Annotated in this window: 92 protein-coding genes and 2 tRNA genes (1 of these 94 only partly in view); 41 read left to right on the top strand and 53 right to left on the bottom strand. The window is 72.3% G+C overall.

Going from position 1 to position 112,902, the window contains the following annotated elements; all coding sequences use genetic code 11:
* From metK to CR162_RS11745, 6 genes are all read right to left on the bottom strand, one after another.
* A protein-coding gene (gene metK, locus CR162_RS11770; RefSeq protein ID WP_099095752.1) for a methionine adenosyltransferase crosses the window boundary here: on the bottom strand, positions 1-420 show its start. Its footprint begins 768 nt before the window's first position; only the first 420 of its 1,188 coding nucleotides appear in the window; it begins with the start codon at positions 418-420; the stop codon falls past the left edge of the window.
* Between the two features lie 186 nt (positions 421-606).
* On the bottom strand, positions 607-1,347 hold the full coding sequence (gene dapB, locus CR162_RS11765; protein WP_099095751.1) for a 4-hydroxy-tetrahydrodipicolinate reductase: 741 nt from the start codon (positions 1,345-1,347) through the stop codon (positions 607-609).
* A gap of 106 nt (positions 1,348-1,453) precedes the next feature.
* Positions 1,454-2,617, bottom strand: a complete 1,164-nt coding sequence (gene dnaJ, locus CR162_RS11760) for a molecular chaperone DnaJ (RefSeq protein ID WP_099095750.1) — start codon at positions 2,615-2,617, stop codon at positions 1,454-1,456.
* Between the two features lie 92 nt (positions 2,618-2,709).
* Positions 2,710-4,635: a molecular chaperone DnaK gene (dnaK, locus tag CR162_RS11755; protein WP_099095749.1), complete on the bottom strand. Its 1,926-nt coding sequence runs from the start codon at positions 4,633-4,635 to the stop codon at positions 2,710-2,712.
* A gap of 78 nt (positions 4,636-4,713) precedes the next feature.
* The gene (locus CR162_RS11750) at positions 4,714-5,298 is read right to left on the bottom strand and encodes a GNAT family N-acetyltransferase (protein ID WP_099095748.1); all 585 of its coding nucleotides are present in this window, start codon (positions 5,296-5,298) and stop codon (positions 4,714-4,716) included.
* Between the two features lie 59 nt (positions 5,299-5,357).
* The gene (locus tag CR162_RS11745) at positions 5,358-5,957 is read right to left on the bottom strand and encodes a nucleotide exchange factor GrpE (RefSeq protein ID WP_099095747.1); all 600 of its coding nucleotides are present in this window, start codon (positions 5,955-5,957) and stop codon (positions 5,358-5,360) included.
* Positions 5,958-6,114: 157 nt separating this feature from the next.
* Here CR162_RS11745 and hemH point away from each other — a divergent pair, with 157 nt between their 5' ends.
* The 5 genes from hemH (at position 6,115) to CR162_RS11720 (ending at position 10,847) form a co-directional block, all read left to right on the top strand.
* Positions 6,115-7,188, top strand: coding sequence for a ferrochelatase (hemH, locus tag CR162_RS11740; protein WP_099095746.1), 1,074 nt, complete (start codon positions 6,115-6,117; stop codon positions 7,186-7,188).
* The gene (locus CR162_RS11735; protein ID WP_099095745.1) at positions 7,188-7,871 is read left to right on the top strand and encodes an HAD family hydrolase; all 684 of its coding nucleotides are present in this window, start codon (positions 7,188-7,190) and stop codon (positions 7,869-7,871) included. The genes hemH and CR162_RS11735 overlap by 1 nt, the downstream gene beginning before the upstream one ends.
* On the top strand, positions 7,871-8,323 hold the full coding sequence (hemJ, locus tag CR162_RS11730) for a protoporphyrinogen oxidase HemJ (protein ID WP_099095744.1): 453 nt from the start codon (positions 7,871-7,873) through the stop codon (positions 8,321-8,323). Before CR162_RS11735 ends, hemJ begins: the two co-directional genes overlap by 1 nt.
* 296 nt (positions 8,324-8,619) lie before the next feature.
* On the top strand, positions 8,620-9,894 hold the full coding sequence (gene rho / locus CR162_RS11725) for a transcription termination factor Rho (protein WP_099095743.1): 1,275 nt from the start codon (positions 8,620-8,622) through the stop codon (positions 9,892-9,894).
* Between the two features lie 182 nt (positions 9,895-10,076).
* The gene (locus tag CR162_RS11720) at positions 10,077-10,847 is read left to right on the top strand and encodes a GNAT family N-acetyltransferase (protein WP_099095742.1); all 771 of its coding nucleotides are present in this window, start codon (positions 10,077-10,079) and stop codon (positions 10,845-10,847) included.
* Positions 10,848-10,899: 52 nt separating this feature from the next.
* Here the strand turns inward: CR162_RS11720 and CR162_RS11715 are convergent, their stop codons facing one another.
* Positions 10,900-11,877 (bottom strand): quinone oxidoreductase family protein, encoded by a 978-nt coding sequence (locus CR162_RS11715; RefSeq protein WP_099095741.1) that lies wholly within the window; start codon positions 11,875-11,877, stop codon positions 10,900-10,902.
* Positions 11,874-12,344: a methylated-DNA--[protein]-cysteine S-methyltransferase gene (locus tag CR162_RS11710; RefSeq protein WP_099095740.1), complete on the bottom strand. Its 471-nt coding sequence runs from the start codon at positions 12,342-12,344 to the stop codon at positions 11,874-11,876. Before CR162_RS11710 ends, CR162_RS11715 begins: the two co-directional genes overlap by 4 nt.
* Before the next feature lie 147 nt (positions 12,345-12,491).
* Between CR162_RS11710 and CR162_RS11705 the strand changes: the two genes are divergently transcribed.
* The 6 genes from CR162_RS11705 to CR162_RS11680 all read left to right on the top strand — a co-directional run bounded on the left by CR162_RS11705 (position 12,492) and on the right by CR162_RS11680 (position 18,472).
* Entirely contained in the window at positions 12,492-12,845 is a 354-nt protein-coding gene (locus CR162_RS11705) for a (2Fe-2S) ferredoxin domain-containing protein (protein WP_099095739.1), read from the top strand.
* Between the two features lie 93 nt (positions 12,846-12,938).
* Positions 12,939-14,255 carry a tRNA uridine-5-carboxymethylaminomethyl(34) synthesis GTPase MnmE gene (gene mnmE / locus CR162_RS11700; protein WP_099095738.1) on the top strand — a complete coding sequence of 439 codons (1,317 nt, stop codon included), beginning with the start codon at positions 12,939-12,941 and terminating at the stop codon, positions 14,253-14,255.
* A 72-nt stretch (positions 14,256-14,327) separates the two neighbouring features.
* On the top strand, positions 14,328-16,199 hold the full coding sequence (gene mnmG / locus CR162_RS11695; protein WP_099095737.1) for a tRNA uridine-5-carboxymethylaminomethyl(34) synthesis enzyme MnmG: 1,872 nt from the start codon (positions 14,328-14,330) through the stop codon (positions 16,197-16,199).
* Positions 16,196-16,819 carry a 16S rRNA (guanine(527)-N(7))-methyltransferase RsmG gene (gene rsmG / locus CR162_RS11690; protein ID WP_099095736.1) on the top strand — a complete coding sequence of 208 codons (624 nt, stop codon included), beginning with the start codon at positions 16,196-16,198 and terminating at the stop codon, positions 16,817-16,819. Before mnmG ends, rsmG begins: the two co-directional genes overlap by 4 nt.
* Positions 16,794-17,612: a ParA family protein gene (locus CR162_RS11685; protein WP_456316210.1), complete on the top strand. Its 819-nt coding sequence runs from the start codon at positions 16,794-16,796 to the stop codon at positions 17,610-17,612. Before rsmG ends, CR162_RS11685 begins: the two co-directional genes overlap by 26 nt.
* Positions 17,609-18,472, top strand: coding sequence for a ParB/RepB/Spo0J family partition protein (locus tag CR162_RS11680; protein ID WP_099095734.1), 864 nt, complete (start codon positions 17,609-17,611; stop codon positions 18,470-18,472). Before CR162_RS11685 ends, CR162_RS11680 begins: the two co-directional genes overlap by 4 nt.
* 35 nt (positions 18,473-18,507) lie before the next feature.
* On the opposite strand, the gene holA is transcribed toward CR162_RS11680, so the two are convergent.
* The 6 genes from holA to CR162_RS11650 form a co-directional block, all read right to left on the bottom strand.
* Positions 18,508-19,545 (bottom strand): DNA polymerase III subunit delta, encoded by a 1,038-nt coding sequence (gene holA / locus CR162_RS11675; RefSeq protein ID WP_099095733.1) that lies wholly within the window; start codon positions 19,543-19,545, stop codon positions 18,508-18,510.
* Between the two features lie 96 nt (positions 19,546-19,641).
* The gene (lptE, locus tag CR162_RS11670; protein ID WP_176559826.1) at positions 19,642-20,214 is read right to left on the bottom strand and encodes an LPS assembly lipoprotein LptE; all 573 of its coding nucleotides are present in this window, start codon (positions 20,212-20,214) and stop codon (positions 19,642-19,644) included.
* Positions 20,180-22,759, bottom strand: a complete 2,580-nt coding sequence (leuS, locus tag CR162_RS11665; RefSeq protein ID WP_099095731.1) for a leucine--tRNA ligase — start codon at positions 22,757-22,759, stop codon at positions 20,180-20,182. The genes lptE and leuS overlap by 35 nt, the downstream gene beginning before the upstream one ends.
* Before the next feature lie 155 nt (positions 22,760-22,914).
* Positions 22,915-23,412 (bottom strand): DUF3576 domain-containing protein, encoded by a 498-nt coding sequence (locus tag CR162_RS11660; RefSeq protein ID WP_245870294.1) that lies wholly within the window; start codon positions 23,410-23,412, stop codon positions 22,915-22,917.
* 160 nt (positions 23,413-23,572) lie between these two features.
* The gene (locus CR162_RS11655; protein WP_099095729.1) at positions 23,573-24,859 is read right to left on the bottom strand and encodes a porin; all 1,287 of its coding nucleotides are present in this window, start codon (positions 24,857-24,859) and stop codon (positions 23,573-23,575) included.
* 116 nt (positions 24,860-24,975) lie between these two features.
* Entirely contained in the window at positions 24,976-25,689 is a 714-nt protein-coding gene (locus CR162_RS11650; protein ID WP_176559825.1) for a thiamine phosphate synthase, read from the bottom strand.
* A gap of 3 nt (positions 25,690-25,692) precedes the next feature.
* Between CR162_RS11650 and CR162_RS11645 the strand changes: the two genes are divergently transcribed.
* Both CR162_RS11645 and CR162_RS11640 read left to right on the top strand, forming a co-directional pair.
* A complete protein-coding gene (locus CR162_RS11645; RefSeq protein ID WP_099095727.1) occupies positions 25,693-26,364 on the top strand; it encodes a YggS family pyridoxal phosphate-dependent enzyme in 672 nt (223 codons plus the stop codon).
* A 245-nt stretch (positions 26,365-26,609) separates the two neighbouring features.
* Complete coding sequence (locus CR162_RS11640; protein ID WP_099095726.1) at positions 26,610-26,912, top strand: putative quinol monooxygenase; 303 nt, start codon at positions 26,610-26,612, stop codon at positions 26,910-26,912.
* 77 nt (positions 26,913-26,989) lie between these two features.
* Here the strand turns inward: CR162_RS11640 and CR162_RS11635 are convergent, their stop codons facing one another.
* Positions 26,990-27,814: a nitroreductase family protein gene (locus CR162_RS11635; protein ID WP_176559824.1), complete on the bottom strand. Its 825-nt coding sequence runs from the start codon at positions 27,812-27,814 to the stop codon at positions 26,990-26,992.
* 134 nt (positions 27,815-27,948) lie between these two features.
* On the opposite strand from CR162_RS11635, the gene CR162_RS11630 reads away from it, so the two are divergent.
* Complete coding sequence (locus CR162_RS11630; RefSeq protein WP_099095725.1) at positions 27,949-29,292, top strand: LLM class flavin-dependent oxidoreductase; 1,344 nt, start codon at positions 27,949-27,951, stop codon at positions 29,290-29,292.
* A gap of 59 nt (positions 29,293-29,351) precedes the next feature.
* Here CR162_RS11630 and CR162_RS11625 read toward each other — a convergent pair whose 3' ends face one another.
* The 4 genes from CR162_RS11625 to CR162_RS11610 form a co-directional block, all read right to left on the bottom strand.
* Positions 29,352-29,921, bottom strand: a complete 570-nt coding sequence (locus CR162_RS11625) for a helix-turn-helix domain-containing protein (protein ID WP_099095724.1) — start codon at positions 29,919-29,921, stop codon at positions 29,352-29,354.
* 83 nt (positions 29,922-30,004) lie between these two features.
* Positions 30,005-31,783, bottom strand: coding sequence for a hydantoinase B/oxoprolinase family protein (locus CR162_RS11620; RefSeq protein WP_099095723.1), 1,779 nt, complete (start codon positions 31,781-31,783; stop codon positions 30,005-30,007).
* A 17-nt stretch (positions 31,784-31,800) separates the two neighbouring features.
* Positions 31,801-33,861: a hydantoinase/oxoprolinase family protein gene (locus tag CR162_RS11615; RefSeq protein ID WP_099095722.1), complete on the bottom strand. Its 2,061-nt coding sequence runs from the start codon at positions 33,859-33,861 to the stop codon at positions 31,801-31,803.
* Between the two features lie 133 nt (positions 33,862-33,994).
* The gene (locus tag CR162_RS11610) at positions 33,995-34,717 is read right to left on the bottom strand and encodes a haloacid dehalogenase type II (RefSeq protein WP_099095721.1); all 723 of its coding nucleotides are present in this window, start codon (positions 34,715-34,717) and stop codon (positions 33,995-33,997) included.
* A gap of 181 nt (positions 34,718-34,898) precedes the next feature.
* On the opposite strand from CR162_RS11610, the gene pepN reads away from it, so the two are divergent.
* Positions 34,899-37,562: an aminopeptidase N gene (pepN, locus tag CR162_RS11605; protein WP_099095720.1), complete on the top strand. Its 2,664-nt coding sequence runs from the start codon at positions 34,899-34,901 to the stop codon at positions 37,560-37,562.
* Positions 37,563-37,585: 23 nt separating this feature from the next.
* On the opposite strand, the gene CR162_RS11600 is transcribed toward pepN, so the two are convergent.
* From CR162_RS11600 to CR162_RS11545, 12 genes are all read right to left on the bottom strand, one after another.
* The gene (locus CR162_RS11600; RefSeq protein ID WP_099095719.1) at positions 37,586-38,350 is read right to left on the bottom strand and encodes a meso-2,3-butanediol dehydrogenase; all 765 of its coding nucleotides are present in this window, start codon (positions 38,348-38,350) and stop codon (positions 37,586-37,588) included.
* Between the two features lie 141 nt (positions 38,351-38,491).
* Positions 38,492-39,622 carry a c-type cytochrome gene (locus CR162_RS11595; protein ID WP_099095718.1) on the bottom strand — a complete coding sequence of 377 codons (1,131 nt, stop codon included), beginning with the start codon at positions 39,620-39,622 and terminating at the stop codon, positions 38,492-38,494.
* Positions 39,619-40,266: a cytochrome c oxidase assembly protein gene (locus CR162_RS11590; RefSeq protein ID WP_099095717.1), complete on the bottom strand. Its 648-nt coding sequence runs from the start codon at positions 40,264-40,266 to the stop codon at positions 39,619-39,621. Before CR162_RS11590 ends, CR162_RS11595 begins: the two co-directional genes overlap by 4 nt.
* A gap of 1 nt (position 40,267) precedes the next feature.
* Complete coding sequence (locus CR162_RS11585) at positions 40,268-40,645, bottom strand: hypothetical protein (RefSeq protein WP_099095716.1); 378 nt, start codon at positions 40,643-40,645, stop codon at positions 40,268-40,270.
* 13 nt (positions 40,646-40,658) lie between these two features.
* Positions 40,659-43,199 carry a cytochrome c oxidase subunit I gene (ctaD, locus tag CR162_RS11580; protein ID WP_099095715.1) on the bottom strand — a complete coding sequence of 847 codons (2,541 nt, stop codon included), beginning with the start codon at positions 43,197-43,199 and terminating at the stop codon, positions 40,659-40,661.
* A complete protein-coding gene (gene coxB, locus CR162_RS11575) occupies positions 43,196-44,164 on the bottom strand; it encodes a cytochrome c oxidase subunit II (protein ID WP_245870292.1) in 969 nt (322 codons plus the stop codon). Before coxB ends, ctaD begins: the two co-directional genes overlap by 4 nt.
* Before the next feature lie 154 nt (positions 44,165-44,318).
* Positions 44,319-45,605 (bottom strand): capsule biosynthesis protein, encoded by a 1,287-nt coding sequence (locus CR162_RS11570; protein WP_099095713.1) that lies wholly within the window; start codon positions 45,603-45,605, stop codon positions 44,319-44,321.
* Between the two features lie 94 nt (positions 45,606-45,699).
* A complete protein-coding gene (locus CR162_RS11565; RefSeq protein ID WP_099095712.1) occupies positions 45,700-46,527 on the bottom strand; it encodes a formyltransferase family protein in 828 nt (275 codons plus the stop codon).
* A gap of 31 nt (positions 46,528-46,558) precedes the next feature.
* Positions 46,559-47,896 carry an aminotransferase class I/II-fold pyridoxal phosphate-dependent enzyme gene (locus tag CR162_RS11560; RefSeq protein WP_099095711.1) on the bottom strand — a complete coding sequence of 446 codons (1,338 nt, stop codon included), beginning with the start codon at positions 47,894-47,896 and terminating at the stop codon, positions 46,559-46,561.
* 154 nt (positions 47,897-48,050) lie between these two features.
* Positions 48,051-55,397, bottom strand: coding sequence for a type I polyketide synthase (locus CR162_RS11555; protein WP_176559823.1), 7,347 nt, complete (start codon positions 55,395-55,397; stop codon positions 48,051-48,053).
* Between the two features lie 118 nt (positions 55,398-55,515).
* Positions 55,516-56,862 (bottom strand): glycosyltransferase family 4 protein, encoded by a 1,347-nt coding sequence (locus CR162_RS11550; RefSeq protein ID WP_245870290.1) that lies wholly within the window; start codon positions 56,860-56,862, stop codon positions 55,516-55,518.
* A 248-nt stretch (positions 56,863-57,110) separates the two neighbouring features.
* Entirely contained in the window at positions 57,111-58,118 is a 1,008-nt protein-coding gene (locus CR162_RS11545; protein ID WP_099095709.1) for a C-terminal binding protein, read from the bottom strand.
* A 110-nt stretch (positions 58,119-58,228) separates the two neighbouring features.
* On the opposite strand from CR162_RS11545, the gene CR162_RS11540 reads away from it, so the two are divergent.
* Positions 58,229-58,981: an SDR family NAD(P)-dependent oxidoreductase gene (locus tag CR162_RS11540; RefSeq protein ID WP_099095708.1), complete on the top strand. Its 753-nt coding sequence runs from the start codon at positions 58,229-58,231 to the stop codon at positions 58,979-58,981.
* A 112-nt stretch (positions 58,982-59,093) separates the two neighbouring features.
* On the opposite strand, the gene CR162_RS11535 is transcribed toward CR162_RS11540, so the two are convergent.
* The 3 genes from CR162_RS11535 to CR162_RS11525 all read right to left on the bottom strand — a co-directional run bounded on the left by CR162_RS11535 (position 59,094) and on the right by CR162_RS11525 (position 60,584).
* Positions 59,094-60,074, bottom strand: a complete 981-nt coding sequence (locus CR162_RS11535; protein ID WP_099095707.1) for a Bug family tripartite tricarboxylate transporter substrate binding protein — start codon at positions 60,072-60,074, stop codon at positions 59,094-59,096.
* A gap of 210 nt (positions 60,075-60,284) precedes the next feature.
* A tRNA-Ala gene (locus tag CR162_RS11530) sits at positions 60,285-60,360 on the bottom strand.
* 148 nt (positions 60,361-60,508) lie between these two features.
* Positions 60,509-60,584, bottom strand: a tRNA-Ala gene (locus CR162_RS11525).
* Between the two features lie 174 nt (positions 60,585-60,758).
* On the opposite strand from CR162_RS11525, the gene CR162_RS11520 reads away from it, so the two are divergent.
* Both CR162_RS11520 and CR162_RS11515 read left to right on the top strand, forming a co-directional pair.
* A complete protein-coding gene (locus CR162_RS11520) occupies positions 60,759-61,520 on the top strand; it encodes a CoA transferase subunit A (protein ID WP_099095706.1) in 762 nt (253 codons plus the stop codon).
* Positions 61,521-61,534: 14 nt separating this feature from the next.
* Positions 61,535-62,182 carry a CoA transferase subunit B gene (locus tag CR162_RS11515; protein ID WP_099095705.1) on the top strand — a complete coding sequence of 216 codons (648 nt, stop codon included), beginning with the start codon at positions 61,535-61,537 and terminating at the stop codon, positions 62,180-62,182.
* A 49-nt stretch (positions 62,183-62,231) separates the two neighbouring features.
* Here CR162_RS11515 and CR162_RS11510 read toward each other — a convergent pair whose 3' ends face one another.
* From CR162_RS11510 to CR162_RS11465, 10 genes are all read right to left on the bottom strand, one after another.
* A complete protein-coding gene (locus CR162_RS11510) occupies positions 62,232-62,855 on the bottom strand; it encodes a hypothetical protein (protein WP_099095704.1) in 624 nt (207 codons plus the stop codon).
* Positions 62,856-62,924: 69 nt separating this feature from the next.
* Positions 62,925-63,731 carry an undecaprenyl-diphosphate phosphatase gene (locus CR162_RS11505; RefSeq protein WP_099095703.1) on the bottom strand — a complete coding sequence of 269 codons (807 nt, stop codon included), beginning with the start codon at positions 63,729-63,731 and terminating at the stop codon, positions 62,925-62,927.
* Positions 63,732-63,893: 162 nt separating this feature from the next.
* A complete protein-coding gene (locus CR162_RS11500; protein ID WP_099095702.1) occupies positions 63,894-64,997 on the bottom strand; it encodes a TRAP transporter substrate-binding protein in 1,104 nt (367 codons plus the stop codon).
* Between the two features lie 183 nt (positions 64,998-65,180).
* Positions 65,181-66,488, bottom strand: coding sequence for an adenosylhomocysteinase (ahcY, locus tag CR162_RS11495; RefSeq protein WP_099095701.1), 1,308 nt, complete (start codon positions 66,486-66,488; stop codon positions 65,181-65,183).
* 136 nt (positions 66,489-66,624) lie between these two features.
* Positions 66,625-67,284: a hypothetical protein gene (locus tag CR162_RS11490; RefSeq protein ID WP_099095700.1), complete on the bottom strand. Its 660-nt coding sequence runs from the start codon at positions 67,282-67,284 to the stop codon at positions 66,625-66,627.
* Positions 67,285-67,294: 10 nt separating this feature from the next.
* Complete coding sequence (gene ptsP, locus CR162_RS11485; protein ID WP_099095699.1) at positions 67,295-69,136, bottom strand: phosphoenolpyruvate--protein phosphotransferase; 1,842 nt, start codon at positions 69,134-69,136, stop codon at positions 67,295-67,297.
* Positions 69,126-69,443 carry an HPr family phosphocarrier protein gene (locus CR162_RS11480; RefSeq protein ID WP_099095698.1) on the bottom strand — a complete coding sequence of 106 codons (318 nt, stop codon included), beginning with the start codon at positions 69,441-69,443 and terminating at the stop codon, positions 69,126-69,128. The genes ptsP and CR162_RS11480 overlap by 11 nt, the downstream gene beginning before the upstream one ends.
* 136 nt (positions 69,444-69,579) lie before the next feature.
* Positions 69,580-70,023 (bottom strand): PTS sugar transporter subunit IIA, encoded by a 444-nt coding sequence (locus CR162_RS11475; RefSeq protein ID WP_099095697.1) that lies wholly within the window; start codon positions 70,021-70,023, stop codon positions 69,580-69,582.
* A gap of 13 nt (positions 70,024-70,036) precedes the next feature.
* Positions 70,037-71,029, bottom strand: coding sequence for an RNase adapter RapZ (rapZ, locus tag CR162_RS11470; RefSeq protein ID WP_176559822.1), 993 nt, complete (start codon positions 71,027-71,029; stop codon positions 70,037-70,039).
* A complete protein-coding gene (locus CR162_RS11465) occupies positions 71,026-71,472 on the bottom strand; it encodes an HPr kinase/phosphorylase (RefSeq protein WP_099095696.1) in 447 nt (148 codons plus the stop codon). Before CR162_RS11465 ends, rapZ begins: the two co-directional genes overlap by 4 nt.
* A 158-nt stretch (positions 71,473-71,630) precedes the next feature.
* Here CR162_RS11465 and CR162_RS11460 point away from each other — a divergent pair, with 158 nt between their 5' ends.
* On the top strand, positions 71,631-72,593 hold the full coding sequence (locus CR162_RS11460; protein ID WP_099095695.1) for a threonine/serine dehydratase: 963 nt from the start codon (positions 71,631-71,633) through the stop codon (positions 72,591-72,593).
* Positions 72,594-72,629: 36 nt separating this feature from the next.
* On the opposite strand, the gene CR162_RS11455 is transcribed toward CR162_RS11460, so the two are convergent.
* Together CR162_RS11455 and CR162_RS11450 are read right to left on the bottom strand one after the other, a co-directional pair.
* Positions 72,630-74,333 (bottom strand): stimulus-sensing domain-containing protein, encoded by a 1,704-nt coding sequence (locus CR162_RS11455; protein WP_099095694.1) that lies wholly within the window; start codon positions 74,331-74,333, stop codon positions 72,630-72,632.
* A gap of 4 nt (positions 74,334-74,337) precedes the next feature.
* A complete protein-coding gene (locus tag CR162_RS11450; protein ID WP_099095693.1) occupies positions 74,338-75,039 on the bottom strand; it encodes a response regulator transcription factor in 702 nt (233 codons plus the stop codon).
* Between the two features lie 116 nt (positions 75,040-75,155).
* Between CR162_RS11450 and CR162_RS11445 the strand changes: the two genes are divergently transcribed.
* The 5 genes from CR162_RS11445 (at position 75,156) to CR162_RS11425 (ending at position 82,567) form a co-directional block, all read left to right on the top strand.
* A complete protein-coding gene (locus tag CR162_RS11445; protein WP_099095692.1) occupies positions 75,156-75,905 on the top strand; it encodes a HugZ family pyridoxamine 5'-phosphate oxidase in 750 nt (249 codons plus the stop codon).
* 211 nt (positions 75,906-76,116) lie between these two features.
* Positions 76,117-77,727 carry a phosphoenolpyruvate carboxykinase gene (locus CR162_RS11440; RefSeq protein ID WP_099095691.1) on the top strand — a complete coding sequence of 537 codons (1,611 nt, stop codon included), beginning with the start codon at positions 76,117-76,119 and terminating at the stop codon, positions 77,725-77,727.
* A 552-nt stretch (positions 77,728-78,279) separates the two neighbouring features.
* Entirely contained in the window at positions 78,280-80,484 is a 2,205-nt protein-coding gene (gene pnp, locus CR162_RS11435; protein WP_099095690.1) for a polyribonucleotide nucleotidyltransferase, read from the top strand.
* 138 nt (positions 80,485-80,622) lie between these two features.
* The gene (locus CR162_RS11430; RefSeq protein WP_099095689.1) at positions 80,623-82,023 is read left to right on the top strand and encodes an NAD(P)H-dependent flavin oxidoreductase; all 1,401 of its coding nucleotides are present in this window, start codon (positions 80,623-80,625) and stop codon (positions 82,021-82,023) included.
* Positions 82,024-82,126: 103 nt separating this feature from the next.
* Positions 82,127-82,567, top strand: a complete 441-nt coding sequence (locus CR162_RS11425; RefSeq protein ID WP_099095688.1) for a DoxX family protein — start codon at positions 82,127-82,129, stop codon at positions 82,565-82,567.
* Positions 82,568-82,582: 15 nt separating this feature from the next.
* Here the strand turns inward: CR162_RS11425 and CR162_RS11420 are convergent, their stop codons facing one another.
* On the bottom strand, positions 82,583-83,821 hold the full coding sequence (locus CR162_RS11420; protein ID WP_099095687.1) for a DNA recombination protein RmuC: 1,239 nt from the start codon (positions 83,819-83,821) through the stop codon (positions 82,583-82,585).
* A 91-nt stretch (positions 83,822-83,912) separates the two neighbouring features.
* On the opposite strand from CR162_RS11420, the gene CR162_RS11415 reads away from it, so the two are divergent.
* The 5 genes from CR162_RS11415 (at position 83,913) to CR162_RS11395 (ending at position 88,981) form a co-directional block, all read left to right on the top strand.
* Positions 83,913-84,491 (top strand): helix-turn-helix domain-containing protein, encoded by a 579-nt coding sequence (locus tag CR162_RS11415; RefSeq protein WP_099095686.1) that lies wholly within the window; start codon positions 83,913-83,915, stop codon positions 84,489-84,491.
* An 11-nt stretch (positions 84,492-84,502) separates the two neighbouring features.
* Positions 84,503-85,012: a GNAT family N-acetyltransferase gene (locus CR162_RS11410; RefSeq protein ID WP_099095685.1), complete on the top strand. Its 510-nt coding sequence runs from the start codon at positions 84,503-84,505 to the stop codon at positions 85,010-85,012.
* Positions 85,013-85,175: 163 nt separating this feature from the next.
* Positions 85,176-86,813, top strand: coding sequence for a CHASE2 domain-containing protein (locus CR162_RS11405; RefSeq protein WP_176559821.1), 1,638 nt, complete (start codon positions 85,176-85,178; stop codon positions 86,811-86,813).
* A 48-nt stretch (positions 86,814-86,861) separates the two neighbouring features.
* Positions 86,862-87,278 (top strand): hypothetical protein, encoded by a 417-nt coding sequence (locus tag CR162_RS11400; RefSeq protein ID WP_099095683.1) that lies wholly within the window; start codon positions 86,862-86,864, stop codon positions 87,276-87,278.
* 251 nt (positions 87,279-87,529) lie between these two features.
* Positions 87,530-88,981, top strand: coding sequence for a M48 family metallopeptidase (locus tag CR162_RS11395; RefSeq protein ID WP_176559820.1), 1,452 nt, complete (start codon positions 87,530-87,532; stop codon positions 88,979-88,981).
* Positions 88,982-89,017: 36 nt separating this feature from the next.
* Here the strand turns inward: CR162_RS11395 and purH are convergent, their stop codons facing one another.
* The 3 genes from purH to CR162_RS11380 form a co-directional block, all read right to left on the bottom strand.
* The gene (purH, locus tag CR162_RS11390; RefSeq protein ID WP_099095681.1) at positions 89,018-90,595 is read right to left on the bottom strand and encodes a bifunctional phosphoribosylaminoimidazolecarboxamide formyltransferase/IMP cyclohydrolase; all 1,578 of its coding nucleotides are present in this window, start codon (positions 90,593-90,595) and stop codon (positions 89,018-89,020) included.
* Positions 90,596-90,748: 153 nt separating this feature from the next.
* Complete coding sequence (gene polA, locus CR162_RS11385; RefSeq protein ID WP_099095680.1) at positions 90,749-93,658, bottom strand: DNA polymerase I; 2,910 nt, start codon at positions 93,656-93,658, stop codon at positions 90,749-90,751.
* A complete protein-coding gene (locus CR162_RS11380; RefSeq protein WP_099095679.1) occupies positions 93,618-93,842 on the bottom strand; it encodes a zinc-finger domain-containing protein in 225 nt (74 codons plus the stop codon). The genes polA and CR162_RS11380 overlap by 41 nt, the downstream gene beginning before the upstream one ends.
* Before the next feature lie 245 nt (positions 93,843-94,087).
* Here CR162_RS11380 and CR162_RS11375 point away from each other — a divergent pair, with 245 nt between their 5' ends.
* Entirely contained in the window at positions 94,088-95,158 is a 1,071-nt protein-coding gene (locus tag CR162_RS11375) for an alpha/beta fold hydrolase (RefSeq protein ID WP_176559819.1), read from the top strand.
* A gap of 180 nt (positions 95,159-95,338) precedes the next feature.
* Entirely contained in the window at positions 95,339-96,772 is a 1,434-nt protein-coding gene (locus tag CR162_RS11370; RefSeq protein WP_099095677.1) for a chlorohydrolase family protein, read from the top strand.
* Positions 96,773-96,828: 56 nt separating this feature from the next.
* On the opposite strand, the gene CR162_RS11365 is transcribed toward CR162_RS11370, so the two are convergent.
* Positions 96,829-97,152: a hypothetical protein gene (locus CR162_RS11365; protein WP_141563138.1), complete on the bottom strand. Its 324-nt coding sequence runs from the start codon at positions 97,150-97,152 to the stop codon at positions 96,829-96,831.
* Between the two features lie 345 nt (positions 97,153-97,497).
* Between CR162_RS11365 and CR162_RS11360 the strand changes: the two genes are divergently transcribed.
* The gene (locus CR162_RS11360; RefSeq protein WP_099095675.1) at positions 97,498-99,093 is read left to right on the top strand and encodes a catalase; all 1,596 of its coding nucleotides are present in this window, start codon (positions 97,498-97,500) and stop codon (positions 99,091-99,093) included.
* Between the two features lie 84 nt (positions 99,094-99,177).
* Here CR162_RS11360 and CR162_RS11355 read toward each other — a convergent pair whose 3' ends face one another.
* Positions 99,178-99,984, bottom strand: a complete 807-nt coding sequence (locus CR162_RS11355) for a ferredoxin--NADP reductase (RefSeq protein ID WP_099095674.1) — start codon at positions 99,982-99,984, stop codon at positions 99,178-99,180.
* 122 nt (positions 99,985-100,106) lie between these two features.
* On the opposite strand from CR162_RS11355, the gene CR162_RS11350 reads away from it, so the two are divergent.
* The 6 genes from CR162_RS11350 (at position 100,107) to CR162_RS11325 (ending at position 106,815) form a co-directional block, all read left to right on the top strand.
* A complete protein-coding gene (locus tag CR162_RS11350) occupies positions 100,107-100,820 on the top strand; it encodes a GNAT family N-acetyltransferase (protein ID WP_099095673.1) in 714 nt (237 codons plus the stop codon).
* Between the two features lie 96 nt (positions 100,821-100,916).
* Positions 100,917-101,978, top strand: coding sequence for a YihY/virulence factor BrkB family protein (locus tag CR162_RS11345; protein ID WP_245870289.1), 1,062 nt, complete (start codon positions 100,917-100,919; stop codon positions 101,976-101,978).
* 162 nt (positions 101,979-102,140) lie between these two features.
* Complete coding sequence (locus tag CR162_RS11340; RefSeq protein WP_099095672.1) at positions 102,141-103,553, top strand: esterase-like activity of phytase family protein; 1,413 nt, start codon at positions 102,141-102,143, stop codon at positions 103,551-103,553.
* Between the two features lie 230 nt (positions 103,554-103,783).
* The gene (locus CR162_RS11335) at positions 103,784-104,302 is read left to right on the top strand and encodes a GNAT family N-acetyltransferase (protein WP_099095671.1); all 519 of its coding nucleotides are present in this window, start codon (positions 103,784-103,786) and stop codon (positions 104,300-104,302) included.
* 123 nt (positions 104,303-104,425) lie between these two features.
* Complete coding sequence (locus tag CR162_RS11330) at positions 104,426-105,607, top strand: mechanosensitive ion channel family protein (protein WP_176559818.1); 1,182 nt, start codon at positions 104,426-104,428, stop codon at positions 105,605-105,607.
* A 107-nt stretch (positions 105,608-105,714) separates the two neighbouring features.
* Positions 105,715-106,815, top strand: coding sequence for an SMP-30/gluconolactonase/LRE family protein (locus CR162_RS11325; protein ID WP_099095670.1), 1,101 nt, complete (start codon positions 105,715-105,717; stop codon positions 106,813-106,815).
* Positions 106,816-106,849: 34 nt separating this feature from the next.
* On the opposite strand, the gene CR162_RS11320 is transcribed toward CR162_RS11325, so the two are convergent.
* Positions 106,850-107,248, bottom strand: coding sequence for a hypothetical protein (locus tag CR162_RS11320; RefSeq protein ID WP_245870287.1), 399 nt, complete (start codon positions 107,246-107,248; stop codon positions 106,850-106,852).
* 29 nt (positions 107,249-107,277) lie between these two features.
* Here CR162_RS11320 and CR162_RS11315 point away from each other — a divergent pair, with 29 nt between their 5' ends.
* From CR162_RS11315 to CR162_RS11305, 3 genes are all read left to right on the top strand, one after another.
* A complete protein-coding gene (locus CR162_RS11315) occupies positions 107,278-108,231 on the top strand; it encodes an ArsR/SmtB family transcription factor (protein ID WP_099095668.1) in 954 nt (317 codons plus the stop codon).
* A gap of 16 nt (positions 108,232-108,247) precedes the next feature.
* Complete coding sequence (metH, locus tag CR162_RS11310) at positions 108,248-111,748, top strand: methionine synthase (RefSeq protein WP_099095667.1); 3,501 nt, start codon at positions 108,248-108,250, stop codon at positions 111,746-111,748.
* A 126-nt stretch (positions 111,749-111,874) separates the two neighbouring features.
* Positions 111,875-112,762: a cation diffusion facilitator family transporter gene (locus CR162_RS11305; RefSeq protein ID WP_099095666.1), complete on the top strand. Its 888-nt coding sequence runs from the start codon at positions 111,875-111,877 to the stop codon at positions 112,760-112,762.
* Positions 112,763-112,902 lie beyond the last annotated feature (140 nt).

The following is a 112,902-nucleotide window of genomic DNA, read 5'->3' as shown; positions in this document are numbered from 1 at the left end:
CGGCATCAGGTCCGGCGTCTCGGTGCAGGCATAGCCGAACATGATGCCCTGGTCGCCCGCGCCCTCGTCCTTCTCGCCGGCGGCGTCGACGCCCTGGGCGATGTGCGCGGACTGCGCGTGCAGGTGGCAGGCCACCTCGGCGTTCTTCCAGGAGAAGCCCTCCTGGTCGTAGCCGATGTCGTGCACGGCCATGCGCGCGAGGTGCATCAGCAGCTCGGGCGTCACGCTCGCCGGGCCGCGCGTCTCGCCGGCCAGGATGATGCGGTTGGTGGTGACCAGCGTCTCGCAGGCCACGCGGGCATACGGGTCGGCTTCCAGGAAGGCGTCCAGCACCGTGTCGCTGATGCGGTCGGCAACCTTGTCGGGGTGGCCTTCGGAGACGGACTCCGAGGTGAACAGATATTCGCCCTTGTCGCGCATGGCCTTATCGTCCTCTTGTCGCGATGGCGACCGGCTCGCCCCGGCCTGGCTATCCCCCGCGGAATCGCGGCCGGGCTGTTTCGCAAGCGCCGCACGGGGGGTCAAGGGAGGAAGGGGCAGGGCAGAGCCGCGTTTCACGGCCCCGCCACACAAGGGGGGAGGCGGCGCGGCCGCCCCGGGACGGGCTCAGCCCATCCCCAGCACATGCTTCATGTCGTAGAGCCCGGGCGGCTGCTTCGCCGCCCACAGCGCCGCCCGCACCGCCCCGGTGGCATAGACGCGCCGGTCGAAGGAGCGGTGGGTGAGGGCGATGTGCTCGCTGCCGGCGGCGAAGAGCAGGGTGTGCTCGCCCACCACCTGCCCGCCGCGCAGCGCCGCGAAGCCGATCGGGCCGGTGGCGCGGGGGCCGGTGTGGCCGTCCCGCCCGCTTTCCATGCCGACCTCCTCCAGCGTCCTGCCGCGCCCGCGCGCCACGGCGCGGCCAAGGCCGATGGCGGTGCCGGAGGGGGCGTCCACCTTCTGCCGGTGGTGCATCTCGACGATCTCGGCATCGTACTGCTCGGGCGGCAGGACGGCGGCCATGCGCTCGGCCATGGCGAAGAGCAGCGCGACGCCCGGCGAGAAGTTAGCGGCATAGACCACCGGCACGCTGCGCGCGGCCTCGGCCACCGCCGCCTCCTGCGTGGACGAAAGGCCGGAGGAGCCCAGGATGAGCGGCCTGCCGTGCCGCGCGGCCAGCGCCGCATGCGCTTCCGCCGTGGCGGCGTTGGTGAAGTCGATCACCGCGTCGCTGCCGGCGAAAAGCGCCTCGGCGTCGTCATTGCGGCCGGTGCCGCCCGCCAGTGTGGCGCCCGCCGCCGCCACTTCCTCGGAAAGGAGCCTGCCCATGCGGCCGGAGATGCCGGCGATGCCGATGCGGAGCGTCATGCTGTTTCCCGTGAAACAAGAGGCGGTGGCGGGCGCCACCCTGCCACCCCGGCGGTGGATGGGAAAGCAGGGGAGGCCGCGCCTCCCCCCGGCCGGTGGCGTGTTGCTAGCGGCCCAGCCCGTCCCAGAAATCCTTCACCTTGGCGAAGAAGCCCTCGCTCTCGGGCGACGAATTGCCGTTCTGCCCGACCTCGCCCTCGAACTGCTCCAGCAGCTCGCGCTGGCGGGCAGTGAGGTTCTGCGGGGTTTCCACGGCCACCTGTACATACATGTCGCCCCGCGCCGCCGAGCGCAGCACGGAGAAGCCCTTGCCGCGCAGGCGGAACTGGTCGCCCGTCTGGGTGCCGGCGGGGATGGTGACGCGCGAGCGCCCGCCATCGATGGTGGGCACCTCGACCGCCCCGCCCAGCGCGGCCTGCGTCATGCGCAGCGGCACGCGGACATAGATGTTGGCGCCGTCGCGCTGGAACAGCGCATGGGGCCGCACCGAGATGTCCACGTAGAGGTCGCCCGCCGGCGCGCCGCGCAGCCCGGCCTCGCCCTCGCCCGAGAGGCGGATGCGCGTGCCGTCCTCCACCCCGGCCGGGATGGTGACGTTGAGCGTGCGCTCGCGCTGCACGCGGCCCGCGCCCTGGCAGACCTTGCAGGGGTTCTTGATGACGCGGCCGGTGCCGCCGCAGGTGGGGCAGGTGCGCTCGATCAGGAAGAAGCCCTGCTGCGCCCGCACCTTGCCGGCGCCGGCGCAGGTCGTGCAGGTCTGCTGCGCGCTGCTGGCCTTGCCCTCGGCGCCGGTGCCGTCGCAGGCATCGCACTGCACGCTGGTGGGCACGCGGATGGTCTTGCGGCTGCCGGCGAAGGCCTCCTCCAGCGAGATCTCCACCGCGTGGCGCAGGTCCGCGCCCCGGCCGGTGGCCGCCCCGCCGCCGCGCCGCCCGGCGCCGCCGCCGAACTGGCCGAACATCTCGGCGAAGATGTCCTCGAAGCCGCCGCCGCCGAACGGATTGCCGCCGAAGCCGCCCGCGCCCGGCCCGCCGCCCCCGCCACCCTCGAAGGCGGCATGGCCGAAGCGGTCATAGGCGGCGCGCTTCTCGGCGTCCTTCAGCACGTCATAGGCCTCGTTCACCTCCTTGAAGGAGGTCTCGGCCGCCTTGTCGCCCGGGTTGCGGTCCGGGTGATACTTCATGGCGAGCTTGCGGTAAGCCTTCTTCAGCTCATCCTCGCTCGCCCCCCGGGCCACGCCCAGGGTCTCGTAATAGTCCTTCTTGGCCATGGTGCGGCCTGTCCCCCAAGCTCCGGAACGACGATGCGCCCGACCCCGTCGCCGGAGCCGGGCGCCCGATATTCAGTTCAGCGCGTGGCGCCTCAGCTGGGCTTCTTCTTGTTCGGGTCGACGTCCTCGAACTCGGCGTCCACCACCTTCTCGCCCGGCTTGGACTCGGCGCCCGCCTGCGCCCCGGCCTGGGCTTCCGCCGCGCCCTCGGCGGGGGCGGCCTTGTAGACGGCCTCGCCCACCTTCATCGCGGCGGCACCGAGGCGCTCGGTCGCCGCCTTGATGGCGTCGAGGTCGTCGCCCTCGCGCGCCGTGCGGGCGGCGGACAGCGCGGCCTCGGCCTCGCCCTTCTCGGCCTCCGGCACCTTCTCGGCGTTCTCCTTCAGCGACTTCTCGGTGCTGTGGATCAGCGCCTCGAGCTGGTTCTTGGCCTCGACCGCCTCGCGCCGCTTCTTGTCGGCCTCGGCATTCGCCTCGGCGTCCTTCACCATGCGCTCGATATCGGCGTCCGACAGGCCGGACTTGGCCTGGATCTTGATCTGCTGCTCCTTGCCCGTCGCCTTGTCCTTGGCGCTGACCGACACGATGCCGTTGGCGTCGATGTCGAAGGAGACCTCGATCTGCGGCACGCCGCGCGGGGCGGGGGTGATGCCCTGCAGGTCGAAGTTGCCGAGCAGCTTGTTGTCGGCCGCCATCTCGCGCTCACCCTGGAACACCTTGATGGTGACCGCGGTCTGGTTGTCGTCCGCCGTGGAGAAGGTCTGGCTCTTCTTCGTCGGGATCGTCGTGTTGCGGTCGATCAGCCGGGTGAACACGCCGCCCAGCGTCTCGATGCCGAGGCTCAGCGGCGTCACGTCGAGCAGCAGGACATCCTTCACCTCGCCCTTCAGCACGCCGCCCTGGATGGCGGCGCCGATGGCGACCACCTCGTCGGGGTTGACGTTGCGGGCCGGCTCCTTGCCGAAGAAGGTCTTCACCGCCTCGATGACCTTGGGCATGCGGGTCATGCCGCCGACCAGGATCACCTCGTCGATCTCGCCGGCGGACAGGCCGGCATCCTTCAGCGCCAGCTTGCAGGGCTCCAGCGTCCGCTGCACCAGGTCGTCCACCAGGCTCTCCAGCTTGGCGCGGGAAAGCTGCAGGACGAGGTGCTTCGGCCCGGTGGCGTCGGCGGTGATGAAGGGCAGGTTGATCTCGGTCTGCTTGGCCGAGGACAGCTCGATCTTGGCCTTCTCGGCGGCTTCCTTCAGGCGCTGCAGGGCGAGCTTGTCGCCGCGCAGGTCAATGCCGTTCTCCTTGCGGAACTCGTCGGCCAGGTAGTCGATCACCCGCTGGTCGAAGTCCTCGCCGCCCAGGAAGGTGTCGCCATTGGTGGACTTCACCTCGAACACGCCGTCGCCGATCTCCAGGATCGAGACGTCGAAGGTGCCGCCGCCGAGGTCATAGACCGCGATGGTGCCGGTGGCCTTCTTGTCCATGCCATAGGCCAGGGCGGCGGCCGTCGGCTCGTTGATGATGCGCAGCACCTCGAGGCCGGCGATGGCGCCCGCTTCCTTGGTGGCCTGGCGCTGGCTGTCGTTGAAGTAGGCGGGGACGGTGATGACGGCCTGCGTCACCTTCTCGCCGAGATAGGCCTCGGCCGTCTCCTTCATCTTGGTGAGCACGTTGGCGCTGATCTGCTGCGGCGCCATCTTCTGGCCGGCCGCCTCGACCCAGGCATCGCCATTGTCGGCGCGGATGATCTTGAAGGGGGCGAGGCCCGCTTCCTTCTGGACCATCTTGTCGTCGAAGCGGCGGCCGATCAGGCGCTTCACGGCGAACAGCGTGTCGGTCGGGTTGGTCACCGCCTGGCGCTTCGCGGCCTGGCCCACCAGGCGCTCGCCGTTCTTGGCGAAGGCGACCATGGAGGGGGTCGTGCGCGCGCCCTCGGAATTCTCCAGCACCTTCACGTCGCCGCCTTCCATGATGGCGACGCAGCTGTTCGTGGTGCCGAGGTCGATGCCGATGACTTTGCTCATCCGAGTTCTCCTTTGCGGCGGATGAGGGCGGCCCTGTCTCTGGCGCCGCGCCCATCCCCTGTTCTCATCAGGCGGGTGTTAGGGGTGACCGCCCGGCGGGGAAGAGAAGCCAGGCGGTTGTGACTGCGATGTATTGAGCCGCGCCGCCCCGGACAAGGGCGACTTGTCCTGGTTGCGCAAAAAACGTGCAGCGGAGCAGAGGAGATACTCCACCCGCTTGCCGTTGCGCGGGTCGGTGGCCTGGCCGGCGGGGCGGAAGCCCAGCCGGAGGTGGAAGGCCATGCTGGCCGGGTTGGGCGGATCGAGATTGACCTCGCAGCCCAGCGCCGCCACGCCCGGCGATGCCGCCAGCGCGGCATAGAGGCGGCGGCCGATGCCACGGCCCTGCGCCGCCGCCTCCACCACGATGCGGTCGATATAGGCGGCCTCGGGGTGGCGGAGGCGCATCCAGCGGTGGTTGGGGCCGTGCTCGGGCGTGGAGGGGCCGAAGGCCAGCAGGAAGCCGAGCGGGCGGCCCCCCTCCCAGGCGGCGAGCGCCAGCAGCGCACCGGCGCATCGCGCGGCGAAGTCCGCGGCATCGAGCGCGTTCACCGCCTCGGCGTGGCGGTTGTTCAGGGCCAGCAGGGCGGGGTGGTCGGCCGGCCCGACGGGCCGGAGCGCCATGCCGGCCGGGGCAGGGAGGGGAGGCGCCCCTTCCGGCTCCCTGTGCCCCGCCGCGCCGCTCATGCGGTCTCGGAAACGCCCTCGCCGGCCACCACCACCATGGCGGGCTTCAGCAGGCGGCCGTTCAGCGTCCAGGCCGGGGTCCAGGCCTGGATCACCGTGCCGGCGGCAACACCCTCGGGCGGCGGCTGCTGCGCCATCGCCTGGTGCAGCTCGGGGTCGAAGGGCTTGCCGGCGGCATCGTGCCGCGCCACGCCGTTCCGCTCCAGGATGGAAAGGAAGGCGCGCTCCACCCCCTCGAAGCCGCCGCGCAGCTTGGCCAGCAGCTCGGCCTCGCCCTCCTGCTGGGCAGGCAGGGCCTCGAGGCCGCGGCGCAGGTTGTCGGCCGCCTCCACCACGTCGCGGGCGAATTTCTGCACGGCATAGGCCCGCGCATCCTCCACCTCGCGCTTGGTGCGGGCGCGCAGGTTCTGCATCTCCGCCTCGGAGCGCAGCCAGCGGTCCTTCAGCTGGGCGATCTCCGCCTCCAGCTCGGCGATGCGCGCCATGGCGTCGGCGGGCTGGACGGGGGTCTGCTGCTGGTCGGCGGCGGTGGCGTCGGCCGGCGTTTCCGCGGGCGGGGTCTGGTCGTTCATCACGGGATCATTCTTTTCAGTCATGTCAGCGCCTGCAAGGCCATTTCAGGCCTCCACCTAGGGAAGCCGCGCGGCCGGAACAAGGAATGGTTGCGACATGGCTGGGCGGCGGGCGCGGATTCCGCCGCGCCGCCACCGGCTGCCTCTTGACCAAAGCCCCGTCCGTGGCATCTCCGGAACCATGTCCGCATCCCACCGCCTCCGCGTCGCCATCATCCTGTTCAACCTCGGCGGGCCCGACGCGCCGGAGGCGGTCCGGCCCTTCCTCGAGAACCTGTTCACCGACCCCGCCATCCTGCGGGTGCCGGGCTTCATCCGGCCCTGGCTGGGGAAGTTCATCGCCGCGCGCCGCACCAAGGCGGCCAGCGAGAACTACGCCATCCTCGGCGGCAAGTCCCCGCTGCTGGAGCTGACGCAGGAGCAGGGCAGGGCGCTGGCGGCGGCGCTGGCGCCCGAGATGGAGGCGCGCTGCTTCACCGCCATGCGCTACTGGCACCCCTTCGCGGAGGAGGCGGCGCGCGCGGTGAAGGCGTGGGGCGCGGACGAGGCGGTGCTGCTGCCGCTCTACCCGCAATTCTCCACCACCACCACCGGCTCCTCCATGGAGGACTGGAAGGCGGCCTGTGCGCGGGTGGGGCTGGAGCTGCCGACCAAGGCGCTGTGCTGCTTCCACTCGGACGAGGATTTCGCCCGCTCCACCGCCGCCATGGTGCGCGCCGCCCATGACGCCGCCCGCGCCGAGCTGCCGGCCGGCGTGGCGCTGCGCCTGCTGTTCTCGGCGCACGGCCTGCCGGAAAGCATCGTCAAGCGGGGCGATCCCTATCAGTGGCAGGTGGAGCGCACGGTGGAGGCGGTGGTGGACCGGCTCGGCATCGCCGGGCTGGACCATGGCATCTGCTACCAGTCCCGCGTGACGCCGCAGAAATGGATCGGACCCTCGCTGGAGGAGGCGCTGGAGCAGGCGGCGAAGGACAAGGTGGCGGTGCTGGTCAGCCCCATCGCCTTCGTGTCCGAGCATTCCGAGACGCTGGTGGAGCTGGACGTGGAATACAGGGAGCTGGCCCACAAGCTGCACCTGCCCGGCTATTTCCGCGTGCCGGCGCAGAACAGCGACGCCGGCTTCATCGGCGCGCTGGCCGGGCTGGTGCGCCGCGTGCGCGGCGGCAACCGCGCGCTCTGCTCCTTCGCCGGCGCCCGGCAATGCCCCAAGGCGCACCGCGACTGCCCGCATGCCCGCGCCCGCGAGGCGGCGTGATGCGCGCCTCCCTTTCCCCGGCCCGGCCCGCCGCCATCCTGTTCGACTGCGACGGCGTGCTGGCCGACAGCGAGGCGCTGGCCGCCCTGGTCGTCTCGGAGGAGCTGACGGAGCTCGGCTGGCCGGTGGCGCCCGAGGCATGCCAGCACATCTTCCTGGGCCGCGCCGTGCCGGACATGATGCCGCTCATCGAGCAGCGCGTCGGCCGGCTGCCGGATGACTGGCCGGCGCGGATGTCCCGCCGCCTGACCGAGCGCATGGCGCGCGACGTGGTGCCGGTGCCCGGCGCGCTGGCCACGGTGGCGGCGCTGGCGGAGGCGGGCGTGACGCTGGCCTGCGCCTCCAACTCCTCGCGCGCCGAGCTGGCGGCCAAGCTCGGGCGGCTGGGGCTGGACAGCGCCTTCGGGGGGCGGGTCTTCTCCTTCGAGGATGTGGACCGGCCGAAGCCCCATCCCGACATCTACCGCGCCGCCGCGCGGGCCTGCGGCGCCGCGCCGGAGGATTGCGTGGTGGTGGAGGACAGCCTGCCCGGCATCCGCGCCGGCCGCGCCGCGGGCTGCCGCGTGCTGGCGCTGGTGTGGGACATGCCGGAGGCCCTGCTGCGCGCCGAGGGCGCCGAGCCCTTCCGCGCCATGGCGGAGCTGCCCGGCCTCCTGGGGCTGGAGCCGCTGGAGGTGGCGTGATGGATCTGGGCTTCCTGGCCGGCTGGTATCCCTGGACCAAGTCGCTGCACCTGCTCTCGGTCTTCGCCTGGATGGCGGGGCTGTTCTACCTGCCGCGCCTCTATGTCTACCACACGCCGGCCGAGCCGGGCTCGGCGCAGAGCGAGCTGTTCAAGGTGATGGAGCGCCGCCTGCTGCGCGGCATCATGAACCCGGCGATGATCTCGGCCTGGATCTTCGGCACCACCCTGGTGCTGACGCCCGGCGTGGTGGACTGGTCGGCCGGCTGGTGGCACGGCAAGCTGGCCGGGCTGCTGGGGATGACCTGGTTCCACCACCACCTGAGCGCCGCCCGCAAGGAGTTCGCCGCCGATGGCAGGCGCCGCACAGAGCGCTACTGGCGGGCGGTGAACGAGGTGCCGACGGTGCTGCTGGTGCTGATCGTCGTCATGGTGATCGTGAAGCCATTCTGAACGGCATGTCACGACCGCCGGGGCCGTGTCGAAAAACGGCGGAAAAGCCTTGAAAAACGCCCCGGCCTGTCTACTTTTGCCGTTGACGGAACCGGGTGGGCGAACTTAGCCTCGCGGCGCTTCTCGTCGATGGCGCCAAGCGCAGGGTTCACGCCTGCTCTGGCGCCGAGACTCCCTCCTCCTTATCCGGGACATGGCCGGCCGCCTTCATGCGGTCACGGCTCGCAGGCAGGCCGCGTTGCCCGCCCCCCGCAGATGTCCCGACTGCTCCCGCCGGAACGGAATGCGTCCGACCCATGCATCTTTCTGAACTCAAGGCCAAGAGCCCCGCCGACCTGCTCGCTTTCGCCGAGTCGCTGCAGATCGAGAACGCATCCATCCTGCGCAAGCAGGACATGATGTTCGCGATCCTGAAGCAGCTGGCGGAGAATGATCAGGCGATCCATGGCGACGGCACGCTGGAGATCCTGCCGGACGGCTTCGGCTTCCTGCGCAGCCCCCAGTCCAACTATCTCCCCGGTCCGGACGACATCTATGTCTCCCCCGCCCAGGTCCGCCGCTTCGGCCTGCGCACGGGCGACACGGTGGAAGGGCAGATCCGGGCGCCCAAGGACGGGGAGCGCTACTTCGCCCTGCTGAAGGTCAACACCGTCAATTTCGAGCCGCCCGAGGCGCTGCGGCACCGCATCAACTTCGACAACCTCACCCCCCTCTATCCGACGCGCCGGCTGAAGATGGAGAACCCGGAGTTCGAGAGCGTCGCGAAGGGGATGCAGAAGGACTACACCCCCCGCGTCATCGACCTCGTGGCGCCGATCGGCATGGGCCAGCGCGCCCTGGTGGTGGCGCCGCCGCGCACCGGCAAGACCGTGATGCTGCAGAACATCGCCCGCAGCATCAGCGCCAACCACCCCGACGTCTTCCTGCTGGTGCTGCTGATCGACGAGCGCCCCGAGGAAGTGACCGACATGGCCCGCACCGTGCGCGGCGAGGTGGTGGCCTCCACCTTCGACGAGCCGGCCACCCGCCACGTGCAGGTGACCGAGATGGTGCTGGAGAAGGCCAAGCGGCTGGTCGAGCACAAGCGCGACGTGGTGATCCTGCTCGACTCCATCACCCGCCTGGGCCGCGCCTACAACTCGGTCGTGCCCTCCTCGGGCAAGGTGCTGACCGGCGGCGTGGACGCCAACGCGCTGCAGCGGCCGAAGCGCTTCTTCGGCGCCGCGCGCAACATCGAGGAAGGGGGCTCGCTGACGATCATCGCGACCGCCCTGATCGACACCGGCAGCCGCATGGACGAGGTGATCTTCGAGGAGTTCAAGGGCACCGGCAATTCGGAGCTGATCCTCGACCGCAAGCTGTCCGACAAGCGCATCTTCCCGGCGATCGACATCACCAAGTCCGGCACGCGCAAGGAGGAGGTGCTGATCGACCGCGCGACGCTCACCAAGATGTGGGTGCTGCGGCGCATCCTGAACCCCATGGGCACCCAGGACGCGATGGAGTTCCTGCTGGACAAGCTGAAGTACAGCAAGACCAACCAGGACTTCTTCGACGCCATGAACACCTGATCTCCGCCCGCCCCGCTTGCGGGGAGCCGGGCAGGAGGGATGCGGGGCCGGGGGAAAGACATTCCTCCGGCCCTTTTTCGTTCCTCCGCCGCGTGGCTGCCCTTCCGGTATCGCGTGGCTCTGCCGCTGGCGCGCCCTCGCCCCGGCGCTAGGCTGCGGGCTCCTGGAGGAGAGGGGAGCGGATGCAGGGCAGATCCTGGCAAGGCGTTTCGGTGATGGAGCTGGAGCGGGCCTCGCACACGGCGGTGCCGGCCCTTCGGACAGCCTTTGACGGGCCGTTCCTGCTGCGCGCCTTCCTGGGCGGCACGGGGCGGGCGAACGCCGCCAGCTCCCTCGACCCGGCGCAGGATGCGGGGCTTCCGGCGCGGCTGGAGCGGATCGCGGAGAACTACCGGCGGCTCGGCCTGGCGCCACGCTTCCGCTCCACCCCGCTCGACCCGCCGGGGCTGGAGGAGGCGCTGCTGGAACGCGGCTACCGCGAGGCCGACGCGTCGCTGGTGATGGCCGGACCCCTGGCCGCCTTCGCCACCCCCGGGGCCACCCCGGACGCCGCGCTGGAGGTGCTGCCGGCGCCGACCGAGGAATGGCTCGCGGTGGTCGCCACGGCCGAGTACCAGACGGAGCAGCGGCGCGCCGAGAAGCTGCGCGCGCCCGCGCTGATGATGGTGCCCGCCGCCTGGCTGGTGCTGCGGGTGGAGGGGCAGGCGGCGGCGGTGGGGCAGGTGGCGGCCGACGGGCGGCTGCTGGGCTTCTTCGACATCGCGACCGCGCCCGCCTTTCGCCGGCAGGGGCTGGCGCGCCGCCTGCTGGCGGCCGCGGCGGCCTGGGGACGGGCCCAGGGCGGCACCACGGGATGGCTGCAGGTCTCGGCCGCCAACGCGCCCGCCCGGGCGCTGTACGAGGCGCTGGGGCTGCGCGAGATCTACCGCTACCGCTATTTCCTGCCCGGCTGAGCCGGCGTTTCCCGCGCCCCGCCGGCCGGGCCGCTGGCCGCCGGGCTCCGCTTCAGGGGATGAACACCGTGCTGCCGGTGGTCTTGCGCCCTTCCAGGGCCCGGTGCGCCTCGGCCGCGTCCTTCAGCGCATAGGTCTGGTTGACCTCGATCCTGACCGCGCCGGACAGCACGACGGAGAACAGGTCGGTGGCGGTGGCCACCAGGTCGGCGTGCTTGGCGGTGTAGGTGGCGAGCGTCGGGCGGGTCAGGAAGAGCGAGCCCTTGGCGGCGAGGATGCCGATATCGACCGGCGGCACGGCGCCCGAGGCGTTGCCGTAGGAGACCATCATGCCGAGCGGCGCGAGGCAGTCCAGCGAGGCCATGAAGGTGTCCTTGCCGACGCTGTCATAGACCACCGGCAGCATGGTGCCGTTGGTGATCTCCTTCACCCGCGCGGGCAGGTCGTCCTGGCCCGGGATCAGCACGTGCTCGGCGCCATGGGCGCGGGCCAGCGCGGCCTTCTCGGGGGTGGAGACGGTGCCGATGACGGTGCAGCCGAGCTGCCTGGCCCACTGGCACATGATCAGCCCGACACCGCCGGCGGCGGCATGCACCAGGATGGTCTCGCCCGGCTTCACCGGATAGGTGCGGCGCAGGAGGTACTGCGCGGTCATGCCCTGGAGCATCATGCCGGCGGCCGTCCTGTCGTCGATCCCGTCGGGCAGCTTCACCAGCCGGTCGGCCTTGATGGTGCGGGCCTGGCAATAGGCGCCGATGGGCGCCATGGCATAGGCCACGCGGTCCCCCACCACGAGATCGGAAACCTCGCTGCCCACCGCCTCCACCACGCCGGCCGCCTCCATGCCCAGCGTCGCGGGCAGGGAAGGGAGCTTGTAGAGGCCGGTGCGGAAATAGACGTCGATGTAGTTCAGCCCCACGGCGCCGTGGCGGACCAGCACCTCGTCGGGCTTCGGCGCGGGAACCGGCACTTCCTCCCACACCATCTTCTCGGGGCCGCCATGTTCGTGGATGCGGATGGCATGGTTCATAGGAGGGTTCCTTGCTGGCGGAGGCTGCGTCGTTCGAGGTCCAGGAGATAGCGCTTGGTGGCGGATCCTTCGCCCCCGGAATAGCCGCCCAGCGCACCATTGGCCCCGACCACGCGGTGGCAGGGAATGATGATGGGGATGGGATTGGCGCCGTTGGCCTGCCCGACCGCCCGCGCCACCGAGCCGATGCTGGCGGCGAGCGCGGCATAGCTGCGGGTCTCGCCGGCGGGGATGCCTCTCAGGGCTTCCCAGACCTTCCGCTGGAAGGCGCTGCCATGCGGGGCCAGGGGAAGGTCGAAGACCACCCGCTGCCCATCGAAATAGTCCTGGAGCTGGTCGCGCGCGGCGAGGAGCAGAGGGGTTTCCGTCTGGTCCCGGCCACGGCCCCAGTCGAGCGCGACAATGGTCCCATCCTCCTCGGACAGGGTGAGCGCGCCGAGGGGGGAGAGGAGTGAGAGCTGCGGCATGCGGATACGATTCGACACGGGCTGGCGGCAGCGTCAAGGGCCGGCTGCGGAGCGTGGCCCCGGGCCCTGGCCTGCCCCGCCGCGCCTGACTACATGGGGAAGGCGGCGGGGCCTCCTCCCGACCGGCAGGCCCAGGGAACGATGCCGATGAACGAACCGTCCGATCCGCCGCCCTATTTCCAGGCGCATGTCTTCGTCTGCTGCAACCGGCGGCCGGACGGGCACCGCCGCGGCTCCTGCGCGGCGCGTGGCAGCGAGAAGCTGAAGGACTACATGAAGGCGCGCGCCAAGGAGCTGGGCATCCCCGGCATCCGGGTGAACCAGGCGGGCTGCCTGGACCGCTGCGAGTTCGGGCCCGCCATCGTCATCTACCCCGAGGGCATCTGGTACAGGGCCGAGACCACGGCCGATATCAACGAGATCCTGACGGCGCATCTGGTGCAGGGCGGCCGCGCCCGGCGCCTGATGCTGACGGAGAAGGACGTCGTCTCCAAATCCTGAGCCTTGTCTCTGGCCCCCTGGGCTGGCCGGGCGGCCGGCCTCTCCTGGCCCGGGCCGCCGCCGCTCCGGCCCTGCTGGAAGATCCTCGCGCGCATGTCCCTCGACACCATCTTCGCCCTGGCTTCCGGCACGGGCCGCGCGGCCGTCTCGATGCTGCGCCTGTCGGGCCCCGGCAGCGGTCCCATCCTGGAGCGGCTCGCGGGGGCCCGCCCCGCGCCCCGCATGGCCAGCCTGCGCCGCCTCCGCGACCCCGCCACGGCCGAGCTGCTGGACGAGGCGCTGGTGATCTGGTTCCCCGCTCCCCGCTCCTACACGGGCGAGGATGCGGCGGAGCTGCACCTGCATGGCGGGCGCGCCGTGCTGGAGGGGGTGACGGCGGCGCTGCTGGCCTGCGGCGCCCGCCCGGCCGAGCCGGGCGAGTTCACCCGCCGTGCCTTCCTCAATGGCCGGATGGACCTGACCGAGGCGGAAGGCATCGCCGACCTGATCGCGGCCGAGACGGCGGCGCAGCGGCGGCAGGCGCTGCGGCAGGCGGGCGGCGCGCTGGCGGAGCGGTATGCGGGCTGGTCGGCACGGCTGACGCGGCTGCTGGCGCACCAGGAAGCCGCCATCGAGTTCGCCGAGGACGGGCTGCCCAACACGCTGGAGGAGGAGGTCCGTCAGGCGGGCGCCACGCTGGCGGCCGAGATCCGCGCGCATCTGGACGATGGCGGGCGCGGCGAGCGGCTGCGGGAAGGGCTGTGGGCCGCCATCGTCGGCGCGCCAAACGCGGGCAAGTCCTCGCTGCTGAACGCGCTGGCAGGGCGGGAGGCGGCGATCGTCTCGGCGCGGGCCGGCACCACGCGGGATGTGGTCGAGGTCCGGCTGGAACTGGCGGGCGTGCCGGTGTGGCTGGCCGACACGGCCGGGTTGCGCGACACGCCGGACGAGATCGAGGCGGAGGGCGTGCGGCGTGCCCGCAGACGTGCGGAGGAGGCGGACCTGGTGATCGCCGTCTTCGCGGCCGACCAGCCCCCGGACGAGGCGACGCTGGCGCTGCTCGGGCCCGGCGTGCTGGCGGTGGCGAACAAGACGGACCTGGCCGCCGCGCCGGCGGAGATTGGCGGGCTGGAGCCGATCGGCCTTTCGGTGCGCAGCGGAGCGGGGATGGAAGCGTTGCGGCGCGCGCTGGAGACGGCGGCGGCGGAGCGCGCCGGCCTTTCCGAGGAGGCCAGGCTGACCCGCCCCCGGCACCGGGCTGCCCTGGGCGAGGCCGTTAACTGGCTTGAGGAGGCGGCGCGAGCGCCGCTGCCGGAACTCGCTGCCGAGGCGCTGCGGGCCGCGCTGCGGGCGCTGGGGCGGCTGACCGGGCGGGTGGGGGTGGAAGAGGTGCTGGATGTGGTGTTCGGGGATTTCTGCATCGGCAAGTGAGGGCGGCATCCGCCCCGGTTTTTGATTCTCCTCCCGCCCGGCCGCGGCCACTTCCTGCTATAGGGTGGCGCCATGCGCGAGAATTCCTTTGACGTGGTGGTGGTGGGTGGCGGCCATGCCGGCACCGAGGCCGCCGCGGCCGCCGCACGCTGCGGCGCCCGCACGCTGCTGCTGACCCACAAGCTCGAGACCCTGGGCGAGATGTCCTGCAACCCGGCCATTGGCGGGGTGGGGAAGGGGCACCTGGTGCGGGAGGTGGATGCGCTGGACGGGCTGATCGGCCGCGCCGCCGATGCCGCCGGCATCCATTTCAAGCTGCTCAACCGCAGCAAGGGGCCGGCGGTGCGCGGGCCCCGCGCACAGGCGGACAGGGCGCTGTACCGGAAGGCCATCCAGGCGCTGCTGGCGGCGCAGCCGGGGCTGGAGATCCGGGCCGTCGCGGCCGAGGGGATCGAGCGCGGCGCCGGCGGGCGGATCGAGGCGGTGCTGACGGCCGATGGCGCGCGCATCGCCTGCGGGGCGCTGGTCATCACCACCGGCACCTTCCTCCGGGGCGAGATCCATATCGGCGAGACGCGCATCCCGGCCGGCCGGGTCGGGGATGCGCCTTCGGTCGGGCTGGCGGTGGCGCTGGAGGCGCTGGGGCTGCCGATGCGCCGGCTCAAGACCGGCACGCCGCCGCGGCTGGACGGCCGCAGCATCGACTGGGCGGGGCTCGAGATGCAGCCGGGCGACGCCACGCCCGAGCCGCTTTCCTGGATGACGGAACGCATCGCCAACCCCCAGCTGGAATGCGGCATCACCGCCACCACGCCGGCCGGCCATGCGCTGATCCGGGCCAATCTCCACCGGGCGCCCATCCATTCCGGGCAGATCCAGGGCGTGGGGCCACGCTACTGCCCCTCGATCGAGGACAAGGTGGTGCGTTTCGCGGAGCGGGAGCGGCACCAGATCTTCCTGGAGCCGGAGGGGCTGGACGACCCGACCATCTATCCGAACGGCATCTCCACCAGCCTGCCGGAAGATGTGCAGCGGGCCTTCCTGGCCACCATTCCCGGGCTGGAGAAGGCCGTGATCCTGCGGCCCGGCTATGCCATCGAATACGACCATGTCGATCCCCGCGCCCTGCGGCCGACGCTGGAGGTGCGCGACGTGCCGGGGCTGTTCCTGGCCGGGCAGATCAACGGCACCACGGGCTATGAGGAGGCGGCGGCGCAGGGGCTGCTGGCCGGCCTCAACGCCGCGGCGCTGGCCGGCGGCATGGCGGAGGAGCGGGTCCTGGCGCGCACCGAGGCCTATCTTGGCGTGATGGTGGATGACCTCGTGCTGCAAGGCGTCAGCGAGCCCTACCGGATGCTGACGGCCCGTTCCGAGCACCGCCTGGCGCTGCGGGCGGACAATGCCGGGCTGCGCCTGACGGCCAAGGGAATCGAATGGGGCGTGGTGGGCGCCGGGCGCGCCGCGCGCTTCCGTGCCTTCGAGCGTGCCGTGTCGGAAGCCCTGGCGCGAGCGCGCGCCGAGGGCGGCAGCCCTGCGGCACTGAAGGCCTCGGGCATCGCCATCAACCAGGATGGCCGCTGGCGCAGCCTGCTGGAGGTCCTGGCCCTGCCGGAGGTTCTGGCCGAGGCGGTGGATGGCGCCTTTCCCTGGTTGCGCGACCTGCCTCCTGCGGTTCGGGCGCAGGTGGAGGCGGAGGCGCTCTATGCCCCCTACCTCCAGCGTCAGGCGGCCGAGTTGCGGCTGCTGGAAAAGGAGGAGCGGATGGCCATTCCGCGTGGCCTGGACTTTTCCGCCATTCCCGGGCTTTCCAACGAGATGCGCCAGCGGCTGAACGCCGCGCAGCCGGCCACGCTGGGCGGCGCTGGCCGCGTGGCGGGCATCACCCCGGCGGCGCTGGCGGCGCTGGCCGTCCATCTGCGGCGCCAAGCGGAGCGTTTCACGTGAAACAGCCCCTGTTCGAGAGCCTGCCCGAGCCGGGCGTTTCACGTGAAACGGAAGCGCGCCTGGAAGCCTTCCTGCCGCTTCTGCTGCGCTGGAACGCGCGCATCAACCTGGTGGCCAGCCAGGACCCCGCCGTGCTGCGGCAGCGCCACATCGCGGATTCGCTCCAGCTCCTGCCGCTGCTGCCCGCAGGCGAGGGCGCCATGGCCGATCTTGGCTCGGGCGGCGGCTTTCCCGGGCTGGTGCTGGCCATGGCGGTGAGCCGTCCCGTCCATCTGGTGGAATCCGACCGCCGCAAGGCGGCCTTCCTCCAGGCCGCCGCCGCCGAGCTGGGCCTGTCCCATGTCGTGGTTCATCCGGTACGGATCGAGGCCGTGCGCCTGCCGCCCCTCGCGGCGCTGACGGCGCGCGCCCTGGCGCCGCTCGAGAAGATGCTGCCCTGGGCCAGCGCCCTGCTGGCACCGGACGGAGTGGCCATCTTCCCCAAGGGCCAGGGCGCCGAGGCGGAAATCGCCGGGGCCATCGGGGCAGGCTGGACAATGTCCCTGCAGCGGTTCAAGAGCAGCACCGACCCGAACGCCACCATCCTTCGCATGTCTGGAATCCATTGTGCCGGCGAATAAAATCCTGCGCCGCATCGCACTCGCCAACCAGAAGGGGGGGGTGGGCAAGACCACCACCGCCATCAACCTCGCCACGGCGCTGGCCACCAAGAAGCGCGTGCTGGTGATCGACCTCGACCCGCAGGGGAACGCCTCCACCGGCCTCGGCATGCCGCGCACCGAGCGCGGCCAGGGCACCTATGCGCTGCTGGTGGGCCAGAAGCCGCTCGCCGAGCTGATGCGCCCCACCCGGGTGCCCGACCTCTTCCTGCTGCCGGCCGACACGGATCTGGCCGGCGCCGAGGTCGAGCTGGTGGGCATGGACCAGCGCGAGCACCGCCTGCGCCTGACGCTGGAAGCCGCCGCCGACACGCTGCGCGACTTCGACTTCATCATGATCGACTGCCCGCCTTCGCTCGGCCTGCTGACGCTGAACGCGCTGGTGGCGGTGGAATCGGTGATGATCCCGCTGCAGACCGAGTTCTTCGCGCTGGAAGGCGTTTCGCAGATCACCCGCACCATCGACCGGGTGAAGCGCGTCCTGAACCCCAACCTGTCGCTCGACGGCATCGTGCTGACGATGTTTGACCGCCGCAACAATCTCTCCGAGCTGGTGGCCGCCGATGTGCGCGCCTTCTTCCGCGAGCGGGTGTTCGAGACCGTCATTCCGCGCAACATCCGGGTCAGCGAGGCGCCCTCGCACGGGCTGCCGGTGCTGCTCTACGACCCGCGCTCCACCGGGGCGCAGGCTTATATCCAGTTGGCCGCGGAACTGCTGCGGCGCGAGCGGGCAAGGGGGACCAGGGCCGCATGAGTGGACGCAAGCCGCCCCGGCTGGGCATGGGGCTTTCCGCCCTGCTGGGCGACCAGAACGCCGCCACCCCGGCCACGCCGGGCGCCAGCATCCCGCGCAGCCTGCCGGTGGAGGCGCTGGAGCCCGGCCCCTTCCAGCCGCGCGGCCCGATCGACCAGTCGGGCCTCGCCGAGCTGGCGGCCTCGATCCGCGAGCATGGCGTGCTGCAGCCCATCCTGGTGCGGCCGAAACCGGGCCAGCCGGGCCACTACCAGATCATCGGCGGCGAACGCCGCTGGCGGGCCGCGCAGCTGGCGCAGCGGCACGAGGTGCCGGTCTTCGTCCATGAGCTGGACGACCGCATGGCCCTGGCGGCCGCGCTGGTGGAGAACCTCCAGCGGCAGGACCTGAACGCGCTGGAGGAGGCGCAGGGCTATCAGCGCCTTTCCGAGGAGTTCGGCCTGACCCAGGACGCGCTGGGACAGGCCGTCGGCAAGAGCCGCAGCCATGTGGCCAACACGCTGCGCCTGCTTGCCCTGCCGCCCAAGGTGCGGGAGATGCTGGCCCGCGGCAGCCTTTCCGCCGGCCATGCCCGCGCGTTGCTGACGGCGCCCGACCCGGTGAAGCTGGCCGAGATGGTCATCACCCGTGGCCTGAACGTGCGGCAGACGGAGGCGCTGGCCGCCTCGGCCGAGCGGCAGAAGCCAGGCCCCGGACCGGTTTCCGCCGATGCCGACACCCGCGCGCTGGAGCGGGACCTGATCGCCCGGCTCGGCCTCAAGGTGGCCATCCAGCACGGCAAGAAGGGCGGCAAGGTGACGATCGCCTATCGCGACCTGGACCAGCTCGACGGGATCGTGCGGCTGCTCTCGCCGCAATAGGCGGGAAGGGCGCGGGCTTTTCCGCGTGCTCCCCGTCAGCTGCGGCGGCGGAGCGCCAGGGCCTGCCGCGCCAGGCCCAGGATGGCCTGCTGGGCCACCACCCGGTCCGGGATGGGGCGCGCGGCGGAGCCGGACTTGCCGCGCTTCTCCGCTTCCAGCAGCGCGGCCCCGGCGGCGTCCAGCTGGGCGGGAGACCAGAGCCGCAGCGCCCGCTCGAAGCCGGGCTTCAGCCGGAAGAAGACCGGCGGGCGCAGGCCCTCCATGGCGCCGCTGGCGGGCTGGCCGCCGGCCATGGCGAGCGAGGCCAGGTGCAGCCGCTGCACATGCCGCAGCGCCGCGCGCAGCACCATGATGGGGCTGGCGCCTTCCGAGAAGGCCGCCTCCAGCGCCCGGTCGGCCACCGGGATCTCGCCCGCCGTGGCGGCCACCAGCGCCTCGTCCAGGTCCAGCGTGGAGCCTTCCCCCGCGCAGGCCAGAACATCCTCTTCGGAAAGGCGGCCGCCGCTGCCCGCATAGAGCGCCAGCTTCTCCACCTCGCGGCGCAGCAGCATGCGGTCCTCGCCCAGCCGGGAGGCCAGCCAGTCCAGCGCCGCCGGCTCGGCGGAGACGCCCTGTTCCTGCAGCAGCCGCGCGATGCTGCCGGCCAGTTCCGCGCCGCGCTCCCGGTAGCAGGGGATGACCGCGGCGCCGGCCAGCGGCTCCAGCAGCGCGCGCAGCTTGGACCGCGCCGTCAGCTCGCCGGCCTCCAGCAGCAGCAGGGCCTCGCCCGGCCCGGCCAGCGCCTCCTTCACGGCGCCGGCGAGCGCGTCGGTCGCATCGCGCACCCGCACCAGCCGGCGCCCGCCCGTCATGGAAAGCGCCGCCATCTCACCCGGAAGCGCGCCCGGCCGGGCCGCCGCCTCGCGCGGGAGTTCCGCCAGCCGGAAGGGATCGTTGCCGCCCACCACGGTGGCGACCAGCGCCTCGGCGCGCTCCTGGATCAGCCCCGCATCGTCGCCATGCAGCAGCACCGCGCGCGTGGCGCCCGGATCGGCCAGGAAGGCCGCGACACGGCGCGGATCGAGCTTGGCCATCGGCTCCTCAGGCCCCCCGGCGGAGGCGCGGCCCCGCACCGGAATGATGGAAAGGACACGGGAGGGCCGGGCGTGTCCCGGCCCCGCGCGGCACTTCTACTCCGCCCGCAGCTGGGCCGCGAGGCGCAGCACGATGTCATCGGCCAACTGCTCGATCAGCCGGCGGAGGGTGGCATCGCGCGAGGCATCCGCCGCGAAGAACTGGTTGTCGGGGATGTTGAAGGAGTCGAAGGCGCGCTCCGTGCCCTGCGCCAGGGCGGCGGGCGGCGGGCCCTGCGAGACCAGCAGCCAGCTCGCGATGGCGTTGTAGCGGATCCGCGTGGGCGTGCCGTCGCGCCGGAAGCCCTCGGGCTCGGCGCCGAACTGCAGCGTCACGCGCAGCTCCTGCGCCGGGGAAGCCTGGCCCGCCGCGCCCAGCCGCTCCTGCAGGGCGCGGCGCAGCATCTGCCCGCTGCGCTCCGGGATCAGCGCCACCTGGGTGGAGGCGAGAACCTGCCGCACCGCCGGGTCCGAGGGCAGCGCCGCGCGCCCCGAGGGGCCATAGACGGGGCTGAAGCCGCACCCCGCCAGGGCGAGCAGCCCGGCGGCGCCGAAGGCCGCCAGGGCGCGCCTGGAGGGCCGTGGCGCCGCGGTCTCAGACGACGAAGTTGACGATGCGGCCCGGGACATGGATGCGCTTCCTGATGGGGCGCCCCGCGATGGCGCGTTGGACATTCTCCTCCGCCTCCGCCTGGGCGAAGATGGTGGCCTCGTCGGTGCCGACCGGCACCTCGATGGTGCCGCGCAGCTTACCCAGCACCTGCACCGCGAGCGTCAGGCTGTCGGCGCGGGTCAGGGCCTCCTCGGCCTCCAGCCAGGGCAGGGTGGCCACCAGCCCCGCGCCCGGGCGAAGCATCGACCACAGCTCCTCCGCCAGATGCGGCATCATCGGGCTGATCAGCCGCGCGACCGCTTCCAGCGCCTCGCGCCGGGCCGCGCCATCCTCCGCCGCGGCCTGCTCGATGGCATTGGCGAATTCATGGATGCGCGCCACGGCGACGTTGAAGGAGAAGCTTTCCAGCGCCTCCGTCACCGCCTGGATGGTACGGTGGGTGGCCCGCCGCAGGCTGCGGGCGGCACCCTCGGCGGGCACGGCGCCCGGCGGCGGCAGGCTGTCCGCCGCGCCGCTCACCAGGCGCCACAGGCGCTGGGTGAAGCGCGAGGCGCCGGAAACGCCGGCCTCCGTCCATTCCATGTCCCGGTCCGGCGGGTTGTCGGACAGGATGAACCAGCGCGCGGTGTCGGCGCCGTAATGGTCGATGATGGCGCCGGGGTCGATGGTGTTGCGCTTCGACTTCGACATCTTGTCGTTGCGCGACACCGTCACGGCGAGGCCCGTGGCCTTGTCGGTGGCCCCGCCATCGGCCGCCACCTCCACCTCGTCGGGCGCCAGCCAGCGGCCATCCTGCGTCCTGTAGGAGGCGTGCTGCACCATGCCCTGGGTGAACAGCCCGGCGAAGGGCTCCGGCGTGTCGATATGCCCCATGCCGTGCAGCGCGCGGGTGAAGAAGCGCGAATAGAGCAGGTGCAGGATGGCGTGCTCGATGCCGCCGATATACTGGTCCACCGGCAGCCAGCCATTGGCGGCCTCGCGCACCAGCGGCGTGCCCGCCTTGGGCGCGGTGAAGCGGGCGAAGTACCACGAGCTGTCGACAAAGGTGTCGAAGGTGTCCGTCTCGCGCCGGGCGGCGGCGCCGCAGCGCGGGCAGGGCACGTTCTTCCAGCCCGGGTGGTGGTCGAGCGGGTTGCCGGGCTTCGAGAAGTCCACATCCTCCGGCAGCGTCACCGGAAGCTGCTCGGCCGGCACCGGCACCACGCCGCAGGCCTCGCAATGGATGACCGGGATCGGGCAGCCCCAGTAGCGCTGGCGCGAGACGCCCCAGTCGCGCAGGCGCCAGTTGACGATGCCCTTGCCCTGGCCCTTGGCCTCCAGCGCGTCGATGGCCGCGCGCTTGCCGGCCTCGGTCGACAGGCCGTCGAGGAAGCCCGAATTGTAGAGCACGCCGTCATCGGTATAGGCGGTCCTGCCGATGGCAAACGCGGAAGGATCCTCGCCCGGCGGCAGGATGACAGGCGGCACGGGCAGGCCGTACTTGCGGGCGAAATCGAGGTCGCGCTGGTCGCCGGAAGGGCAGCCGAAGATGGCGCCGGTGCCGTATTCCATCAGCACGAAATTGGCGATCCAGACCGGGTGGGTCTCGCCGGTGAAGGGGTGCCTGACCCGCAGCCCGGTGTCGATGCCGCGCTTCTCGGCCTGCTCGATGGCAGCCTCGGAAGTGCCCAGCGCCCGCACCTCGGCGATGAAGGCGGCGATCTCGGGGTTGCCCTCGGCGGCGGCGGCGGCCAGCGGATGCTCGGCGGCGACGGCCAGGAAGCTCATGCCGAACAGCGTGTCGGGGCGGGTGGTGAACACCTCCACCTCCCCGATCTCCGCCACCGGGCGCTCCAGCGCGAAGCGCACGCGCGCGCCCTCGCTGCGGCCGATCCAGTTGGCCTGCATCAGCTTCACCCGCTCGGGCCAGCGGTCCAGCGTTTCCAGCGCGGACAGCAGCTCCGGCGCGTATTTGGTGATGGAGAAGAACCACTGGGACAGCTTCTTCTTCTCGACCGGCGCGCCCGAGCGCCAGCCGCGGCCGTCGATCACCTGCTCATTGGCGAGCACGGTGTGGTCCACCGGGTCCCAGTTCACCCAGCTTTCCTTGCGCTCCACCAGCCCGGCCTGCAGGAAGTCCAGGAACAGCTTCTGCTGGTGGCCGTAGTAGCTGGGGTCGCAGGTGGCGAACTCGCGGTCCCATTCCAGCGAGAGGCCCATGCGCTTCAGCTCGGCCCGCATGGTGGCGATGTTCTGGTAGGTCCAGGCGGCGGGGTGGACGCCGCGCTCCCGCGCCGCGTTCTCGGCCGGAAGGCCGAAGGCGTCCCAGCCCATCGGGTGCAGCACCTGGTGGCCGCGCGCGCGCTTGTAGCGCGCCACTACGTCGCCCAGCGTGTAGTTCCGCACATGCCCCATGTGGATCTTGCCGGAGGGGTAGGGAAACATCTCCAGCACGTAGTATTTCGGGCGGCTGCCATCCGGCACGTCCGGCACCTTGAAGCATTCCTGGGCGTCCCAGGCCTGCTGCCAGCGCGGCTCGGCAGTGGCGAAGTCATAGCGGGCGGGCATGGGTGCGTCGTTCATGAGACCAGGTGATCGAGATTCCGGGGGAAGGGATACGGTCTTGGCGCCGCCATGGGAAGAGCGGCCGAGTCGGAACGGAGGGCCGGACATGACAATGGCGCGCCAGGGGCGCGCCATCGCTTCGTCCGGGCCGCGCGGCGGGCCGCGCCGGGCGCTCAGCGCGCGGCGGTCTGGCTGCGCAGCTCGCGGGCGCGGGCCAGGACCTGGTTCTCCATGTCGGTGTTGGTGCTGGCGGCGACGGGGGCATCGACCCAGGCGCCGTTGCGCAGCTCCTGGCGGAACACCGAGATGCGCACCCCATCCGAGCGGAGCTGGCGGCCCAGGATGTAGGCGGTGGCCCGGAAGCGCTCGCCGGGCGTCGCGGGCGGCGAGTACCAGTCGGTGATGATGACGCCGCCGAACGGGTCGGCCGAGGAGAGCGGCAGGAAGGAGAGGGTGTCGAGCGTGGCGCGCCACAGATAGGCGTTCACGCCGAGCGCGCCGGATTCGCTGGCGCCGGCCCCGCCGCGGCCGGAACGGTCGGTGCCCATGATGAGCAGGCCGTCCTGTTCCCCGCTCAGCCGGCCCGCCACGCGGGAGCGGCGCGAGTCGCTGTTGTACTCGTCGTTCTCGACGACGCGTCCGCCGCTGCAGGCCGCCAGTGCCAGGAGCATCAGGGGCGCAGCGAGCAGGGGGCGAAGGTTCAGTGCGGCTCGGGCACGGTGCTTCAGCATGGCGGTCACTTACGTCTGCGGGGCTGCGCTAGGCAAGCGGGAAAAAAAGAAGGGCGGCAGGTTGCCCTGCCGCCCTCCCCTTTCCGGTCCCCGAAAGGGATCAGAAGGCGAAGCGGAAGCCGGTCAGGAAGACCTGGCCGTCGACCGAGTTGTTCAGCGCACGGTTCGTGCCGCCGGCGAAGTTCACGCCCGGCTCCTCGATCGTGTAGGAGGTGTACTCGGCGATGTACTCGATGCCGGGGGCGATGCGGTAGGTGCCGCCGACGTTCCAGGCCTTGTCCTTGCGGTCGCCCGTGACGGGAACGCCACCCACCAGGGCCTGCGCGCCGGCCGAGCGGGTCTCGCCATAGTGGCCGCCGACCGTGATCTGGCCCAGCGTGTAGGACGCGCCGACGTTGAAGCTGTTGTACTCGCGGCTGTCGCCCGCGATGTTCAGGCGCGGCGTGGCGAAGTTGGTGTTCGCGTCGCCGAACAGGTACTGACCGCCGACCAGGAAGCCATAGGCCGAGAGCTGCAGGCCGAAGGCGCCGACATTGATGCGGTCCACGCCCGCGCCGTTCACGTTCTTGACGGCATCGGCGCCGATATAGGCGGCGGTGGCGCCGAGGCCCACGCCGGCGAAGCTGCCGCGGTAGCGGGCGATGGCCACGACCTCGTTGCGGCGGCGGGCGGTGGTGGCGCCCAGCGTCTCGACGGAGGCGAGGCGGTCACAGGAGGTGTTGCCGCTGGTGCAGCCCGACAGCGGGCCCTCGCCGGTGTTGAAGGCGAAGCTGGCGCCGAAGTCGAAGCCGGCGAACTGCGGCGACATGTAGATGATCTTGGTGTTGTCGCCGGCGTCGGACGACATGTTCAGGGCCGGCGAGTTGCCGGCCAGGCTGTCGTAGAAGTCGCCGTCGAGGCCGCCGGTGGCGAAGTTCGAGATCTGGCCGACGCTCATCAGGCCCCAGACGTTGTCTTCGTCACCGAAGCGCAGCTGGCCGAAGCTGCCCGCCACGTAGCCCCACACCTCGTCCAGGTCCAGCGTGGTCTTGGTGTTGCTGCTGCCGCTGTTCACGCCGGCGGTCTGACGGACGCTGTCGTTCTGGATCTCGACGGCGACACCGTAACGCAGGCCGTTGGCGGCCTTGCCGTTGGCGACGACGTGGATCTCGGTCTCTTCCTGGAAGTCGGACTTACCCTGGTTGATGCCACCAGCGTTGATGTAGTCCTGGTTCGTGTTCGAGTAGTAGAACCGGAAGAAGCCACCCAGGCGGACTTCCAGGTCACGATGCGAGGTCATCGCCGGGCCAGCGGCCCGGAACGGGTCGGCACCCTGCGCCATCGCACCGGTCGAGGCCATAACGACGGCGCCAACCACGGCGGTCGTGCCCAGCAGAATCTTGCGCATCCCTAATCCTCCTCACGCGCCGGACGGTTTCCGGCTGGTCCCGCAGCCCCCTGTCCCCCTCGACAGGCGTCCGCCATAGGCAGGGGCGGACTGTCAGGCCTCGGCGGGACTATGGTTCAGGCCGATCCGGGCGGGCAATGCTCCCCTTGCGCCCCTCGCGACTTCATTGAAACACTGTGTCCCGGATGCAACAGGGCCGTGATGGCCCCGAAACCGCAGGCCTGGGGCGGGATGCGCGGCGCGGTTGTGGCCGTGATGCCACCCAGCGCCATCACCGGACATGCCGCCCGCCGGGCCAGCGCCGCCCAGCGCCACACCCCGAGGAACGGCGCGCCGGGATGGCTGGGCGTGGCGAAAAGGGGAGAAAGGAAAACGAGGTCCACGCCTTGCCGGCGCGCCCGCCGCAGGCCCGCCGCCCCGTGCGCGGCGGCGGAAAGCAGGGCGCCCGGCGCGCCTGCGCGCCGCGCCAGCCGGAAGGCCGCCATGCCGGGCGGGGGCGCGCGGTCCGGCAGGTGCAGCCCGGCGCGCAGCCGCAGCGCCATGCGCGGCGTGCCCCCCAGCAGCAGCACGCCGCCCCGCTGCCGCACCCGCCGCGCCAGATCCGGCAGCCGGCCCGACTCGACGCCGCGCGCCACCACCCCGCTGCCCCGCGGCAGCACCGCCGCCGCGGGCGCGGGGTCGGGCAGCCGCACCGGGTCGCTGAACAGCCAGAGCCGGGGCAGCGGGGCCTGCCGCCGCCCGCTTCCCCGCCGCCCCCTTTCCTGCCAGGCGCCTTTTCCTCCGGCGTAGGTCGGCTTGAGCCGCGCCGCCACCGCTCCTAGGGTCGGCACATCATGTCCTCCATCGCCGACAACCTGAAGCGCATCCAGGACCGCATCGCCAGCGCCTGCGCCCGCTGCGGCCGCGATCCCGCCTCCGTGACCCTGGTGGCCGTCTCCAAGTTCCACCCCGCCGAATCGGTGGCGGAGGCGCTGGCTGCCGGCCAGGCCACCTTCGGCGAGAACCGCGTCCAGGAGGCGGCCGGCAAGTTCCCGGGCCTGCGCGCGCGGCACCCCGGGCTGCGGCTGCACATCATCGGCGCGTTGCAGACCAACAAGGCGCGCGAGGCCGTGCGGGTGGCCGATGTCATCGAGAGCCTGGACCGCCCGAGGCTGGCCGAGGCGCTGGCCGAGGCAATGGCGCGCGAGCAGCGCCGCCCCGGCCTGCTGGTGCAGGTGAACACCGGGCTGGAGCCGCAGAAGGCCGGCATCGCGCCCGGGGCGCTGGAGGATTTCCTCGGCCTGTGCCGTGAGACCCATGGCCTGCCGGTGGAGGGGCTGATGTGCATCCCCCCCGCCGGGGAGGACCCGGCGCCGCATTTCGCGCTGCTGGCCGGGGCGGCGGCGCGACTCGGGCTGCGCACGCTTTCCATGGGCATGAGCGGCGACTTCGAGGAGGCCATCGCCCATGGCGCCACCCATGTGCGGGTGGGCACCGCCATCTTCGGCGACCGGCCGGCGATGTGAGCCGCGGCGCGCGGCGGCCCCCAGGGCCTGGTGCCGGCGGGAGCTCTGGCCCGGCCCCGGCAATTCCGCCCGCGCGGGATCTGCCCTACTGTCCTGCCCGCGCGGCGCGCTGGAAAGGCCCGTGCGCCGCGTGAACGAGCAGGCCCTCGAGAACGGGAGGCCAATGCCCTGGCCGGGCCGCCCGAGGGGCGCCGCCTTGGGGGGGCTGGCCTCCTGCCGCCGCAACAACAGGAAGCGTCCTCGCCATGATCCATGTCATCGCCATCATCACCGCCAAGCCCGGCCAGCGGGAGGCGGTGCTGGCGGAGTTCCGCGCCAACATGCCGGCGGTGCTGGCGGAGGAGGGCTGCATCGAATACGGCCCCGTCATCGACGCGCCCAACTCCCCCGCCACCTTCGGCCCCGACAGCTTCGTGGTGGTGGAGAAATGGGCCAGCCCCGAGGCGCTGAAGGCACATGCGAAGTCGCCTCACATGCTGGCCTATGGCGAGCGGACCAAGGAGATGCTGGCGGGCCGCGCCATCCATGTGCTGACCCCCGCCGCCTGATCCTGGCTACCTGATCCTGGCTACCTGATCCGGGCTGCCTGAACCCGGCCGCCTGGACCGCCCCGCCTGGCCCCCGCTCAGCGCAGCGGGAAGCCGAGCGCCCGCAGCGCGTCCTTCAGCCCGTCCCGCCCGTTCAGCGCGGCCACCCGCCCGAGTCGCGCCAGTACCCGGTCCGTCCAGCGATAGGCGGACATCTCGTGCCGCGCGCTGAAACGGCCAAGCTCCGAGTCGTAGGCGGCGCGGAGCGCCTCCTCGCCGCTGCTGCCGTAGCGCTCGCGGTGCAGGATGGCGGGCTGGGGCAGGCGGGGCTTCACCTCGGCCGGCGGGGCCGGGTCGGCATGGCCCACGCAAAGGCCGAACACCCCCATGGCGCCGGGCGGCAGTGCCAGCTCCGCGGCCACCGCCCGGGCGTCGTTGCGCAACGCGCCAATATAGACGGTGGACAGGCCCAGCGACTCGGCCGCCACCACCGCGTTCTGCGCCGCCAGCGCCGCATCCAGCGCCGCCACCAGGAAGGTTTCCAGATAGGGCAGGCCCTCCAGCGTCCTGCCTTCCGCCTCGGCCAGCCGCGTGGTGCGGGACAGGTCGGCGATCCAGACCAGGAAGAGCGGGCATTGCCCGATGTGCTTCTGGCCCCCCGCCACGGCGGCGAGCCGCGCCTTTCGGGCAGGGTCGGTCACCGCCACCACCGACCAGGTCTGCAGGTTGGAGGAGGTGGCGGCGGATTGCGCGGCGGCCACCAGCGTCTCCAGCGTGCCCTCGGGCAGCGGGTCCGGCCGGTAGGCGCGCACGGAGCGGTGGGCGAGCAGCGCGTCGAGCACCGGGCTCCACGGGCCGGTGGGGGGGATGTGGGCGGCGCCGTAGCGGGCGGCCAGGGCGTCGCGGGCGGGCATGTGGTTCATGGCGGAGCCTTCGAGTCGGTTCCGCCGAAGCTCAGCGGATGCGGCGGGGAGGCGCCAGCCCCGGCGGGAATGCCTGTCGCATCGGAGACGAAAATCTCTCATAGTGGATGAGGAAGAGAAACCTGGAGCCGTCCATGCCGCGCGAACTCCGCCTCAACGCCTTCGACATGGCCTGCGTCGGCCATATCCAGCAGGGCCTCTGGACGCATCCGCGCGACACCAGCGCGCAGTACAACCGGCTGGAGCACTGGACGGAGCTGGCCCGCACGCTGGAGCGCGGCCTGTTCGACGGGCTGTTCCTGGCCGATGTGCTGGGCATCTACGATGTCTATGGCAACAGCCCGGACGCCGCGCTGCGCGGCGCGGTGCAGGTGCCGCTGCTGGACCCGGCCATGCTGGTGCCGGCCATGGCGGCGGCCACCACCCATCTGGGCTTCGGCATCACCTGCAACCTCGCCTATGAGCAGCCCTTCCTCTTCGCCCGGCGGATGTCCACGCTGGACCACCTGACGGGAGGGCGGATCGGCTGGAACATCGTCACCGGCTATCTGGACAGCGCCGCCCGCGCCATGGGCTTCGACCGGCAGATGGCGCATGACGACCGCTACGACCTGGCCGACGAATACATGGAGCTGGTCTACAAGCTCTGGGAAGCGAGCTGGGACGGCGACGCGGTGCGGGCCGACCGCGCGGCGGGGATCTACGCCGATCCCGCGAAGGTGCGCCCGATCCAGCACCAGGGCCGGCAATACCGGATGGAGGCCATCCATCTCTGCGAGCCCTCGGCCCAGCGCACGCCGGTGCTCTACCAGGCCGGCGCCTCGGACCGTGGCCGGCGCTTCGCCGCCACCCATGCGGAATGCGTCTTCGTCAATGGCGGCAAGCCGGAGCCGGTGGCGGCGCTGGTGGCCGACCTCCGCGCCCGCGCCGCGGGGCGGCCGCTGAAGGTGTTCGCCGGCGCCACCGTCATCGCCGGCCGCACCGAGGCCGAGGCGCGCGACCTGCTGGAGGAATACCGCCGCCATGCCAGCGTGGAGGGCGCGCTGGCGCATGCCTCCGCCTCGCTCGGCATCGACTTCGCGAAATACGGGATGGACGAGCCGATCGAGGCGGGGCCGACCCAGGCCATCCAGTCCAACGTGACGGCGATGAAGCAGGCGGCGGGGCCGGTCTTCACCAAGCGGCGGCTGATCGACCAGTTCGTGCTGGGCAGCCGCCAGCCGCCCATTGTCGGCAGCGCAGCGCAGGTGGCGGAGCGGCTGGTCGGCTGGGCGGAGGCGGCCGACGTGGACGGCTTCAACCTGTCCCGCACCGTGCTGCCGGAAGGGCTGGAGCAGTTCGTGGCGCTGGTGGTGCCGCTGCTGCAGGAGCGCGGCGCCTTCAAGAGCGGCTACGCGCCCGGCACCTACCGGGAGAAGCTGTTCGGCGCCGGGCCGCTGCTGGCGGCGCCGCACCCGGCGGCGGCATTGCGCGCGTAAGGGGCGCGGCTCCGGGGAGGGCGGACCTCGCGGCTCCCATGCGCGCCGGGGCCCGCGCCTCACCGCCGGAGCAGCACCACGACGTAGCGGCAGGGCGCGGCGCCGGGATTCTCGTAGCGGCAGGCCTCCGGCGGGCCGAAGCGGAGGCAGTCGCCCGGATGCAGCACATGCAGGACGCCTCCCTGGGTGAAGTGCAGCACGCCCTCGAGCATCAGGAGCTGCTGGTCCTGGACGAAGGCGAAGGCGGCGGCGGGGTAGTCCACCGCCTGGCCCGGCGGCAGCTCGCCCCAGATCAGCTCCAGCGGCGTGGGCGGGCCGGCGGCGGGGGTGAGGGCGCGGCGGATGAAGCCCGTCTCGGGGTCCTGCCAGACCGGCTGCGCCGCCGCCCGCGCCAGCAGCCCCCCGCCCTGCTCGGCGCGGGCGAGAAGCTGCGACAGGCTGAGGCCGAAGGCGCCCGAGAGGCGGCCCAGCAGCGCGGCGGTGGGGCTCACCTCGTCGCGCTCGATCTTGCTGATCATCGCCTTGGACACGCCGGAGCGTTCCGCCAACTCGGCCAGCGACCAGCCGCGGGCCTCCCGCTCGGTCTTCAGGCGCCGGGCCAGGTGGGTGGAGCTTTCGTGCAGGGGCATCGGAAAGCAGGATAGCAGCAAGGCCCGGGGAATGGATTCCCCCGGGCCCACCAGACTTCCCGCCAGCCTTCCGCCTGGCGGCCTCAGGGCGTGCCGGCGCCGCGCAGCGCGGCCGTGGCCGCCTCGTCCACGGCCTTGCCGGCGATCGCCACCCCGTAGTCCCGCCGCGCCGTCTCGGCCGAAAGCAGCCCGTCCAGCACGTCCTCCAGCACCAGCGCCGGGTCGCGCCGGAAGGGGTCGCCATAGCCGCCGCCGGCGGGGCCGTGGCAGATGAAGCGGTCGCCCGCGCGCACGGCGCGGTGCGGCACCTTGGAGGGCAGGGCCTCCTCGCTGCCATCCGCGCGGCGCAGGGTGAGGCGCGCGGTGACGCCCTCCCCGCCGCCGAGGAACCCCCAGGGGCGGTGCGCGTGCCCCTCGCCCTCCACCGAGGTGCCGGCATCGGTGAGGAAGCCGATCTCCCGCACCGAGCCGAGGCCGCCGCGCCACTGGCCGGCGCCCGCCTCGTCCTCGCGCAGCTCGTAGCGCAGCACGCGCAGCGGCAGGTGGCTCTCGATGTCCTCGATCGGGTTGTTGCGGGTGTTGGCGTAGAGCGTGTCCACCGCGTCCATGCCGTCCTGGCCGGGGCGGCCGCCATAGGCGCCCTCGAAGATCTCCATGTGCACCCAGTGGCCCTCCTCCTGCAGCCCGGAGAAGGCGATGACCTTGAGGTTGCCGATGCCGGCCGAGACCTGCCCCGGCACCGCCTGGGCCAGCGCCTTCATCACCGTGTCGGCCAGCTGGTTGCCGGGGCAGAAGCGGGCGATGGTGGGCGCCGGGAAGCGCGGATTGGCCAGGCACCCTTTCGGTGCCACGATGCGGATGGGCCGCGTGAGGCCCTCGTTCACCGGCACATGGCCATGGATGGCGGTGTCCAGCAGCACGGAACGCACGGTGAGCCACACCGCGACATCCACCGTGCCATGGAAGGGCATGTTGATGGGGCGGTCATCCACCTGCGGCGCGGTGCCGGTGAGGTCCACCAGCAGCGTGTCGCCCTGCTTCGTCACGGTGGCGACGAGCGCGAGGTTGCTGCGGGCGGGATCGTCCAGGTAGCCGTCGATGAAGGTCTCGGCGCGGAAGCTGCCCTCGGGCAGGGCCGCGATGGCGCGGCGCATCAGCCGCTCCGCCTGGTCCAGCATGGCGGCGCAGGCGGCGCGGAACTCCGCGAAGCCATAGCGGGCCACCAGCGCGGCCATCCGCTCGGCGCCGATGCGGCTGGCCGCCACCTGCGCCTCCATGTCCCCCACCACCATCTCGGCGGCGCGGACATTGTCGCGCAGCATCTGCCGCACGGCCTCGTTGCGGCGGCCCTGGTCATAGACCTTGATGGCCTTGAACTGGAGCCCCTCCGCATAGGCGTCGATCGCCTCGACGATGCCGCAGGAGCCGGGCGTCTGCGCGCCGATGTCGAGATGGTGCGCGGTGGTGCCGCTGAAGCCCACCAGATGCTCCAGCCCCGCCTGATCCACGTGAAACACCGGCACCAGGAAGGCCACGTCCGGCCCGTGGCTGGCGCCGCCATAGGGGTCGTTGTGCATGATGACGTCGCCGGGGCGCAGCGTGTCGCCACGCCGGGCGAGCGTCGCCAGCACCGCCTTCACATAGCCGGGGATGGGGCCGGATTGCAGCGGGATGGACTGCGCCGACTCCGCCAGGCCCTGGCCGGCGGCATCGGTCAGCGCCGCGCCGAAATCCTCCGATTCGCGGATGATGGAGGAATAGGCCATCCGCATCAGCTTGTAGCCCACCTCCACCGCGATGGTTTCCAGCGCGCCCTGCACGACGCTGACGGTGACGGGGTCGATCGTGCTCGTCTCGGTCATGGCGTTGCGTCCTTGGGTCAGAGGGCGATGAGGAGGTTGCCGCCGGCCTCGGCGGTCAGGGTGCAGCCGGGCGGCACCACGGTGGTGCTGTCGGTCTGCAGCACGATGGCGGGGCCGGGGATGGGCTGGCCCACCGGCAGAAGCTCGCGCCGCAGGAAGGGCGTCTCGTGCGGCTCGGGGGCGGCGGGCGTGCCGAACACCACCCGCGCCACCCGCACCGTGGCTTCCTCCAGCGAGCCGCCCGCGCGCGGCGGCGGCGCGCCGAGATGCGGGCGGGGGATGGCGCCGGTGAGCCGCAGGTTGACGATCTCGACCGGCCGCTCGGGGAAGGCGTGGCCGTATTCCGCCTTGTGCTGGGCGTGGAAGCGCGCCAGCAGGCCAGAGGCATCCGCCATCTCATCGGCAGGGAAGGCGACGCGCAGCTCGTAGCCCTGGCCGGCGTAGCGGAGGTCGGCGGCGCGGGTGAAGCGGGCGGTCTCCACCGGCAGCGCGTCGGCGGCGAAGCGGGCGATGATCTGCGCCTCCATCGCGGCGAAGTCGTCGGCGATGCGCGGCAGGTCCAGCGCGGTGGAAAGCTGGAAGCAGGTGCGCACCGCGTCGGCGCTGAGGTCGGTGGTCAGCAGCCCCATGGCGGAGGTGATGCCGGGATGCGGCGGCACCAGCACCTCGCGCCCTTCCAGCATGCGCGCCACCTCCACCGCCTGGAGCGGGCCGGCGCCGCCGAAGGCCACCAGCGCGTAGCCGCGCGGGTCGATGCCCTTCTGCACGGTGCGGCTGCGGATGGCATTGGCCATGTTGGCGTTGACGATGGTGAGGATGCCGAGCGCCGCCGCCTCCGGCGTCAGCCCCAGCTCGTCCGCGAAGGCGCCGACGACGCGGCGCGCGGCCGCCACATCGAGCGCCATGGCGCCGCCCAGGAAGTTCTCCGGGTCCAGCCGGCCGAGCACGATGTTGGCGTCCGTCACGGTGGGGCGCTGGCCGCCGCGGCCATAGCCCGCCGGCCCCGGCTGCGCGCCCGCCGATTGCGGCCCGACGCGGAACGCGCCCCCCGCGTCCCGCCGCGCGATGGAGCCGCCGCCGGCGCCGATGGTGTGGATGTCGATCATCGGCACCAGCAGCGGGAAGCCGGCGATCCAGGTGTCGCGCGCCGAGGCCTCGCCGAACCGCCCGCCGGAGATGATGGCGATGTCGGCCGAGGTGCCGCCGATGTCGAAGGTGATGAGGTCGTTCCGGCCCGAAAGGGCGCCGGCCCAGGCGCCGCCCAGCACGCCCGCGGCGGGGCCGGACAGCATGGTGAGCACCGGCTGCTCCGCCACCATGGCCACCGAGGCGACGCCGCCCGTCGAGCCCATCACCTGCAGGTCCCCCGAGACGCCGGCCTCCTTCAGCCGCCCGGCCAGGCGGGAGACGTAGTCGCGCACGCGGGGCCCGACGAAGGCGTTCATCGCGGCGGTGGTGAAGCGCTCGAACTCGCGGAACTGCGGCGCCACCTCGGCCGAGGTGGTGACGAAGGCCTCCGGGTATTCCTCCTGCACGATGGCCCTGGCGCGCAGCTCATGCGCCGGGTTGAGGTAGGAGAACAGGAAGCAGATGGCGATGGCCTCGACGCCGTCGGCCTTCAGCGCGCGGGCGGCGGCGCGCACCTCCGCCTCGTCCAGCGGCACCAGCACCTCACCGCGCGGCGGCACCAGCCGCTCGGTCACGACGTGGCGGTGGCGGCGCTTCACCAGCGGGCGGGACTGCCAGGGGATCTGCTGCTGGATGGAATAGTGCTCCGGCCGCTGGTGGCGGCCGATATGCAGCACATCCCGGTAGCCGCGCGTGGTGATCATGCCGGTGACGGCGCCGCGGTGCTCCAGCACGGCGTTGGTGGCGATGGTGGTGCCGTGCAGCACCTGGTCCACCGCCGCCGGCGCGATGCCGGCCCGGGCGCACAGCTCCACCACCCCCTGGGTGACGCCGATCGACGGGTCCGCGTTGGTGCTCGACACCTTGTGGATGACGCTGCGGCCCGTCCCGGTATCCGCGAGCACCAGATCCGTGAAGGTTCCGCCGACATCGACGCCGATCAAACGCATGGAGTTCCCCCCGCCATTGTTCGCGGAGGCCGCAGCAAGCCGCGTGCCAGGAGGCTGGACGCGGCGCCAGGCGGCGGCCAGGGGAGGGCGGGGCCCCGTGCCGGCCCCGAAGCGGTCAAGGATCAGCCAAGGATCAGGCAATTGCCTCCGCCTGGTGCGCGGCCGCCATGGCGCCGAGCGAGGTGAAGCGGAACTCATAGCCCGCGCCGGAGGGCGGCGGCATGGTGGCGCCCCAGCCGTCCCGGTCGTGCCGGCGGTCGATCCAGGCGGAGGCGAGGCCCAGGCGCTTGGCGGGGGCGTGGTCGTGGAACAGGCTCTGCGCCGTGTGCAGGATGTCGGACTTGCCGAAGCCCTGGGCGGCCAGCTTCTCCAGCATGAACTCGAAGTTGCGCAGGCTGGGCTTGTAGCTGCCGATATCCTGGGCGGTGAACACGGCGTCGAACGCCACGCCCAGCCGCCTGCGGCTGCCGTCGAAGCCGGCGCGGTCCACGTTGGAAAGGATCACCAGCCTGTAGTGCCGCTTGAGGTAGGCCAGCGCCTCGGCGGAATCGGGAAAGGCCGGCCAGTCCGGCACGGAGGCGCCGAAGCGGGCATGCACCGCGTCGCTCGCCTCCAGTCCCCATTCGTCGGCGAGGTTGCGGTGCACCTCGGTCAGCAGCTCGGCATAGGGCATGGCGGGCGTCTCGGCCTGCTGGCTGGCCTCGTGGCGGGCGAAGGCTTCCAGCACCTCGTCGCGCGGCAGGTCGAGGCCCCCCTTCCGCAGCAGCGGCTGCAACGCCTCGTGGATGCCGCTTTCCCAGTCGATCAACGTGCCGTAGCAGTCGAAGGTCAGCACACGGAAATCATGCAGGCGCATCGCGTCTCTCCGGAAGCCGATCGGGGACACGGTGCCATGCCGGAGGGCCGCGGGAAAAGCGCGGAATGCGGCCCGCCGCGCGCAGGTCCGCCGCCGCTGGGCCGCCACGCGCGGGGCCGCTGGGCGCGGCGGGCGGGCGGCGCCATAGTGCATGCCTTTCCGCGTGAGTTCAGGGCGAGCCATGAGCAGCACAGACCAGCCTTCCCCCCCGCCCACCATCCGCCGCGAGGATTACCGGCCGCCCGCCTTCCTGGTGGAGCAGGTGGACCTGCACATCGCCCTGCATCCCACCGCCACGCGGGTGCGCGCCCGGCTGGCGCTGCGCCGCAACCCGGATGCCGCCGGCGCCGCCGCCGCGCTGGAGCTGGATGGCGAGGCGCTGCGCCTCCTCTCCGCCGTGCTGGACGGCGCGCCGCTGCCGGAGGACAGGCTGGGCCACCTGCCCGGCGGCGGCCTGCGCATCGAGGGCGTGCCGGACGCGGCCGTGCTGGAGACGGAGGTGGAGATCTCGCCCGAGGCCAACAGCGAGCTGTCCGGCCTGTATCTCTCGGGCGGCAACTACGTTACCCAGTGCGAGGCGGAAGGCTTCCGCCGCATCACCTACTTCCCCGACCGGCCGGACGTGATGGCGCGCTACACCACCACGCTGGAGGCCGACCGCGCCGCCTGCCCCGTGCTGCTCTCCAACGGCAACCCGGACGGCGCGGGCGAGCTGCCCGATGGCCGCCACTGGGCGCGCTGGGTGGACCCGCACCCCAAGCCCTCCTACCTCTTCGCCGTGGTGGCCGGAGACCTGGTGGCGGTGCGGGACAGCTTCACCACCCGCTCCGGCCGCGAGGTGGCGCTCGCTATCTATGTGCGCCGGGGCGACGAGGATGCCTGCGGCCACGCCATGGACTCGCTGAAGCGCTCGATGCGCTGGGACGAGGAGACCTACGGCCTCGAATACGACCTCGACGTGTTCAACATCGCCGCCGTGTCCGACTTCAACATGGGGGCGATGGAGAACAAGGGCCTCAACGTCTTCAACACCAAATACATCCTGGCGCGGCCCGAGACGGCGACCGACATGGACTACGAGGGCATCGAGACCGTCGTCGCGCACGAGTACTTCCACAACTGGACGGGCAACCGCGTCACCTGCCGCGACTGGTTCCAGCTTTCCCTGAAGGAAGGGCTGACCGTGTTCCGCGACCAGCACTTCTCGGCCGACCAGGGTTCGGCGGCGGTGAAGCGGCTGGCCGATGTGCGCCGCCTGCGCGCCGCGCAGTTCCCCGAGGATGCGGGGCCCATGGCGCATCCGGTGCGCCCGGATTCCTATGTGGAGATCAACAACTTCTACACCGCCACCGTGTACCAGAAGGGGGCGGAGGTGGTGCGCATGATGCGCGCGCTGATCGGGGCGGAGAACTTCCGCCGCGGCATGGACCTCTACATCGCCCGCCATGACAACCAGGCGGTGACGATCGAGGATTTCGTCCGCGCCATGCAGGACGCCTCGGGCACCGACCTGTCGCGCTTCAGCCGCTGGTACGCCCAGGCCGGCACGCCGGAGCTGCGGGTGCGGGAAGCCTTCGCCGATGGCCGCTACACCCTGACCCTCGCGCAATCCACCCCGCCCACGCCGGGCCAGCCGGAGAAGCTGCCCGTGCCGGTCCCGGTCGCCATGGGGCTGATCGGGCCGGAAGGCGCCGAGGTGGCGGAGCCCCGCCTGCTGCTGCTGGAGGAGGCCGAGCAGGACTTCGTGTTCGAGGGGCTGGCGGCGAAGCCCGTGCCCTCGCTGCTGCGCGGCTTCTCGGCGCCGGTGAAGCTGTCCGGCCTGACGCTGGAGCAGCTCGGCTTCCTGGCCGCGCACGACACGGATGCCTTCGTCCGCTGGGAATCGTCGCAGCAATACGCCACCGCCACCATGCTGGCGATGGTGGAGGCACTGCGCTCCCAGGAGCCGAAGGCTGAGCGTGCGGTTCACGCTTCCGGCGATGCCGCCTTCAGCGGCCGCACGCTGGAACTGCCCGAAGGCCTGGCCGCCATCACCGGCGCGCTGCTTGGCCGTGCCCTGGAGGACCCTGCCTTCGCCGCCGAGGCACTGGCGTTGCCTTCCGAGGAGTTCATCGCCGACCAGATGACGATCGCCGACCCGGAGGCGATCCACGCCGTGCGGCAGTTCCTGCGCGGCGCGCTGGGGCGGCGCTTCGCCGCGCGCTTCGCCGCGCTGCACGAGACGCTGGCGGATGCCGGGCCCTACCGGACCGACGGCGCCGCCATCGGCCGGCGGGCGCTGCGCAACGCGGCGCTGGCCTATCTCGGCGCGGCGGGCGAGACGGGCCGCGCCGAGGCGCAGTTCGCGGGCGCCACCAACATGACCGACTCGCTGGCCGCGCTGCGGGTGCTGGTGGATTCCGACAGCCCGGCGCGGGAGCAGGCGCTGGCCGCCTTCCATGCCCGCTGGAAGGAGGAGCCGCTGGTGCTGGACAAGTGGTTCACCCTCCAGGCCATGTCGCCGCGCACCGACGCCGCGGCGGCGGAGGCGCTCTCGCGCCATCCGGACTTCGACCTGCGCAACCCCAACCGCGTGCGGTCGCTGGTGGGCGCCTTCGCCGCCGGCAACCCGGCCGCCTTCCATGCCGCGTCGGGCGAGGGCTACCGCTTCCTGGCCGACATGGTCATCGCGCTGGACGCGGTGAACACGCAGGTGGCGGCGCGCATGGTCTCGCCGCTCGGCCACTGGAAGCGGCAGGACGCGGCGCGGGGCGCGAGGATGCGGGCCGAGCTGGAGCGCATCGCCGCCCGGCCGGGGCTGAGCAAGGGCACCTACGAGAAGGTCTCGAAAAGCCTCGCCGCCTGAGGTGGGGCGCGCCCGCCGGGCCCTCAGGCCTGGCGGGGCTGGCCGTTGGAGGCGGACAGGCCGCCATCCACCGGCAGGTTCACGCCGGTGACGAAGCGGGCGTCGTCGCTGGCCAGGAAGGCGATGACGCCCGCGATGTCCGCCGGCTCGGCGGGCCGGCCGAGCGGGATGCGCTCGCGGAACTTCGCCATCAGCGCCTCGTCGTCCTTCATGTCCGCGGTCAGTTCGGTGAGGGTGAGGCTCGGGTTCACCGCGTTCACCCGCACGCCCTTCTCGCCCAGCTCCAGGGCGAGGGAGCGCGTCAGGTTGGTCACCCCGCCCTTGGCGGCGTTGTAGGCGCTCATGTTCCAGTCCCCGCCCGTGCCGGAGACGGAGGAGACGTTGACGATGCTGCCCTTCGTCTCCAGCAGGTGGGGCAGGGCGGCGCGGGTGCAGAAATAGACGCTGTCCAGGTCGGTCGCCATGACCTTGCGCCAGTCTTCCGGCTCCAGCGCCAGCAGCGGGCCGGTGACGGCGGTGCCGGCGTTGTTCACCAGCACGTCAAGCCGCCCGAAGCGCCGCAGCGTGGCGGCGACCAGCGCTTCCGCATCCTCCCGCCGCGACACGTCGGCGGCATGGGCCAGGGTGCGCTGCGGGTCGAGGCTGGCGGCCACCCGCGCCAGCTTCGCCTCGGTGCGGCCGGCGAGCACGACCATGGCGCCCTCGGCCGAGAAGCGCCGCGCCGCGCCCTCTCCGATGCCCGATCCCGCGCCCGTGACCACCACAACCTTGCCCGTGAAGCGCTGCATGATCCTGAGTGTCCCGCGTTGTTCCTTTCAGCAACATGGGCTGCTGCCTGCGGTTCCTTGTTCGGCGCCGCCGCAGGCGCGCCCGGGAACTTGCAGAAAAAAGAAGGGGGCTCCGGGGGAATTCATTCCCCCGGATCTTTCCTAGTCGCTGGCCTTGTCCTGCCGCGCGAACCAGGCGGCCACCGCCTTGTTCTGCTCCGGGCTCAGCCGCCCCGCGATGGTCCCCATCAGGTCCCGGTACGGGCCGCCGCCGCGCGTGCCCGCCTGCCACTGGACGAGCTGGTTCTCCAGGTAGCTGGCATGCTGCCCGTGCAGCGCCGGGTAGGAGGGGTTGCGCGCCAGCGCGGCGCCGCCGTGGCAGGACAGGCAGGCCGGCACACCCTCGGCCGGGATGCCCTGGCGGGCAATGCGTTCGCCCTCCTCCAGCAGCGCCGTCTCGGCCGGGGGATGCGGCACGGGCGCGAAGGGCTGGCGCGCGTAGTGGGTGGCGATCTGCCCCAGGATGGCGTCGTCCGCGCGGGCGGCGGGGGGCTGCATCAGGCCGCTGTGGCGGGTGCCGTGGGAGAAGGCCAGCAGCGCCTCGCGCAGATAGGCCTCGCTCTGGCCGGCGAGAACGGGAAAGGCGTCGTTCTCCCGCCCGCGCCCGTCCATGCCGTGGCAGCGGGCGCAGTCGGCCAGCGCTTCCTGCGCCGGGGGCGCGGGGCCGCCGGTGTTGATGGCGCCGATGCCGATGAGGCCGGAGCTGGGCTGGCGCGCGCCCTCCGGCCCGAAGGCCAGGCGCTGGTACTCGTCCTGCGGCATGCGCGGCAGCTTTTCCAGGAAGGCCACCATGGCCCAGATCTCGTCATGCCGCTCGATGGCGACCCAGGCGGGCATGCCGCTGTAGCGCACCCCGTGCTGGACGATGCGGAACAGCTCCTCCGGCTTCCAGGGGTCGAAGCGCTTGCTGAACTCGGGCGGCGGCGGCAGGGAAGCCTGCACGATGGGGTTCTGCCGCTCGCCCGGCGCGCCGTGGCAGGGGGCGCAGCCGGTGGCGTAGTGGCCGGCGCCGCGGTCGAGCAAAGCGGGGCCGGACAGGTCCGGCACCTCCAGCGCCAGCGCGCGGGTGCGGACGGAGTTCCGCATCACCCAGTGCAGGAACCACTCGGTGACCGGCCAGTGCCCGCCCGAGGCGCCCACATAGATGACGCCCGACCAGCCGACCAGCAGCCCGCCCAGCAGCAGCGCGGCCAGCCCCAGCCCGATGCGGCGGAGGGTGAGGCGGATGATCATCGGGCGGGCTCCTGGGGGGTCGGTTCGGGGTCGCGCAGCAGGCGGGCGGCGAGGTGCAGCCCGCCGGCGAGGTAGGCGCCGCCGCCCACCAGCAGCATCACCACGCCGCCGATCGCCTGGTCCTCCAGCGGCGACAGGCCGAGGCAGGCGGGGTGACCGTAGAGCGGGCGCGGGGCGAGGGCGATCAGCGCGCCGAGCAGCGTCATGTGCATGGAGGTGAGCAGCAGGCCGATGACGCCCGCCGCCTGGCGCGGCCGCCGGTCCGCCTCGCCGGCGCCGAGGCAGGACAGCCACACCAGCAGCGACACGGCGAGGAAGCTGCCCTGCTCCAGCGCCATGAGGCCCAGGGATTCGCGGGCGGCGTTGTGCGGCCCCGGCATGTGCCAGCCCCAGATGGTGACGAATTCCAGCCCCGACGCCGCCACCGGCCCGAACAGGCGCGGGAAGCGCCGCGCCGGGTCCCACCGTCCGCCGCCCCCGGGTTTGGCCCCGAGCGCGATGGCGAGCAGCGGCGCGGCCACCGCCACCACTCCCATGTGCATCACCATGTGGCCGGTGAAGGAGCGCTCCAGCAGCAGGAGCAGCGGCCCGCCCCAGACCAGCGCCAGCACCAGAAGCGCGAGCGGCATGGCGAGGGGGGCCATCTCAGCGGCAATCCGCGATGGTGATGGCCGGCATGGCGACGAAGATGACGCTGACGAAGCTCAGCGCGCAGAGCAGCAGCGTGGCGTAGCCCAGGAAGTGCTGGCGGTCCTCGTCGGTGGCCTGGTCGTGCGGCGGGTCGTCCGTGCCGAAGCCCCAGTGGCGCCGGGCCTGCCGCCCCGCCACCAGGATCAGCCCCAGCGCCGGCAGGGTGATGCCGAGGATGACCCAGCGCAGCGATGTGAGGTCCACCCAGGGCCCGCCGCCCTTGGCGCAGGCGATGGCGGCGGCGACGTAGCAGAGCAGGAAATGGACCGCCCAGATGGCGGGCGGCGCCAGCAGGGTCCAGAGATTGGCGTGGCGGCGGTTGTGGATCAGCATGGCGCGCCTCGCCTCAGGCCAGCAGCGGGAACAGCGCGACGGTGGCGAGCGTCACCACCGCGGTGATGGCGGCGAAGTGCCAGTAGAGCACGACGTTGTGGATGTCGATGTCGTGATCCCGCGTCAGCTTGCCGGCGAGGCTGCGCGCCAGCGCGTAGAGCGTCATGATGACGCCGACGGCGAGGTGCAGCGCCGCCCAGCCCAGCAGCACCCAGACGGCGGCGGGATAGGCATGGGTGGTGGGGTCGAGCCCGCCGGCCCACGGGCCCATCAGCATGGCGCCGCCGCTGGCCAGCGCCAGCAGCGTGGCGGCGAGCAGCCCGAGCCGCAGCCCGCCCGCCCGGCCCGCCCCGTTGCGCGCCCGCGCCCACAGCATGGCGCCCCAGGCGCCGAGCGCGGCGAGCAGCGCGACGCCCGGCCAGAGCAGGCCGGGGCCCATCTTCATCCCCGCCGCGTCGAGCGGCGGAAAGACGGGGTGGATGGTCCAGAAGTAGAAGTAGCTGAACACCAGGCTGGCGAAGGCCGTCATGTCGCCGGTCATGGTGATGAACATCGCCCACCAGCCGACCGACTGGATGCCCGAGGCGTAGAGCGGCAGCCGCACGCCGTGGCCGATGTCCTTTTCCCGCTTCTCCGGCACCATCGCCGTGCCGCGCCACAGCCAGACCAGGATGGACAGGATGGCGGCCACGCCCACTGCCAGCCCCGTCCAGTAGAGGTGGAAGGTGGTGAGGATGAACACCGCGCCGGTCAGCACCGCCGCGGCCATCGGCATGAAGCTGTTGCCCGGCACGCGCAGGCACTGGATGGGGCGGGCGTCCAGCACGGAGGTGACCAGGGTCTCGCGCTTGCCTTCCTCGGCGTCGGGCAGGAACTCGCGGCCCTCATCCACGCGGCGGGGCAGCTCCGGGTCGTCCCAGAGCGGGTAGCGGGAGGCGATGGCGGGCACGCTGCGCACGCCGTAATCGGGGCCGGGGATGGGGTTCAGCCATTCCAGCGTGCCGGCGCCCCACGGGTTGCGCGGCGAATCCGCCCGCCGGCGGATGCCCCAGACCGCGTCCCAGGTGAAGAGCAGCACGCCGGCGGCGAAGACCACGGCGCCCAGGGTGGAGACGAGGTTCAGCCAGTCCCAGCCGATGCCGCCCGGATAGGTGAAGACGCGGCGCGGCATGCCGCGCAGCCCGGTGAAGTGCATGGGCAGGAAGGCGATGTTGAAGCCCAGGAACATCAGCCAGAACACCCAGCGGCCGATCCGGTCCGAGAGCTTCCGCGCCATCACCAGCGGGTAGTAGTAGTAGGCGCCGGCGAAGAGCGGCAGCACCATGCCGCCGATCAGCACGTAGTGCAGGTGCGCCACGACGAAGTAGCTGTCATGCGCCTGCCAGTCGAAGGGCGCGATCGCCACCATCACGCCGGTCAGCCCGCCGAAGACGAAGATGGCGAGCGCCCCGGCGGCGAACAGCATCGGTGTGGAGCGGGTCATCCGCCCCGCCAGCATGGTGGCGACGAAGACGAAGATCTGCACGCCGGTCGGGATCGCCACCGCCTCGGAGGCGGCGGAGAAGAAGCCGAGCGAGATGGCGGGCAGGCCGGTGGTGAACATGTGGTGCACCCACAGCCCGAAGCTGAGGAAGCCGGTGCCCACCGCCGCCAGCACGATCCAGGAATAGCCGATGATCGGCCGCTTCGCGAAGGTCGGCACGATCATCGCCAGCAGCGCGATGGAGGGCAGGAAGACGATGTAGACCTCCGGGTGGCCGAAGATCCAGAACAGGTGCTGCCACAGCACCGGGTCGCCGCCGCGGCTCGCGTCGAAGAAGGGCCAGCCCGCCAGCCGCTCCAGCTCGAACAGGATGTCGCCCGCGATCAGCGGCGGGAAGGCGAACAGGATCATGCCGCCGACGATCAGCACGTACCAGCAATAGAGCGGCATGGTGTTGATGCGCATGCCCGGCGGCCGGCACTTCAGCACGCCGACGATCAGCTCCACCGCCGCCGCGATCGACGCCACCTCGATGAAGGACAGGCCGAGCAGCCAGATGTCGGCGCCGATGCCGGTGAGCTTCGGGTCCGTGGTCAGCGGCGGGTACATGAACCAGCCGGCATCGGGCGCCGAGTTGAACAGGATCGAGCCCATCACGAAGACGCCGCCGATCAGGAAGCACCAGTAGCCATAGGCCGAGAGGCGCGGGAAGGGCAGGTCGCGCGCCGCCAGCATGGTGGGCAGCAGCAGGATCGCCACCGCCTCGAAGATCGGCACGGCGAAGAGGAACATCATCGCCGTGCCGTGCAGGGTGAAGGCCTGGTTGTAGAGGCTGGCGGAGATCAGGTCGTTGTCCGGCACGGCGAGCTGGGCGCGCACCAGCAGCGCCAGCGCGCCGGCCAGCAGGAAGAACAGGAAGGAGGTGGCGGTGTACCAGAGCCCCACCTCGGTGTTGTTCACCGCCGACCAGTAGCGCCAGCCGGGCGGCGTTTCCCAGGTGCGTTCCAGCCGCTCCTCCTGGGCGCGGCGGCGCGCCGCGTCCGCCTCGGGGGGCATCGTCGCCTCGTTCATCGCAGCATCCCCAGCCAGGCCGCGATGGCGGCGATCTCGGTGTCCAGCAGCGTGCCATAGGCGGGCATGCGGGCGGCGGGCTTGATCTCGTCCACGCGGGCGATGAAGGCGGCGCGGTTGGCCGCGCTGTTCTCCAGGATGCCGGCGCCGAGGGTGGGGCGGCTGGCCAGGTGCGTCAGGTCCGGCCCGATGGCGCCGCGCGCCGCCGTGCCGCGCACGCTGTGGCAGGCGCCGCAGCCATGCGCCAGAAAGGCGGCCTCCCCCGCATGACCCGTGCCGGCGGCGGCGGGCGCCGCCTCGCGCGCCAGCCAGGCCTCGAACTCGGCCGGCTCCACCACCCGCACGGTGAAGGCCATCAGCGCGTGGGAGGCGCCGCACAGCTCGGCGCAGGCGCCGCGGAACTCGCCGGTGCGCGTGGGCTCCAGCACCAGGCGGTTGGTGCGGCCGGGGATCATGTCCATCTTGCCGCCCAGCGCCGGCACCCAGAAGGAATGGATGACGTCGCGCGTGGACAGGCTGAACTCCACGCGCTGGCCCACCGGCAGCACCAGCGCGTTGGCGCTTTCCACCGGCGCGCCGCCGGGCGGGTGGTAGCGCACCCGCCACCAGAACTGCTCGCCCTCCACATGCACGCGCAGCGGGCCGCCGGGCGCGCGCAGCTCCGGCATCAGCCGCAGGCCGAAGAACAGCAGCACCGCCAGCAGCAGCGTCGGCACCACCGCGCCGCCCCAGACGATGAGCCGGCCGGCGTCGCGCTGGCTCCAGGGCTTCTCGCGGCGGCCGGAGGCGTAGTGGGCGAGGCCCAGCACCAGCACCCAGATGACGCCGCTGGCGACCAGCATGGCCCAGAACAGCCGCGCCACCTGCTCCGCCTCGAAGCCGGCCGGATCGAGCGCCGACTGCACGCCGCCGCACCCCGCCAGCAGCCCCGCCAGCGGCACGGCGCGCATGGCGCGGCCTGGCACGGTCAGTCCTCCCATTGGTCCCCCGCGGGCTCCCGGCCCACCCCTCGCGCCCCGCCCTCGCGGCGCAGTTCTCCAGATCGCGCAACGCATCGGGGGCGGGGTGGTTTCCGGCTCTGGCTTGGCCTTGTGCGCGGCCGTGCCGGACAGGCTGATGTCAGGGCGGGGCGGCGGTGCCGGGGAAGCCGGGATCGGCGGGGTGCATCAGCGCCGGCACGGCCACGTTCAGCAGGCCATGGTGCAGCCGGTGCACCGCCGCGCGCACCGCCACGTCCAGCCCCGGCCGGTTGTAGTAGACGCCGCGGATGTGGAGCTGGTGCGCGATGCAGCGGAGGAAGCCCTCGCGCAGCGCGGGGTCGGGCGGCGTCGCCTCGGTCCAGAACCGGTCCAGCGGTCCGGAGAAGACCAGGCCGGGGATGCGGTAGATCGCCTCGCCGAGCGCGAAGGTGGGGGTGTGGTCGATGATCGAGCGCAGCCCGACCGTGCTGTTGACGGTGACGGTGCCCTGCACCTGCTCGACGATGGCGCCGAGATTGCCGCCGCCCAGGTAGTGCATCCGCTCCGGCAGGCCCGCCGCCCGGGCGATCTTCTCCGTGCGCCGCCGCCAGTTCTTCAGCCCCGGGTCCAGCGGGTGCACCTTCACCAGCAGGTGCGCGCCGGCCGGCGCGTGGGCGGCGAAGCTTTCCGCCACCTCGCGCAGCGCCGTGTCGAGGTCGGGGTAGCGGGAATAGGCGCGGATGGAGAAGTCGCTCTCCATCTGCATCGCCATCAGGAACAGCGGCCCGCTGCCGGAAAGGCGCCGCAGGATGGCGTCCGCCCGGCGGTTGTCGCGCCCGCGCTGCAGCAGCCGCAGCCCGACCCCGGCGTAGTAGAGCGCCGGGTGCTGCAGCAGGTGGGTGCGGTAGTGCGGAAAGGGCCAGGGCAGGGCGCTGCTGAGGTGGTAGAGCATGTCCCACCGCGCCTGCCGGGCGAAGCTGTCCCTGTTGCGCACGGTCAGGTCGGGGGGCGGCAGGGCGGCCCCTGTCCGCACGATCGTTTCCGGGTCGCGGGTGAACAGGCTGGCGGCGTTCATGCCGTCCCGCTCCAGCACGATCCAGTCGGGGCGGATATAGCCGAAATCGGTGGTGGCGACGCGGATGCCGCGCGCATGCGCGGCGGCGATGGCCACCTTGTGGTAGTCCCGCTGCTCGCCCAGCAGCACCAGGTCGGTGACGCCGTGGCGGTCGAGGAACCCTGCCACGAAGGCGGGCCAATCCCCGGGCCGGCCGCGGAAGTCCACCGCCCCCGGCCCGCGCCAGAACAGCCTGTCGCCGAGGTTCAGGTTGATCCGGCGCACCTCGTGGCCCAGTGCCCGCAGCCCCGCGCCCACCTCGTCGAAGAAGGGGGTGATCGGTCCCTGCAGGAACAGGAAGGATCGCGGGGCCGGATCGGCGGAGCTGCTCATCGGCGGCGTCAGGTTCTCGTCTGCGGCGATGCGGATGCGGGCGGTAGGCCGGCCGCGCGGGATGCGATGGAGGCCGCCCCGGCGCGGGCGCGCCTTACCCCACGGGCGCGACCAGAGCCGCCCGCAGGTCCCCCCAGCCAACTGTCCGCTGGCCCTGCCGCGCCATCTTCCGCAATGCCCCGGCGGAGGGAAATGGGCAATAGGGGGCGTCGGGGCCCGCGGGCTCCTGCGGCACCCCGCCGGGCATGCCGGGGCCGGCCTCCAGCGCCGCCAGGAGCGGGCCGAGCAGCGTGGCGCCGGCCTCGTGCAGCAGGCGGGCGGCGGTGCTGGCCGTGGTGCCGGGCGGCAGCGCCACCGCCTGCTGGGCCAGGATGGCGCCCGCATCGATGCGCGGCACCATGCGGTGGACGGTCACGCCGAAGGCGGGCGGCGCCTCGCCCAGCGCCCAGATCGTCGGCACCGGCCCGCGGTGGCGAGGCAGCAGCGAGGGATGCACGTTGATGCCGCCCAGCGGCGCCAGCGCCAGGGTTTCCGCGCGCAGGATCTGGTCGAAGTGGAAGGAGAGGATGAGGTCCGGCCGCGCCGCGCGCAGCGCCGCCGCCATGGCGGGGCCGTTCACGTCCTCCACCGCCAGCAGCGGGATGCCATGCCGCCGCGCGAGGCGGCTCAGCGCGCCCGCGCCGAGCGCGCGCCGCAGGTCGCCCAGCGCCTGCGGCAGGCCGTAATTGACCAGCAGGTAGGGCAGGAAGCGCGGGCCGGAGCGGCGCCAGTGGGCCGCCATCTGCCCGGCCATGCCGCCCGTGGCGGCGCGGTAGGGCAGGGAACGGCCGATCAGCACGAGGCGCCCCGCCTGCGCCCCGGCCAGCCGCAGCACCGCCCCGGCGCTGAGCGCGCTTTCCAGCGTCAGCAGGGCGATGCGCATGGCCAGCCCGCGCCCCCGGCGCGCCTTCCGCTCACATGCCGGCGCCCGGCAGGCTTTCCACGCGCCCGACGCTGGCCGCCGCCTCGCTCAGCGCCTCGGCCGCCCGGTCGAGGTCGTCCTCGCTGTGCTCGGAGGAGATGAAGAAGCGCAGCCGGGCGGATTGCTCGGGCACGGCGGGAAAGGTCACGGTCTGCACCGAGATGCCGCGCTCCAGCAGCGCCGCGGCCATCCGCGCCGTGCGCACCGAGGAGCCGAGGATGACCGGCAGCACGGCGCTGCCCTGGCTGGTGCCGGTGTCGAAGCCGCGCGCGCGCAGGCGGTCGCGCAGGCCCATGCCATTGGCCCGCAGCCGCGCCACCCGCTCCGGCTCGGCGCGCAGGATGCGCAGCGATTCCAGCGCGGCGGCGGCCAGCGGCGCCGGCAGCGCCACGGAATAGACGAAGCCCGGCGCGGTGTGCCGCATCCAGTCGATCAGGTCGGCGCGCCCGGCGATGTAGCCGCCGCAGGCCGAGAGGGTCTTGGAGAGCGTGCCCATCCAGATGTCCACGCCGGAGGGATCGACCCCCTGCGCCTCGGCGACGCCCTGGCCGGTGGCGCCCAGCACGCCGAGGGAATGCGCCTCGTCCACCATCAGCCAGGCATCGTGGCGGCGGGCGATCTCGACGCAGCGGGCGAGATCGGGGCTGTCGCCGTCCATGCTGTAGTGGCCCTCCACCAGCAGCAGGGCGCGGCTTGACTTCCCCTGCGCGCCGCGCCGCGCCGCCGCCAGCTCCCGCTCCGCCGCCGCCATGTCGTTGTGCGGGAAGGGGACGCGCCGGGCGCCCGAGAGGCGGGCGCCCTCGACGCAGGAATTGTGGATGGCGGCATCGTGCACCACCACGTCGCGCGGGCCCATCAGATGGCCGATGGTGGTGACGTTGGTGGCGTGGCCGGACACGAAGGTGAGCGCCGCCTCGGTGCCGTGCAGCTCGGCCAGGGCGCGCTCCAGCGCGCGGTGCGGCTCGCGCTCGCCCGAAAGGATGCGCGAGCCGGAAGGGGAGACGCCGTAGCGGTCCACCGCCGCCTTGGCCGCCGCCAGCACCCGCGGATCGCCGTTCAGCCCGAGATAGTTGTAGCTGCTGAAGTTGATGACGGGGCGGCCGCCGATGCTGCTGTGCGCGCCGGCCAGCCCGTCATGCCCCTGGAACAGCGGGCTCGGCAGGTCGAGCGACTGCAGGGCCGCCTTCATCAGCCCGAAGTCGCGCATCCCGGGCAGGGTGGTGAAGTCGCGCGCGCTGCCGGCCTCGGGCGCCGGGGCCTCGCCGCTGCGGCGCTTGGAGAGCCGCGCCAGCAGGGCCAGCCGCGCGCTGGTGCTGAGCCCGCCGCTCACGCGACGCCTCCCTGGCGGGGGCGGGTGGGAGAGAGGGTCATGCCATGCGGTCCGTTCATTGGCGAGGCCCCGCCGGCCCGTGCCGGCGGGGGAGGCTCTGGAGATAGGCGATCCGGCGCCGCTCCGCACCGCCCCCCCTGCCGGAAGGGCCGTTTCACGCGGCCGGTTCGGCGGCCCGCGCGGCGGGGGTGGCGCTGGGCTCGAACTGCTCCACCAGCCCGGCGATCGCCTCCTCGTCGCGGCCGCCGGCCAGGCCGTCCGCCAGCTTGCGGGTGAGCAGGTCGATGGTCAGCTCCTCGCTCACCGAGGCCAGCGGCACCTGCATGCCGAGCCGCCGCTCCAGCGCGCCGCGCAGCTCCAGCCCGCCCAGGCTGTCGAGCCCGAGGCCGGCCACGGGGGCGTCGAGCGGCACCGCCTCGGGCGGCAGGCGCAGGATGCGCGCCACCTCCTGCTGCGCCACCTGGCGCAGCAGCGCGCGCGCCTCCTCGGGCGGCAGGGACAGCAGGTGGGCCTGCAGGCTGGCCGCCTCCATCTCCTGCCCGGCGCGGCCGCGCACCTCGGAGAAGAACGGCTCCTCCAGCACCGGCAGCGCCATGCGCGCTTCCCGCCAGGCGATGCGCGCGAGGCCCAGCACCGGCGCGCCCGCTTCCAGCAGGGCGGGCAGGGCGGAGAGCGCCTCGACCGCCGCCATGGGCTCGACGCCGAGGCGCCGGGCCAGGGTCTCGGCGGTGGCGGCGTCGCCGGCCAGCACGCCTGCATCGGCGATCGGGCCCCAGCCCACCGCCAGCGCCGGCAGCCCTTCCGCGTGGCGCCGCCGCGCCAGCGCCTCCAGCGCCATGTTGGCGGCGACGTAGTTGGCCTGGCCCGGATTGCCCATGGCCGTGGTGGCGGAGGAGAACAGCAGGAACAGCGAGAGCGGGTCCCGCCGCGTCGCCCGGTCCAGGTTCTCGGCGATGGCGAGCTTGGGCGCCAGCACGGCGGCGAAGCGGCGCGCGTCGAGCGCGATGGCGGCGGCGTCGTCGAAGGCGGCGGCGGCGTGCACCACCCCCGCCAGCGGCGGCCCCTCGGCGCGGATGGCGGCGAGCGCCGCCTCCAGCGCCGCCGCGTCCGTGGCGTCGGCCGCGTGGACGGTGGCGCGGGCGCCGAGCGCCGCCAGCGCCGTCACCGCCGCTTCCGCCCCCGGCGTGGTGCCGCCGCGGCGCGACAGCAGGGCCAGGTGCCGCGCCCCGCGCGCCGCCAGCCACTTGGCGCATTCGAAGCCGAAGCCCTGCACGCCGCCCACCACCAGGATGGTGCCCTCGGGCGGCGTCCAGCCCGGGCGGGGCGCCGCGCGCGGCACGGGCGGCGGCACCAGCACCAGCTTGCCGATATGGCTGCTGGCCTGCAGCGCGCGGAAGGCGGCCTCCGCCTCGGTGGCCGGGCGCTTCGCGTGCGGCAGCGGGTGCAGCGCGCCCGCGGCGAAGCGGCCCGCGATGTCGGCGAGAAGCCGCCGCGCCAGGTCCGGCCGCGCCTTGGGCAGCTGGTCCACGTCCACGCCGAAATAGGTGAGGTTGTGGCGGTAGGGGCGCAGCCCGACGCGGCGGTTCTCGAAGAAGTCCCGCTTGCCCAGCTCGACGAAGCGGCCGAAGGGCTTCACCAGCGCGAGGCTGCGCTCCATCGCCTCGCCGGCCAGCGAGTTCAGCACCACGTCCACCCCTTCGGGCCAGGCGGCGCGAAGCTGGTCGGCGAAGCCGGGGTCGCGGCTGTCCAGCACCAGCTCGGCGCCGGCGGCGCGCAGCAGGGCGCGCTTGGCGGCCGTGCCGGCGGTGGCGGCGATGCGGGCGCCGGCGGCGCGCGCCACCTGCAGCGCGGCCAACCCCACGGCGCCGGCGCCGCCATGGATCAGCACCGTCTCGCCTTCCCCCAGCCGGGCGCAGTGCTCCAGCGCGTAGATGGCGGTGAGGAAGGCCACCGGCACGGTGGCGGCGGCGGCGAAGTCCAGCCCGGGCGGCACGCGCGTCACCGCCTCGGCGCGGGTGCGCACGCGGCTGGCAAGTGCTGCGGGGGCGAAGCCGAACACCGCCTCGCCCGGCCGGAGGTCGACCCCGGGACCGGCCTGCTCCACCACGCCGGCCATCTCCATCCCCAGGGTGGGGCCGGCGAAGCCGAGCAGCAGCGCCTCCTCCGGCAGCAGGCCCTGCGCCCACATCAGGTCGCGGAAGTTGAGGCCGGCGGCCTCGACGCGCACCACCACCTCGCCCGGGCCGGGCGGCGGCAGGGTGAGGCTTTCCCATTCCAGCGTGCCGAGCTGGCCGGGCTGGCGGATGGCCAGCCGCGCCGGGCCCCGCGGCACGGCGGGGGCGGGGCGGGCGCCGGGGCGCAGGCGGGGTGCCAGGCGCGCGGCCCGGGTCAGGCGCAGCTCCGGCTCCGCCCCGGCGCCGAGCAGCTCGGGCAGCAGGCGGGCGGCGGCCTCGGCCGGCGCCAGCGCGGCCTCCAGGCCGATGCGGCGGGGCCGCAGCTCCGGCATCTCGTTGGTCAGCACCCGGGCCAGGCCGTGCAGCGCGGCCGCCTCCGGCGCGCACCGCGCATCGGCGGTGACCAGGGTGAAGGCCTGTGCCCGGCCGCGCGCCGCCTCGGCCAGGGCGGTGACCTGCGCCAGGGCGGCGGGCAGCGCGCCGGCCTCCGGCGCGGCCAGCGCCACGACATGCGCGCCCGAAAGGCCGCGCGGCGGCTGCTGCCCGGCTGCCGCCAGCGGCAGCGCCGCGACGCCGGCGCCGGCCCCCGACAGGGCGGCGGCGAGCGCCTCGGCCAGCGGCGCGCTGGCCGCGTCATGGTGCAGTTGCAGGGTGGCGGGCCGGGCGGGCGCGGCCGGCGCCGCCGCCTCCGCCCCGGCGGGCGCCGTGCGGGCGGCGACCAGCAGGGCCGGCCAGGGCGCCGAGCCCAGCGGCGAGACCCAGGCCCGCTCCAGGTCCGGCGCGGCGCAGGCCGCTTCCCAGCCCTGTGCGTCGGGCAGCGGCGCGGCGCCATGCTCCCACCAGCCGGCATCCTGGCCGCAGGTGAAGGTCCAGGCGCGGCCGGGCAGCGGCTCGGCCAGCAGCAGCGCGCCGCCCGGGGCCAGCAGGCCGCTCAGCGTGCCGAGCAGCGCCGCGCCGCGCCGGGCGCGGGCGGCGGCGGCCAGCCCCACCACGAGGTCGGCGCCCAGCCCGGCGGGCGCCGGCGTGCCCGGCTCCCAGGGCTCGAAGCCGAAGGCGATGTTGCCGGCATGCGGCGGGATGGCGGCGGCGCGCGCATCGCCCGGCGCGCCGGTGGCGGTGTAGTGGACCGGCTTGCCGCTGGCGCCCAGCACGGCCAGCAGCCGCCGCGTCAGCGGGCCGCCATTGGCGCCGATCTCCAGCACGCGCAGCGGCCGCCCCGCCGGCCAGGCAGCGACGAAGCGCCCGACCGCCTGCCCCAGCACGGCGGCCAGCCGCGCGAAGCCCAGCGCGTCGGGCGGCGGCAGGTTCTCGGGCTGGGACTGGCCGGAAAGCGCCTCCGGCAGCCGCTCGGCCGCCAGGGCCAGCCAGGCCAGCTCATGCGCGGCCGACGGGCTCTCGGCCATCACCGCGCGCCAGATGTCGGCGGCTTCCGGCAGGTCCTCCGGCGCGGGCAGCAGCCAGCCTTGGGGGCCGGGCTCGGCCAGCCCGTCCTCCGCCAGGGCGCGCAGCAGCGACAGGGCGTAGGGGGAAAGGCCGGAGGCGGGCAGCAGCCCCGCCGCATCCGCCCGGGCGCGCAGCGCCGCCTGGGCGCTGGCCACCACATGGCCTTCCAGCAGCAGGGCGGTCTCGCTCAGGTCGTGCTCGGCATCCTCGGCCAGGGCGGCGCGCATGGCGGCGTCGAGGTCGATGGCGGGGACGGGGCCGGGCGCCGCCTCCAGCGCCTGCTCCTCGATGCGGAACACCGCCTCCGCCAGCCCGGCGCGCGGGGCGAGGCGGATGGACTGCATCCAGCCCTCCTCCAGCCGCGCCACCACCTGCCCCGCGCCGTCGCGCAGCCGCGCCGCATACTGGCCGGAGCGGCTGCCGCGGTGCAGCAGCTCCAGCTCGGCGCTGACCGGCACGGGCGCGCCGCGCCGCAGCAGCAGCCGGCCGAAGCGCACCGGCACCACGCCCGCCCCCTCCTCCTCCCGCTGGCCGGGCGCGAACAGCGCCACCAGCCCGTGCAGCGCGGCATCGAGCCGCACCGGGTGCAGCAGCCAGCCTGCCCCGTCCGGCGGCGCCGCGGCGGGCAGGGCGAGGCGCACGCCGGCCTGCCGGCCATCCGCGGACAGGGTGGCCTCCGCCGCCGCCTGGAAGGCGGGGCCGTAATCGAGCTGCAGCCGGCGGGCGATGGCCAGGATCTCCCCGCCCTCCAGCCGCGTGCCTTCCAGCGCCGGAGGCGGCGGGGCGGCCAGGGCCGCCAGGGTGGCGGCGGCCAGCTGGCCGCGGGCGTGCAGCGTCCAGCCCTCGCCGGTCAGGCGCGGGCGGCTTTCGAGGCGGAACAGGCCGCTTTCCGGCTCCAGCGTGAAGCGCGTCTCGCGCGCCGCCTCGGCCGAGAGCGGCAGAGGGCGCAGGATGGTCACGTCGCGCAGCTCCAGCACCGGCGCTTCCGGCAGGTGCAGCGCGGCGGCGGCGAGCGCCATCTCCAGCATGGCGGCGGCCGGCAGCACCGGCTCGCCGCCCAGCCGGTGGTCGGCGAGCCAGGGCTCCTGCGCCGTGTCCAGCAGGCGCGACCAGCGCGTGGGCTCGCCGCCCTGGCGCAGGCCGAGCAGCGGATGATCCGCCGCAGGGTCGGTCAGCCGCGTGGCTTCCTGGGTGGCGGCGAACCAGTGGCGCTGCCGCTCGAAGGGCGTGAAGGGCAGGCCGCGCCGGGCCGCCGGGCCCTGCCAGGCCGGGCCGCCGCGCGGGTCGGCGCCCTGCACCAGGGCGCGGTCGGCGAGCGCCGGGAAGGGATCGCCCTCCGGGTCGCGGCGGCTGAGGCTGGGCAGCACCGGCGCTTCCGCCTCGGCCGCCCGCAGGCTCTCGCGCAGGTAGGATTGCAGCACCGGGTTGGGGCCGATCTCCAGGAACAGCCGCGCCCCGGCATCCACCGCCGCCTGCACCGCCGCCTGGAAGCGCACAGGCGCCCGCAGGTTGCGCCACCAGTATTCGGCGTCCAGCGCCGCGCCCGGCAGCTTGGTGCCGGTGACGGAGGACAGGAAGCCCAGCCGCTCCGCGCCCGGGGCGAAGCCTTGCAGCTCGGCCAGCAGCGCCTCGCGCACCGGGTCCATGGCGGCGGAATGGAAGGCGTAGTCGAGGTCGAGCCGCACGGCGGCCAGGCGCCGCGCCCTGGCGGCGGCCACCAGCGCGTCGATCGCGGCCTCGGGGCCCGCCACGGTGATGGCGTTGGGCGCGTTGTAGGCGGCGATCTCGGGGCGCCAGCCGGCCTCGTCGGCCGGGCAGGCGGCGAGCAGCGGCGCCGCCTCCTCGGCGCCCGCGCCGATCGCCGCCATGTGGCCATGGCCGCGCCGGCTGTGCTGCGCGCGCGAGCGCGCCACCACCAGCCGTGCCGCCTGCTCGAGCGTGAGGATGCCGGCCGCGTGCGCCGCCGCCACCTCGCCCACCGAATGGCCCAGCACATAGTCGGGCCGGATGCCTTCCGCCGCCAGCGCCGCCAGGATGCCGTGCTGCACCAGGAAGAGCAGGGGCTGCGCCTTGTCGGTGCCGGCGAGGTCCCCGGCCGGGACGCCCTCCGCCAGCAGCGCGGCGCCGGACCAGCCGGCGAGCGGCGCCAGCACGGCGTCCGCCTCCGCCACGGCGGCGCGGAAGGCGGCGTTGTGCGCCATCGCCTCCCGCGCCATGCCGGCGAATTGCGCGCCATTGCCGGAGAAGACGAAGGCGATGTGCCCGCCCGCGCCGCGCTTGGCGACGCCATGCGTCACGCCGGGCAGCGGCCCCCCGGCCCGGGCGCCGGCGAGCCAGCCATCGAGCCCGGCGCGCAGCGTGGCGGCGTCCGCGCCGCGCAGGGCCAGGCGGTGGCCGTGCAGGTCGCGGTGGCGGCCGAGACCGCGGCGCAGCGGCAGCGTGTCCGCCTCATCCGCCAGCCGGTCGCGCCAGCTGGCGGCGAGGGCCTTCAGCGCGCCGGCCGAGCGGGCGCTCAGCACCAGGGGCGGCGCCTCCGCCGCCACCGGTTCCGCCGGGGGGGCGGAGGCGGGAAGGGGCAGGGGAGGCGCCGCGCCCAGCAACACCGAGGCGTTGGTGCCGCCGAAGCCGAAGCTGTTGATCCCGGTCACCTTCCCCGTGGCCAGAGCTTCCAGGGTGGTGGGCACCCGGATGTTCAGCCCGGCGAAGTCGATGTCGGGGTTGGGGGTGCTGAAGTGCAGGTTGGGCGGCACGGCGCCGCGCTCCAGCACCAGCATGGCCTTGAGCAGCCCGGCGATGCCGGAAGCCGGCTCCAGGTGGCCGATATTGGTCTTGACCGAGCCGATGGTCAGCGGCGTGGCGCGGCCCTGCGCCAGCGCGGTGCCGATCGCCCAGGTCTCGGCCGGGTCGCCGGCCTGGGTGCCGGTGCCGTGCGCCTCGAAATAGGCAATGTCGGCCGGCGCCACGCCCGCCTCGGCCAGCACGCGCCGCAGCAGCGCCGCCTGCGCCTCGCGGTTGGGAAGCGACAGGCCGATGGTGCGGCCGGCGGCGTTGGTGCCGGCGGCCAGGATGACGCCGCGGATGGCGTCGCCCGCCGCCAGGGCGGCGGAAAGCGGCTTGAGCACCACGAGGCCCGCCCCCTCGCCGCGCACATAGCCATCCGCCGCCGCGTCGAAGGCCTGGCAGCGGCCGCGCGCGGACAGCATGCCGGCGCGGGAGAAGCCGGCGAAGGCGAAGGGCGAGAGCAGCATCTGCACGCCGCCCACCAGCGCCGCCTCCACCTGCCCGGCGCGGATCGCCGCCACCGCCGCCTCCAGCGCCACCAGCGAGGAGGAGCAGGCGGTGTCCACCGTCTGGCCGGGGCCGCGCAGGTCGAACACGTTGGTCAGGCGGTTGGCCAGGATGGACAGCGTGTTGCCGGTCATGAAGTAGCGGTCGGCGCCGGCCGGGTCGCCCAGGCGCAGCTCGGCATAGTCGGTCGAGGAGCCGCCGACCCAGACGCCGATGGTGCGCCCCGCCACCTGGCTGGCCGGCCAGCCCGCATCCTCCAGCGCCTCGGCCGCGACCTCCAGCAGCAGGCGCTGCTGCGGGTCCATCTCCGCCGCCTCGCGCGGGGAAAGCCCGAAGGCGGGGGCGTCGAAGCCGGAGATGTCGCCCAGATGCGCGGCGGCGAAGCTGTAGGAGCGGCCCGGCTCACCCTTGCGCGGATGATGGAAGGCGGCCTGGGTGAAGCGGTCCGGCGGCAGGGTGCCGACGCAGTCGCGCCCGGCCGCCAGCATCTCCCAGAAGCCGTCCAGGTCGCGCGCGCCCGGCAGGCGGCACGCGGCGCCGATGATGGCCACCGGCTCGGCGGGGGATGGGGCGGGCGGGGTCGGTCCTTGAGTCATTCCATATTGCTCTGCGGCCGGCAGGGCGGGCCGCGCAAGAGAAGCGCCAGGTCTTGAAACAGCGGGAGGAACGGTCGGCTGCCGGACGCGGGAAAAGGCGCGGCCGGCGGCGGGGCCGTCATGGCATGGCCGTGTTCCGCGCGGCAACGCCGCCCGGCAGGGCCGCCCAGCCATTGGCGGCCTCGGCGCGGGCCGGCATCCGCCTTTGCGTCCCGTGCAGCCGCCAGGCCGGGTCCGTGACCTGCCAGAGCAGCTCGTCCACGCGGCCGAAATGCTCGGCCCAGCTCGGCGTCCGCCAGCCCTCCAGGCGGCGCAGCTGCGCCTCGCGGGACTGGCTGCCGGGCGTGGCGTAGTCGATGACGGCGTTGCGCCAGGCGCTGCCGTCCAGCGGGTCGAGATAGTCGGGCACGGCGCCGCCCACCTCGCGCAGCGCCGGCAGGTCGGAGCAGATGACCGGCAGCCGCAGCGCCAGCGCCTCGGCCAGCGGCAGGCCGTAGCCTTCCGCGAAGGAGGGGAAGAGCAGCGCCCGGGCGCCCTGCAGCAGCTCCGCCACCATGCGGTCCGGCAGCTGGCCCACCTCCTGCACCAGCCCCTTCAGCACCGTGCAGCGGTCCAGGATGTCGACGACGTTCTCGTTCTCCCAGCCGCGCTTGCCGATCACCAGCAGGCGGGGGGTGGCGGCGCCGCGCTGGCGCGCCAGCTCGCGCCACAGATGCAGCAGCAGCAGGTGGTTCTTGCGCGGCTCGATGGTGCCGAGGGCGATGAAGTAGGGGTCGATCGGCGTGCCGTGCGAGGGCATGGGCTTGGTGTCGATGCCGAGCGGCGCCACCACCACCGGCGGCGGCGCGCTCCGCCCGGCGAGATAGGGCGACAGCGCCTCGGCCGTGGCGATGGAGTTGACGATCACGCCGTCGGACAGGGCGGCGGTGGTGTTGATGCGGCGCAGGTGCTTCTCCGCCTGGCCGGGGCGGGCATATTCCGGGTGGGTGACGGGGATCAGGTCGTGGATCAGCGGCACAAAGGCGCAGCCCGCCCGGCGCATCGCCTCGATCGGGCCGTTGCGGTCCAGCGCCTGGTGGGACACCAGCAGGAAGGCCAGCCGGCGGGTGCCGTTCATCAGCCGCGCGAGGTCGGAGCGGCCGAGGCCGAGCAGCAGGCGCCCCCGCCCCAGCCCGCCGATGCGGGCCGCGGTGCGGAAGGCCGGGCCATTGGCCAGGCCGCTGCTCCAGGCTTCCGTGAGGGCGGCGACCAGGTCGGCCACCAGGCGGCGCGGCAGCAGCGCGAAGCCGCCCTGCAATTCCTGGCCGACAAAGCTGCACGCATCCGGCGGCGCCGCCAGCCAGCGCCGCGCATAAGCCAGTTCCACGCGGTCGATGCCCGAGGGGGTGCGCTTCCGGCCGCAGCTGAGCAGCCGGGAGACGTCCAGGATCACGTGCAGGCTGTCGGCGCGCGAATCAAAGGGCATCGTCGGTTTCCAGAAGGACGGTGGCCCGTGCCGGTCCGCCCTAGTTGGCGAGTTGCAATGATTTATGCTGCGATGGCGAATAAAAGTCATTCACGAAAAAGTGGGATCTCACTGAGATCTACCGCAGCATGTCATGCAATTAGCGAAGGCTTGGCAGTTGTTTCCCTCGCGTTTTAGTAGCAATAGCGCGCCCAAACAGTCGTGTCGCGTCGAAAGTGATGCCTGATTTGATCGCTATTGGTTTCTTGTCAGTCGCTTTCCGGTGTTATCACGTTGCTGTGTCTGCCTTCCAGCAGAACATCGCGCATCGTCTCCGCGCTCTTGGTTCGGATGTCGGCAAAGGCGTGCGGGGTGTGGAAGGCGCTGTGGGGCGTGACGATCAGGCGCCCCGTCAGCCAGGGCTCGCGGGCGCGGTAGGCCGCCAGCAGCGGGGGAATGCGCTCAACCGGAGGTTCCTGCGGCAGCACGTCGAGACCCGCGCCCGCCACATGGCCGTCCCGCAGGCATGCGGCGAGTCCGTCGAGATCCAGGATGGGGCCGCGCGCCGTGTTCACCACCACCGCGCCGGGGCGCAGCCGGCGCAGCGCCGACTCGCCGAGCAGCCCGCGCGTGGTGCGCGTCAGCGGCGCGTGGATCGAGAGCGTGTCGGTCTGCGTCAGCAGCTCGTCCAGCTCGCGGGCGCGGACGATGCCCAGGGCGCGGTCCACCCCGTTCGGCAGGTAGGGGTCGAAGAACGCCACCCGGAAGCCGAAGGCCTTCGCCCGCAGCGCCACCGCCGTGCCGATGCGCCCGAGGCCGATGATGCCGAAGGTCTGCTCCGAGGCGCGCTGGACCAGCGGGCTGTCGAGGTAGCGCCAGGCGGCCGGCGGGTCGGCGCGCTGCAGGTCGTGGTGGAGCGCGATGCCGCGCCGCAGCGTCAGCGCCAGGGCCACGGCGTGGTCGGCCACCTCGGTGGTGCCGTAGTCGGGCACGTTGCACACCGTGATGCCGCGCTCGGCCAGGGCGGGGCGGTCCAGCCGGTCATAGCCCACGCCCATGCGCACCACGACCTTCAGCTTGGGGAAGCGGTGCAGTTGGCTGCCCGGCAGCCAGTGCCGGAAGATGAACAGCCCGTCCGCCTCGGCGCAGAGCGCGTCCGGCAGCTCCTCCACCCCGCCGGCGCCGCCGCCGCGGATGACGCGGACGCCGGGGCCCAGGATCTCCTCCTCCAGCGCGGTGTCGGGATACAGGCCCTCGGGCTCCAGCACGGTCAGCATCGGCGCGATTCTCCTCCGGATCGGTTTGTTGCCCGGCAGGATGCGGGGGTGCCCTTGGGGGCGCAAGCCGCCCCGCCTATCCTGAGCCGCGCCAAGGCAGGGAGGCAGGCATGACGGACAAGCGGAGAATCCTGGTCACGGGCGCGTCCAGCGGCATCGGCGCCGCCACGGCGCGGGTCCTGGCCGGGCCCGGCGTGGCGCTGGCCCTGCATGCGCGCAACAACCGCGAGGGCGCCGAGCGCGTGGCCGCCGAGGCCCGCGCGCGGGGCGCCGAGGCCGCCGTGCTGATGGCCGACCTGGCGGAGCCGGCGGCGCCGGCGCGTCTGGTGGCGGCGGCGGCCGCCGCGCTCGGCGGGCTGGACGTGCTGGTCTCCAACGCCGGCTTCGCCGACCGCACGCCGGTGGCGCAGCTCACCGACGAGGCCTTCGCCCGCAGCCAGGACACCATCCTGGGCGCGCTGTTCCGCCTCGCGCGCGCCGCCGGGCCGCTGCTGGCGGCGGGGCATGACCCCCGGCTGGTCGCCGTCTCCTCCTTCGTGGCGCACAATTTCCGCACCGACAGCACGGTGTTCCCCGCCTCCGCCACGGCCAAGGCGGGGGTGGAGGCGCTGGTGAAGGCGCTGGCGCTGGAATGGGCGCCCGCCGTGACGGTGAACGCCGTGGCGCCGGGCTACACCCAGAAGGACGCCGGCGCCCATGCGGCGCTGGACGCGAAGGCGTGGGAGGCGGTGCTGGCGCGCATCCCGTTGCGCCGGCTCGGGCAGCCGCAGGACGTGGCGGAGGCGATCGCCTTCCTGGCCTCGGCGCGGGCGGGCTACATCACCGGGCAGTGCCTGCATGTGGATGGCGGGGTGGTGATCTGAGCGGCGGCCCTTTCGCGGCCCGCTTGCGAGGTCCCCTGGGCGCGGCGGGATAAGGCGCCGCGCCGCCGGCCGGCTGCGGGAGCCGGGCCGCCGGCGCCCGCGCCCCTGTGGCTCACTCCACGCGGATGTTCGCTTCCCGCACCAGGGTGGCCATGCTCTCCCGCCCCTCGCGTACGAAGCGGGCGAACTCGGCCGGGCTGCTGCCCACCGGCACGGCGGCGAGCTGGGCGAGGCGCGCCTGCACCTCCGGCTCGGCCAGGGATTCGGCCAGCACGGCGTGCAGCCGCTCGGCGATGGCGGGCGGCAGCCCGGCCGGGCCGAACAGCGCCGCCCATTCGGACAGGGTGAGGCCGGGCAGCCCCGCCTCGGCGAAGGTCGGCACGTCCGGCTGCACCGAGACGCGGCTCTCCGCCGCCACGGCCAGGAAACGCGCCCGCCCCGAGGCCACCACCGGCCCGGCCGAGAGGGCGGTGATGAACACCGCGTCCAGGTTGCCGCCGGCGATGTCGCGCGCCGCGTCCGAGCCGCCGCGATAGGGGACGTGCTGCACCTCGATGCCGGCGAGTCGGCCGAGCCGCACCACCGCCAGGTGCCCCGCCGTGGCGTTGCCCTGGGTGCCGATGTTGAGCTGCCCGGGGCGCGACTTGGCCAGGGCGATGAAGCCCGCCAGGTCCTGCGCCGGGCTGTCCACCTTCACCGCCAGCACCTGCGGGAAGGTGGTGACCAGCGAGACGGGCGTGAAGGCGGTGGCGTAGTCGAAGGGCAGGCCCTTGAGCAGGGCGGGGTTCACCAGGTGGGAGGAGGCGTCCCACAGCAGCGTGTGGCCGTCCGGCGCCGCCTGCGCCACGGCGCTGCCGCCGACGCTGCCGCCCGCGCCGGTGCGGTTCTCCACCACGATGGTCTGGCCCAAGCGCTCGCCCATGCGGGGCGCGAGGGTGCGCGCCGCGCTGTCCGCCGCGCCGCCGGCGGCGAAGGGGACGATGAGGCGGATGGGCCGGCTCGGCCAGGCGGGCTGGGCCCGCGCCGTGCCGGGCCGCAGCCCGGGCAGCAGCAGGGCGGGGGCGGCGAGCAGGGCGCGTCGTGCGAGCGGCATGTGTTTCCTCCGGCGTTTGTTCGCGCCGAGGCTAAAGCAGATCCCTTCGCGGTGAAATCACCCGGATGGACGAGGATGCCCGCGAAAACAGGCGCCTAGAGCATGGAGAGGGAAGGGAGGCAAATGGGAGGTGCCGCGACGCGGCGGGCGGGGCGAACGAAACGGCCAAACGAAACGGGCCGCTCAGCGGCTGAGCGGCCCGTTCGGAACTGGTGGAGCCAATCGGAATCGAACCGACGACCTCTTGAATGCCATTCAAGCGCTCTCCCAACTGAGCTATGGCCCCACAGGAAGCGAGGCGGCGGTATAGCGGCGGCCCAGGGGCCATGCAAGCGGCCTTGACGTGGCCTTGGCAGGAAGGCGCCGGAAGGCTGGAGGCTCGGGCAAGGGCCGGAAATGCAACAGGCCGCCCGTTGCGGGGCGGCCTGTGGAACTGGTGGAGCCAATCGGAATCGAACCGACGACCTCTTGAATGCCATTCAAGCGCTCTCCCAACTGAGCTATGGCCCCCCAGGGAAGTGGCGGGGGTATAACGAGCGCGCCCTGCCCATGCAAGCGGGGGCACAGGATTCTTTCGCCTTTTTCGCGGCCTCGCCCTTCCCGCGCGGCGTGCCGCCCCGCGCCCCTTTCGCGGCCGCGCCATGGCCGGTAGCCTCCCCGGCATCCGAAACTGGAGAGCGTCAAATGCGGAAAGTCTACCCCGATGCGCGCGCCGCGCTCGACGGCGTGCTGCGCGACGGCATGCTGATCCATTCCGGTGGCTTCGGTCTGTGCGGCATTCCGGGGGCGCTGATCGAGGCGATCCGCGATTCCGGGGTGAAGGACCTCACCGTGGTCTCGAACAACGCGGGCATCGACGACGCCGGCCTCGGCCTGCTGCTGAGGACGCGGCAGATCAAGCGGATGATCTCCTCCTATGTGGGCGAGAACAAGACCTTCGCCGAGCAGTTCCTGGCCGGCGAGCTGGAGATCGAGTTCAACCCGCAGGGCACGCTGGCCGAGCGCATCCGCGCCGGCGGCGCCGGCATCCCCGCCTTCTTCACCAAGACCGGCGTCGGCACCGCCGTGGCCGAGGGCAAGGAGACGCGCGAGTTCGACGGCGAGACCTATGTGATGGAGCGCGGCATCATGGCCGACCTCGCCATCATCCACGCCTGGAAGGCCGACACCGAGGGCAACCTCGTCTTCCGCAGGACGGCGCGCAATTTCAACCCGATAATGGCCACCGCCGCGAAGGTGACGGTGGTGCAGGTGGAGCACCTCGTGCAGCCGGGCGAGATCGACCCCGACCACATCCACACCCCCGGCATCTACGTGAAGCGCATCGTCAAGCTGCCCGAGGGCTACGAGAAGCGCATCGAGCAGCGCACCGTCCGCAAGCGCGTGACAGACGCCATCCCGCCCAACGCGAACGCCTCGGCCGCCGGCGCCGAGAACCTGGCCTGAAGGGAGCAACGACCATGCCCTGGACCCGCGACGAGATGGCCGCCCGCGCCGCCCGCGAACTGCAGGACGGCTTCTACGTCAATCTCGGCATCGGCATCCCGACCCTGGTGGCCAACCACATCCCCGACGGCGTCAGCGTCCAGCTGCAGTCGGAGAACGGCATGCTGGGCATGGGGCCCTTTCCCTATGAGGGGGAGGAGGACCCGGACCTGATCAATGCCGGCAAGCAGACTGTGACGGCGCTGCCCACCACCTCCTTCTTCTCCTCGGCCGACAGCTTCGCCATGATCCGCGGCGGGCATATCGACCTGTCCATCCTGGGCGCGCTGCAGGTGGCGGAGAATGGCGACCTCGCCAACTGGATGATCCCCGGCAAGATGGTGAAGGGGATGGGCGGCGCCATGGACCTGGTGGCCGGCGTCAAGAAGGTGGTGGTGCTGATGGAGCACACCGCCGGCGGCAAGCCCAAGCTGCTGAAGGCGTGTTCCCTGCCGCTCACCGGCAAGGCGGTGGTGGACATGGTGATCACCGAGCTCGCCGTCTTCGCCATCGACCGGCAGAAGGGCGGCATGACGCTGACCGAGCTTGCCCCGGGCGTCTCGCTCGACGAGGTGCGGGAAAAGACCGAGGCGGCCTTCAGCCTCGGCGCCGGCATCGGCTGAAGCCATCCGGCGCAGGGCGGGGCGGGGCGGAGACGGCCCGCCCCGCCCCCTATTGCGGCAGGGGGCGCGGACCCGGGGTCGGCACGGCCGGAACGCCGGCCCCCGCGCCGGACAAGATGCCGGGCAACGGGATCGCGCCCGCGGGTGCGGCGGCCGGGGCGGGCTGGGGCGCGGCCTGCGGGAGCGGCGCCCGTGGCGCCGGGGCGGCGGCGCGCTGCGCCTCGTAGCGGCGGCGGTCCTCCTCCAGCCGGCGGCGCAGCGTTTCCAGCTCCCGCTCCCGCTCGGACAGGGCGCGCTCCCAGTCCTGGCCAGGGGCGGCACGCGGCGCGGCGGGGGCGGAGGCCGCGGGGCGAGGAGCGGTGCGGGGCGCCGGGGCCGCGCGGCGCGCGGGCGCGGGGCGCGCCGTGCCCGACGGCAGCGGCGGCGGGGTCCAGTCCAGCATCGGGATCGGCGCGCGGCCGGGCGGAATGGCGCCCGGCGCCACAGGGCCGGAGGGGGCGGCGAACCCGCCCCCGAGGGGCCCGGGATCGGTGGGCGCCGCCTGGCGCAGACGGTCGAACTGCCGGCCGCTGCCGGTCATCATGTCGCCGCCGAGGCCGGTCTCGTTCGGCCACATCTGGGCCAGGGCCGGCGCGGCCGGGATCAGGAAAGCCAGAAGAAGCGCGCGCCACATGTCAGCGGAAGCCCGTCCCGGGGTGTTGAGCCGGCAGGATGACGGTTCGCTTCCCCGGCTTCAAGAAAATCACGCGGCCGCGAGCCAGCCCAGGATGAGCAGGCCGAGCAGGATGCGGTACCAGCCGAAGGGGGTGAAGCCGATGCGGCCGATCACGTTCATCAGCCAGCGCACCACCACCAGCGCCACGACGAAGGTGACGACGAAGCCGACGCTGATCTGCCCCAGCGCCGAGACGTCCAGCGCCGCGCGGTTCTTCCACAGGCTGAACACGGTGGCGGCCAGCATGGTGGGGATGGCGAGCAGGAAGCTGAACTCGGCCGCCGCGCGCCGGTCCACCCCGATCAGCAGCGCGCTGATGATGGTGGCGCCCGAGCGGCTGGTGCCCGGGATCATCGCCAGCGCCTGGCCGAAGCCGATCAGCAGCGCCGCCAGCGGCCCGATCTCCGGCACCGAGTGGATGCTGGGCGCGGCCCGCAGCTTCTCGATGGCGATGATGGCGATGCCGCCCGCGATCAGCGCCAGCGCCACCACCAGCGGCGTGTAGAGCAGGCTGGTGATGTACCCGTAGAGCGTGGCGCCCAGCACCATGGCCGGCAGGAAGGCCAGCACGATGTTGAGGGCGTAGTAGTATTCCGGGCTGCCGCGCCGCCACATGCCGCGGGCGATGCGGATCAGCGTCTCGCGGAACAGCCAGATCACCGCCAGGATGGCGCCGAACTGGATGCTGATCTCGAAGGTCTTGCCCGGCGGGCCATGGAAGCCGATCGCCTCGCCCAGGAGGATCAGGTGGCCTGTGGAGGAGATGGGGAGGAATTCGGTGACGCCCTCCACGATGCCCATCAGCACCGCGGCGAACAGCGAAGCAAAGTCCATGGAAACGTCCTGCGCAGGGTGCGCCGGACTACCGCACGGCGCCGGATGTGTCATGCCGTATTGCGCATCGCAGCATGGAGCCGGCGATGAGTTGAGGCGGGCCGGCCGGGAGTGGCGGACCGTGGCGGGGCCGGCGGGCGCGTCGCCCCCGGCCCCTGGGCTTCAGCGCACCGTCTGCGAGGCGGTGAAGGCGAAGTTGTCGAAGGAGTTCTCGGCGACGCGGAACCAGCTGTACTCGTCGTCGCGGAAGCGGCGATAGGACTCCCAGATGGTCTTGAACCGCTCGTTCCGCGCGCCCGTCTCCTCGTAGAGCTCGTGCGTCGCCTTCCAGGCGGCGGAGAGGATCTCGCGCGACCAGGGGCGGAGCTGGGCGCCGGCGGCGATCAGCCGGCGCAGGGCCTGCGGGTTGGCGGCGTCGTAGCGCGCCGTCATGTCCTGGTCGGCCTCGGCGCAGGCGGTCTCCAGCGCCGCCTTGTAGGCGGCGGGCAGGGCCTCGAAGGCGGCCTTGTTGACCATCAGGTGCAGGCGCGCGCCGGGCTCGAAGAAGCCGGGGAAGTAGTAGTTGGGCGCGACGCGCGCGAAGCCCAGCTTCTCGTCGTCATAGGGGCCCACGAACTCCACCGCGTCCAGCGTGCCGCGCTCGAGCGAGGGATAGATGTCGGAGGCCGCCACCTGCGTCGGCACCGCGCCGAGCTTGGCGAAGACCTGCCCCGCGAAGCCGGCGATGCGGAACTTCAGCCCCTGCACGTCGGCCAGCGTCTTCACCTCCTTGCGGAACCAGCCGCCCATCTGGGCGCCCGTGTCGCCGGCGGTGAAGGCCACGATGTTGTAGGAGCCGAACAGCTCCGCCGCCAGCGCCGCGCCGCCGCCATGGCGGTACCAGGCGTTGAACATGCGGGTGTTCAGCCCGAAGGGCATGGCGGTGAAGAAGGCGAAGGAGGGATCCTTGCCGGTGTAGTAGTAGGCGGCGCTGTGGGCGCACTCCACCGTGCCCGCCTGCACCGCGTCCAGCGCCTGCAGGCCGCCGACGATCTCGCCGGCGGGGAAGACGCGGATCTGGAACTTGTTGTCCGTGATCGCCGCGACCCGGCGGGCGATCAGCTCCGGCGCGCCGTAGAGGATGTCGAGGTTGCGCGGAAAGGAGCTGGTCAGGCGCCAGCGCAGCTCCGGGGCGGACTGGGCCAGGGCGGGCATGGCCAGGGTGGAGACGGTGAGAGCGGCCGGCGCGGCGGTGGCGGCGGCGCCGAGCAGGGCGCGGCGGTTCATGGGGGTTCCTCCCGGGAGTGCAGGCGCGGTACCGGCCCGCAGGGCCGGGGGGCTGCTTATCCCGCCAAATCTGTCCGGAGGAAAGGGGAGGGAGGAAATTTTCTTGCGCGTTTAGGTCAGCAGACTTGCCGTTTCAGGCGGGCCGCCATGCGGACGGGGCGGCGCGCGCCGCCCCGCGCCCTGTCAGTAGCGGTATTCCTCGTGCTTGAACGGGCCGCTCGCCGGCACGCCGATATACTCGGCCTGGGCCGGGCTCAGCCGGGTCAGCTTGGCGCCGACCTTGGCGAGGTGCAGCGCCGCCACCTTCTCGTCCAGCTTCTTGGGCAGGGTGTAGACCTTGCACTCATAGGCCTTGTGGTTGGTCCACAGCTCGATCTGCGCCAGCACCTGGTTGCTGAAGCTGGCCGACATGACGAAGCTCGGATGGCCCGTGGCGTTGCCGAGGTTCACCAGCCGCCCCTCGGAGAGCACGATCAGGCGCTTGCCGTCGGGGAAGATGACCTCGTCCACCTGCGGCTTCACGTTGTCCCACTGGAAGTTGCGCAGCGCGCCGATCTGGATCTCGGAATCGAAGTGGCCGATGTTGCAGACGATGGCGCGGTGCTTCATCGCCCGCATGTGGTCCAGCGTGATGACGTCGATGTTGCCGGTGGCGGTGACGAAGATGTCGCCCTGCGGCGCGGCATCCTCCATCGTCACCACCTCGTAGCCTTCCATGGCGGCCTGCAGGGCGCAGATCGGGTCGGCCTCGGTCACCATCACGCGGCAGCCGGCGTTGCGCAGCGAGGCGGCCGAGCCCTTGCCCACATCGCCATAGCCGGCGACGACCGCGACCTTGCCGGCCATCATCACGTCGGTGCCGCGGCGGATGGCGTCCACCAGGCTTTCGCGGCAGCCATAGAGGTTGTCGAACTTCGACTTGGTGACGCTGTCGTTCACGTTGATGGCGGGCACCTTCAGCGTGCCCTTCCTGGCCATCTCCCACAGGCGGTGCACGCCGGTGGTGGTCTCCTCCGACAGGCCGCGGACGTTCTTCAGCAGCTCGGGATACTTGTCGTGCATCAGCACGGTGAGATCCCCGCCATCATCGAGGATCATGTTGATCTCCCAGCCATCCGGCCCGCGGACGGTCTGCTCGATGCACCACCAGAACTCCTCCTCGTTCAAGCCCTTCCAGGCGAAGACGGGGATGCCGGCGGCGGCGATGGCGGCGGCGGCGTGGTCCTGGGTGGAGAAGATGTTGCACGACGACCAGCGGACCTCGGCGCCGAGCGCGGTCAGCGTCTCGATCAGCACGGCGGTCTGGATGGTCATGTGCAGGCAGCCGGCGATGCGCGCGCCCTTCAGCGGCTGGCTGGCGCCGTATTCGGCGCGCAACGCCATCAGGCCGGGCATCTCGTCCTCGGCCATGGCGATCTCCTTGCGGCCCCAGGCGGCCAGGGAGATGTCCTTCACCTTGTAGTCGGTGAAGCCGGTGTTCGCGTCGGGCATGAGCTTTCTCCGCAATTGGCGGGCGCGATAGCACAGCCGCCCGCCCGGAGCCAGCACGCAGCGCGACATATAAGGATGGGTTTATGTCCGGGCCGGCCGGCCGGCGTGGCCCAGGCTCGCTTGCCGCTACCCCCGCCTATGCGGGAACCAGCAGCGACTCGGTGAAGGCGGTCAGCAGCGCCATGCTGTCGCGCCCCGGCATGGCGCGCAGCACGCGCAGCGACTCCGCCTGCTCCACCGTCTCGAAGAAGCGCAGGATGCCGCCATAGCCGCGCAGGCGGCTCTCGGTCATGTCGTGCACCATCAGCGTGGGCGGGTCGTCCGGGCAGGCCAGCAGGGCGGACAGGGCGCAGGCCACGCGGAAGCGGCCATCGACGAACACAAGGTCCGGCTTCTCGCCGCGCCGCGCCCATTCGGCCCAGGCGGTGCCCACATAGCGCGGCCAGGTGCGGATGGTGCCCGGGTCAGAGGGCTTGCCCCAGGCGCCCACGGGCCCGACCCGGGCGTGCAGCACGCTCAGCCGCCCGGCGCGGCGTGCCGCCGCCACCTCCGGGTGCTGGCGCACCGCCCGCACCCAGCGCTCGTCCGAATCGATCGCCACCACCGTCCTGAAGGCGCCCCGCACCGCCTCCAGCGTCGAGCCGCCCATGCCGAACTCCGAGTAGCGCGCATGGCCGCGCCCCAGCACGTCGCGGAACAGCGCCAGCTCGGCCCGGCTCATGCGCGGCGGGCCGATGACGACCGCCTCCCCGGCGGGAAGGGGCTCGTCCTGTTCCGTTCCGGCGGCTTCGCTCATGGGCGGGCTTTCACTCACGTCCGGCCGCCGGCTCTCCGAAGTTCAGCACCAGCTCCTGGATCCTTTGCGGGTCGCCCTGCTCCATGACACGCCGCGCGAAGCGGGCGCAATCGTCGATCTTCAGCGTGCGGACCATCTGCTTCACGCGCGGGATGGCGCTGGCGTTCATCGAGAGCGAGCGCAGGCCGAGGCCCAGCAGCAGCGGCACCAGGCGCGGGTTGCCCGCCATCTCGCCGCAGACCGAGACCGGCATGCGCAGCCTGAGCGCCGCCTCGGTGGCGAACTGCACCAGGCGCAGCACGGCCGGGTGCAGCGGGTCGTAGAGATGCGCCACCTCCGCCTCCGCCCGGTCCACGGCGAGGGTGTACATGGCGAGGTCGTTGGTGCCGATGGCGAAGAAATCCGCCTCCAGCGCGATGGCGTCCGCCGCCAGGGCGGCGCCCGGCGTCTCGATCATGGCGCCGAGCGGCGGCGCCTTCTCCGGCAGGGCCACGCCCTTGCGGCGCAGCCGGCGGATGACGCGCTCATAGATCTCGCGCGCCTGCGCCACCTCGGCGGGCACGGTGACCATGGGCAGCAGGATCCGCACCGGCCCCTGCGTCGCCACGCGCAGGATGGCGGCGAACTGCGACTCGAGCAGCTCGGGGCGCTTCAGCAGCATGCGGATGCCGCGCAGGCCGAGCGCCGGGTTGGGGCCGCTGTGCCAGGGCTCCACCCCCTGGGCCAGCGCCTCCATGTCCTTCTCGCCGCCCCAGTCCAGCACGCGGATGGTCACCCCGTCCTCGGGCAGGGAGCCCACGATCTGGCTGTAGGCCTCGAACTGCGCGTCCTCGTCGGGGAGATCGTCGCGGTTCATGAACAGGAACTCGGTGCGCAGCAGGCCGATGCCCTGCGCGCCGGCCTGGGCGATCAGCGGCAGCTCGGCCGGGATCTCCAGGTTGGCCTGCAGCTCCACCTCCTCGCCGTCCAGCGTGACGGAGGGGAGGCGGCGCAGCTTGGCCAGGCGCGCCTTCTCCTTGGCATAGGCGGCGAGCGATTCCTGCCCCGCCTCCAGCGCCGCGGCGCCGGGGCGCAGCACGATGGTGCCGGCGCCGCCGTCGAGCACCGCCTCGTCGCCGCGCCGCGCCGCCTCGGTCAGTCCCGCGCAGCCCAGCACGGAAGGGATGCCGAGCGCGCGCAGCATGATGGCGGTATGCCCGTCCGCCCCCCCCTCCTCGGTGGCGACGCCCGCGATGCGCGCCGGGTCCAGCAGCGCGGCATCGGCCGGGGTCAGCTCCTCGGCCACCAGGATGGCGCCGGCCGGCACCTCCTTGAGGCTGCGGAAGGGGGTGGCGGTGAGGTTGCGGGTCAGCCGGCGGGCGATCTCGCGCACCTCGCCCGCGCGGCGCCGCAGCCCCGGCTTGTCGTCGTCCTTGGCGGCGAGGATGACGGCGGCGATCGCCTCCGCCTCGTCCTGCACCGCCGTCTCGGCGGCCAGCAGCTCCTCGCCGATGCGGCGGCGGGCGCCGCGCAGCAGCCGGCTCTCGCCCAGCATCATCGCATAGGCGTCGAGCAGCGGCTCGAGCTCCTCCTGCGCCTCCTCGGGCAGCACGCCGAGCCGCGCCTTGAGCTTGGCCACCTGCTTGCGGCTGGCGGTGACGGCGGCGGCCAGGCGCTGCCGCTCCTCCTCCACCCGCGCGGCCGTGATGGCGCGGCGCGGCGCCACGGTGGGTTCCTCGCTGGTGTCGTAGACGGCGCCGATGGCGACGCCGGGGCTGATCGGGATGCCCCGGACCACCAGCTCGCGCTGGCGGCGCGGGGCGCGGCGCGGCGCCTCGGGCTTCTCGGTCCTGTCGGTCTTCTCAGTCTTCATGGAAACCGGCCTCGATCAGGCCGGCCACTGCGTCGAGAGCTTCCCTGGCATCCCACCCTTCGGCTTCCACCACAACCTCGCTGCCCTTGCCGGCACCCAGCATCATCAGCCCCATGATGGAGCATGCGGGCACCGCCTGGCCATCGCGCGAGACGGTCACGCAGGCGGAAAATCGCTCGGCGAGGGAGACCATCTTGGCCGCCGCCCGCGCGTGCAGGCCGCGGCTGTTGGTGATCCGCAGCACGCGCCGCAGCGCGAGCGGGTTGCCGGAGGGCGCCGCGGCCGCCGCAGGCGCTGCGCGGAACATGTCGGACGGCGCATGGAGGGGGGCGGGGCGGGGGGGGAAGGTCACGTCGGGATCCTCGTCGCGGTCCAGAGGGTTGCGGCCCAGCCGGGGATGCGGCCCGGAAAGGATGCGGCTCGGGCTCCGGGCCGCGGGCGGGTCAGTCCTGGGCCTGCTGCGCCATCTCGCCCGGAGGGACGCAGCGCGCAGGGGTCGCGCAGGCGATATAGTGACGCCCGGCGCGAATCGCATGCTCCACCGCGGGGCCGAGCGGCTCGGCCCCGCGCACGCGGGCGAGCTTGATCAGCAGCGGCAGGTTGACGCCGGCGATCACCTCGACCGGCCGCGCGCCCGCCTCGGCCTGCGCCACGGCGGTGGCGAGGTTGGAGGGCGTGCCGCCGAACATGTCGGTCAGGATCACCACGCCGTCGCCCTGGTCAACCCGGTCGACGCAACCGAGGATGTCGCGCTTGCACGCGTCCATGTCGTCCTCGGGGCCGATGCACACCGTCGCGATCTGGGATTGCGGCCCCACGACGTGCTCCATCGCCCGTTGGAACTCCTCGGCCAGGCGGCCATGGCTGACCAGTACCAGCCCGATCATCAGGGATACGCCGTCATGCTGTGCAAGGAGGGGCCTCCCGACCCGGATGAGTGGATGGCGCCGTGGCGCCGGTTGCCGTGTCCTGCCCCGCCGCTTCCGGGCCTGTCGGCCGGTCGCCGGCGGCCGCGGCCTGACGGCCGGCGGCGTCCAGTTCGCGGTGGCTGAGATCGACCCGCCAGCCCTGGGCGGCCAGGTGCGCCGCGAGCAGCTCGGCCAGCAGCACGGAACGGTGCTTGCCGCCCGTGCAGCCGAGCGCGACGGTGAGGTATTTCTTGCCCTCTGCCGCGTAGCGGGGCAACAGCGGGTCCAGCAGCGCCGTCATGCGTTGCCAGAATGGGCCGAACTCCGGATCGGCCTTGATATAGGCGGCCACCGCCGCGTTATGGCCGGTGTGCGGGCGCAGCAGCGGGTCGTAGTGCGGGTTGCGCAGGAAGCGCACGTCCAGCACCAGCTCCGCCTCGCGCGGCAGGCCGCGCGGATAGGCGAAGGACATGACCGAGACGGCCATGCCGTTCCCCTCCACCACCCGGAAGCGGCGCTCCACCATGCGGCGCAGCTCGGGCAGCGGCAGCTCGGTGGTGTCGATCACGAGGTCCGCCGCGTCGCGCAGGCCGCCCAGCAGCGCCTCCTCCCGCGCGATGCCATCCGCCACCCGGCTGCCGAGCGAGCCGCCCGGCGCCAGCGGGTGGCGCCGGCGCGTCTCGGAGAAGCGGCGCAGCAGCACCGGCTCCTCGGCCGTCACGTAAAGGAGCTGCGGCGCGATGCCGGGGGTTTCCCGCAGGCGCTGCAGCAGGCCGAGCAGCCCCTCCGAGTCGAAGCCGCGGGTGCGGGCGTCGACCCCGGCGGCGACGGGCACGCTGCCGCCTTCCCGCACCACCTCCTCGAGCACCGAAAGGGGCGGGTTGTCGATGCTCTCGAAGCCCAGATCCTCCAGCACCCGGAGGATGGAGCTCTTGCCGGCGCCGGACAGCCCGGTCACCACCACCACGGGCCGCGCCGCGCTCATGCGGCGAAGGCCCCGGCGCGCTGCCGCAGCCGCGCCTGGGCGGCGGCCAGGGCCAGCTCCAGCTTGGCGGGGGTGGAGGCGTCGAAGGCGTGCAGCGAGAGCGCGGGCAGCGCGCCGCCCGGCGCCGCGAAGCCGCGCGGCTCCGGCAGGCGGGGAATGGCGGCACGCGGGGCGAGGTCCACCACCAGCCGCAGCGGCGCCGGCCCGTGCGGCAGGCCCTGGAACAGGCCCACCCCGCGCACCTCCAGCAGCCCCGCGAGCGGCGCCGGCGCGCTGGCGCGGGCGCCCTCCGCCGTTTCCTCCAGCACCACCTGGTCGTCGGCCACGAGCTGCCAGCCCCGCTGCATCAGGCGCAGCACGAGGTCGGACTTGCCGGATCCCGAGGGGCCAAGGAACAGGACGCCCGCCCCCTGGAACGCCACGCAGCTCCCGTGCAGCATCATCCGCCGGTGCCTCCCTGAAATCTGCTGAAATATGGCAGGATCGGGGCGGCTGTAAAAGATGGGCCCGCTTAGCACCTCCGGTTGCAGAAGCGGCCCGGCTTTCGGGTCAGGGGCCTCGGCATTGCCGATCCCCCGTGCCGGTGCCACCGTGCGCGGCCATGAGCGACTCCACTCCGCCCGGACGGGCCACGCCGCCCGATGCCGCCGCCATCCAGGCCGCCGCGGCGCGCATCAGCCCGCATATCCGCCGCACGCCCCTGCTGCGCCTCGCCGCCGCCGATCTCGGCGCGCCCTGCGGCGTGACGCTGAAGCTGGAGCTGCTGCAGGCCGCCGGCTCCTTCAAGCCGCGCGGCGCCTTCAACCGCATGCTGTCCCACCCGCTGCCGGCGGCGGGGGTGATCGCCGCCTCGGGCGGCAACCACGGAGCGGCGGTGGCCTATGCCGCGCGCGCACTGGGGGTGAAGGCGGAGATCTTCGTCCCCGAGATCACCGGCCCGGCCAAGCTGGCCCGCATCCGCGGCTATGGCGCCACGCTGGTGCAGGGCGGCGCCACCTACAACGAGGCGCGCGACGCGAGCGAGGCCCGCGCCGCCGAGACGGGCGCGCTGGTCGTGCACGCCTATGACCAGCCCGAGGTGCTGGCCGGCCAGGGCACGCTGGCGATGGAGCTGGAGGAGGACGCGCCGGAGCTGACGCACATCCTGGTGGCGACCGGCGGCGGCGGGCTGATCGGCGGCATGGCCGCCTGGTATGGCGAGCGCGCCGAGGTGGTGAGCGTGGAGCCGGAGGGCTGCCCCACCCTGTTCACCGCGCTGCGCGAGGGGCTGCCGGTGCCCGCGCCGGTGGGCGGCGTGGCGGCCGACAGCCTGGGCGCGCGGCAGGTGGGGGAGCTGATGTTCGAGGTGGCGCGCCGCAACATCGGCAGCGCGCTGCTGGTGCCGGACGCCGCCATCACCGCCGCGCAAAGGACGCTGTGGGATGCCTGCCGCCTGGTGGCCGAGCCGGGGGGCGCCACGGCGCTGGCCGCGCTGCTCTGCGGCGCCTTCGTGCCGCCGCCGGGCGCGCGGGTGGGCGTGGTGGTCTGCGGCGCCAACACCGATCCCGGCTCCGTCGCCGGCTGAAGGATGCGGGGAGGGGCGACTCCCCCTCCGCCCCCCTCAGCCGAGCGGCAGCCGCACCACGAAGCGCGCGCCGGTCACCCGGCCGCCCTCGTCGCGCTTGTTCTCGGCGCTGATGCGCCCGCCCAGCCCCTCCACGATCTGCCGGCTGATCGACAGGCCGAGCCCGGAATGCTGGCCGAACCGCTCGCCCTCCGGCCGCTCGCTGTAGAAGCGGGCGAAGATGCCCTCGAGCTTGGCCTCGGGGATGCCGGGGCCCTCATCCTCCACGGTGAACTCCATCATCGCGCCGGTGGGCCGCGCCCGCATGGTCACGCGGCCGTTCGGCGGCGAGAAGGAGAGCGCGTTGCCCAGCAGGTTGCGGATCACCTGCACCAGCCGCCCCTCCACCCCGCGCACCACCAGCGGCGGCTTCGCCAGGTCCAGCTCCACCACCGGCCCGTCCTCGGCGCGGGTGGTGTTGTGCAGCTCGGCCAGGGCCGAGAGGATGGGGGCGATGTCCACCGGCTCGGAGGCGGTGCGGGACAGCTCCGCGTCCACCCGCGAGGAATCGGCGATGTCGGCGATCAGGCGGTCCATCCGCACCGCGTCGTCGGCGATGATGCCGAGCAGGCGCTTCTGGTGCTCCGGGTTCTCGATGCGCCGCAGCGTCTCGATGGCGGAGCGCACGCTGGTCAGCGGGTTGCGCAGCTCATGCGCCACATCGGCGGCGAAGCGTTCGTTCTGGTCGATGCGCGCCCAGAGGGCGGTGGCGGAGGATTGCAGGTCGCGCGCCAGGATGCCGATCTCGTCGTCGCGCCGCAGCAGGGCGGGGGGCACGGAGCCGGCGCGGCCCTTGCCCTGGCGCATGGCGGCGGCGGCGCCGGCCAGCGCCAGGATCGGCGAGGCGATGGTGCGGGCGAGGAAGAAGGAGGCCGCCACGGTCAGCACCAGCGCCAGCAGGAACAGCCCGAGCACCGAGGAGCGGATCTCGAGCAGGCGCTGGTCCACCTGCCGCGCTTCCCGCGTCAGCAGCACGATGCCCACGCTCTGGCTGCCGCGCCGCGCGGGCTCCGCCACCGAGACCAGCAGCCGCCCTTCCGGCGTGCGGCGGATATAGGGGCGCACGCCCCCTTCCAGCGCCAGGCGCAGCTCCTCCCGCCGGTCGGGGCCGAGAGCGGGCTGCCAGTCGAAGGAGGCGGCGTTCGGCCCGACATCGACGAACACCGCGTCATCCGTGCTGCGCGGGCCATAGACCGAGCGCGGCAACAGGGTGAGGATGCGGTCATACAGCCCGGCGACCGTGCCGGCGAAGGCGCTGCGCTGCTCGGGCGGCGGCAGCGGCTCGGTGACGATGGCGCCGCCCTGGCCCTCGCGCACGCGGCTGTCGGCCACCAGCAGGCCGGTGGTGTCGAACAGCTTGGCCTGGGTGTTGGGGCTGGGCTCCACCAGCCGGCGCAGCAGGGGCCGGGCGGTGTCGGGCACCAGCACGGCGCGGTCGTCCTGGATGCGCACCGCCGCCTCGGCGATGCCGCCGGCATAGATGCGCGCCTGGGTGCGCAGCGCCTCCACCTCGGCGGAAAGCAGGCCGGTCTGGTACTGGTCCAGGTAGAGCAGGGCGGCGACCAGCAGCGCCGGCGCCATCACGTTCAGCAGCAGGATGCGGCGCAGCAGCGGCGAGACCCGGCGCCGCGCGGCGCGCGGGGCCTGGAGGCGGGGCGGCGGGGCGGCGGTGGCCCCGGGGGTGCCGCTGGCGTCGGGCAAGGGGTCAGGCTTCCTTGTAGCGGTAGCCGATGCCGTAGAGCGTCTCGATCATGGAGAAGTCGTCGTCCACGGACCGGAACTTCTTGCGCACCCGCTTGACGTGGCTGTCGATGGTGCGGTCGTCCACATAGATCGCCTCGCCATAGGCGGCGTCGATCAGCTGGTCGCGGTTCTTCACCATCCCCGGGCGCTGCGCCAGCGCCTTGACCAGCAGGAACTCGGTGACGGTGAGCTGCACCGGCTGGCCCTTCCAGAGGCAGGTGTGCTTGGTCTCGTCCAGCGTCAGGTCGCCGCGGGTGATGACGCCGGAGGGCGGCGCGCCGGAGCCCTCGGCGCGGCTGGCCTCGTTGCGCCGCAGCAGGGCGCGGATGCGCTCCAGCAGCAGGCGCTGGCTGAAGGGCTTGGTGATGTAGTCGTCGGCGCCGAGGCGCAGCCCCATCAGCTGGTCCAGCTCCTCGTCCTTGGAGGTCAGGAAGATGACCGGCATGGAGGAGCGCTGGCGCAGCCGCTGCAGCAACTCCATCCCGTCCATGCGGGGCATCTTGATGTCCAGCACCGCCAGGTCCGCGGGGCGGGACAGCAGCCCCTGCAGGGCGCTCTCGCCATCGGTGTAGGTGCGCACCTGGAAGCCTTCCTGCTCCAGCGTCATGGAGACGGAGGTCAGGATGTTGCGGTCGTCATCGACCAGGGCGATCGTGGCGGGCATGCGGTGTGGCTCCTGCTGCCTCCCTTGATGAGGCATTATCCCAGCGGATGCGGCCGGGATGCGCCAGGATTGTGGCGCGGGCCGGGCCGCCGCATGGGCATTAGGAGGCGAGGGGGATGAACGACAAGCCCGAAGCCGCGCGCGCCGCCATCCGGCAGGCGCGGGCGCTGCTGCGCGGGGCCCGGAGCGGGGTGCTGGCGACGCAGCGGGAGGGGCAGCCCTTCGCCGGCCTGGTGACTCCGGCCATGGCGCCGGACCTTTCCGTTCTGCTGTGGCTCTCGGACCTGTCGGAGCACACGCGGCAGTTGCGCGACGAGCCGCGTTGCGCGCTAATGGTGCAGGGTCCGCTGGCCGACGCAAACCCCCAGACCGCCCCTCGCACAACTGTGACGGGTTTGGCGGAACGGGTCTCGGGCAATGAGACGGCGGCGCTGAAGGCCCGCTGGCTGGCCCTGCACCCCTATGCGGCGCTCTATGCCGGCTTCGCCGACTTCGCGCTGTGGCGCATCCGGCCCCAGGCGGCGCTGCTGGTGGGAGGCTTCGCCGCGGCCACCCGGCTGCGCGGCGAGGCGCTGCGGCCCGAGCCGCGGGCGGTGGCGGCGATCGCCGCGGCGGAAGCGGAGATCTGCGCGCACATGAACGAGGACCACGCGGAAGCCGTTGAAATCATGGCGGTTCATTTGTGTGGCCAGGGGCCCGGCCCCTGGCGCATGGTGGCGGCCGACGTGGATGGCTGCGACCTCGCTCTGGGCCATGCGACATGCCGCCACGACTTTCCGGAACCGGTCTCCGATCTCGCCGGGATGCGCGCGGCGCTGGTGGCGGCGGCCCGTGCCGGACGGGCGGCACAGGGTGACCAAGGCTGAGAAAACCGGTCGTCTTGTCATATAATATGACAACGACGCTTACATTGACCAATTGCTAGGCAATCCCATAGGTTCTTCCTACCACCCGGTTCGCTATGCATGTGGCACGCGGTTGTGCGGGATGCCGCGCGAGCGGGGGACCTTCAATGGCTACTGCCCCACGGATCGCCCGTTGGAGGATAAGCGCCTTGATCTTGGAGAATGCTGCCAGATGACAGCGTCGAAGCCTGCCCTGGAGGCTCTCGCCGGCACCGGCGTGACCACCGCGTCTGAGGTCCATGCCAACCTGACCGCCGCCGGCCTGTATGCGCATGCGCTGCGCCGCGGCGAGGGGCGGCTCTCGGCGGAGGGTGCCTTCATCGCGGTGACCGGCCAGCACACCGGCCGCTCGGTGCAGGACAAGTTCGTGGCCGACGACCCGGAGGTCACGCAGGAGATCTGGTGGGGCAAGGTCAACCAGAAGCTCGAGCCCGCCAAGTTCGACGCCTTCAGCGCCCGCGTCCGCACCTGGCTGGGCTATCAGCCCGAGCTGTTCACGCAGGACCTTTATGCCGGCGCGGACCCCGCGCACCGCATCAAGGTGCGGCTGGTGACGACCAATGCCTGGCACGCGCTGTTCGCGCGCAACATGTTCATCCGCCCCCCCGTGGAGGAGCTGGCGGGCTTCGAGCCCGACTTCACCATCCTGCACGCGCCGGAGCTGCAGGCGGAACCCGAGACCGATGGCAGCCGCCCCGGCTCGTCCACGCTGATCGCGCTCTCCTTCGCCAAGAAGGTCATCGCCATCGCCGGCACGAGCTATGCGGGCGAGATCAAGAAGTCGATCTTCACGGTGATGAACTGGCTGCTGCCGGCCAAGGGCGTGCTGCCGATGCACTGCTCGGCCAATGTCGGCAAGGATGGCGACACCGCGCTGTTCTTCGGGCTCTCCGGCACCGGCAAGACCACCCTCTCCTCCGACCCCGAGCGCGCGCTGATCGGCGATGACGAGCATGGCTGGTCGGACAAGGGCGTCTTCAACTTCGAGGGCGGCTGCTACGCCAAGGTCATCAAGCTCAGCCAGGAGGCCGAGCCGCAGATCTGGAACGCCTCGCACCGCTTCGGCACGGTGCTGGAGAACGTGATCGCGGATGAGCGCGGCAATCTCGACCTCGATGACGGCTCGCTGACCGAGAACACCCGCTCCTGCTACCCGATCGAGTTCATCCCGAACACCGCGCCGGGCGGCGTGGCCGGGCTGCCCAGGAACGTGGTGATGCTGACGGCCGACGCCTTCGGCGTGCTGCCGCCGATCGCCCGGCTGACGCCCGCCCAGGCGATGTACCACTTCATGTCCGGCTACACCGCCAAGGTGGCGGGCACCGAGAAGGGCCTGGGCAAGGAGCCGCAGGCGACCTTCAGCACCTGCTTCGGCGCCCCCTTCCTGCCGCGCCACCCCGAGGTCTACGGCAAGATGCTGGCCGAGCTGATCTCGAAGCACGGCGCGCAGGTCTGGCTGGTGAACACCGGCTGGACGGGCGGCAGCTATGGCACGGGCCACCGCATGAGCATCAGGCACACCCGCGCCCTGCTGCGCGCGGCGCTGGATGGCAGCCTGAACGACGCCACCTTCGCCACCGACCCGTTCTTCGGCCTCGCCGTGCCGCAGGACGTGCCGGGCGTGCCGACCGAGGTGCTGAACCCGCGCGAGGCCTGGGCCGACAAGGCGGCCTACGACAAGACGGCCAAGCACCTCGTCTCGCTGTTCGAGAAGAACTTCGAGACCTTCGCCGGCTCGGTGAGCGACGAGGTGAAGGCGGCGGCGCTGCGCGCCGCGGCCTGAGCCGCCCTGGCGGCGCCGGGGCCTGGGACATCCCCGGGCCTTGGGCGTCACCAGGCGGGGCGATGCCGGACACCAAAGGGAGGGGGCGGGGCCGCGAGGCTTCGCCCTTTTTCCTGGCGCCGCCGCCGGCTCCTCTCGCCCGGCCGGGGAGGGAGTTCCGGGCCGAGGAGGCCTCCAGGGGCGGTGCGGGATGGATTTTTCCGTAGCATCCCGCCCGCCGAGCGTTCATAACCCCGCGCGGGCCGCCCCGACCGGGCGGCCCGGACCCGCGAGCGTGCGGGAGTGAACAGAGGCTGTGCCGGGCGCGACCCCATCCACTATCCAGGGGCGTGGCGGCGTTTCCGGCCACATGGTGCGTCCCGCGGTTCCGCCGCGCGGCCACCCCATGCCGCCCGAGACGCCGAGAGCCTTCCAGGGGGAAGGCCAAGACCCGGCCTGGCACTGCAATTCCCGCATCGCTCTTTCGGCACCCCGCCCTGGCCGCCGGCCCTGGCGGGGAAAGGCAGGGCCCGCAGGCATGAGCGCCGCGGGCCGCGATGCTAAGGACGATTCATGTTCGACAACTACTTCCGCAAGGACATCGCCTGGGGCGGCAAGACGCTCACCCTGGAGACGGGCAAGGTCGCCCGCCAGGCGGACGGCGCGGTGATGGCCCGCCTCGGCGACACCATCGTGCTCTGCACCGTGGTCGGTGCCCGCAGCGTGAAGCCGGGGCAGGACTTCTTCCCGCTCACCGTGAACTACCAGGAGAAGGCCTTCGCCGCCGGCAAGATCCCGGGCGGCTTCTTCAAGCGCGAGGGGCGCCCCTCCGAGGCGGAGACGCTGATCTCCCGCCTGATCGACCGCCCCATCCGCCCGCTCTTCCCCGAGGGCTTCCGCAACGAGGTGCAGGTCATCGCGACGGTGCTGTCGCATGACATGGAGAACAGCCCGGACATCGTGGCGATGGTGGGCTGCTCCGCCGCGCTGACGCTGTCGGGCATTCCCTTCTTCGGCCCGGTGGGCGCGGCGCGCGTGGGCCTGATCGAGGGCGCCTATGTGCTGAACCCGACGCTCGAGCAGATGAAGACCTCCAAGCTCGACCTCGTGCTCGCCGGCACCGCCGAGGGCGTGCTGATGGTCGAGTCCGAGGCCAGCGAGCTGTCCGAGGACGACATGCTGGGCGCCGTGACCTTCGGCCACAAGGGCTTCCAGCCGGTGATCGAGGGCATCATCGAGCTGGCCGAGCGCGCCGCCAAGGAGCCCTGGGACCTGCCGGAGGAATCGGCCGAGACCGCCGCGCTGAAGAAGAAGCTGGCCGAGCTGGGCAGCGCCGCCATCGGCGAGGCCTACAAGGAGACCCAGAAGCTCCTCCGCCAGAAGAAGGTGGGCGAGGCCAAGAAGGCGATCCTGGCGCAGCTTTCCGAGACGGAGGCCGAGGCCGCCAAGGGCCTGCTCAAGGAGCTGGAGGCGGATGTCGTCCGCAACGCCATCCTCGACACCGGCATCCGCATCGACGGCCGCGACACCAGGACCGTGCGCCCGATCGTGGCCGAGGTCGGCGTGCTGCCGCGCGCCCATGGCTCGGCGCTCTTCACCCGCGGCGAGACCCAGGCCTTCTGCGTGGCGACGCTCGGCACCGGCCAGGACGAGCAGATCATCGACCAGCTCGCGGGCGAGTACCGCGAGAACTTCATGCTGCACTACAACTTCCCGCCCTACTCGGTGAACGAGACGGGCCGGATGGGCAGCCCGGGCCGCCGCGAGATCGGCCATGGCAAGCTGGCCTGGCGCGCCATCAAGCGCCTGCTGCCGGAGAAGTCCACCTTCCCCTACACGATGCGCGTGGTCTCCGAGATCACCGAGTCGAACGGCTCCTCCTCGATGGCCACCGTCTGCGGCACCTCACTGTCGCTGATGGATGCGGGCGTGCCGCTGACCCGCCCCTGCGCCGGCATTGCCATGGGCCTGATCAAGGAGGACCGCGGCTTCGCGGTGCTTTCCGACATCCTGGGCGACGAGGACCACCTCGGCGATATGGACTTCAAGGTGGCCGGCACGGAGGAGGGCATCACCTCCCTCCAGATGGACATCAAGATCACCTCCATCACGCCCGAGATCATGAAGATCGCGCTGGAGCAGGCCAAGGGCGGGCGCCTGCACATCCTGGGCGAGATGGCCAAGGGCCTGTCGGGCGCGCGCACGGACGTCGCCGGCAACGCGCCCAAGATCACGGTCATCAACGTGCCGAAGGACAAGATCCGCGAGGTGATCGGCACGGGCGGCAAGGTGATCCGCGACATCGTCGAGACCACCGGCACCAAGATCGACATCGAGGATGACGGCACGATCAAGATCGCGTCCACCAGCCCCGAGGCGACCCAGGCCGCGATCGACCGCATCCGCGGCATCACCGCCGAGCCGGAGGTGGGCCAGATCTACAACGGCACCGTGGTGAAGACCGCCGAGTTCGGTGCCTTCGTCAACTTCCTCGGCGCCAAGGACGGGCTGGTCCACATTTCCGAGCTGGCCAATGAGCGCGTCAACAAGACCACCGACATCGTCAAGCAGGGCGACAAGGTGAAGGTGAAGGTGCTGGGCTTCGACGACCGCGGCAAGGTGAAGCTGTCCATGCGGGTTGTCGATCAGTCCACGGGTGCCGACATCAGCGAGCAGGTCGGTGCCCGCCGCCCGCCGCGCGAGGGGGGCGAGGGCGAGGCCGAGGGCGGCGAGCGCCGTGAACGCCGCGAGCGCCGCCCGCGCCGCGACTACGACTGAGCCGGGACGCGGCGGGGCCTGACCTCCCGCCGCGCTCACGCCAGGTTTCAAAAAATTTCAGGCGTGGGGCTCGGAATGGGTGCGGCCCACCTTAAATGACGCTATCGTGAAATCAGTTTCGGGAACGGTAAGACTGCGGTGAAGGCAATCAACGCGATCCGGATGGGCGGTGTGGAGGTGCTTCCGCTGGTGGAAGGCGGCAAGGGCGTCGCCGTGTCCACGGGGGCTTCCTGCGGGGAATGGGCGGGCGCCGGCGGCGTCGGCACCTTCTCCGGCGTCAATGCCGACAGCTATGACGCGGATGGCAACGTCATCCGGCAGGTCTATCACGGCCGCACCCGGCGCGACCGTCACGAGGAGCTGGTGGCCTATGGCATCTCGGGCGGCATCGCCCAGGCGCGCGAGGCCTATGAGCGGGCCAATGGCAAAGGCCGCATCCACATCAACGTGCTGTGGGAGATGGGCGGCGCCGAGCGCGTGCTGCGCGGCGTGCTGGAAGGCGCCAAGGGGCTGATCAACGGCGTCACCTGCGGCGCCGGCATGCCCTACCGCCTGGCCGAGATCGCCCGCGAGTTCAACGTCTTCTACTATCCGATCGTGTCCTCGGGCCGCGCCTTCGCGGCGCTGTGGAAGCGCTCCTACTCCAAGGCGGCCGAGCTGCTGGGCGGCGTGGTCTATGAGGACCCGTGGCTGGCGGGCGGCCATAACGGCCTGTCCAATTCCGAGGACCCGAACAGGCCCGAGGCCCCCTATGCCCGCGTGTTGAAGCTGCGCGAGCAGATGCGCGCCTTCGGCCTGGGCGACGTGCCGATCATCATGGCCGGCGGCGTCTGGTGGCTGGAGGAGTGGGAGGACTGGATCGACAACCCCGAGCTCGGCCCCATCGCCTTCCAGTTCGGCACCCGCCCGCTGCTGACCCGGGAAAGCCCGATCAGCGACGCCTGGAAGCAGCGCCTGCTGACGCTGAAGCTCGGCGACGTGCTGCTGCAGCCCTTCTCGCCCACGGGCTTCTATTCCTCGGCCGTGCGCAACGAGTTCCTGCGCGACCTCGAGGCGCGCAACGAGCGGCAGGTGGCGATCAGCCCCGAGCCGGTGGGCGAGCACACGGCCGAATACGGCGTCGGTCCCCGCAAGCGGCTCGTCTGGCTGGCGCCGGGCGACCTTGAGCGGGTGCGCCACTGGGAGGCGCAGGGCTTCACCGAGCCGCTGCGGACGCCGGACAACACGCTGGTCTTCGTGACGCCCGAGAATTCCCGCGAGATCCTGAAGGACCAGACGGACTGCATGGGCTGCCTGTCCCATTGCCGCTTCTCCAACTGGACCCAGCACGGGCCGGACTACAGCAACGGCAAGAAGGCCGATCCGCGCAGCTTCTGCATCCAGAAGACCCTGCAGGACATCGCCCATGACGGCGAGATCGAGCACAACCTGATGTTCGCCGGCCACAACGCCTACCGCTTCGGGCAGGACCCCTTCTACTCGAACGGCTTCATCCCGACCGTGCGGCAGCTGGTCGAGCGCATCATGTCCGGCCGCTGAAGGCCGCGCACGAGCCTGTGATCGAGCGTCCGGCCCGCCGGGCGCTCGTTTTCATTTCGCATCGAAATGCGGTATGGGCGGCTTCCGGACAGGGAAGGCGGTCATGCCGAGACTCATCGAGACCATCCTGGGCAGCGCGGCGGTCGAGCGGCTCGCCCGCATCGTCCTGTGCTTCCCCTTCTGGGGCAGCGGCCTCGACAAGCTGCTGGACTTCCAGGGCGGCGTCGCGGAGATGGCGCATTTCGGCCTGAACCCGCCGGTGCTGTTCAACATCCTGGTCATCGTCACCCAGCTCGGCGGCTCGGCGCTGGTCATCCTCAACCGCTGGACCTGGCTCGGCTCCGGCGCGCTTGGCGTGTTCACCGCGCTGACCATCCCCATCGTTCACCATTTCTGGCGGCTGGAGGGCGAGCGCGCCCTGACCGCCTTCCACACGGCGGGCGAGCATGTCGGCATGATCGGCGCCCTGGTGCTGGTCTCCATCCTCTCGGTGCGGCGGCCGGCCCGCAGCGCCGGCTCGCTCGCCGGGCTGCCCGCCGAATAGGGGCGGCCGCCCGGCTCAGGCCGGCGGCGCCACCCCTTCGGGGGGAAGGGAGGCCGGCGAGGCGGGCAGCGCCTCCGGCTCGTCATCCACCTCCACCGCGGCGATGCGCGCCCCGGCGCGGGCGATCTTCTCCGTGCTGATGTCGATCTGCCGGATGTCGTCCTGCGCCTGGTTGAAGTGGCCCTTCAGCCGCGTGACCCGCTCGTTCAGCCGCGCCACGTCGGCGGCGAGCCGGCCCACCTCCTCGCGGATTCGCCCCGCCTGGGCGCGCATGCGGATGTCCTGCATCAGCGCCCGCATCGCCGAGAGCATGGCCCAGAGGGTGGTGGGGGAGGCGACATAGACGCGCCGCCGCTGCGCCTCGTCCACCAGCGCGCCGAAGCCGGTGTGCAGCTCGGCGAACACCGCCTCGGAGGGCACGAACAGGATCGCCGCCTCCGCCGTCTCGCCGGGGATGAGGTATTTGCGGGCGATGTCCTCGACATGCCGGCGCATGTCGGCGCTGAACTGGCGGGCGGCGACGGCGCGGGCCGGCGCGTCCTCCGCGTCGCGCAGCGCCTGCCAAGCCTCGAGCGGGAACTTGCTGTCCACCGCCACGGGGCCGGGCGGGTAGGGCAGGCGGATCAGGCAGTCGCAGCGCGTGCCGTTGGAGAGGGTGTGCTGCCAGGAGAAGGCATCCGCCGGCAGCCGGTCCTCGACGAGCTGGCGCAGCTGCATCTCGCCGAAGGCGCCACGCGACTGCTTGTTGCCGAGGATGCCGGAAAGCAGGTTCACCTGCGTGCCCAGCGCCTCCATGTTCTGCCGCGCGGCGTCGATCACCGCCAGGCGCTCCTGGATCTGCCCCGCCGTTTCCTGCGCCTGCCGGGCGGAGTCGGCCAAGTTGCGCAGGAAGCGCTCGTTCTGCTGGGCCAGCGCCGCGTCCAGCCTCTCGTTCTGCGCCGCCATGGCCTGCCGCAGCCCGGCGGTGGCGGCCGCCATCCGGTCGTTCTGCGCCAGCAGGGAGGCGTCCAGCCGGCGGGTGGTCTCGTGCAGGCGCTCGGCCAGCTGGCGGTCCTGCTGCGCCAGGCGGTCGGCGGTGAGGGCGGCGAGGCGCTCCTGGCTGGCGGCCAGCGCCTCCAGCTTTCCCGCCAGCAGGGCGAAGCCCTCCAGCCCGGAGGCGGCGCCCGGCCCGGGGCGGCGCAGCATCATGACCCCCAGCAGCCCGAGCGTGATCAGCACGGACAGCAGGGCGACGGGAACCAGCCAGTCGGACATCGCGGTCTCCAAGGATGCCGCCATCCTACAGGCAGGCGGCGGAATGGAAGAGGCTTGACGGGCTTCTCTCTCAAGAGAGAAAATTTCCCTCATGAGAGAGGATTCGTCGCCCGACCCGCTGGAAACCCGCCTCGCCGCCTGCCTTGCCCGGCTGCGCGCCGAGCAGGGCTGGGCGCTGGAAACCCTGGCCGAGCGCACCCGCATCAGCCGCGCCACCCTGTCCCGGCTGGAGCGCGGCGAGGCCAGCGCCACGGCCGGCATGCTGGGGCGGCTCTGCGCCGCCTATGGCCGGCCGCTTTCCTGGCTGATGCGGACGGTGGAGGAGGCCCCCGCCGCCCTGGTGCCCCCCGCTGCGCAGACCCTCTGGACCGATCCCGAGACGGGCTTCCGGCGCCGCTCCGTCTCGCCGCCCGGCCCAGGGCTGCGGGGCGAGCTGCTGGAGGGGAGGCTGCCGCCCGGCGCGTGCATCGACTACGCCCGCTCGCCCCTGCCCGGGCTGGAGCATCACCTCTGGCTGCTGGAGGGCCGGCTTGGCCTCACCGTCGAGGGCGTGGCCCACGCGCTGGGGCCGGGGGATTGCCTGCGCTACCGGCTGCACGGCGCCAGCGCCTTCGCCTGCCCCGCGGAGGGGCCGGCCGCCCGCTACCTCCTGGCCATCATCCAGCCCTGAAAGGCCCGCGCATGATCGAGGAACTCACCGCCAAGGCCCTGGCCGCCGCCCTGCCGGAGCTGGCCGCGCTGCTGGAGGCCTGCGTGGCGGATGGCGCCAGCATCGGCTTCCTGCACCCCATGCCGCCGGGCGAGGCGGAGGGCTGGTGGCGCGGGCTGGAGGGCAGCCTGTGCGACGGCTCCCGCCGCGTGCTGGTGGCGCGCCAGGAAGGGCGGATCCTCGGCACCGGTGCGCTGGCGCTGGCCGGCCTGCCCAATGGCCGGCACCGCGCCGAGGTCTCGAAGCTGATGGTCCACCCTGCGGCGCGGCGGCGGGGCATCGCCCGCGCGCTGATGCTGGCGCTGGAAGGAATTGCCGCGGCGGAGGGCCGGACCCTGCTGGTGCTCGACACCAAGACCGGCGATGCGGGCGAGCCGCTCTACCGGGGCCTGGGCTGGCGCGAGGCCGGCGCCATCCCGGGCTATGCGCTGCGCAGCGGCGGCGGCGTGGATGCGACAATGTTTTATTATAAGGCACTGTAGGCTGATACTACAGGTTTCTTCTGTTCCCCCCCGAGATGGGGAGAGGAGCTTGGCAGGAGGCAGTGGCCAGTTCGAATTCATTGCTGTAAGGCAATAGAATCTGAATGGATTGCGCGGCCTGATGAGACTCGCATTTCGCATCTTGTTGCCAGGCGATGGGGGTGTGTGGCGCAAGGTCTGCCGCACCCTTGTCCTCGGCGCTTTTCTCATGATGGGCGCCTATCTGGATCCTTTCGGCTTTTCAGCCCTGACTCAGGCTGCTTCTCATCGTATCGAGGCTCGGCTGAATGCCATCTGGCATCCTCCGGTCGCCTCGGAAGCTGTGGCTGTGGTGATGGTGAACGAAAGGAGCCTGCGCGCCCTGGACGAGACCTGGCCGCCGAGCTTCGGCTTCTGGTCCGCCTTGATCGACAGCGTGAACCAAAGGGCTCCCCGAACCGTATTCCTTGATGTCGTGCTGGGCGAAGAACGGCCAGTGATCGACCATGGCAGCCCGCCGCTGCGCCGGTTGATCGAAGACAGCAACAAACCCGAGGCCGGCCTGCCCAGACTCCTGCTTGCCGATCAGAGCCAGTGGGCGTTCAGCAAGCTCTCCGACAAGAATTTTCGACGTCCTATGGACTGCCTGAAAACTCAGGCGCCTTTCACTCTCTGTCCCACAGCCCTGGCGGGCAGCCTGCAGGAGGCCGAAGCCAGAACGACTTTCATCAATCAGAATGTGCATGAAAAGGACCGGCGTAGCTACGCGCTGGTCGAACGCCATGTCTCCGGGCGCCACATCCCGGTTGCAAAGGCCCCGCCAGTTCCTGAGCCTTCCAGGCATGATGCCGCTGGACTGCCCGACAGTACGGCTCCCCAAGGGGTGCAGGACTCGAAAACGCAGAGCCACAGCCACGCCTGGATCTCGCGCTCCTTCATGGGACCCGCCGCCGCGCTGTCCATCTTGGAAGTGACCTGCCAGGACGAGGCTGCGCCCGTCGAGTGCGCCCCTTTCCGGCAGGGTGCGTTCTTGGGGGAACTGCACAAGGCCGGCGAGCCTGCCTATTTGATTCCGCGCTGGCGGCTGAATGCCGCCCCCGCCGTTGCACGGGATATCCGCGCGCTCGACCGCTGGTCCTGCACCTTTTATCCGCAGGAAGAGGGGCTGGATCGCTGGGACTCGAAACTGTGGCAGAGCCTCGGGGTCGTTTTGACCGAGGCCATGTCCTTGGGAAATGAGGTTAGCATAGGCGAAAAATTCGGCTTGCCGGACTGGGCGGCCAGCAGCATCGAGCACGCCTCCGACCGTTCGGCCTGTCTGCCCTTTCCGCTGATCCCGGCCGATATGCTGCTGACCCCGACGAACAGGCCGGAACTGCTCGAGCGCCTTCTGCGCGGCAGGGTCGTGCTGATCGGCACGGCATTGGCCAGCCATCCGGACCGGATCCACTCTCCCCTGCACGGGACCGTGCCGGGCGTCCTGCTGCACGCCACGGCGTTGGACACGCTGCTGCGTGCGGGGCCGGACTATCCAAAACCTGCCCGGCCGGATTCGGGGATCGGAGATTTGCTGATCAAGTTCAGCATGCTGGCCCTGGCATGCCTGAGCAGCATCATGGGCCGGCAGATTATTGCCGGGGTGTTCTTCCTGTTCCTGTCTTTCGCAGCACCTTCGCTGTATGGGATCGAAATGTTGCGGGACGAGAATGTTGCTGCTTTGATGCTGTTCGCTCTTGGCATGGCGGCGGAACAGTTTCTGGAAGGCTGGCTGGATGCCGAGGCCGGCGCGACGTCGGGCCAGCAGGAACCCGCCGGGCGATAGGCTGAAGCCGCGCTTCGCTGGGGTCCCATTCGCATCAGGGAGATCTTCATGAGTCTCGTTGTCATCGGCCCGGCAGGGTCTTTGGGACAGGCGGTCCTGCTGGCCCTGAGCTTCGCCATCCTGCCTCCGGCGGTCCAGGCCCAGCCGGCCCCCCCTATCCAGCCAGAGTACTTCATCGGCAGTATCGGCAGTACGGTACGCGCCAGGACGGACCCAGACCGACCCGAAACGCAGTACACGCTTTCCGCCAGCCAGCTGGGCGCCAGCAGGGAGACGCCGCTTCAGAGCTTGGGACGGAACAAGCGGTGGCTGAAGGTCAGGATCAACAACAGCGAGACATGGCTGCTTGACCGCGATCTGATGGCACCGGAAGCCATTGTTTGCGACAATCCCCTGCCGACGCGCGAGCAGCAGACCGCCGGCATGGCCGGTTCCTCCGCCGGCGGCAGGCGCTGCACCCGATGAGCTCGGCGCTGGCACCTCTTGCCTGGCTGTGCCGCACGGTTCCGCTGCCTGTGGTCGGGCTCGCCCTGCTGGCCGCCTGCGCCGCGCCCGCTGTGCCGGAGATCAGGACCAGCGAGGATCCGGCGGTCCTCTCGACGGCGCGCATGGCCCTGGCGAGACCTGCCGCCGTCCAGGCTTCGCGCGGGGCCGATGGACGGCCGGTGCCGCTGGCCAACCAGCCGGCCATACGCGACGCAAGGTTGCAGCCTGCCATGGAGGCGATCCTGAACCGCCTGCTGGCAAACTGGACCGCCACCCGGGCTGACCCGCCAATCGAGCTGTTCCTGGTTGCAGACCTGAATTATGGCGGCCGCGCGCATGCCAGCAACCAGATCTTCATCGATCTCGGCGCGCTCGCTTCCGCGAAGACGGAGGATGAGCTGGCCTTTCTGCTCGGCCATGAAGCGGGCCATGTGCTGCTCGGCCATTTGCAACAGCGCCGGCAGAACAACCGTCAAGCGCAGGATTCGCTGGTTCTCGCGGCGGAAACCGTGGCGCTCGGCACGGTCCTGGCCAACAGCCGCGTCGTCGGGGCGCCGGGAGGCGGCATGCGCCTGCAGGACAACACGCGCGACAATGACCGCAACACCATCGTCGCGGCCGCCAGCGGCACGCGGATCCTCGCAGCCATGTACAGCGACCTAGGCGATGCCCGCTTCAGCCGGGAGCAGGAGGCCGAGGCGGATCGCTTCGGCCTGGACCTTGCCGTACGGGCCGGATACTCGCCGGAGGGCATGTTGGATTTCTTCCGGCACATCGCCGCCTCCGAGCAGCACCGCGCGGCGCGGGCCGCCGAGCTCCGTGGCACGGTCAGCCAGGCCTTCGGCCTCGGCGCAAGCCTCGGCCTGCTCGGCAAGGGCTCGCAGTGGCAGTCTCTGGGCAGCCAGGCCGCGGGCCTGCTGGCGCCGCAGATCGAGGAAGCGGTTGCCCAGGCCGCCGCCCCCTGGACGGAACGCTACGAATCCCTGCAACTCCGCCAGCAAGGCGCCCGCGATTATGAGGCACGCCACTGGCCCAATGCCGTTGATGCCGAGACCCGCCCCTCTCCCTTCGCCGAGGGCAAGCCCCTGTACGCAGATGTTCTGGCCTACCAGCACGCGTTGCTGGCCCATGAGAGAATGGCCAGGGCGTTGCTCCAGAACGACCTTCCGGCGGCGGCGCGGGAGGCCGACAGCCCGGCTTTGCGGCGCATCCCCTTGCTGCAGGCCATGGCATCGGCCGAGGTCGCCGAGAAGGAGGGGCGGATCACCCATGCCCTGCGCGAGGCGGAAAGAGCACGGTCCATGCCCAACGCCACCACCAGCACCTATGAATTGCTGGCCCGGCTGCTGCTGACCTCGGGACAGGGTTCCGCCGCCCTGGCGGCGCTGGAAGAGGGGGAGCGGCGCTTTGGCACGCGGGAGCCGTTCCTGGTGACACGCGCAACCATCCAGGCACAACTGCGCCAGACCGTGGCTCTCGCCGCCACGTTGCAGGAATGCGAGAGGGCAGACCCGACCATCGGCACCGCCTGCTACCGGGCCAGCCGCAGAGAGCAGGAGAGGGAGCAGGCGCGCAGCCAAGCCAGGCATGCGCCGCTGCCGAGCCTGTCCGCGCCCGCCTTGCCTGCCGCTCAACCATCCGCGCTGCCCGGCATGCTGCGGCAGCTTCTGCCAGGCCTCTGAACCGCGCCAGGTCATGGGGCCCGGCGCGGCTTTGCCTCAGTGCCGGAAGTGGCGCATGCCGGTGAACACCATGGCGAGCCCCGCCTCGTCGGCCGCCGCGATCACCTCGTTGTCGCGGATCGAGCCGCCCGGCTGGATCACCGCCGTGGCGCCCGCCGCCGCCGCGGCCTGGAGGCCGTCCGCGAAGGGGAAGAAGGCATCGGACGCGACCACGGAGCCATGCGCCAGCGGCGCCTCCAGCCCGGCGGCCTTGGCGGCCTCGGCCGACTTCCAGGCGGCGATGCGCGCCGAATCGACCCGGCTCATCTGCCCCGCGCCGATGCCCACCGTGGAGCCGCCCTTGGCATAGACGATGGCGTTGGACTTCACGTGCTTGGCCACGCGGAAGGCGAAGATGAGGTCCGCCATCTCCTGCGGCGTCGGCGCGCGCTTCGTCACCACCTTGAGCGCCGCCTCGGCGACGCGCCCCGCGTCGCGCGACTGCGCCAGGAAGCCGCCCGCGACGGAGCGCAGCACGCGGCCCGGCGCCGCCGGGTCCGGCAGGCCGCCGGTCAGCAGCAGGCGCAGGTTCTTCTTGCGGGCGAAGATGGCGCGGGCCGCCTCGTCCGCGTCGGGCGCCACCACCACCTCGGTGAAGATGGCGGAGATGCGCTCGGCGGCGGCGGCATCCAGCGTGCGGTTGGCGGCGACGATGCCGCCAAAGGCCGAGACCGGGTCGCAGCGCAGCGCCAGGTCCCAGGCCTGCGCCAGGCTCTCCCCTTCCGACACGCCGCAGGGATTGGCGTGCTTGACCACGACGATGGCGGGCCGCTCGAACTCGGCCACGCATTCGAAGGCGGCGTCGGTGTCGTTCAGGTTGTTGAAGGAGAGTTCCTTGCCCTGCACCTGCGTCGCGGTGGCGATGCCGGGGCGGTTGGAGCCGTCCGTGTAGAAGGCCGCCTGCTGGTGCGGGTTCTCGCCGTAGCGCAGCGTCTGGCGCAGCACGCCGGCCATGGCGAGGCGCGGCGGGAAGTCCTGCTCCAGCCTTTCCGCGAACCAGGTGGAGATGGCGGTGTCATAGGCGGCGGTGCGGGAAAAGGCGGCCGCCGCGAGGCGCTTGCGGGTGGCGAGGCTGGTGCCGCCCTGGGCCTCGATCTCGGCCCGCACCCCGGCCATCTGCTCGGGCGCGGTGATGACGGCGACGTCCTCGTGGTTCTTGGCCGCCGCGCGGGTCAGGGCCGGGCCGCCGATGTCGATCTCCTCCACCGTCTCCTCATGGGAGGCGCCCTTCGCGACCGTGGCCTCGAAGGGATAGAGGTTGGAGACCAGCAGGTCGATCGGCGCGATGCGGTGGCTCTCCATCTGCGCCACATGCTCGGGCAGGGCGCGGCGGCCGAGCAGCCCGCCATGGATCTGCGGCACCAGCGTCTTCACCCGGCCGTCCAGGATCTCGGGGAAGCCGGTGTGCTCGGAGACATCGACCACGGCCACGCCATTCTCGCGCAGCAGGCGCGCGGTGCCGCCGGTGGAAAGGATCTCGACGCCCTTCCCGGCGAGGAAGCGGGCGAAATCCAGCAGCCCGGTCTTGTCATGCACCGAAATCAGGGCGCGGCGGATGGTCACGATGTCGGCCATGGCGGTCCAACCTTCCTGCAGTCTCGTCGCGCGGGGCTTAGACCGTTGTGCCGCCCGGCTCAACCGCGGGCTCTGCGGGGCAGACCCCCCGCCGCGCCCCGGCCGGCCCGGCAGGAAGGGGGCCGGAAGAGGCGCGGGGAAGGAGGCGCGGCCTCAGTGGGCCTCGCCCCAGTTGGCGCCATGCCCGATCTCGGCCTTGAGCGGCACGCGCAGCTCGGCCACGCCCTCCATCACCGCGCGGACGCATGCGGCGGTGGCCTCCACCTCCGCCTCGGGCACCTCGAAGAGCAGCTCGTCATGCACCTGCAGCAGCATCCGCGCCGAGAGCCCCGCCGCCCTCAGCGCCGCCGGCATCCGCACCATGGCGCGCTTGATGATCTCGGCGGCGCCCCCCTGGAAGGGGGCGTTGATGGCGGCACGCTCGGCATTGCCGCGGCGCGCCTGCTCGCGGGCCTGGATGCCGTCGATCCACAGCCTGCGGCCGAAGGGGGTGGTGACGTAGCCCGTCTCCCGCGCCTGCGCCTTCAGCCGCTCCATCTCCTCCAGGATGCCGGGATACTGGGAGAAATAGGCGTCGATGATGCCGCGCGCCTCGCCCGGCCCGATGCCGAGGCGTGCCGCCAGCCCGAAGGCCGACATGCCGTAGATGATGCCGAAGTTGATGGTCTTGGCGCGGCGCCGCGCCTCGCGGTCCACCTTGTCCGGGTCGAGGCGGAAGATGTCGGCCGCCGTCCGGCTGTGGATGTCCTCGCCCTTGGCGAAGGCCTCGCGCAGCGAGGGCACGTCGGCCAGGTGCGCGAGCAGCCGCAGCTCGATCTGCGAATAGTCGGCCGCCAGCAGCACATGACCCGGCTCGGCCACGAAGGCGCGGCGGATGCGCGCGCCCTCCTCGGTGCGGATGGGGATGTTCTGCAGGTTGGGCTCGGTGGAGGAAAGCCGCCCCGTCGAGGTGAGGGCCATGGAGAAGTCGGTGTGGACCCGGCCGTCACGCTTGTCGATCTGCGCCGCCAGCCCTTCCACATAGGTCGATTTCAGCTTGGAAAGCTGGCGCCAGTGCAGCACCCGGCGCGGCAGCTCGTGGCCGCGTGCGGCGAGGTCCTCCAGCACGGCGGCATCGGTGCCCCAGGCGCCGGCCTTGCCGCGCTTGCCGCCCGGCAGCTTCTGCTCGTCGAACAGGATCTCGCCGAGCTGCTTCGGCGAGCCGACATTGAAGGGCTTGCCGGCCAGCTCGTGGATCTCCTTCTCCAGTGTCACCATGCGCTGGGAGAAATCCTCGCCGATGCGGGCCAGCTCCGCGCCGTCCACCTTGATGCCGGCCAGCTCCATGTCGCGCAGCACGGCCACCATGCGGCGCTCCACCTGCTCGTAGAGGGCGAGCGCCCGCTCGGTCCGCAGCCGGGGCTTCAGCGCCTGCCACAGGCGCAGCGTCACGTCCGCGTCCTCGGCGGCATAGGCGGTGGCCTTGTCCAGCGCCACCTGGCCGAAGGGGATGCGCGCGCGGCCAGTGCCCGTCACCTCGTCATAGGGAATGGGGCGGTGGCCGAGATGGCGCAGCGAAAGCTCGTCCATGCCATGGCCGTGGCGGCCGGCATCCATGCTGTAGGAGATCAGCATGGTGTCATCGAGGGGGGCCACGGCGACGCCGCCATTCTCCGCCCGGCACAGCACCTCCAGGTCGTACTTGGCGTTGTGCAGCACCTTGAGGACGGACGGGTCCTCCAGCAGCGGGCGCAGCGCGGCGATGGCCTCGTCCTGCGTCATCTGCGGCGGCGGCTTGGGCGCCTCCTCCAGCAGGTCGGCGCCCGCCTGGGCGGGGCCGTGGCGCAGCGGGATGTAGCAGGCGCGGCCCGGCGCCACGGCCAGGGAGATGCCGACGAGGTTGGCGTGCAGCGCGTCCAGGCTGTCCGTCTCGGTGTCCAGCGCCAGCACGCCGGCCTCGCGCGCGGCGGCGATCCAGGGCGCGAGCGCGGCCGCCTCCGTCACCGTCTCGTAGGGGCCGAAGGGCGCGGCGTCGGCGGCGGGGGTGACCTCGGCGGTGGCGGCCGCCGGCTCGGGCAGGCCCGTGGCAGAGGCGGGCGCGTGGCGCGGGCGGCTGACGGGCGCCGAGTCGGCGTTCGCGTCGCCATCCAGCCCCATCCGGTGCAGCATCGAGCGGAAGCCCTGCTCGCGCAGGAAGCCGGCGAGGCGGCCAGGCTCGGGCGCACGGACCAGCAGGCTGTCCACCGGGGCGGGCAGCGGCGCGTCGCTGTCCAGCGTCACCAGCTTCTTGCTGATGCGGGCCAGCTCGGCATGGGCGATCAGCGCCTCGCGCCGCTTGGGCTGCCTGATCTGCGGGGCGGCGGCGAGCAGCCCCTCCAGGTCGCCATGTTCGGTGATCAGCGCGGCGGCGGTCTTGATGCCGATGCCGGGCACGCCGGGCACGTTGTCCGTGCTGTCGCCGGCGAGCGCCTGCACGTCCACCACCTTGTCCGGCGTCACGCCGAACTTCTCGAACACCTCCGGCTCGCGGATCGGCTTCTGCTTGATCGGGTCGAGCAGCTGCACGCCGGGGCGGACGAGCTGCATCAGGTCCTTGTCGGAGGAGACGATGGTGACCTGCCCGCCCGTGCCCTCGAAGGCCTTGGCGTAGGCGGCGATCAGGTCGTCCGCCTCGTAGCCGTCCAGCTCGATGCAGGCGACGCCGAAGGCGGCGGTGGCCTCGCGGATCAGGGAGAACTGCGGCACCAGCTCGGGCGGGGCCTCGGGCCGGTGCGCCTTGTACTGGTCGTAGATGGCGTTGCGGAAGGTGACGCGCGAGGCGTCGAACACCACCGCCAGGTGGGTGCCGACATGCCGGGTGAGGAACTGCCCGAGCATGTTGGTGAAGCCGAACACGGCGTTCACCGGCACCCCGTCCGGCCGCGTCATCGGCGGCAGGGCGTGGAAGGCGCGGAAGATGTAGCCCGAGCCGTCCACCAGGATCAGGTGCGGCGCGGGCCCGGTGGTGCCGGGGGCTTGGGCGGCGGCGGCGTCCGCCAGCCCCTCAGTGGTGGTCGTCGCCACCCGCGCCGTCCTGCAGCACATAGGTGCGCGAGCAATAGGGGCAGGTGACCTGCGTGGCCTCGATGCGCAGCGACACCGCCGGATGCCCCAGCGCGCCGCCGCCGCCATCGCAGGAGACGACCCGGCTGAAGGCGGGCAGGATGTCCTCCGGCGTCACGCCGGGGGTGGCTTTCGGGGTGTAGCCCGTCAGGTTCGCATCGCGCATCGGGTGGTTCCCGTCACTGGCCAAGATCGTCCGGAACATAGGGGCAGGCGGCCCCGCCCGCCAGTCGGGACAGGGACGGCCCAAGGGACGCGGCCCATGGGGGGCGGTCCAGGGGAGGCGGAGCGTGGAGTGGGGCCAGGGGACAGGGCCGGGCGCTGGGCCGGGCGGCGAACGGGGCGGGGGAAGGCGATGGAATGGACAGGGCGGCGCCGCCCCCGCTATGCCGGAGGGCGATGCCGCACCGCATGCGCAGGATTGCCGTCTCCCCCGCCAACCCCGCGCCTCCGGGTCCCGCCTCGCCAGGCCAGGCCTTGTTGCGCCGGGCGCTGTGGGGCCATGCCCTGCTGGGCCTGGCCCTGCTGGCGCTCGCGGGCTGCGCGCCGCGCGTGGTGCCGGCGGGCCCTGCCGTGCTGTCGCCGGCCCTGGCGGAGGACGCGATCGTGGCGGCCGACGGCGCGCGGCTGAAGCTGCACCGCCGCGACCCGCCGGCGGGCCTGCCGCCCCGCGCCGTGCTGCTGGCGCTGCACGGCTTCAACGACCATGCCGGCAACTTCCTGCTGGACGGCTTCGGGCGGCTCGCCGAGGCCGGCGTGCTGACCTACGCCTATGACCACCGCGGCTTCGGCGCCTCGCCCAACCGCACCCTCTGGCCGGGCGAGGAGACGCTGGCGGCCGATGCGGCGGCGGCGCTGCGCCTGCTGCGCGAGCGCCACCCCGGCCTGCCGCTGTTCCTGCTGGGCGAGAGCATGGGCGCGGCCGTCGCGGTGCTGGCCGTGACCGGTCCCGCCGCCGCCGCGCCGCCGGACGGGATGCTGCTGATGGCGCCCGCCTTCTGGTCCTATGCCGCCATCGGGCCGGTGGCCAAGGGCGCCTTCTGGCTGCTGGCGCACAGCCTGCCGGCGCTGGCCTTTCCGCCCGGCGCGGGCAGCATCACCGCCAGCGACAACACCGCCGCGCTGCGACGCTTCAGCCGCGACCCGCTGACCATCAAGGACACGCGCATCGACGCCGCCTGGGGCCTGCTCGGCCTGATGGACGGCGCCACCGCGCGGCTGGCCGGCTGCTGCGCGCCGCCCACCCTGGTGCTGCAGGGCGCGAAGGACAGGGTGGCGCCGCCTTCCGTCACCCGCGGCGCGCTGCGCGGCATGCGCCCCGAGACGCGGCTGGCCCGCTACGGCGAGGGCTGGCACCTGCTGCTGCGCGACGGGGTGAGCGACAGTGTGGCGGAGGACATCCTGTCCTGGATGGAGGATCCCGCCCGGGCCCTGCCCTCGGGCGCGGACGCGGTGGGCGCCGCCTGGCTGGCGGAGCCCTGACGCGGCGGGGCGGGGGAGGCGCGCCGGGGCATGGGGCGCAGGCCGATACGGCGGGAGCCCGGCGGCGGGGCTACCCCCCTGATCTTCCAGGGTCCCTCCCGGGGGCGATTGACCCCCGCCCCGGGCTTTGGAACGCTGCCGGGCCGGTTTCCCGCCGCGTGAACATCCAGGAGAATGCCGTTGGCCCGCACGCTGATTCGCGCCTCGCACGTCATCGCCCACCAGAATGGCGGGCACCGCCACCTGAAGGACGGGGTGGTGGTGATCGAGGACGACAAGATCCTGCATGTCGGCGCCGGCTATGACGGGCCGGTGGACGAGACCATCGACGCCAAGGGCAAGGTGGTGACGCCGGGCTTCATCAACACCCACGCCCACCTCTCGGAAAGCCCGCTGGACAAGAGCTTCGTCGAGGACCGCGGGCCGCGGCAGTTCTACCTGTCCGGCCTGTTCGAGTTCCTCACCGCGCGCGACGGCGCGATCACCGAGGAGGCGCGCCGCGCCTGCATCGCCTATTCCATGCCGGAACTGCTGCGCACCGGCACCACCACCATCATGGAGATCGGCGGCCATGGCGACGTGGTGGCCGAGCACGCGGCGCGCTGCGGCATCCGCGCCTATATCGGCCAGGGCTACCGCTCGGGCCGCTGGCTGACGGCCAATGGCCGCACGGTGGATTACGAATGGCTGCCGGATGACGGCGAGGCCGGCTTCAGGAACGCCGTCTCCTTCATCGAGCGGATCGAGGGGCGGGAGGGCGGCCGCATCAAGGGCTTCCTGACGCCCATGCAGATCGACACCTGCTCGGAGGCGCTGCTGCGGCGCTCGGCCGATGCGGCGCGGGAGATGAAGGTGCCGCTGGCGCTGCATGTCAGCCAGTCCGTGCCCGAGTTCCACGAGATGACGCGCCGCCATGGCTGCACGCCGATCGAGTGGCTGGAGAAGATCGGCTTCCTGTCCGAGCGCTGCATCCTCGGCCACTGCATCATCCCGGGCGAAAGCAGCTGGGCCAACTACCAGGCGGACGACATCGGCATCCTGGCCGACACCGGCGCCAACGTGGCGCATGCGGTGTGGGTGTTCGCGCGCCGCGGCATCGCCATGGAAAGCTTCGCCCGCTACCAGGCGCGGGGCGTCAACATGACCATCGCCACCGACACCTGCCCGCAGAGCATGATCGAGGCGATGCGCTGGACCTCGGTGGTGTCCAAGATCGTCGACCGCCGCACCCAGGTCGCCACCGCGGCGGACGTGTTCAACGCCGCCACGCTGAACGGCGCCCGCGCGCTGGGCCGCGACGACCTCGGCCGCATCGCCCCCGGCGCCAAGGCCGACCTGCTGATCTGGGGCGGCGAGAGCCTGTTCATGACGCCGCTGCGCGACCCGATCCGCAACATCGTCTTCTCCGCCGCGGCCGAGGACCTGGAAAGCTCCATCATCGACGGGCGGGTGGTGATGCGGAACGGCGTGGTGCCGGGCTACGACCCGGTGGCGCTGGGCCGCGAGGTGCAGAAGGGCGCCGAGGCCATGTGGGCCGGCATGAAGAGCCGCGACTGGGCGGGGCGCGACATCGAGCAGCTCTCGCCCTCCTCCTTTCCCGCCTTCCAGGGCTGAGGGCCGCCGGAAGGCGCGGATGCCGGGCCGGGGCTTCCGCCCCGGCCCGCCCCGGTTCAGCGCGGCACGGCGTTGAACTTGTCGAACAGGCCGTTCGCCGCGCTCACGCAGGCTTGCACCGGCTCCTTGTCCGAGCAGTGGATGCGCACGGAGGTGTCGCCGCGGCGGAAGGAGAAGCTGGAGCCGGAGGACAGGTGGTGCGGGCCGTGCATCATGCCCCAGCGGCCCTCCTGCGGCCCGCCCTGCGGGCCACGGCCCCATGGCCGCCCTTCGGGCCGGCTGCCGGGCGTGGCGGGGCCGGCCTCGGCCGCCGGCGGCGGCACGGGCGGCGCGGGCTGGGCCACGGCCATGCCGGCCATGCCCAGGGACAACGCGCCCACGGACAACGCGCCCACGGATAGCGCGCCCAGGAACAACCTGCCCAGGAACAACCCGCCGAGCACCAACCTGCCCTGGCCCGGCCCCCGCCTCGGCGATCCACGCATCAACGATCCACGCATCGCATCATCCCTTTCATTCTGCCGGTTTTCATTTGCCTCGGCCGCCCGGCGGCCCCACACATTCTGGCGCGGCGGCGCGTGACCGTGCCGCTCGCTCAGCAACCAAGTGTAGCGGGCCCGACCGTCGCCGCCGCCCCCTGCCGGGGCGGCATCCGGGAGAACCGATCTTCCCCCCGGTGGTTGTCGTGTTGAAGGCCCGACACGACCGGAGAGGACGTCACGCGCATGACCGAGGATCGCAAGGTGCTGACCACGCGGCAGGGGCACCCTGTCTATGACAACCAGAGCCTGCGCAGCGTGGGCGAGCGGGGCCCCGCCACCCTCGAGAACTACCAGTTCATCGAGAAGATCACCCATTTCGACCGCGAGCGCATCCCGGAGCGGGTGGTGCATGCCCGCGGCGCCGGGGCGCATGGCTATTTCGAGGCCTATGGCAGGATCGGCAATGAGCCGGCCAGCCGGTACACCCGCGCCCGCGTGCTGACCGAGACGGGGGTGAAGACGCCGCTCTTCGTCCGCTTCTCCACCGTGATCGGCTCCAAGGACAGCCCCGAGACGGCGCGCGACCCGCGCGGCTTCGCGGTCAAGTTCAAGACGGTGGACGGCAACTGGGACCTGGTGGGCAACAACCTGCGGATCTTCTTCATCCGCGACGCCATCAAGTTCCCGGACATGATCCACGCCTTCAAGCCGGACCCGGTGACCAACCGGCAGGAAGCCTGGCGCTTCTACGACTTCGTGGCGCACCACCCCGAGGCGCTGCACATGGTGACCTGGGTCAAGAGCCCCTGGGGCATCCCCGCCGACTACCGGCACATGGAGGGCTCCTCCGTCAACACCTACAAGCTGGTGAACGCGGAGGGCGTCGCGCATCTGGCGAAGTTCAGCTGGGTGCCGAAGCAGGGCGTGAAGAACCTGACCAGCCAGCAGGCGGCCGAGATCCAGGCCCGCGACACCGGCCACGCCACGCGCGACCTGTACGACGCCATCGCGCGCGGCGACTACCCGGAGTGGGAGTTCTGCGTGCAGCTCATGTCGGACGACCCGCATGACGAGCTGGACTTCGACCCGCTGGACGACACCAAGCGCTGGCCGGAGGACAAATTCCCGCTGCTGCCGGTGGGCCGCATGGTGCTGAACCGCGCGCCGGACGACTTCTTCGCCGAGGTCGAGCAATCCGCCTTCGGTACTGGTGTGCTGGTGGACGGCATCGACTTCTCGGACGACAAGATGCTGCAGGGCCGGACCCTGTCCTATTCCGACACGCAGCGCTACCGCGTCGGCGCCAACTACCTGCAGCTGCCGGTCAACGCGCCGCAGGAGAAGGCCCGCGCCCACACCAACCAGCGCGATGGCGTGATGGCCTATCACGTGGACCGCGGCGGCCAGAACAGGCACGTCAACTACGAGCCGAGCATGATGGGCGGGCTGCAGGAAGCGCCGCGCCCGGCCAAGGAGTACCACCAGTGGGTGGAGGGCCATCTCGGCCGCTACCAGACCACCCGCACCCAGGACGACTACAGGCAGGCCGGCGACCGCTACCGCTCCTTCGAGGACTGGGAGCGCGACGACCTGATCGCCAATATGGTGGCCGACATGAAGGAGTGCCCGGAGCCGATCGCGCTCCGCATGGTCTGGCACTGGTGGCATTGCGACGAGGATTACGGCCGCCGCGTCGCGGAAGGCGCGGGCATCGACCTGAAGGAGGCGCTGGCCCTGCCGCCGCTGCCCAACCGCCCGGCCCCGGGCGGGCGGCTGCAGGGCCCGACCTACACCAGCGGCCAGGCCGAGGCCTCGGCACAGAGCCACGCCGCCGACTGAGACGGAGGGAGGGGGCCTGCCCGCCCCCTCCCGCATTCCGCCCCTCCGGGTTTCACCGGGAGGGCGCGGATCACTTCTCGCAGATCACTTCTCGACGAAGGCCTTCTCGATCACGTAGTGGCCGGGGCGGCTGTTGGCGCCTTCCTCGAAGCCCATGCCTTCCAGCAGGCCCTTGGTCTCGGCCAGCATCTCCGGGCTGCCGCACAGCATGATGCGGTCCTCCGCCGGGCTGAAGGCGGGCAGGCCGAGATCGCCGAACAGCTTGCCGGAGCGGATCAGGTCGGTGACGCGGCCCTGGTTGCGGAAGGGCTCGCGCGTCACGGTGGGGTAGTAGAGCAGCTTGCCGCGGATCAGCTCGCCCAGCGCCTCGTCCTGCGGCAGCGCCTCGATCATGTCGGCATAGGCCAGCTCGGCCACCTGCCGCACGCCATGCAGCAGCACCACCCGCTCGAACCGGTCATACACCTCCGGCTCCCGGATCAGCGACAGGAAGGGTGCGAGGCCGGTGCCGGTGCCGTAGAGCCACAGCGTCCGGCCGGGCAGCAGCGCGTCCATCACCAGCGTGCCGACCGACTTCCGACCGATCAGGATCTCGTCGCCGGGGCGGACATGCTGCAGCCGGCTGGTCAGCGGCCCGTCCTGCACCTTGATGGACAGGAACTCCAGCCCCTCGTCCCAGGGCGGGGAGGCCACGGAATAGGCGCGCACCAGCGGCTTGCCCTCCACCACCAGCCCCAGCATCACGAACTGCCCGGCGGTGAAGCGGAGCGTCGGGCTGCGGGTGCAGCGGAAGGAGAACAGGCGGTCCGTCCAATGGCGCACCTGCTCCACCGTCTCGGTGGAATAGGCCGGGTGGGCGGATTTCCAGGCGGGTCGGGTTTCGGCGTTCATCGGCGGAGAAATGGCCTTTCCAGGGCGCCGGGCAAGTCACGGAGGCCCCGGGGGCGACATCCGGGGGCAGGGCCGGGACACGGCTTGCATGCGGCCGCGGTTGCGGTGAGCCTCCGCCTATCATGAGCAAGCCATCCGACGCCACACCCCAGCCCGCATCCCTGACCCCCCCGCCGCTCGGGCCGGAGGTGGACCCCGCGCCCCGGCCGCTGCCCGCGCGCGTCCCGCACCGGGGCGCCTCCGTCACGCTGGAACCGCTCGGCCTGCGCCATGCCGAGGAGCTGTGGGAGGCCACCCAGGGCGCCGGGGAAAGCTGGGCCTATCTGGGTTACGGCCCGTTCCCCGACCCCGCCGGCTTCCGCCGCTTCCTCGGCGGCTTCGCCACCACCCACGACCCCATCGCCTGGGCGGTGCGGCCGCACCTTTCCGGCCGGGCGCTGGGCTGGCTGACGCTGATGGAGATCCAGCCCGCCAACGCCGCCATCGAGCTGGGCAACATCTGGTTCTCGCCCCGCATGCAGCGCTCCCGCGCCGCGACCGAGGCGATGTTCCTGCTGATGCGCCACGCCATGGACGATCTCGGCTACCGGCGCCTCGTGTGGAAGTGCAACGCGCTGAACGCCCCCTCGCGCCGCGCCGCCGCGCGCCTCGGCTTCACCTATGAGGGGGAGCACCGGGCGCACATGGTGGTGAAGGGGCGGCGGCGCGACACCGCCTGGTTCTCCATCCTGGAGGATGAGTGGCCGGCGCGGCGCGACGCCATCGCCGCCTGGCTGGCGGAGGAGAATTTCGACCATCGCGGCGTGGCGCGCGACAGCCTGCGCGCCGCCGGCTGAAGGAGGCGGGGAACCCGCGGCCCGCTCATCCGTTTCGGAGCACAGGGCGGCCGGACCCGGCCGGATGGTTTTCCCTGCGTGCCGAGGAGCGGGCCGATGCTGAACACCAACGATCCAGACGAGATGCGGGCCGCCCTGCAGGCCGTGCGGGAAGGGCGCGCCATCGTGGTGCCGGCCTCCGCCCGGAACGCGGGCCAGGGCCGGGCGGAGGCCGCGGGGCAGGGCGGGCGGCTCGGCCGCGGCGCGCGGCGGCCGAGCGACATTCCCGCCAAGGGCTGGGGCAGCATCCTCAAGCGGGTGGTGCTGCAATCCAACGACGACCGCGTGATGACCGAGGCGGCGGGCATCACCTTCTACGCGCTGCTCTCCATCTTTCCCTCGCTCACCGCGCTGGTCTCCGTCTATGGCCTGTTCGCCGACCCGGCGACGGTGTCCACGCATCTGCAGCAGCTCGGCGGCTTCGTGCCGGATGGCGGCATGCAGATCATCAACGAGCAGTTGCAGCGCCTGACCGGCGGCGAGCCGAGCAAGCTGGGCTTCGGCCTGATCTTCGGCCTCGCCCTGGCGCTGTGGAGCGCCAACAAGGGCACCAAGGCGATGTTCGACGCGCTGAACGTCGTCTATGACGAGCAGGAGAAGCGCAGCTTCATCCGCCTGACGCTGATCTCCCTCACCTTCACCATGGGCGCGCTGGTGTTCATCCTGCTGGCCATGGGCGCGGTGGTGGTGCTGCCGGTGGTGCTGCGCTTCACCGGCCTCGAGAACAGCACGGAATGGCTGCTGCGGCTGGCCCGCTGGCCGCTGCTGCTGGTGGTCATCACCTGCCTGCTGGCGGCGCTCTACCGCTTCGGCCCCAGCCGGGAAAAGGCGCGCTGGCGCTGGGTGACCTGGGGCGGCGCCTTCGCGGCGCTGGGCTGGGCCCTCATCTCGGCCGGCTTCTCCTGGTATGTCGGCAATTTCGGCGACTACGACGCCACCTATGGCTCGCTCGGCGCGGTGGTGGGCTTCATGACCTGGATCTGGCTCTCGGCCATGATCGTGCTGGTGGGTGCCGAGCTGAACGCCGAGATGGAGCACCAGACGGCGCACGACACCACCACCGGCCCCGAGAAGCGCATGGGCGAGCGCGGCGCCCGCATGGCCGACACCGTGGCCTGAGGCCACCTTCCGGCCCCAGGCCCAGGCCCAGGCCCAGGCTCCAGACCCAGGCCTGGGCCCCAGGCTGGCGGCGGCTGACGCGGTTTCGTCACGCCGCCGTCAAGCGCCCGCAACATGGGGGCCCTAACAGCGCCGGCATCGATCCTCGACGGAGTGCTCCCGATGCGCGCGATGCTGCTTGCCGCCACCGCCCTGCTGGGCCTGGCCGGTGCCGCCCACGCCCAACAGAACCAGACGCAGCAGAACCAAGGCGGCACGCGCCTCGAGGCGCGGCTGGCCGGCCATGCCGTGCTGCCCGCCTTCACCATGGCCCTGCCGCCCGCCGACGCGCCGCGCGATGCCCTCGTCTCGGGCAAGTTCACCGGCGCCGGGCGCGAGGAGCGGCCGGGCTCCATCCCCGGCACCACCGGCCCCGCGCCGGATGGCCGCCCCACCGGCATCAGCCTGCCCTTCATCGGCCAGCCGGTGCAGGGCTTCTCCGGCATCAAGCCGGTGCGGGGCGAGCCGGGCGCCTATTGGGTGCTGACCGACAACGGCTTCGGCGCCAAGAAGAACAGCCCCGACGCGCTGCTGATGTTCCACAAGGTGCGCCCCGACTTCCGCACCGGCGCCGTGGCGGTGGAGCGCACGGTGTTCCTGTCCGACCCGGACCGCCGCGTGCCCTTCCGCATCGCCTATGAAGGCACCGGGGCGCGCTACCTGACCGGCGCCGACTTCGACCCCGAGAGCATCCAGCCCCTCCCCGGCGGCCAGGGCTTCTGGATCGGCGAGGAGTTCGGCCCCTACCTGATCCAGGTCGATGCCGAGGGGCGCGTGCGGCAGGTGGTCGAGACCATGCTGGACGGCCAGGCGATCCGCAGCCCCGACCACCCGGCGCTGACGGTGGCGGCCAGCCCCACCGCCGGCGTGCCGTTCCAGGTGCAGCGCTCGGGCGGCTATGAGGGCATGGCCATGCTGCCGGATGGCAGCCGCCTCTGGGCGCTGCTGGAGAAGCCGGTCCTGGCCGACGGGGGCAAGCCGGAAGGCGCCTTCCTGCGCATGATCGAGCTCGACGCCCAGAAGGGCAGCTGGACCGGCCGCAGCCTGAAGTACCGGCTGGAGCCCGGCGCCACCGCCATCGGTGACTTCAACTTCATCGACGAGCGCCGCGCCCTGGTGATCGAGCGCGACAATGGCGAGGGCGATCCGTCCCTGGCCTGCGCCCAGGGGCAGGCGTCCGGGCAGCGGCCGCCCGCCTGCTTCGCCAGCCCCGCCCGGCACAAGCGCATCTACCTGGTCGATCTCGGCGCCGCCGACGCGGAGGGCTTCGTGCGCAAGCTCGCCTATGTCGACCTGATGGACATCCGCGACCCCGAGGGCGTGGCGCGCCAGCGCGGCGACCGCGCCGCCAATGCCCCGCGCGACCGCTTCGGCTTCCCCTTCTTCACCATCGAGGACGTGGCGATGGTGGATGCCGAGCACATCATCGTGGCCAACGACAACAACCTGCCCTTCAGCGCCGGCCGCCACCTGACCCGCGCGGACGACAACGAGTTCATCCTGCTGCACGTGCCCGAGCTGCTGCGCACGCGCTGAGGCCGGCGCCCGGCGTACGGGCGCCCGGCGAACAGGCGCCCAGCGGACAGGCGAGGGAGGGCGGGCGATAGTCCGGGCGCCTCTTTCGCCCGCCGGGGAGCTTGCTCCCATCCGGCTGCGCCCTTACCCCTGGTTCCAGGATGGTCCGCCGCCTCCCCTCCCCAGGGAAGGGCGGACCCGCAACCCGAGGAGCCCCGCCCCAGCCCCGGCGGGGCGGGCGGAGACCCTGGATGCCGTTGCGCGACGCAACTCCCGACGACCTGCCGGCGATCACCGCCATCTATACCCATCATGTCGCCACCGGCACCGGCACCCTGGAGACGGAGCCGCCGGAGCAGGAGGAGATGGCGCGGCGCCTGGCGCGCATCCAGGGCGCCGGCTGGTCCTGGCTGGTGGCGGAGGAACAGGGCGAGGTGGTGGGCTTCGCCCATTTCCGCGCCTTCGGCGCCGAGGCCGCCTATCGCTACGCCGCCGAGGACGCGATCTATGTGCGCCACGACGTGCACGGGCAGGGCCTGGGCAAGACGCTCGTCGCCGCGCTGCTGGAGCGGGCGGAGGCGGCGGGCTTCCGCCAGTTCTTCGCGGTGATCGGCGATTCGGAGAATGTCGGCTCGATCGGGCTGCACCTTTCGCTCGGCTTCCGCCAGGTCGGGATCATGCGCAGCGCCGGGCTGAAGTTCGGCCGCTGGCTGGATGTGGTGATCATGCAGCGCAGCCTCGGCGCCGGCGACCGCACCCTGCCCGAATAGGCCGCGCTTCCGCCGCCCGCCCGGTCACACACCCGGTCACACACCCGGTCACACGCCCGTGGCCGGGCCTGGAAACACCTGCCCGCCGCCCGCATTGAAGGGGCAGCGGACAGGGAGAAGCTCTTGCTCGATCAGCTCGACACGACGGCCCGGGACATCGTCGCCTCCGTGGGCTGGGCACCGGACTGGGCGGTGAGCCTCGCCGTGCTGGCGGCGGCGGTGCTGCTGGCGGTCTGGGTCCACCGGCTGGTGTTCCGCCTGCTGACGCGGCTGGTGCGGGAGCGGGAGCTGTTCCTCCGCTCGCTGGTCTCGCGCACCTACGGCCCCGTGCGGCTCGGGCTGGTCGTGTTCTTCCTGTCCGTCGCCGCCGGCCTCGCGCCGCTGACGGCGCAGCAGACCGCCATCGTGCGGCACGCGCTGCTGGTCTGCTTCATCTGCCTCATGGGCTGGGTGGCGCTGACGGCGCTGCGCATCTGGACCACCGTCTATCTCCGCCGCTTCAAGCTGGATGCCGAGGACAACCTCCTCGCCCGCAAGCACGCCACGCAGTCGCGCATCCTGCAGCGCGTCGCCGCCTCGCTGATCGTGGTGGTCACCGCCGCGGTGGCGCTGATGACCTTCGACGGGGTGCGGCAATACGGCGTCTCGCTGCTGGCCTCGGCCGGCGCCGCGGGCCTGGTGGTGGGCCTCGCCCTGCAGCCGGTGCTGAAGAACCTGATCGCCGGCATCCAGCTCGCCATCACCCAGCCGATCCGGCTGGAGGACGCGGTGATCGTCGAGGGCGAATGGGGCAATGTGGAGGAGATCTCCGCCACCTATGTCGTGGTGCGGCTGTGGGACTGGCGGCGGATGGTGCTGCCGCTCGCCTACTTCATCGAGAAGCCCTTCCAGAACTGGACGCGCGAGGGCGCGGCGCTGATCGGCACGGTGATGATGTATCTGGACCACGCCGCGCCCATCCCCGCCATGCGCGCGAAGCTGGAGGAGATCGCCCGCGCTTCCCGCCTGTGGGACGGGCGGGTGGTGAACCTGCAGGTGACGGACTTCAGGCAGGACACCATGGAGGTGCGGCTGCTGGTCAGCGCCAGCAATGCCGGCCGCGCCTTCGACCTGCGCTGCGAGGTGCGGGAGAAGATGATCGGCTGGCTGCGGGCCGAGCACCCCTACGCCCTGCCGCGCCGGCGGGCCGAGATCGGCCGCCTGCCGCCGGGCGCGGCCTGGATGGACGCGCCCGCCGGCATCCCCGGAAATGATGCGCCGCCGGCCGGGGCGAGGCAGAATGAGCGGACGGCGATGGCGCGGTAGTGGGGGATCACCCGCGGCCGGCGCCGCGGGCTGCGGCCCGCCGGGCCTGGCCGCGCGGGGCCGCGGCATAGGGCGGTGCGCCCCGCGCCCCGGGAGGAAACAAGCCGATGTCCGTTTCTGCCACCGCGCGCCGGCGGGGGGTGCTGCTCGGCGCCGCCGCCCTGGCCACCCCCATGCTGGCCGGCCTCAGCCCTGGCGCCAGCGCGCAGCGCCTCTACGGCCCGGGCGCGCCGCCCGCCCGCTACCCCGATGCCGACATCGTCGCGCTGGACACGAAGCGCTTCACCGCGCGACTTGGCAACAGCGCCATCCGCCGGCTGCACACCGGCATGGGCTGGGCGGAGGGGCCGGCCTGGCACGCCACGGGCCGCTTCCTGGTCTGGTCCGACATCCCGAACGACGAGTGCCTGCGGCTGACGGAGGAGGACCTGCGCGTTTCCCGCCGCTTCCGCAGCCCTTCCGGCTATTCCAACGGCAACACCTTCGACCGCGAGGGGCGGCAGATCGCCTGCCGCCACTTCCACCGCGACGTGGTGCGCTACGAGCCGGACGGGAAGCTGACCGTGCTGGCCGCGCGGGGGCCGGACGGCCCCTTCAACGCGCCCAACGACGCCGTGGTCCACCCGCAGGACGGCGCCATCTGGTTCACCGATCCCGGCTATGGCGCGCTGATGGACTATGAGGGCAACCGCGTGCCGGAGGCGGCCAGCTCGCCCCGCCCGCTGATCAAGGAGGCGATCTACCGCATCGACCCGGCGGATGGGCGCGTCGCCAAGGTGGCGGACCAGCCCTTCAAGCCCAACGGCCTGTGCTTCAGCCCCGACTACCGCACCCTCTATGTCGCCGATACCGGGATAAGCCACTACCCCGAGGCCAGGAGCATCGTCTGGGCCTTCGACGTGGAGGGCGGCCGCCTTGCCAACCCGCGCACCTTCTGCAGCATGGAGATGGACGGCCGGACCGGCATGGCGGACGGCATGCGCTGCGACGAGGCGGGCAATCTCTGGGCCGGCGCCGGCTGGGTGGGGGATGGCTATGACGGGGTGCATGTCTTCGCCCCCGATGGCCAGCGCATCGGGCTGATCAGGCTGCCCGAGATCTGCTCCAACCTCTGCTTCGGCGGCACGCGGCGCAACCGCCTGTTCATGACCGCCAGCCAGTCCCTCTATGTGGTGACGGTGGAAACCCGCGGCGCCCATTTCTGCTGACCCGCGGGAAAAGGAAGGAGGGCGCTGGGGGAACTCATTCCTCCTGCCCTTCCAGCCTGAACCGTGCCCGCGCGACACTGTCATGTTCCAGCGCGGCGCGAATGGCCGCCCTCCCCTCCTCGGTCCGCGCCACGGCGACGATGCTGTCGAACCACGGCACCTCCCCCTTGGTGCGGGCCAGGAACAGCCGGTCCAGCGCGATGGCAACCGGGTTGCGCGGCTGGCAGCAGGCGCAGCCGGCGGGATGCGCCGTGGCGGGCGGTGCTGCGAAGCGCTCCACCCGCGCCGGCCGCCCGGGCAGCGGCGCGCCATCCTCGGCCAGCACGACGGCGCCAGGGGAGGCAGGGCCAGGGGAGGCAAGGCCAGGGGCGGCGCCGCCCAGCAGGCGGAGGGGGGTTCGGGCATCGAGGGACCAGCGCATGAAGCTAGACATAAAGAAGTCTTTATGTCATCCGCAACCCCATGGAGACCCTGCTGGCGCAACTGCGCGCCACCGCCGAACCGACCCGCCTGCGCCTGCTGGCCCTGTGCGCCCGCGGCGCCTTCTGCGTGTCCGAGCTGTGCGCCATTCTGGGCCAGAGCCAGCCGCGCCTGTCGCGCCACCTGAAGCTGCTGGTCGAGGCCGGGCTGCTGGAGCGGCTGCCCGAGGGCGCCAATGCCTATTTCCAGCTTTCCCCCGAGGCCGGGCTGGCCCGGCAGGTGCTGGCCCGGCTGCCGGAGGACGAGCCGACCGTCGCCGCCGACCGCCGCGCCAGCGCCCGCATCGCCGCCGAGCGGGCCCGCGCCGCCTCCGAGGCCTTCCGGCGCGACGGCGCGGACTGGGACGAGATGCGCGCCCTCGACCTGCCGGGCGCGGAGATCGAGGCGGCGCTGCTGCGCCTGCTGCCGGAGCGGCTGGGCCGCGTGGCCGATATCGGCACCGGCACGGGGCGGCTGCTGGAGGTGATGGCGCCGCGCGCCGCCTCCGTGCTGGGGCTGGATGCCAGCCGCGAGATGCTGGCGCTGGCCCGCGCGCGGCTCGGCGAGCGGGGCCTCGCCAATGCCTCCGTGCGGTTGGCCGACATGTACCGCCTGCCGCTGCCCGACGCCGGCTTCGATGCCGCCACCCTGCAGATGGTGCTGCACTACGCCGAGGACCCGGCCGCCGCGCTGGCCGAGGCCGCGCGCATCCTGCGCCCGGGCGGGCTGCTGGTGGTGATCGACCTGGCGCCGCATGAGCGGCAGGACGTGCTGGCCGGCCTCGCGCATCGCTGGCCCGGCTTCGACGACGCGGAGCTGGCCGGCTGGCTCGGCGCCGCCGGCTGCGCGCCGCTGCCGGCGGTGGAGGTTCCCGGCCCGCTGCCTGTCCGCCTCTGGCCGGCGCGGCGCCTCGCCGTTTCCGTCGCGCCCCTGCCCGAACCCGTCCTGAACTTCTAAGAGAGAGGCCCGCCCCATGGCCCGTCCGCCCCTGTTGGAAGCCCTGCGCGACCGTGTGCTGCTCTGCGATGGCGGCATGGGCAGCCGTGTCCAGGCCCTGACACTCGATGTCGAGCGCGACTACTGGGGCAAGGAGAACTGCACCGAGGTGCTGTGCCTTTCCCGCCCCGAGCTCGTGCGCGAGATCCATCGCGGCTACTACGAGGCCGGGTCGGACATGGTGCTGACCAACAGCTTCGGCGGCTCGCCGATCACGCTGGAGGAGTTCGAGCTGGGCGCCCGCGCCTTCGAGATCAACAAGCTCTCGGTCGAGCTGGCGCGGGAGGCGGCGGACAGCTTCAGCGACGGGCGGGACCGCTGGGTGATCGGCGATATCGGCCCCGGCACCAAGCTGCCCTCCCTCGGCCATATCGACTACGACACGCTGGAGGCGGCGCTCACCGAGCAGTGCCGCGGGCTGATCGCCGGCGGGGCGGATGCGCTGCTGACCGAGACCAACCAGGACACGCTGTTCATCAAGGCGGCGGTGAACGCCGCCAAGGCCGCGCTGCGCGAGGCGGGGAAGGACATCCCCATCTTCGTGCAGGTGACGGTGGAGACCACCGGCACGCTGCTGGTCGGCGCCGACATCGCCGCCGCCACCACCGTGGTGCAGGCGCTCGACGTGCCGCTGATCGGGCTGAACTGCGCCACCGGCCCGCAGGAAATGGCCGAGCATGTCCGCTACCTCGCGCGGAACTGGCCCGGCCTGATCTCGGTGCAGCCCAATGCCGGCCTGCCCGAGCTGGTGGACGGCCGCACGCACTACCCGCTCGGCGCCGCCGAGATGGCGAGCTGGATGGAGCGCTTCGTCGCCGAGGATGGCGTCAACCTCATCGGCGGCTGCTGCGGCACCTCGACGCCGCACATCCAGGCGCTGGACGCCATGCTGCGCCGCGTGGATGGCGGGCGCTTCCGCCCCGCGCCCGTGCGGCGCGATGTCCACTGGGTGCCGCAGGTGGCGAGCCTCTATGGCGCCACCACGCTGCGGCAGGAGAACAGCTACTTCTCCATCGGCGAGCGCTGCAACGCCAATGGCTCCAAGGCCTGGCGCGAGCGGCAGGCGGCGCATGACTGGGATGCCTGCGTCTCCATCGGGCGCGAGCAGGTGGCGGAGGGCTCCAACTCCCTCGATATCTGCACCGCCTTCGTCGGCCGCGACGAAAAGGCCGAGATGGACGAGGTGGTGCGCCGCTTCACCGGCAGCGTCAACGCGCCGCTGGTGATCGACAGCACCGAGACGCCGGTGATCGAGAGCGCCCTGAAGCTGCATGGCGGCAAGCCCATCATCAACTCGATCAACTTCGAGGATGGCGAGGGTCACGCGACGGACCGCATGGTGCTGGCCAAGAAGTTCGGCGCCGCCGTCATCGCCCTCACCATCGACGAGGTGGGCATGGCCAAGACGCCGGAGGACAAGCTCCGCATCGCCGCGCGGCTGGTGGAGTTCGCCTGCGACAGGCATGGCCTGCCACAGAGCGACCTGCTGATCGACCCGCTGACCTTCACCATCGCCACCGGCAACGAGGACGACCGCAAGCTCGGCCTCTGGACGCTGGAGGGCATCCGCATGATCCGGGAGCGGTTCCCGGACATCCAGATCATCCTGGGCCTCAGCAACATCTCCTTCGGCCTGAACCCGGCCGCGCGGCACGTGCTGAACTCGGTGTTCCTGGACCACGCGGTGAAGGCGGGCATGACCGGCGCCATCGTGCATGTCTCCAAGATCAAGCCGCTGCACGCCATCCCGCCCGAGGAGGTGAAGGTGGCCGAGGACCTGATCTTCGACCGCCGCAGCGAGGGCTATGACCCGCTTGCCCGCTTCCTGGAGATGTTCGCCGGCCGCAAGGCCGCGGATGCCGCCAAGAAGGTGAAGGCCGAGACGGTCGAGGGCCGCCTCAAGGACCGCATCGTCGATGGCGACCGCAAGGGGCTGGACGAGGAGCTGGCGGATGCGCTGGCCAAGGGCATCAAGCCGCTCGACATCATCAACGGCATCCTGCTCGACGGCATGAAGGTGGTGGGCGAGCTGTTCGGCTCCGGCAAGATGCAGCTTCCCTTCGTGCTGCAATCGGCCGAGACGATGAAGGCCGCCGTCGCCTATCTCGAGCCGCACATGGAGAAGATCGACGGGCAGGAGAAGGGCACCATCGTCCTCGCCACGGTGAAGGGCGACGTGCACGACATCGGCAAGAACCTCGTCGACATCATCCTCACCAACAACGGCTACAAGGTTGTCAATCTCGGCATCAAGGTGCCGCTGAACGACATGGTGGCGGCGGTGCGGGAACACCGCGCCAATGCCATCGGCATGTCCGGCCTCCTGGTCAAATCCACCGTGGTGATGAAGGAGAACCTGGAGGAGATGTCGCGTCTCGGCGTGGAGGTGCCGGTGCTGCTCGGCGGCGCCGCGCTGACGCGCAACTTCGTCGAGGATGACTGCGTCCGCGCCTATGCCAATGGCCGCGTCGCCTATGCGCGCGACGCCTTCGACGGCCTGCACCTGATGGACAAGGTGATGGGCAACGACTTCGACGGCTACCTCGCCGCGCTGCAATCCAAGCGCAGCGGCAAGTCGCGCAATACCACCCGCACCCTCGGCACCGCCGACCCGCGCGGCTTCGCGCCCGTCGATGTCAACTACGCCCAGGCGCGCCGCCACCGGCTGACCGCGGACGAGCCCGTGCCCGTGCCGCCCTTCTGGGGCCCGCGCGTGATGGAGTCGGACCCGAAGGCGATCATCCCCTTCATCAACGAGCGCTCGCTCTACCAGTTCCAGTGGGGCTTCCGGAAGCAGGGCCGCTCGCTCGACGACTTCATCGGCTGGGCGAAGCAGGAGCTGCGCCCGGTGCTGAAGCGCATGCTGGCCCTGGCGGAAGCGGAGAAGATCCTGCGGCCCCAGGCCATCTACGGCTACTGGAAATGCGCCGGCCAGGGCAACGACGTCATCCTGTTCGAGGAGGACGGGGTGACGGAGGCCGCGCGCTTCACCCTGCCGCGCCAGCCCAAGGAGGATGGCGACTGCATCGCCGACTTCGTGCGCGACATCGGGGACGGGCCGGGCAACCGCGACGTCATCGGCCTCCAAGTGGTCACGGTGGGGCAGAAGGCGAGCGACGTGGCGCGCGAATGGTTCGAGGGCAACCGCTACCAGGACTACCTCTACCTGCACGGCCTCTCGGTCGAGATGGCGGAGGCCATGGCGGAATACGTCCACAAGCGCATCCGCGCCGAGCTGGGCTATGCCGGCGAGGATGACCGGGACATGGAGAAGATGCTGGCCCAGGGCTACCGCGGCGGCCGCTACTCCTTCGGCTACCCCGCCTGCCCGCGGCTGGAGGACCAGGCGCCGCTGCTGAAGCTGCTCAAGGCCGAGCGCATCGGCGTCTCGATCTCGGATGAGTGGCAGCTCCACCCGGAGCAGTCCACCAGCGCCATCGTGCTGCACCACCCGCGCGCCAAGTACTTCTCGGTGTGAGGGCCAAGGGGAGGAGGGGGCGCCCTCCTTCCCGCCCATCGCGGCTCGGCCGTGACCTTTTCGGGTTTCCCTTGGCGGCCCCGCCTGGCCTAGAAGGCGCTCACTGAACAGCGCAGGATGAGCGGAATGAGCCGTGCGACGACCCTCGCGACGGGCAGCGTGGGCGTGGCCCTGGCGGTGCTGGGGCTGAAGGCGCTGGCCTGGTGGCTGACCGGCAGCGTGGCCCTGATGGCCGATGCGCTGGAGTCGATCGTCAACGTCGCCGCCGCCGTGGCGGCGCTGCTCGCCATCCGCCTTTCCGCCGCGCCGCCCGATGCCAACCACCCCTATGGCCATGCCAAGGCCGAGTATTTCTCGGCCGTGCTGGAGGGGGTGCTGATCGTCGTCGCGGCGCTGCTGATCCTGAACGAGGCCTGGGGCGCCTGGCAGGCGCCGCGCCCGCTTGCCCTGCCGGCCATGGGCCTGGCCATCTCCGCCGTCGCCACCGCCATCAACGCCGGCTGGTCCTGGCAGCTGTTCCGCGCCGGGCGGCGGCTGCGCTCGCCGGCCCTGCTGGCCGATGCGCGGCACCTGCTCGCGGATGTCGTCACCTCGGCCGGCGTGGTGGTGGGGGTGGGTGCCGTGGCGCTCACCGGAATCCTGTGGCTGGACCCGCTGCTGGCGGCGCTGACGGCGGTGAACATCCTGTTCTCCGGCTGGCGGCTGATGCGGGAGAGCGTCGGCGGGCTGATGGACGAGGCGGTGGAGCCGGGCCTGCTGGCGCGCATCCGCGGCCTCGTCTCCAGCGAGGCGGCGGGCGCGATCGAGGCGCACGACCTGCGCACCCGGCATTCCGGCAGCACCACCTTCGTCGAGTTCCATCTCGTCGTGCCCGGCGACATGCGGGTGGCCGAGGCGCATGAGATCTGCGACCGCATCGAGGCGGCGCTGAAGGCCGAGCTTGGCAGCGCGGTGATCACCATCCATGTGGAGCCGGAGGCGAAGGCCAAGCACCAGGGGGTGCTGGTCCTCTAGCAGCCTGTCGGGTTTGGGTCTGCGGGCTGCGTGTTGGTGGCGCGGGTGGTGAGGTCAGGCGAGCCGCAGGCGGTGAAGCCTGCGGCAGTTGTAGGCGAGGGCGATCAGGGTCCACTCGGCGGCGGCGTTGGTGAGGCCGT

This window comes from Teichococcus rhizosphaerae (genome assembly GCF_002631185.1).
GTDB classification, from domain to species: domain Bacteria; phylum Pseudomonadota; class Alphaproteobacteria; order Acetobacterales; family Acetobacteraceae; genus Pseudoroseomonas; species Pseudoroseomonas rhizosphaerae.
The sequence above is the reverse complement of the archived record's forward strand: the minus strand, read 5'-3'. Positions and strand labels throughout refer to the sequence as shown.

What these genes read in the sequence shown, in the direction of transcription:
- dapB (WP_099095751.1), bottom strand. Translation starts at nt 1,347, where the DNA reads ATGACGCTCCGCATCGGCATCGCCGGCATCTCCGGCCGCATGGGCAGG.
- dnaJ (WP_099095750.1), bottom strand. Translation starts at nt 2,617, where the DNA reads ATGGCCAAGAAGGACTATTACGAGACCCTGGGCGTGGCCCGGGGGGCG.
- dnaK (WP_099095749.1), bottom strand. Translation starts at nt 4,635, where the DNA reads ATGAGCAAAGTCATCGGCATCGACCTCGGCACCACGAACAGCTGCGTC.
- CR162_RS11750 (WP_099095748.1), bottom strand. Translation starts at nt 5,298, where the DNA reads ATGGCGCTCCGGCCCGTCGGGCCGGCCGACCACCCCGCCCTGCTGGCC.
- CR162_RS11745 (WP_099095747.1), bottom strand. Translation starts at nt 5,957, where the DNA reads ATGACTGAAAAGAATGATCCCGTGATGAACGACCAGACCCCGCCCGCG.
- hemH (WP_099095746.1), top strand. Translation starts at nt 6,115, where the DNA reads ATGTCCGCATCCCACCGCCTCCGCGTCGCCATCATCCTGTTCAACCTC.
- CR162_RS11735 (WP_099095745.1), top strand. Translation starts at nt 7,188, where the DNA reads ATGCGCGCCTCCCTTTCCCCGGCCCGGCCCGCCGCCATCCTGTTCGAC.
- hemJ (WP_099095744.1), top strand. Translation starts at nt 7,871, where the DNA reads ATGGATCTGGGCTTCCTGGCCGGCTGGTATCCCTGGACCAAGTCGCTG.
- rho (WP_099095743.1), top strand. Translation starts at nt 8,620, where the DNA reads ATGCATCTTTCTGAACTCAAGGCCAAGAGCCCCGCCGACCTGCTCGCT.
- CR162_RS11720 (WP_099095742.1), top strand. Translation starts at nt 10,077, where the DNA reads ATGCAGGGCAGATCCTGGCAAGGCGTTTCGGTGATGGAGCTGGAGCGG.
- CR162_RS11715 (WP_099095741.1), bottom strand. Translation starts at nt 11,877, where the DNA reads ATGAACCATGCCATCCGCATCCACGAACATGGCGGCCCCGAGAAGATG.
- CR162_RS11710 (WP_099095740.1), bottom strand. Translation starts at nt 12,344, where the DNA reads ATGCCGCAGCTCTCACTCCTCTCCCCCCTCGGCGCGCTCACCCTGTCC.
- CR162_RS11705 (WP_099095739.1), top strand. Translation starts at nt 12,492, where the DNA reads ATGAACGAACCGTCCGATCCGCCGCCCTATTTCCAGGCGCATGTCTTC.
- mnmE (WP_099095738.1), top strand. Translation starts at nt 12,939, where the DNA reads ATGTCCCTCGACACCATCTTCGCCCTGGCTTCCGGCACGGGCCGCGCG.
- mnmG (WP_099095737.1), top strand. Translation starts at nt 14,328, where the DNA reads ATGCGCGAGAATTCCTTTGACGTGGTGGTGGTGGGTGGCGGCCATGCC.
- CR162_RS11680 (WP_099095734.1), top strand. Translation starts at nt 17,609, where the DNA reads ATGAGTGGACGCAAGCCGCCCCGGCTGGGCATGGGGCTTTCCGCCCTG.
- holA (WP_099095733.1), bottom strand. Translation starts at nt 19,545, where the DNA reads ATGGCCAAGCTCGATCCGCGCCGTGTCGCGGCCTTCCTGGCCGATCCG.
- lptE (WP_176559826.1), bottom strand. Translation starts at nt 20,214, where the DNA reads ATGTCCCGGGCCGCATCGTCAACTTCGTCGTCTGAGACCGCGGCGCCA.
- leuS (WP_099095731.1), bottom strand. Translation starts at nt 22,759, where the DNA reads ATGAACGACGCACCCATGCCCGCCCGCTATGACTTCGCCACTGCCGAG.
- CR162_RS11660 (WP_245870294.1), bottom strand. Translation starts at nt 23,412, where the DNA reads ATGCTCCTGGCACTGGCGGCCTGCAGCGGCGGACGCGTCGTCGAGAAC.
- CR162_RS11655 (WP_099095729.1), bottom strand. Translation starts at nt 24,859, where the DNA reads ATGCGCAAGATTCTGCTGGGCACGACCGCCGTGGTTGGCGCCGTCGTT.
- CR162_RS11645 (WP_099095727.1), top strand. Translation starts at nt 25,693, where the DNA reads ATGTCCTCCATCGCCGACAACCTGAAGCGCATCCAGGACCGCATCGCC.
- CR162_RS11640 (WP_099095726.1), top strand. Translation starts at nt 26,610, where the DNA reads ATGATCCATGTCATCGCCATCATCACCGCCAAGCCCGGCCAGCGGGAG.
- CR162_RS11635 (WP_176559824.1), bottom strand. Translation starts at nt 27,814, where the DNA reads ATGAACCACATGCCCGCCCGCGACGCCCTGGCCGCCCGCTACGGCGCC.
- CR162_RS11630 (WP_099095725.1), top strand. Translation starts at nt 27,949, where the DNA reads ATGCCGCGCGAACTCCGCCTCAACGCCTTCGACATGGCCTGCGTCGGC.
- CR162_RS11625 (WP_099095724.1), bottom strand. Translation starts at nt 29,921, where the DNA reads ATGCCCCTGCACGAAAGCTCCACCCACCTGGCCCGGCGCCTGAAGACC.
- CR162_RS11620 (WP_099095723.1), bottom strand. Translation starts at nt 31,783, where the DNA reads ATGACCGAGACGAGCACGATCGACCCCGTCACCGTCAGCGTCGTGCAG.
- CR162_RS11615 (WP_099095722.1), bottom strand. Translation starts at nt 33,861, where the DNA reads ATGCGTTTGATCGGCGTCGATGTCGGCGGAACCTTCACGGATCTGGTG.
- CR162_RS11610 (WP_099095721.1), bottom strand. Translation starts at nt 34,717, where the DNA reads ATGCGCCTGCATGATTTCCGTGTGCTGACCTTCGACTGCTACGGCACG.
- pepN (WP_099095720.1), top strand. Translation starts at nt 34,899, where the DNA reads ATGAGCAGCACAGACCAGCCTTCCCCCCCGCCCACCATCCGCCGCGAG.
- CR162_RS11600 (WP_099095719.1), bottom strand. Translation starts at nt 38,350, where the DNA reads ATGCAGCGCTTCACGGGCAAGGTTGTGGTGGTCACGGGCGCGGGATCG.
- CR162_RS11595 (WP_099095718.1), bottom strand. Translation starts at nt 39,622, where the DNA reads ATGATCATCCGCCTCACCCTCCGCCGCATCGGGCTGGGGCTGGCCGCG.
- CR162_RS11590 (WP_099095717.1), bottom strand. Translation starts at nt 40,266, where the DNA reads ATGGCCCCCCTCGCCATGCCGCTCGCGCTTCTGGTGCTGGCGCTGGTC.
- CR162_RS11585 (WP_099095716.1), bottom strand. Translation starts at nt 40,645, where the DNA reads ATGCTGATCCACAACCGCCGCCACGCCAATCTCTGGACCCTGCTGGCG.
- ctaD (WP_099095715.1), bottom strand. Translation starts at nt 43,199, where the DNA reads ATGAACGAGGCGACGATGCCCCCCGAGGCGGACGCGGCGCGCCGCCGC.
- CR162_RS11570 (WP_099095713.1), bottom strand. Translation starts at nt 45,605, where the DNA reads ATGAGCAGCTCCGCCGATCCGGCCCCGCGATCCTTCCTGTTCCTGCAG.
- CR162_RS11565 (WP_099095712.1), bottom strand. Translation starts at nt 46,527, where the DNA reads ATGCGCATCGCCCTGCTGACGCTGGAAAGCGCGCTCAGCGCCGGGGCG.
- CR162_RS11555 (WP_176559823.1), bottom strand. Translation starts at nt 55,397, where the DNA reads ATGACTCAAGGACCGACCCCGCCCGCCCCATCCCCCGCCGAGCCGGTG.
- CR162_RS11550 (WP_245870290.1), bottom strand. Translation starts at nt 56,862, where the DNA reads ATGCCCTTTGATTCGCGCGCCGACAGCCTGCACGTGATCCTGGACGTC.
- CR162_RS11545 (WP_099095709.1), bottom strand. Translation starts at nt 58,118, where the DNA reads ATGCTGACCGTGCTGGAGCCCGAGGGCCTGTATCCCGACACCGCGCTG.
- CR162_RS11540 (WP_099095708.1), top strand. Translation starts at nt 58,229, where the DNA reads ATGACGGACAAGCGGAGAATCCTGGTCACGGGCGCGTCCAGCGGCATC.
- CR162_RS11535 (WP_099095707.1), bottom strand. Translation starts at nt 60,074, where the DNA reads ATGCCGCTCGCACGACGCGCCCTGCTCGCCGCCCCCGCCCTGCTGCTG.
- CR162_RS11520 (WP_099095706.1), top strand. Translation starts at nt 60,759, where the DNA reads ATGCGGAAAGTCTACCCCGATGCGCGCGCCGCGCTCGACGGCGTGCTG.
- CR162_RS11515 (WP_099095705.1), top strand. Translation starts at nt 61,535, where the DNA reads ATGCCCTGGACCCGCGACGAGATGGCCGCCCGCGCCGCCCGCGAACTG.
- CR162_RS11510 (WP_099095704.1), bottom strand. Translation starts at nt 62,855, where the DNA reads ATGTGGCGCGCGCTTCTTCTGGCTTTCCTGATCCCGGCCGCGCCGGCC.
- CR162_RS11505 (WP_099095703.1), bottom strand. Translation starts at nt 63,731, where the DNA reads ATGGACTTTGCTTCGCTGTTCGCCGCGGTGCTGATGGGCATCGTGGAG.
- CR162_RS11500 (WP_099095702.1), bottom strand. Translation starts at nt 64,997, where the DNA reads ATGAACCGCCGCGCCCTGCTCGGCGCCGCCGCCACCGCCGCGCCGGCC.
- ahcY (WP_099095701.1), bottom strand. Translation starts at nt 66,488, where the DNA reads ATGCCCGACGCGAACACCGGCTTCACCGACTACAAGGTGAAGGACATC.
- CR162_RS11490 (WP_099095700.1), bottom strand. Translation starts at nt 67,284, where the DNA reads ATGAGCGAAGCCGCCGGAACGGAACAGGACGAGCCCCTTCCCGCCGGG.
- ptsP (WP_099095699.1), bottom strand. Translation starts at nt 69,136, where the DNA reads ATGAAGACTGAGAAGACCGACAGGACCGAGAAGCCCGAGGCGCCGCGC.
- CR162_RS11480 (WP_099095698.1), bottom strand. Translation starts at nt 69,443, where the DNA reads ATGTTCCGCGCAGCGCCTGCGGCGGCCGCGGCGCCCTCCGGCAACCCG.
- CR162_RS11475 (WP_099095697.1), bottom strand. Translation starts at nt 70,023, where the DNA reads ATGATCGGGCTGGTACTGGTCAGCCATGGCCGCCTGGCCGAGGAGTTC.
- rapZ (WP_176559822.1), bottom strand. Translation starts at nt 71,029, where the DNA reads ATGAGCGCGGCGCGGCCCGTGGTGGTGGTGACCGGGCTGTCCGGCGCC.
- CR162_RS11465 (WP_099095696.1), bottom strand. Translation starts at nt 71,472, where the DNA reads ATGATGCTGCACGGGAGCTGCGTGGCGTTCCAGGGGGCGGGCGTCCTG.
- CR162_RS11460 (WP_099095695.1), top strand. Translation starts at nt 71,631, where the DNA reads ATGAGCGACTCCACTCCGCCCGGACGGGCCACGCCGCCCGATGCCGCC.
- CR162_RS11450 (WP_099095693.1), bottom strand. Translation starts at nt 75,039, where the DNA reads ATGCCCGCCACGATCGCCCTGGTCGATGACGACCGCAACATCCTGACC.
- CR162_RS11445 (WP_099095692.1), top strand. Translation starts at nt 75,156, where the DNA reads ATGAACGACAAGCCCGAAGCCGCGCGCGCCGCCATCCGGCAGGCGCGG.
- CR162_RS11440 (WP_099095691.1), top strand. Translation starts at nt 76,117, where the DNA reads ATGACAGCGTCGAAGCCTGCCCTGGAGGCTCTCGCCGGCACCGGCGTG.
- pnp (WP_099095690.1), top strand. Translation starts at nt 78,280, where the DNA reads ATGTTCGACAACTACTTCCGCAAGGACATCGCCTGGGGCGGCAAGACG.
- CR162_RS11425 (WP_099095688.1), top strand. Translation starts at nt 82,127, where the DNA reads ATGCCGAGACTCATCGAGACCATCCTGGGCAGCGCGGCGGTCGAGCGG.
- CR162_RS11420 (WP_099095687.1), bottom strand. Translation starts at nt 83,821, where the DNA reads ATGTCCGACTGGCTGGTTCCCGTCGCCCTGCTGTCCGTGCTGATCACG.
- CR162_RS11415 (WP_099095686.1), top strand. Translation starts at nt 83,913, where the DNA reads ATGAGAGAGGATTCGTCGCCCGACCCGCTGGAAACCCGCCTCGCCGCC.
- CR162_RS11410 (WP_099095685.1), top strand. Translation starts at nt 84,503, where the DNA reads ATGATCGAGGAACTCACCGCCAAGGCCCTGGCCGCCGCCCTGCCGGAG.
- CR162_RS11400 (WP_099095683.1), top strand. Translation starts at nt 86,862, where the DNA reads ATGAGTCTCGTTGTCATCGGCCCGGCAGGGTCTTTGGGACAGGCGGTC.
- CR162_RS11395 (WP_176559820.1), top strand. Translation starts at nt 87,530, where the DNA reads ATGGAGGCGATCCTGAACCGCCTGCTGGCAAACTGGACCGCCACCCGG.
- purH (WP_099095681.1), bottom strand. Translation starts at nt 90,595, where the DNA reads ATGGCCGACATCGTGACCATCCGCCGCGCCCTGATTTCGGTGCATGAC.
- polA (WP_099095680.1), bottom strand. Translation starts at nt 93,658, where the DNA reads ATGTGCTGCAGGACGGCGCGGGTGGCGACGACCACCACTGAGGGGCTG.
- CR162_RS11380 (WP_099095679.1), bottom strand. Translation starts at nt 93,842, where the DNA reads ATGCGCGATGCGAACCTGACGGGCTACACCCCGAAAGCCACCCCCGGC.
- CR162_RS11375 (WP_176559819.1), top strand. Translation starts at nt 94,088, where the DNA reads ATGCGCAGGATTGCCGTCTCCCCCGCCAACCCCGCGCCTCCGGGTCCC.
- CR162_RS11360 (WP_099095675.1), top strand. Translation starts at nt 97,498, where the DNA reads ATGACCGAGGATCGCAAGGTGCTGACCACGCGGCAGGGGCACCCTGTC.
- CR162_RS11355 (WP_099095674.1), bottom strand. Translation starts at nt 99,984, where the DNA reads ATGAACGCCGAAACCCGACCCGCCTGGAAATCCGCCCACCCGGCCTAT.
- CR162_RS11350 (WP_099095673.1), top strand. Translation starts at nt 100,107, where the DNA reads ATGAGCAAGCCATCCGACGCCACACCCCAGCCCGCATCCCTGACCCCC.
- CR162_RS11345 (WP_245870289.1), top strand. Translation starts at nt 100,917, where the DNA reads ATGCTGAACACCAACGATCCAGACGAGATGCGGGCCGCCCTGCAGGCC.
- CR162_RS11340 (WP_099095672.1), top strand. Translation starts at nt 102,141, where the DNA reads ATGCGCGCGATGCTGCTTGCCGCCACCGCCCTGCTGGGCCTGGCCGGT.
- CR162_RS11335 (WP_099095671.1), top strand. Translation starts at nt 103,784, where the DNA reads ATGCCGTTGCGCGACGCAACTCCCGACGACCTGCCGGCGATCACCGCC.
- CR162_RS11325 (WP_099095670.1), top strand. Translation starts at nt 105,715, where the DNA reads ATGTCCGTTTCTGCCACCGCGCGCCGGCGGGGGGTGCTGCTCGGCGCC.
- CR162_RS11320 (WP_245870287.1), bottom strand. Translation starts at nt 107,248, where the DNA reads ATGTCTAGCTTCATGCGCTGGTCCCTCGATGCCCGAACCCCCCTCCGC.
- CR162_RS11315 (WP_099095668.1), top strand. Translation starts at nt 107,278, where the DNA reads ATGGAGACCCTGCTGGCGCAACTGCGCGCCACCGCCGAACCGACCCGC.
- metH (WP_099095667.1), top strand. Translation starts at nt 108,248, where the DNA reads ATGGCCCGTCCGCCCCTGTTGGAAGCCCTGCGCGACCGTGTGCTGCTC.
- CR162_RS11305 (WP_099095666.1), top strand. Translation starts at nt 111,875, where the DNA reads ATGAGCCGTGCGACGACCCTCGCGACGGGCAGCGTGGGCGTGGCCCTG.